At 71.3% G+C, this 113,083-nt stretch carries 112 protein-coding genes and 1 tRNA gene; 60 read left to right on the plus strand and 53 right to left on the minus strand.

Translation table 11 applies throughout. From position 1 onward, the window contains the following. A partial coding sequence (locus AB0K82_RS03285; protein WP_364392151.1) for a Tex family protein occupies nt 1-2,238 on the minus strand: 2,238 nt, incomplete at its 3' end. A 173-nt stretch (nt 2,239-2,411) separates the two neighbouring features. On the opposite strand from AB0K82_RS03285, the gene AB0K82_RS03290 reads away from it, so the two are divergent. Beyond that, entirely contained in the window at nt 2,412-3,044 is a 633-nt protein-coding gene (locus AB0K82_RS03290; protein WP_364392153.1) for a pyridoxamine 5'-phosphate oxidase family protein, read from the plus strand. Between the two features lie 143 nt (nt 3,045-3,187). Here the strand turns inward: AB0K82_RS03290 and AB0K82_RS03295 are convergent, their stop codons facing one another. Then, on the minus strand, nt 3,188-3,409 hold the full coding sequence (locus AB0K82_RS03295; protein WP_364392155.1) for a DUF2277 domain-containing protein: 222 nt from the start codon (nt 3,407-3,409) through the stop codon (nt 3,188-3,190). An 82-nt stretch (nt 3,410-3,491) separates the two neighbouring features. Here AB0K82_RS03295 and AB0K82_RS03300 point away from each other — a divergent pair, with 82 nt between their 5' ends. Beyond that, the gene (locus tag AB0K82_RS03300) at nt 3,492-6,176 is read left to right on the plus strand and encodes an AAA family ATPase (RefSeq protein WP_364392716.1); all 2,685 of its coding nucleotides are present in this window, start codon (nt 3,492-3,494) and stop codon (nt 6,174-6,176) included. A gap of 405 nt (nt 6,177-6,581) precedes the next feature. Here the strand turns inward: AB0K82_RS03300 and AB0K82_RS03305 are convergent, their stop codons facing one another. Continuing rightward, nucleotides 6,582-7,610, minus strand: coding sequence for a DNA topoisomerase IB (locus tag AB0K82_RS03305; RefSeq protein WP_364392718.1), 1,029 nt, complete (start codon nt 7,608-7,610; stop codon nt 6,582-6,584). 119 nt (nt 7,611-7,729) lie between these two features. Here AB0K82_RS03305 and AB0K82_RS03310 point away from each other — a divergent pair, with 119 nt between their 5' ends. Continuing rightward, nucleotides 7,730-8,179, plus strand: coding sequence for a hypothetical protein (locus AB0K82_RS03310; protein WP_364392158.1), 450 nt, complete (start codon nt 7,730-7,732; stop codon nt 8,177-8,179). Nucleotides 8,180-8,196: 17 nt separating this feature from the next. Next, nucleotides 8,197-8,409, plus strand: a complete 213-nt coding sequence (locus tag AB0K82_RS03315) for a hypothetical protein (RefSeq protein ID WP_364392160.1) — start codon at nt 8,197-8,199, stop codon at nt 8,407-8,409. Between the two features lie 28 nt (nt 8,410-8,437). Here the strand turns inward: AB0K82_RS03315 and AB0K82_RS03320 are convergent, their stop codons facing one another. Next, nucleotides 8,438-9,424 (minus strand): helix-turn-helix domain-containing protein, encoded by a 987-nt coding sequence (locus AB0K82_RS03320; RefSeq protein ID WP_364392162.1) that lies wholly within the window; start codon nt 9,422-9,424, stop codon nt 8,438-8,440. A 104-nt stretch (nt 9,425-9,528) separates the two neighbouring features. Between AB0K82_RS03320 and AB0K82_RS03325 the strand changes: the two genes are divergently transcribed. Further along, nucleotides 9,529-10,695 (plus strand): MFS transporter, encoded by a 1,167-nt coding sequence (locus tag AB0K82_RS03325; RefSeq protein WP_364392164.1) that lies wholly within the window; start codon nt 9,529-9,531, stop codon nt 10,693-10,695. After that, nucleotides 10,692-11,453, plus strand: a complete 762-nt coding sequence (locus AB0K82_RS03330; protein WP_364392166.1) for a methyltransferase domain-containing protein — start codon at nt 10,692-10,694, stop codon at nt 11,451-11,453. Before AB0K82_RS03325 ends, AB0K82_RS03330 begins: the two co-directional genes overlap by 4 nt. 237 nt (nt 11,454-11,690) lie before the next feature. Here the strand turns inward: AB0K82_RS03330 and AB0K82_RS03335 are convergent, their stop codons facing one another. Together AB0K82_RS03335 and AB0K82_RS03340 are read right to left on the minus strand one after the other, a co-directional pair. Next, nucleotides 11,691-12,053, minus strand: a complete 363-nt coding sequence (locus tag AB0K82_RS03335) for a hypothetical protein (RefSeq protein ID WP_364392168.1) — start codon at nt 12,051-12,053, stop codon at nt 11,691-11,693. Between the two features lie 2 nt (nt 12,054-12,055). Next, nucleotides 12,056-12,361: a hypothetical protein gene (locus tag AB0K82_RS03340; protein WP_364392171.1), complete on the minus strand. Its 306-nt coding sequence runs from the start codon at nt 12,359-12,361 to the stop codon at nt 12,056-12,058. 118 nt (nt 12,362-12,479) lie between these two features. Between AB0K82_RS03340 and AB0K82_RS03345 the strand changes: the two genes are divergently transcribed. Continuing rightward, nucleotides 12,480-13,298 (plus strand): helix-turn-helix transcriptional regulator, encoded by an 819-nt coding sequence (locus AB0K82_RS03345; RefSeq protein WP_364392174.1) that lies wholly within the window; start codon nt 12,480-12,482, stop codon nt 13,296-13,298. A 213-nt stretch (nt 13,299-13,511) separates the two neighbouring features. Here the strand turns inward: AB0K82_RS03345 and AB0K82_RS03350 are convergent, their stop codons facing one another. The 3 genes from AB0K82_RS03350 to AB0K82_RS03360 form a co-directional block, all read right to left on the minus strand. Beyond that, nucleotides 13,512-14,225, minus strand: a complete 714-nt coding sequence (locus AB0K82_RS03350) for a transposase (RefSeq protein WP_364392176.1) — start codon at nt 14,223-14,225, stop codon at nt 13,512-13,514. Between the two features lie 180 nt (nt 14,226-14,405). After that, a complete protein-coding gene (locus AB0K82_RS03355) occupies nt 14,406-14,594 on the minus strand; it encodes a DUF2795 domain-containing protein (protein WP_364392720.1) in 189 nt (62 codons plus the stop codon). Between the two features lie 55 nt (nt 14,595-14,649). Beyond that, nucleotides 14,650-15,063 (minus strand): DUF6098 family protein, encoded by a 414-nt coding sequence (locus AB0K82_RS03360; RefSeq protein WP_364392179.1) that lies wholly within the window; start codon nt 15,061-15,063, stop codon nt 14,650-14,652. Nucleotides 15,064-15,173: 110 nt separating this feature from the next. Here AB0K82_RS03360 and AB0K82_RS03365 point away from each other — a divergent pair, with 110 nt between their 5' ends. Beyond that, a complete protein-coding gene (locus tag AB0K82_RS03365) occupies nt 15,174-16,046 on the plus strand; it encodes an MBL fold metallo-hydrolase (RefSeq protein ID WP_364392181.1) in 873 nt (290 codons plus the stop codon). A gap of 58 nt (nt 16,047-16,104) precedes the next feature. On the opposite strand, the gene AB0K82_RS03370 is transcribed toward AB0K82_RS03365, so the two are convergent. The 4 genes from AB0K82_RS03370 to AB0K82_RS03385 form a co-directional block, all read right to left on the minus strand. Beyond that, a complete protein-coding gene (locus tag AB0K82_RS03370; RefSeq protein WP_364392183.1) occupies nt 16,105-16,902 on the minus strand; it encodes an SDR family oxidoreductase in 798 nt (265 codons plus the stop codon). A gap of 76 nt (nt 16,903-16,978) precedes the next feature. After that, the gene (locus AB0K82_RS03375; protein ID WP_364392185.1) at nt 16,979-18,571 is read right to left on the minus strand and encodes a RecQ family ATP-dependent DNA helicase; all 1,593 of its coding nucleotides are present in this window, start codon (nt 18,569-18,571) and stop codon (nt 16,979-16,981) included. Nucleotides 18,572-18,624: 53 nt separating this feature from the next. Then, nucleotides 18,625-19,686, minus strand: coding sequence for a hypothetical protein (locus AB0K82_RS03380; RefSeq protein WP_364392188.1), 1,062 nt, complete (start codon nt 19,684-19,686; stop codon nt 18,625-18,627). A 152-nt stretch (nt 19,687-19,838) separates the two neighbouring features. Beyond that, the gene (locus tag AB0K82_RS03385; RefSeq protein ID WP_364392191.1) at nt 19,839-20,966 is read right to left on the minus strand and encodes a hypothetical protein; all 1,128 of its coding nucleotides are present in this window, start codon (nt 20,964-20,966) and stop codon (nt 19,839-19,841) included. Between the two features lie 102 nt (nt 20,967-21,068). On the opposite strand from AB0K82_RS03385, the gene AB0K82_RS03390 reads away from it, so the two are divergent. After that, nucleotides 21,069-21,458, plus strand: a complete 390-nt coding sequence (locus tag AB0K82_RS03390) for a S4 domain-containing protein (RefSeq protein ID WP_364392193.1) — start codon at nt 21,069-21,071, stop codon at nt 21,456-21,458. Nucleotides 21,459-21,578: 120 nt separating this feature from the next. Here the strand turns inward: AB0K82_RS03390 and AB0K82_RS03395 are convergent, their stop codons facing one another. Both AB0K82_RS03395 and AB0K82_RS03400 read right to left on the minus strand, forming a co-directional pair. Beyond that, nucleotides 21,579-22,970, minus strand: coding sequence for a PQQ-binding-like beta-propeller repeat protein (locus AB0K82_RS03395; RefSeq protein ID WP_364392195.1), 1,392 nt, complete (start codon nt 22,968-22,970; stop codon nt 21,579-21,581). 46 nt (nt 22,971-23,016) lie between these two features. Then, nucleotides 23,017-23,547 carry a phosphatase PAP2 family protein gene (locus tag AB0K82_RS03400; protein ID WP_364392197.1) on the minus strand — a complete coding sequence of 177 codons (531 nt, stop codon included), beginning with the start codon at nt 23,545-23,547 and terminating at the stop codon, nt 23,017-23,019. Nucleotides 23,548-23,801: 254 nt separating this feature from the next. On the opposite strand from AB0K82_RS03400, the gene AB0K82_RS03405 reads away from it, so the two are divergent. From AB0K82_RS03405 to AB0K82_RS03425, 5 genes are all read left to right on the plus strand, one after another. Beyond that, entirely contained in the window at nt 23,802-24,233 is a 432-nt protein-coding gene (locus tag AB0K82_RS03405) for a ChaB family protein (RefSeq protein ID WP_364392199.1), read from the plus strand. Between the two features lie 28 nt (nt 24,234-24,261). Further along, nucleotides 24,262-24,471: a hypothetical protein gene (locus AB0K82_RS03410; protein WP_364392202.1), complete on the plus strand. Its 210-nt coding sequence runs from the start codon at nt 24,262-24,264 to the stop codon at nt 24,469-24,471. Nucleotides 24,472-24,603: 132 nt separating this feature from the next. After that, nucleotides 24,604-25,245 carry a CopD family protein gene (locus AB0K82_RS03415; RefSeq protein WP_364392204.1) on the plus strand — a complete coding sequence of 214 codons (642 nt, stop codon included), beginning with the start codon at nt 24,604-24,606 and terminating at the stop codon, nt 25,243-25,245. A 316-nt stretch (nt 25,246-25,561) separates the two neighbouring features. Next, complete coding sequence (locus tag AB0K82_RS03420) at nt 25,562-27,229, plus strand: hypothetical protein (RefSeq protein WP_364392206.1); 1,668 nt, start codon at nt 25,562-25,564, stop codon at nt 27,227-27,229. 1,168 nt (nt 27,230-28,397) lie between these two features. Further along, nucleotides 28,398-28,625: a hypothetical protein gene (locus AB0K82_RS03425; RefSeq protein ID WP_364392208.1), complete on the plus strand. Its 228-nt coding sequence runs from the start codon at nt 28,398-28,400 to the stop codon at nt 28,623-28,625. Between the two features lie 103 nt (nt 28,626-28,728). Here the strand turns inward: AB0K82_RS03425 and AB0K82_RS03430 are convergent, their stop codons facing one another. Next, entirely contained in the window at nt 28,729-30,054 is a 1,326-nt protein-coding gene (locus AB0K82_RS03430; RefSeq protein ID WP_364392211.1) for a hypothetical protein, read from the minus strand. Nucleotides 30,055-30,346: 292 nt separating this feature from the next. Here AB0K82_RS03430 and AB0K82_RS03435 point away from each other — a divergent pair, with 292 nt between their 5' ends. Next, nucleotides 30,347-32,779, plus strand: a complete 2,433-nt coding sequence (locus AB0K82_RS03435; protein WP_364392213.1) for an endonuclease/exonuclease/phosphatase family protein — start codon at nt 30,347-30,349, stop codon at nt 32,777-32,779. Nucleotides 32,780-32,890: 111 nt separating this feature from the next. Here AB0K82_RS03435 and AB0K82_RS03440 read toward each other — a convergent pair whose 3' ends face one another. After that, nucleotides 32,891-33,454: a hemerythrin domain-containing protein gene (locus AB0K82_RS03440; protein ID WP_364392215.1), complete on the minus strand. Its 564-nt coding sequence runs from the start codon at nt 33,452-33,454 to the stop codon at nt 32,891-32,893. A gap of 198 nt (nt 33,455-33,652) precedes the next feature. Between AB0K82_RS03440 and AB0K82_RS03445 the strand changes: the two genes are divergently transcribed. Then, nucleotides 33,653-34,885: a GAF domain-containing SpoIIE family protein phosphatase gene (locus tag AB0K82_RS03445; RefSeq protein ID WP_364392216.1), complete on the plus strand. Its 1,233-nt coding sequence runs from the start codon at nt 33,653-33,655 to the stop codon at nt 34,883-34,885. A 27-nt stretch (nt 34,886-34,912) separates the two neighbouring features. On the opposite strand, the gene AB0K82_RS03450 is transcribed toward AB0K82_RS03445, so the two are convergent. Then, nucleotides 34,913-36,325, minus strand: a complete 1,413-nt coding sequence (locus AB0K82_RS03450) for a cytosine permease (RefSeq protein ID WP_364392218.1) — start codon at nt 36,323-36,325, stop codon at nt 34,913-34,915. A 136-nt stretch (nt 36,326-36,461) separates the two neighbouring features. On the opposite strand from AB0K82_RS03450, the gene AB0K82_RS03455 reads away from it, so the two are divergent. Beyond that, nucleotides 36,462-38,036: a PucR family transcriptional regulator ligand-binding domain-containing protein gene (locus AB0K82_RS03455; protein ID WP_364392220.1), complete on the plus strand. Its 1,575-nt coding sequence runs from the start codon at nt 36,462-36,464 to the stop codon at nt 38,034-38,036. 236 nt (nt 38,037-38,272) lie between these two features. Here the strand turns inward: AB0K82_RS03455 and AB0K82_RS03460 are convergent, their stop codons facing one another. The 5 genes from AB0K82_RS03460 to AB0K82_RS03480 all read right to left on the minus strand — a co-directional run bounded on the left by AB0K82_RS03460 (nt 38,273) and on the right by AB0K82_RS03480 (nt 42,448). Continuing rightward, on the minus strand, nt 38,273-39,145 hold the full coding sequence (locus AB0K82_RS03460) for a polysaccharide deacetylase (protein ID WP_364392222.1): 873 nt from the start codon (nt 39,143-39,145) through the stop codon (nt 38,273-38,275). 35 nt (nt 39,146-39,180) lie between these two features. After that, on the minus strand, nt 39,181-40,323 hold the full coding sequence (locus tag AB0K82_RS03465; RefSeq protein ID WP_364392224.1) for an NADH:flavin oxidoreductase: 1,143 nt from the start codon (nt 40,321-40,323) through the stop codon (nt 39,181-39,183). After that, nucleotides 40,320-40,955 carry an urea carboxylase-associated family protein gene (locus AB0K82_RS03470; RefSeq protein ID WP_364392226.1) on the minus strand — a complete coding sequence of 212 codons (636 nt, stop codon included), beginning with the start codon at nt 40,953-40,955 and terminating at the stop codon, nt 40,320-40,322. The genes AB0K82_RS03465 and AB0K82_RS03470 overlap by 4 nt, the downstream gene beginning before the upstream one ends. A 111-nt stretch (nt 40,956-41,066) precedes the next feature. Continuing rightward, nucleotides 41,067-42,014, minus strand: coding sequence for an RNA polymerase sigma-70 factor (locus AB0K82_RS03475; protein ID WP_364392229.1), 948 nt, complete (start codon nt 42,012-42,014; stop codon nt 41,067-41,069). A 53-nt stretch (nt 42,015-42,067) separates the two neighbouring features. Then, nucleotides 42,068-42,448, minus strand: a complete 381-nt coding sequence (locus AB0K82_RS03480) for a LuxR C-terminal-related transcriptional regulator (RefSeq protein ID WP_364392231.1) — start codon at nt 42,446-42,448, stop codon at nt 42,068-42,070. Between the two features lie 78 nt (nt 42,449-42,526). Between AB0K82_RS03480 and AB0K82_RS03485 the strand changes: the two genes are divergently transcribed. Continuing rightward, nucleotides 42,527-42,880 carry a hypothetical protein gene (locus tag AB0K82_RS03485; RefSeq protein WP_364392234.1) on the plus strand — a complete coding sequence of 118 codons (354 nt, stop codon included), beginning with the start codon at nt 42,527-42,529 and terminating at the stop codon, nt 42,878-42,880. A 70-nt stretch (nt 42,881-42,950) separates the two neighbouring features. Next, entirely contained in the window at nt 42,951-44,015 is a 1,065-nt protein-coding gene (locus AB0K82_RS03490; RefSeq protein ID WP_364392236.1) for a hypothetical protein, read from the plus strand. Between the two features lie 196 nt (nt 44,016-44,211). Here the strand turns inward: AB0K82_RS03490 and rpsD are convergent, their stop codons facing one another. Continuing rightward, complete coding sequence (gene rpsD / locus AB0K82_RS03495; RefSeq protein ID WP_364392239.1) at nt 44,212-44,820, minus strand: 30S ribosomal protein S4; 609 nt, start codon at nt 44,818-44,820, stop codon at nt 44,212-44,214. Nucleotides 44,821-44,871: 51 nt separating this feature from the next. Between rpsD and AB0K82_RS03500 the strand changes: the two genes are divergently transcribed. Beyond that, nucleotides 44,872-45,594 (plus strand): DUF2470 domain-containing protein, encoded by a 723-nt coding sequence (locus AB0K82_RS03500; protein WP_364392242.1) that lies wholly within the window; start codon nt 44,872-44,874, stop codon nt 45,592-45,594. A gap of 88 nt (nt 45,595-45,682) precedes the next feature. Here the strand turns inward: AB0K82_RS03500 and AB0K82_RS03505 are convergent, their stop codons facing one another. Next, a complete protein-coding gene (locus AB0K82_RS03505) occupies nt 45,683-46,177 on the minus strand; it encodes an NUDIX domain-containing protein (RefSeq protein ID WP_364392245.1) in 495 nt (164 codons plus the stop codon). A gap of 39 nt (nt 46,178-46,216) precedes the next feature. Continuing rightward, nucleotides 46,217-47,164 (minus strand): hypothetical protein, encoded by a 948-nt coding sequence (locus AB0K82_RS03510; RefSeq protein ID WP_364392247.1) that lies wholly within the window; start codon nt 47,162-47,164, stop codon nt 46,217-46,219. 435 nt (nt 47,165-47,599) lie between these two features. On the opposite strand from AB0K82_RS03510, the gene AB0K82_RS03515 reads away from it, so the two are divergent. After that, nucleotides 47,600-48,139: a ricin-type beta-trefoil lectin domain protein gene (locus tag AB0K82_RS03515; protein WP_364392249.1), complete on the plus strand. Its 540-nt coding sequence runs from the start codon at nt 47,600-47,602 to the stop codon at nt 48,137-48,139. A 322-nt stretch (nt 48,140-48,461) separates the two neighbouring features. Here the strand turns inward: AB0K82_RS03515 and AB0K82_RS03520 are convergent. After that, nucleotides 48,462-48,533, minus strand: a tRNA-Arg gene (locus tag AB0K82_RS03520). A gap of 212 nt (nt 48,534-48,745) precedes the next feature. Between AB0K82_RS03520 and AB0K82_RS03525 the strand changes: the two genes are divergently transcribed. The 12 genes from AB0K82_RS03525 to AB0K82_RS03580 all read left to right on the plus strand — a co-directional run bounded on the left by AB0K82_RS03525 (nt 48,746) and on the right by AB0K82_RS03580 (nt 63,916). Next, on the plus strand, nt 48,746-49,123 hold the full coding sequence (locus AB0K82_RS03525; protein ID WP_364392722.1) for a response regulator: 378 nt from the start codon (nt 48,746-48,748) through the stop codon (nt 49,121-49,123). A 110-nt stretch (nt 49,124-49,233) separates the two neighbouring features. Beyond that, complete coding sequence (locus tag AB0K82_RS03530) at nt 49,234-49,965, plus strand: DALR anticodon-binding domain-containing protein (protein ID WP_364392251.1); 732 nt, start codon at nt 49,234-49,236, stop codon at nt 49,963-49,965. A gap of 22 nt (nt 49,966-49,987) precedes the next feature. Next, a complete protein-coding gene (gene lysA / locus AB0K82_RS03535; protein ID WP_364392253.1) occupies nt 49,988-51,367 on the plus strand; it encodes a diaminopimelate decarboxylase in 1,380 nt (459 codons plus the stop codon). A gap of 32 nt (nt 51,368-51,399) precedes the next feature. Then, nucleotides 51,400-52,686 (plus strand): homoserine dehydrogenase, encoded by a 1,287-nt coding sequence (locus AB0K82_RS03540; RefSeq protein ID WP_364392725.1) that lies wholly within the window; start codon nt 51,400-51,402, stop codon nt 52,684-52,686. An 83-nt stretch (nt 52,687-52,769) separates the two neighbouring features. Continuing rightward, on the plus strand, nt 52,770-52,991 hold the full coding sequence (locus tag AB0K82_RS03545; RefSeq protein ID WP_364392255.1) for a hypothetical protein: 222 nt from the start codon (nt 52,770-52,772) through the stop codon (nt 52,989-52,991). 59 nt (nt 52,992-53,050) lie between these two features. Then, entirely contained in the window at nt 53,051-54,091 is a 1,041-nt protein-coding gene (gene thrC / locus AB0K82_RS03550) for a threonine synthase (RefSeq protein ID WP_345360067.1), read from the plus strand. Continuing rightward, nucleotides 54,088-55,020, plus strand: a complete 933-nt coding sequence (gene thrB / locus AB0K82_RS03555; protein ID WP_364392257.1) for a homoserine kinase — start codon at nt 54,088-54,090, stop codon at nt 55,018-55,020. Before thrC ends, thrB begins: the two co-directional genes overlap by 4 nt. Before the next feature lie 336 nt (nt 55,021-55,356). Next, nucleotides 55,357-57,312 (plus strand): transcription termination factor Rho, encoded by a 1,956-nt coding sequence (gene rho / locus AB0K82_RS03560; RefSeq protein ID WP_364392259.1) that lies wholly within the window; start codon nt 55,357-55,359, stop codon nt 57,310-57,312. A 166-nt stretch (nt 57,313-57,478) separates the two neighbouring features. Then, a complete protein-coding gene (locus AB0K82_RS03565; protein ID WP_364392262.1) occupies nt 57,479-58,777 on the plus strand; it encodes a sensor domain-containing protein in 1,299 nt (432 codons plus the stop codon). 128 nt (nt 58,778-58,905) lie between these two features. Continuing rightward, nucleotides 58,906-60,342 (plus strand): transposase, encoded by a 1,437-nt coding sequence (locus AB0K82_RS03570; protein ID WP_364392265.1) that lies wholly within the window; start codon nt 58,906-58,908, stop codon nt 60,340-60,342. 9 nt (nt 60,343-60,351) lie between these two features. Further along, the gene (locus AB0K82_RS03575; protein ID WP_364392267.1) at nt 60,352-60,999 is read left to right on the plus strand and encodes a response regulator transcription factor; all 648 of its coding nucleotides are present in this window, start codon (nt 60,352-60,354) and stop codon (nt 60,997-60,999) included. A gap of 67 nt (nt 61,000-61,066) precedes the next feature. Next, nucleotides 61,067-63,916, plus strand: coding sequence for a DUF4429 domain-containing protein (locus AB0K82_RS03580; protein ID WP_364392270.1), 2,850 nt, complete (start codon nt 61,067-61,069; stop codon nt 63,914-63,916). 20 nt (nt 63,917-63,936) lie between these two features. On the opposite strand, the gene AB0K82_RS03585 is transcribed toward AB0K82_RS03580, so the two are convergent. Together AB0K82_RS03585 and AB0K82_RS03590 are read right to left on the minus strand one after the other, a co-directional pair. Then, nucleotides 63,937-64,581 (minus strand): response regulator transcription factor, encoded by a 645-nt coding sequence (locus AB0K82_RS03585; RefSeq protein ID WP_364392273.1) that lies wholly within the window; start codon nt 64,579-64,581, stop codon nt 63,937-63,939. 19 nt (nt 64,582-64,600) lie between these two features. Continuing rightward, nucleotides 64,601-65,860, minus strand: coding sequence for a sensor histidine kinase (locus AB0K82_RS03590; RefSeq protein WP_364392275.1), 1,260 nt, complete (start codon nt 65,858-65,860; stop codon nt 64,601-64,603). 226 nt (nt 65,861-66,086) lie between these two features. Between AB0K82_RS03590 and AB0K82_RS03595 the strand changes: the two genes are divergently transcribed. From AB0K82_RS03595 to AB0K82_RS03625, 7 genes are all read left to right on the plus strand, one after another. Next, complete coding sequence (locus AB0K82_RS03595; RefSeq protein WP_364392277.1) at nt 66,087-67,121, plus strand: acyl-CoA desaturase; 1,035 nt, start codon at nt 66,087-66,089, stop codon at nt 67,119-67,121. A gap of 131 nt (nt 67,122-67,252) precedes the next feature. Next, nucleotides 67,253-67,477, plus strand: a complete 225-nt coding sequence (gene rpmE / locus AB0K82_RS03600; RefSeq protein ID WP_364392279.1) for a 50S ribosomal protein L31 — start codon at nt 67,253-67,255, stop codon at nt 67,475-67,477. Nucleotides 67,478-67,563: 86 nt separating this feature from the next. Continuing rightward, a complete protein-coding gene (gene prfA, locus AB0K82_RS03605) occupies nt 67,564-68,619 on the plus strand; it encodes a peptide chain release factor 1 (protein ID WP_364392281.1) in 1,056 nt (351 codons plus the stop codon). After that, a complete protein-coding gene (gene prmC / locus AB0K82_RS03610; RefSeq protein WP_364392283.1) occupies nt 68,616-69,479 on the plus strand; it encodes a peptide chain release factor N(5)-glutamine methyltransferase in 864 nt (287 codons plus the stop codon). Before prfA ends, prmC begins: the two co-directional genes overlap by 4 nt. Before the next feature lie 122 nt (nt 69,480-69,601). Further along, nucleotides 69,602-69,793 (plus strand): type II toxin-antitoxin system HicA family toxin, encoded by a 192-nt coding sequence (locus AB0K82_RS03615; RefSeq protein ID WP_364392285.1) that lies wholly within the window; start codon nt 69,602-69,604, stop codon nt 69,791-69,793. Continuing rightward, nucleotides 69,793-70,011 (plus strand): type II toxin-antitoxin system HicB family antitoxin, encoded by a 219-nt coding sequence (locus AB0K82_RS03620; RefSeq protein WP_364392287.1) that lies wholly within the window; start codon nt 69,793-69,795, stop codon nt 70,009-70,011. Before AB0K82_RS03615 ends, AB0K82_RS03620 begins: the two co-directional genes overlap by 1 nt. Before the next feature lie 76 nt (nt 70,012-70,087). Beyond that, nucleotides 70,088-70,885 (plus strand): L-threonylcarbamoyladenylate synthase, encoded by a 798-nt coding sequence (locus AB0K82_RS03625; RefSeq protein WP_364392289.1) that lies wholly within the window; start codon nt 70,088-70,090, stop codon nt 70,883-70,885. Between the two features lie 785 nt (nt 70,886-71,670). On the opposite strand, the gene AB0K82_RS03630 is transcribed toward AB0K82_RS03625, so the two are convergent. The 3 genes from AB0K82_RS03630 to AB0K82_RS03640 all read right to left on the minus strand — a co-directional run bounded on the left by AB0K82_RS03630 (nt 71,671) and on the right by AB0K82_RS03640 (nt 73,430). Further along, nucleotides 71,671-72,312 (minus strand): hypothetical protein, encoded by a 642-nt coding sequence (locus AB0K82_RS03630; protein ID WP_364392291.1) that lies wholly within the window; start codon nt 72,310-72,312, stop codon nt 71,671-71,673. Between the two features lie 23 nt (nt 72,313-72,335). Continuing rightward, complete coding sequence (locus AB0K82_RS03635) at nt 72,336-72,746, minus strand: hypothetical protein (RefSeq protein ID WP_364392294.1); 411 nt, start codon at nt 72,744-72,746, stop codon at nt 72,336-72,338. Between the two features lie 240 nt (nt 72,747-72,986). After that, the gene (locus AB0K82_RS03640; RefSeq protein WP_364392296.1) at nt 72,987-73,430 is read right to left on the minus strand and encodes a hypothetical protein; all 444 of its coding nucleotides are present in this window, start codon (nt 73,428-73,430) and stop codon (nt 72,987-72,989) included. 518 nt (nt 73,431-73,948) lie between these two features. On the opposite strand from AB0K82_RS03640, the gene AB0K82_RS03645 reads away from it, so the two are divergent. The 12 genes from AB0K82_RS03645 (at nt 73,949) to AB0K82_RS03700 (ending at nt 83,427) form a co-directional block, all read left to right on the plus strand. Beyond that, entirely contained in the window at nt 73,949-75,097 is a 1,149-nt protein-coding gene (locus AB0K82_RS03645) for an MraY family glycosyltransferase (RefSeq protein WP_345360025.1), read from the plus strand. Between the two features lie 107 nt (nt 75,098-75,204). Next, complete coding sequence (locus AB0K82_RS03650) at nt 75,205-75,633, plus strand: hypothetical protein (protein WP_345360022.1); 429 nt, start codon at nt 75,205-75,207, stop codon at nt 75,631-75,633. Between the two features lie 117 nt (nt 75,634-75,750). After that, nucleotides 75,751-75,912, plus strand: coding sequence for a hypothetical protein (locus tag AB0K82_RS03655; protein ID WP_345360019.1), 162 nt, complete (start codon nt 75,751-75,753; stop codon nt 75,910-75,912). 82 nt (nt 75,913-75,994) lie between these two features. After that, nucleotides 75,995-76,789 carry a F0F1 ATP synthase subunit A gene (gene atpB / locus AB0K82_RS03660; RefSeq protein WP_364392299.1) on the plus strand — a complete coding sequence of 265 codons (795 nt, stop codon included), beginning with the start codon at nt 75,995-75,997 and terminating at the stop codon, nt 76,787-76,789. A 67-nt stretch (nt 76,790-76,856) separates the two neighbouring features. Next, on the plus strand, nt 76,857-77,090 hold the full coding sequence (atpE, locus tag AB0K82_RS03665; protein ID WP_345360013.1) for an ATP synthase F0 subunit C: 234 nt from the start codon (nt 76,857-76,859) through the stop codon (nt 77,088-77,090). 31 nt (nt 77,091-77,121) lie between these two features. After that, nucleotides 77,122-77,679: a F0F1 ATP synthase subunit B gene (locus AB0K82_RS03670; protein WP_364392727.1), complete on the plus strand. Its 558-nt coding sequence runs from the start codon at nt 77,122-77,124 to the stop codon at nt 77,677-77,679. Nucleotides 77,680-77,682: 3 nt separating this feature from the next. After that, a complete protein-coding gene (locus AB0K82_RS03675; protein WP_364392302.1) occupies nt 77,683-78,501 on the plus strand; it encodes a F0F1 ATP synthase subunit delta in 819 nt (272 codons plus the stop codon). A gap of 38 nt (nt 78,502-78,539) precedes the next feature. After that, the gene (atpA, locus tag AB0K82_RS03680) at nt 78,540-80,177 is read left to right on the plus strand and encodes a F0F1 ATP synthase subunit alpha (RefSeq protein ID WP_364392304.1); all 1,638 of its coding nucleotides are present in this window, start codon (nt 78,540-78,542) and stop codon (nt 80,175-80,177) included. 3 nt (nt 80,178-80,180) lie between these two features. After that, nucleotides 80,181-81,101: a F0F1 ATP synthase subunit gamma gene (locus AB0K82_RS03685; protein WP_364392306.1), complete on the plus strand. Its 921-nt coding sequence runs from the start codon at nt 80,181-80,183 to the stop codon at nt 81,099-81,101. An 8-nt stretch (nt 81,102-81,109) separates the two neighbouring features. Next, on the plus strand, nt 81,110-82,540 hold the full coding sequence (gene atpD / locus AB0K82_RS03690; protein ID WP_364392309.1) for a F0F1 ATP synthase subunit beta: 1,431 nt from the start codon (nt 81,110-81,112) through the stop codon (nt 82,538-82,540). A gap of 26 nt (nt 82,541-82,566) precedes the next feature. Then, a complete protein-coding gene (locus AB0K82_RS03695; protein WP_364392311.1) occupies nt 82,567-82,956 on the plus strand; it encodes a F0F1 ATP synthase subunit epsilon in 390 nt (129 codons plus the stop codon). A gap of 33 nt (nt 82,957-82,989) precedes the next feature. Beyond that, nucleotides 82,990-83,427: a DUF2550 domain-containing protein gene (locus AB0K82_RS03700; protein ID WP_364392314.1), complete on the plus strand. Its 438-nt coding sequence runs from the start codon at nt 82,990-82,992 to the stop codon at nt 83,425-83,427. A 91-nt stretch (nt 83,428-83,518) separates the two neighbouring features. On the opposite strand, the gene AB0K82_RS03705 is transcribed toward AB0K82_RS03700, so the two are convergent. Beyond that, entirely contained in the window at nt 83,519-84,112 is a 594-nt protein-coding gene (locus AB0K82_RS03705) for a cob(I)yrinic acid a,c-diamide adenosyltransferase (protein WP_364392317.1), read from the minus strand. Between the two features lie 60 nt (nt 84,113-84,172). Then, nucleotides 84,173-85,672: a M20/M25/M40 family metallo-hydrolase gene (locus AB0K82_RS03710; RefSeq protein WP_364392319.1), complete on the minus strand. Its 1,500-nt coding sequence runs from the start codon at nt 85,670-85,672 to the stop codon at nt 84,173-84,175. Between the two features lie 183 nt (nt 85,673-85,855). On the opposite strand from AB0K82_RS03710, the gene AB0K82_RS03715 reads away from it, so the two are divergent. Continuing rightward, nucleotides 85,856-87,454: a GMC family oxidoreductase N-terminal domain-containing protein gene (locus tag AB0K82_RS03715; RefSeq protein WP_364392322.1), complete on the plus strand. Its 1,599-nt coding sequence runs from the start codon at nt 85,856-85,858 to the stop codon at nt 87,452-87,454. A gap of 748 nt (nt 87,455-88,202) precedes the next feature. Here AB0K82_RS03715 and AB0K82_RS03720 read toward each other — a convergent pair. The 7 genes from AB0K82_RS03720 to AB0K82_RS03750 form a co-directional block, all read right to left on the minus strand. Then, complete coding sequence (locus AB0K82_RS03720; RefSeq protein ID WP_364392324.1) at nt 88,203-89,705, minus strand: aldehyde dehydrogenase family protein; 1,503 nt, start codon at nt 89,703-89,705, stop codon at nt 88,203-88,205. Nucleotides 89,706-89,754: 49 nt separating this feature from the next. After that, the gene (locus tag AB0K82_RS03725; protein WP_364392326.1) at nt 89,755-90,381 is read right to left on the minus strand and encodes a response regulator transcription factor; all 627 of its coding nucleotides are present in this window, start codon (nt 90,379-90,381) and stop codon (nt 89,755-89,757) included. Then, nucleotides 90,378-91,577: a sensor histidine kinase gene (locus tag AB0K82_RS03730; RefSeq protein WP_364392328.1), complete on the minus strand. Its 1,200-nt coding sequence runs from the start codon at nt 91,575-91,577 to the stop codon at nt 90,378-90,380. The genes AB0K82_RS03725 and AB0K82_RS03730 overlap by 4 nt, the downstream gene beginning before the upstream one ends. After that, entirely contained in the window at nt 91,535-92,347 is an 813-nt protein-coding gene (locus AB0K82_RS03735; protein ID WP_364392331.1) for an ABC transporter permease, read from the minus strand. Before AB0K82_RS03735 ends, AB0K82_RS03730 begins: the two co-directional genes overlap by 43 nt. After that, nucleotides 92,344-93,189 carry an ABC transporter ATP-binding protein gene (locus tag AB0K82_RS03740; protein ID WP_364392333.1) on the minus strand — a complete coding sequence of 282 codons (846 nt, stop codon included), beginning with the start codon at nt 93,187-93,189 and terminating at the stop codon, nt 92,344-92,346. The genes AB0K82_RS03735 and AB0K82_RS03740 overlap by 4 nt, the downstream gene beginning before the upstream one ends. A 93-nt stretch (nt 93,190-93,282) precedes the next feature. Next, nucleotides 93,283-94,080 carry a site-2 protease family protein gene (locus AB0K82_RS03745; protein WP_364392335.1) on the minus strand — a complete coding sequence of 266 codons (798 nt, stop codon included), beginning with the start codon at nt 94,078-94,080 and terminating at the stop codon, nt 93,283-93,285. Nucleotides 94,081-94,083: 3 nt separating this feature from the next. Beyond that, complete coding sequence (locus tag AB0K82_RS03750; RefSeq protein WP_364392337.1) at nt 94,084-94,659, minus strand: TetR/AcrR family transcriptional regulator; 576 nt, start codon at nt 94,657-94,659, stop codon at nt 94,084-94,086. A 125-nt stretch (nt 94,660-94,784) separates the two neighbouring features. Between AB0K82_RS03750 and AB0K82_RS03755 the strand changes: the two genes are divergently transcribed. Next, the gene (locus AB0K82_RS03755) at nt 94,785-95,576 is read left to right on the plus strand and encodes an SDR family NAD(P)-dependent oxidoreductase (RefSeq protein WP_364392339.1); all 792 of its coding nucleotides are present in this window, start codon (nt 94,785-94,787) and stop codon (nt 95,574-95,576) included. A 9-nt stretch (nt 95,577-95,585) separates the two neighbouring features. Here AB0K82_RS03755 and AB0K82_RS03760 read toward each other — a convergent pair whose 3' ends face one another. The 3 genes from AB0K82_RS03760 to AB0K82_RS03770 form a co-directional block, all read right to left on the minus strand. Beyond that, nucleotides 95,586-96,053, minus strand: coding sequence for a DUF3224 domain-containing protein (locus AB0K82_RS03760; RefSeq protein ID WP_364392340.1), 468 nt, complete (start codon nt 96,051-96,053; stop codon nt 95,586-95,588). Nucleotides 96,054-96,097: 44 nt separating this feature from the next. Next, nucleotides 96,098-96,757 carry an endonuclease NucS gene (nucS, locus tag AB0K82_RS03765; RefSeq protein WP_364392341.1) on the minus strand — a complete coding sequence of 220 codons (660 nt, stop codon included), beginning with the start codon at nt 96,755-96,757 and terminating at the stop codon, nt 96,098-96,100. A gap of 71 nt (nt 96,758-96,828) precedes the next feature. Next, nucleotides 96,829-98,196, minus strand: coding sequence for an aminotransferase class I/II-fold pyridoxal phosphate-dependent enzyme (locus tag AB0K82_RS03770; protein ID WP_364392343.1), 1,368 nt, complete (start codon nt 98,194-98,196; stop codon nt 96,829-96,831). Nucleotides 98,197-98,396: 200 nt separating this feature from the next. Between AB0K82_RS03770 and AB0K82_RS03775 the strand changes: the two genes are divergently transcribed. From AB0K82_RS03775 to AB0K82_RS03795, 5 genes are read left to right on the plus strand one after another with little or no spacing between them, the layout of a single operon-like run. Then, entirely contained in the window at nt 98,397-99,272 is an 876-nt protein-coding gene (locus AB0K82_RS03775) for a hypothetical protein (protein ID WP_364392344.1), read from the plus strand. Then, a complete protein-coding gene (locus tag AB0K82_RS03780) occupies nt 99,269-100,060 on the plus strand; it encodes a nitrilase-related carbon-nitrogen hydrolase (RefSeq protein WP_364392345.1) in 792 nt (263 codons plus the stop codon). The genes AB0K82_RS03775 and AB0K82_RS03780 overlap by 4 nt, the downstream gene beginning before the upstream one ends. 10 nt (nt 100,061-100,070) lie before the next feature. Beyond that, nucleotides 100,071-101,012 (plus strand): ABC transporter substrate-binding protein, encoded by a 942-nt coding sequence (locus AB0K82_RS03785; RefSeq protein ID WP_364392347.1) that lies wholly within the window; start codon nt 100,071-100,073, stop codon nt 101,010-101,012. Nucleotides 101,013-101,019: 7 nt separating this feature from the next. Beyond that, entirely contained in the window at nt 101,020-101,979 is a 960-nt protein-coding gene (locus AB0K82_RS03790; RefSeq protein WP_364392350.1) for an amino acid ABC transporter permease, read from the plus strand. 29 nt (nt 101,980-102,008) lie between these two features. Continuing rightward, complete coding sequence (locus AB0K82_RS03795) at nt 102,009-102,761, plus strand: amino acid ABC transporter ATP-binding protein (RefSeq protein WP_364392729.1); 753 nt, start codon at nt 102,009-102,011, stop codon at nt 102,759-102,761. Here the strand turns inward: AB0K82_RS03795 and AB0K82_RS03800 are convergent. Both AB0K82_RS03800 and AB0K82_RS03805 read right to left on the minus strand, forming a co-directional pair. Next, a complete protein-coding gene (locus AB0K82_RS03800) occupies nt 102,661-103,995 on the minus strand; it encodes a sigma-70 family RNA polymerase sigma factor (protein ID WP_364392352.1) in 1,335 nt (444 codons plus the stop codon). The genes AB0K82_RS03795 and AB0K82_RS03800 overlap by 101 nt on opposite strands. Nucleotide 103,996: 1 nt before the next feature. Further along, nucleotides 103,997-104,344 (minus strand): YciI family protein, encoded by a 348-nt coding sequence (locus AB0K82_RS03805; RefSeq protein ID WP_364392354.1) that lies wholly within the window; start codon nt 104,342-104,344, stop codon nt 103,997-103,999. Between the two features lie 201 nt (nt 104,345-104,545). On the opposite strand from AB0K82_RS03805, the gene AB0K82_RS03810 reads away from it, so the two are divergent. Continuing rightward, complete coding sequence (locus AB0K82_RS03810; protein WP_364392356.1) at nt 104,546-105,442, plus strand: intradiol ring-cleavage dioxygenase; 897 nt, start codon at nt 104,546-104,548, stop codon at nt 105,440-105,442. Nucleotides 105,443-105,590: 148 nt separating this feature from the next. Here AB0K82_RS03810 and AB0K82_RS03815 read toward each other — a convergent pair whose 3' ends face one another. The 7 genes from AB0K82_RS03815 to AB0K82_RS03845 all read right to left on the minus strand — a co-directional run bounded on the left by AB0K82_RS03815 (nt 105,591) and on the right by AB0K82_RS03845 (nt 112,904). Then, a complete protein-coding gene (locus AB0K82_RS03815) occupies nt 105,591-107,138 on the minus strand; it encodes an amidase family protein (RefSeq protein WP_364392358.1) in 1,548 nt (515 codons plus the stop codon). Between the two features lie 158 nt (nt 107,139-107,296). After that, complete coding sequence (locus AB0K82_RS03820; protein WP_364392361.1) at nt 107,297-108,046, minus strand: class I SAM-dependent methyltransferase; 750 nt, start codon at nt 108,044-108,046, stop codon at nt 107,297-107,299. Between the two features lie 48 nt (nt 108,047-108,094). After that, nucleotides 108,095-108,424, minus strand: coding sequence for a putative quinol monooxygenase (locus AB0K82_RS03825; protein WP_364392363.1), 330 nt, complete (start codon nt 108,422-108,424; stop codon nt 108,095-108,097). A 273-nt stretch (nt 108,425-108,697) separates the two neighbouring features. Next, nucleotides 108,698-109,633: an RNA polymerase sigma factor SigJ gene (gene sigJ / locus AB0K82_RS03830; RefSeq protein WP_364392365.1), complete on the minus strand. Its 936-nt coding sequence runs from the start codon at nt 109,631-109,633 to the stop codon at nt 108,698-108,700. A gap of 432 nt (nt 109,634-110,065) precedes the next feature. Further along, nucleotides 110,066-111,307 (minus strand): MFS transporter, encoded by a 1,242-nt coding sequence (locus tag AB0K82_RS03835; RefSeq protein WP_364392368.1) that lies wholly within the window; start codon nt 111,305-111,307, stop codon nt 110,066-110,068. Nucleotides 111,308-111,855: 548 nt separating this feature from the next. After that, nucleotides 111,856-112,029 carry a DUF397 domain-containing protein gene (locus AB0K82_RS03840; RefSeq protein ID WP_364392370.1) on the minus strand — a complete coding sequence of 58 codons (174 nt, stop codon included), beginning with the start codon at nt 112,027-112,029 and terminating at the stop codon, nt 111,856-111,858. After that, a complete protein-coding gene (locus AB0K82_RS03845; protein ID WP_364392372.1) occupies nt 112,026-112,904 on the minus strand; it encodes a helix-turn-helix transcriptional regulator in 879 nt (292 codons plus the stop codon). The genes AB0K82_RS03840 and AB0K82_RS03845 overlap by 4 nt, the downstream gene beginning before the upstream one ends. Nucleotides 112,905-113,083 lie beyond the last annotated feature (179 nt).

Genomic DNA, 113,083 nt, shown 5'->3' on the forward strand with positions numbered 1-113,083 from the left:
CAGGTAGACCCGTTCGCCGTCGAGCTTCAGCGAGTAGTGGTCGTACGTCACCGTGTGCGTCCGTTGGCCACCCTGCGGGCGGCGCTCGGCGTCGTCCTCGAGGCGGAGGGTGAGCGAGATCCGGTTGCGCGGGATGTCGATGTCGAGGACCTTCACGCGTACGACGTCGCCGGACTTGACCACGTCGCGCGGGTCCTTGACGAACGTCCGGGACATCGCGGACACGTGGACGAGGCCGTCCTGGTGGACGCCGATGTCGACGAACGCCCCGAAGGCCGCGACGTTCGTGACGACGCCCTCGAGGATCATGCCGGGCTGGAGGTCGGCGACCTTGTCGACGCCCTCCTTGAACGTCGCGGTCTTGAACGCCGGGCGCGGGTCGCGGCCCGGTTTGTCCAGCTCCTTGAGGATGTCGGTGACCGTCGGCAGACCGAACGTGTCGTCGACGAAGTCCTGCGGCCGCAGCGCCCGCAGGGCGGCGCTGTTGCCGATCAGCGACTTGAGGTCGCCGCCGCTCCTGCTCAGGATGCGCCGCACGACCGGGTACGCCTCCGGGTGCACGGCGGAGCTGTCCAGCGGGTCGTCGCCGTCCTGGATGCGCAGGAAGCCCGCGCACTGCTCGAACGCCTTCGGGCCGAGCCGGGGGACGCTCTTGAGCGCGTCACGGGTGCGGAACGGGCCGTTGGCGTCGCGGTGGGTCACGATGTTCTCGGCGAGCCCGGAGCCGATGCCCGACACGCGGGTCAGCAGCGGGACCGACGCGGTGTTGACGTCGACGCCGACGGCGTTCACGCAGTCCTCGACGACCGCGTCGAGCGACCGGGACAGCTTCACCTCGGAGACGTCGTGCTGGTACTGGCCCACGCCGATCGACTTGGGATCGATCTTGACGAGCTCGGCGAGCGGGTCCTGGAGCCGGCGGGCGATCGACACCGCGCCGCGCAGCGAGACGTCCAGGTCGGGCAGCTCGCGCGAGGCGTACGGCGAGGCCGAGTAGACCGACGCGCCCGCCTCGGAGACCACGATCTTGGTGACCTTGGGGTGCTGCTTGATCAGGTCGGCCGCGAGCTGGTCGGTCTCCCGGGAGGCGGTGCCGTTGCCGATCGCGACCAGGTCGACGTCGTGCTTGGCGACGAGGCGTCCCAGGCTGTCGAGGGCGTCCTTCCAGCGGCCGTGCGGCTTGTGCGGGTAGATGGTGTCGGTCGCGACCACCTTGCCGGTGTTGTCGACGACCGCGACCTTCACGCCGGTGCGGAACCCCGGGTCCAGGCCCATCGTCGTACGGCTGCCGGCGGGCGCGGCCAGCAGCAGGTCGCGCAGGTTCGTGGCGAACACCCGGACCGCCTCGTCCTCGGCCTCCTGGCGCAGCCGCAGCCGCAGATCCAGGTCGAGGTGGACGAGGATGCGGGTCCGCCAGGCCCAGCGGACGGTGTCCATCAGCCACCGGGCGCTCGTCGGAACCTCGAACCGGTGCGCGATGGCCAGCTCGTACGGGTTCGGCCGCGTCGGGTCGGGCTCCTCGGCGTCGGGCTCCATCGTGAGGTCGAGGACGTCCTCCTTCTCCCCACGGAGCAGCGCCAGGACCCGGTGCGAGGGCAGCTCCGACAGCGGCTCGGCGAAGTCGAAGTAGTCGGAGAACTTCGCGCCGGCCTCCTCCTTGCCCTGGCGCACCTTCGCGACCATGCGGCCGCGCGACCAGACGCGCTCGCGCAGGTCGCCGATGAGGTCGGCGTCCTCGGCGAACCGCTCGACGAGGATCGCGCGGGCGCCGTCCAGCGCCGCGGCGACGTCGAGGTCCGCGTTGGTGTACGACGCCGCCTCCGCCTGCGGGTCGAGGCCCGGATCGGCGAGCAGCGCGTCGGCGAGCGGCTCGAGCCCCGCCTCACGGGCGATCTGCGCCTTCGTCCGCCGCTTCGGCTTGTAGGGGAGGTAGATGTCCTCGAGCCGGGCCTTGGTCTCGGCGGCCATGATCTGCGCGCGGAGGGCGTCGTCGAGCTTGCCCTGCGACTCGATCGACTCCAGGATCGCCGCTCGCCGTTCGTCCAGCTCCCGCAGGTAGCGCAGCCGCTCTTCGAGCGTGCGCAACTGTTCGTCGTCGAGCGTGCCGGTCGCCTCCTTCCGGTACCGGGCGATGAACGGCACGGTGGCACCGCCGTCGAGCAGCTCGACGGCGACCTGGACCTGCCGCTCGCGCACGCCGAGCTCTTCGGCGATCTTCTGGTGAATCGTCGTCGACACGATCTCTGACCCGACCTCTCACTGAGCTTCGGGAAGCATTGTGCAGGCATCCGCCGCCGTTGTCGCGCCGCCGGTCGGACACGGCAGTGGTTCCGACCGGCGGAAAAGCCCATGGATCGCGCGGGAGGCCGGGTCTAGGCTGAGACTTCTTATGATCGTCCAGGGGAGGCGGAATGGCGGATCTGATGGCGTTCACGGAGGTCACCTCCGAGGAGGAGCTGCGGGAGCTGCTCGGCGAGCCGATGCCGCGCGCGGTGTCCAAGGAGCGGGTCCGGCTGCACCAGCGGGACCGGGAGTGGCTGGCGGCCTCGCCCTTCTGTCTCATCGCGACCGCCGACGCGGCCGGAGCCTGCGACGTCTCCCCGAAGGGCGACCCGCCCGGCTTCACCCACGTCATCGACGACGTGACGATCGCCATCCCGGACCGGCCCGGGAACCGGCGCGCGGACGGGTTCCGCAACATCCTGGCCAACCCGCACGCCGGGCTGGTCTACATCATCCCCGGCCGGCGTGAGACGCTGCGCATCAACGGCCGCGCCCGGATCGTGCGCGAGGCCCCCTTCTTCGACGAGATGGTCGTCAAGGACCATCGGCCCCAGCTCGCTCTCGTCGTGGAGATCGAGCAGATCTTCTTCCACTGCGCCAAGGCGCTCCTCCGCTCGGCGCTGTGGAAGCCCGAGACCTGGAACCCGGACGCCCTCCCGTCGCACGCGCGGCTCGTCAAGGACGTCCAGCACACCGAGGAGACGTTGGAGGAGCTCGAACGCTACTACGGCCCGGACTACGCCAAGCGCCTCTACGGCTGAGCCGAGCGGCCGCCCGCCTCGTGGCACCTCCGGCTCCTGCGGCCGCCGCGGGCGATCAGGCAGCGCACGGGCCGGGCTTCAGGATCCCCGTCCGGGAAGGCGGCCGGACCGGCGATGCCGCCGGCGAGCGCCCAGGCCGGCGATCAGGCGCGCGACCGCGTGCCCCGGACCTCGAGGTCGGCCAGCAGGGCGACGGTCGCCCGGGTCACCTCTTCGACCGCCCGGTCGAAGACGGCCTGGTTGTGGGCTGCCGGGCGCCGGAAACCGGACACCTTGCGGACGTACTGCAGCGCCGCCGCCCTGATGTCGTCGTCGGTGACCTCTTCGGTGGCGGGTGGCCGCAGCGTCTTGATGCTTCTGCACATGGGGCCATCCTGCACCCGGGATCCGACATCGACCCCACCGTTGATCCACTCGCCGTAGGCTGATGTCCGATTCGTGCGGGTGATGGGGGGGAACGCGGTGGGGCTGCCGGAGCATCTGGAACTGCTGCTCACGGACGAGCCGGTCCTGGACGTCTACGCCTACGGGCCGTGGCGGGTGCCCGACGGCCTCTTCGCGGAGATCGCGGATCGGATCGACGCGCTGCTGGCCGATCCACGCTGCGCGGACCTGACGACCAACGATCACAAGCTGCTGACACTGCCCGCCTCACTGGTCGCCGCCGACCTGTACCAGATCATCGGCTTCCTGCCCGGCGTGAGCGCGATCCGCGCGGGCTCCCAGTGCCAGTTGACCGACCGCCTGCTCCGCCGGCACCTCAGCGACCCGGCCCGGCTCACCACCTCGAACACCTGGTGGAACACCTCGACCAACCTCTGGCGGCCGCCGATCGACTGGTTGATCGAGGTGCCGGACCGGGACCTCGCGCTCCGGCTCGCCCGTGACTGCCTGGCCGTGCTGGAGGGGATCGAGCCGCTCGAGGGCAGGCGGCGCGCGTTGCTGCGGCTGTACGACGCGCCGCCCGACTGCGACGCGGACCTGACGAAGAGCGAACTCCGCGCGCGGTGGGCCGCGCACGCCGACGACGAGATCCTCGCGGAGGTCCCCGAGCTGGCCGGGCCGGTCGGCTACCTGGAGTGGGTGTGGTCCGGGTTCCGCGCGGCGACCGACCACCTGGCCGGGGTGGTGCCGCGCAGCCGGCTCATCGGTACCCACCTGAGCCGGCTGCTGTTGCAGTGCGGCCTGGACCGGGTGCCCGTCGAGCTGGCCGCCGTACTCGACGACGATCTGTACAAGGAGGTGTCCGCGCGGTTCCGGCGGGAGCGGAGCGGGTTCCGGGCCGCCGCGTGGCAGGAGGAGATCCGGCTGTGGCTGGCCGAGGCGCTGGTCGAGGGCGCCGCCGACGCCTGCCGGGCCTGGCTCGACATGGCGACCCGGATGGTGGCGTGCGCGCAGGGCCTGCCCGGCGAGCCGCAGCGCAGCGGGAGCCGGGACCACACGCCGATCGACGAGTTCCAGCGCGACCTGCGTCGCCTATACGCCCCGCGCCGCCGCGTCGTCAACCCGCTCGCGGCCAAGCTCGCGACCGGCCGGGAGGACCGGCCCGCGGCCCGGGCGGAGAGCGCCGCCGCCTCCTCCTCCGACGTGGCCACCGGGCTCGTGGGCCAGCCCGAGGTCGTCGAACTGCTCCAGGAGGTCACCGCGGACGGTGAGACCGTGCGCGTGCTCCTGGCCGGGCCGGAGGGCACCGGCCGGCGCCTCGCCGTCGGCGAACTGGCCACGGCGCTGCGGCTGCCCCGCGAGCCGGTCTGGCTGACCCACACCGTGTTCGCGGGCCGGCCCCTGTACGAGGCGGCCGCCAGACTGCACGCCGAGGTCCGCGACGCCGCCGGGGAACGGCTGCTGGTGATCGACGGCCTGGACGAGTTCGCCGGCGAGGTCGGCAACGGCCAGGAGATGATCAGCGAGCTGCACCGCCTCCTGACCGTCCACCCGGACCTCCACCTGGTCGCGCTGTGCGGCGAGGCCGGGATCGAGCGGATCCGGGAGGCCGATCCGGCCCTGCTGGACCGGTTCCGGGTCGCCCGCACCCGGCCGTTCACGGTCGAGGAGTACGCTGAGCTGTTCGACCGCGAGGTGCGACGGCGGGGCGTGCGGACGTACAAACGCGCCCGTGACGCCGCCGGTGAGCTGCTCGCGGCGACACCGCCGACGCGGACCCTCCGCAACGCCCGCCTCGTCTCCCAGCTGGCGGACCGCGCGCTGGCCGCCGCGCGGAGCCGTACGGAGCCGGACGCCGAGCTCATCGTCAAACGCGCCGACGTGCCCCGCGCGTTCGGCTCCTCCGGTGTCGAGGACGACCCCCTCGCCGAGCTGGAGGCCCTGACCGGGCTGGAGACGATCAAGCGGGAGACCGGCCTCCTCATCGCGATGACGCGCGCGGAGGGGTTGCGCCGGGAGCAGGGCCTGCCGGGCACCACCCCGGCGCGGCACATGGTGTTCACCGGCAACCCCGGCACCGGCAAGACCATGGTGGCCCGGCTGCTGGCCCGGATCTACAAGCGGCTCGGGACGCTGTCCTCGGGCCACCTGGTCGAGGCGTCCCGGGCGCACCTCGTGGGGGAGTACGTCGGCCAGACCGCCCCGCGGACCCGCCGGCTGGTCGAGCGGGCGATGGGTGGGGTGCTCTTCATCGACGAGGCGTACACGCTCACGCAGCCGTCGTTCAAGAGCGACTTCGGGCTTGAGGCCGTCGCTGAGCTGGTGAAGCTCATGGAGGACCACCGGGACGACCTCGTCGTCATCGTCGCCGGCTACGAGCAGGAGATGGCGGACTTCCTGCTCGCGAATCCGGGCCTCGACTCGCGGTTCGCCAAGCAGTTGCACTTCGACGACTACACCGACGACGAGCTGTGCGCGGTGTTCGAGCGGCTGGCCGCGGACGACGGTTTCGTCCTCGCGCCCGAGGTCGGCGACGCGCTGCGGGCGACGCTCCGTCGTACGGCGCGCGGCCCGTCGTTCGGCAACGGACGGTTCATGCGCAACCTGCTCGACAGCGTCATCGCGCGCCAGGCGCAGCGCGTCACCGGCCTCGACCGGCCCGCGCGAACGGACCTGGTCACCCTGCGCGCCGAGGACCTGCCGTCCCGCCCCGCGGCCGAGCCCGAGGAGTTCGGCCTCTACCTGTGACGGGGCCGTACCTCCGCGCGGGGCCGCTCAGGAGAGGCACTCGGCGAGAAAGCCCTCCAGCGCCGACCAGGCGCAGACCGCGGTGTCGCGCGGCTACCTGAGCCGCCTCCGCGACGAGCTGGGCGTTCCGGTGCGGTTCACCGAGCCCGCGATCGGCGTCCGCGACTACGGGAGGCAGATGCGGCGCGAGCTGCGCGCCGTGATGCTCAGCGAGGCCGGTACGGACCTGGCGGACCCGCGGATGCGGCGGATCCCGATCATCGAGCCGGTGGTGATGCACGTGTGGTCCGTCACCTGGCGCCGCGAGAACCGGGATCCCCGCCTGCGCGGGCTGCTCGCCGCGCTGCCCGTCCCGTCCGTCCCCGACCCGCGCCGCCCTCAGGTGACGAGCTCGTCGCCGACCGGTCAGCCGTGCTCGGTCAGCAGCTTCAGGACGGCGCGTTCGGCGGGGCCGCGCGTGGCGAGGTCGCCGAAGTCGCCGTTCTCGCCGAGCCGGCCGAGGATGGGGGCGATCGTGACGCCGCGCTCGTACAGCTCGATCACCCGGGGGTCGATGTACGACGCGCGGGCGACGGCGGGGGTGTTGCCGAGGTAGTCCGCGACCTCCCGGACGACACGGGCGACGGCCCGCTTACGGGTGCCGTTCGCCGCGGCGGCCCGCTCGGAAACCGCGAGGCCCACGGCGGCCAGGACGGTGGCGTGCCACGTGCGGAAGTCCTTGGCGGAGAACTCCCCGCCGGACAGCTCCCGCAGATGGTCGTTGATGTCGGTCGACGTGACGTCGTGCCAGCGGGGTCCGCTCCGGTAGGCGAGGAGTTCCTCCCCACCGCTCCGGCGCCGTTTGAGGCTGCGGACGACCGCGCAGACGTCGTCGTCGGCGACGGCCTGTTCGCGCTGTTTCGACCCCTTGGCGACGTAGTCGAAGATGATCTGGTCGCCGCTCAGGCTGACGTGCTCCTTGCGGATCGTCGCGAGACCGTAGGTGCCGTTCTCCGCCGCGTACTCCTCACCGCCGGGGCGAAAGAACCCCAGGTCGATGAGGCGGACGGCGGCGGCGAGCACCCGCTGCCGGGTCAGTCCCCTCTCCCTGAGGTCGCGCTCGACCCGTTCGCGGAGGCGGGGCAGCACCCGGCCGAACTCCAGCACCCGGTCGTGCTTCTCCCGGTCCCGCTGCTCGCGCCACAGGTCGTGGTAGCGGTACTGGCGGCGGCCCGCCGTGTCCGTACCGACCGCCTGGATGTGCCCGTCGGAGTAGGGACAGATCCAGACGTTCTCCCAGGCCGGGGGGATCACCAGGGCCTTGACCCGGGCGAGCGTCTCCGGGTCGCGCACCGGCTCGCCGTCCGGGTCGACGTAACGGAAGCCCCGGCCGCAGCGGATGCGCCGGATGCCCGCGCACCCGAGATCGCTGCGCGAGAGTTCCACGTCGGTCATCGTCACGACCCCCGTCTACCCTCCCGGCGGGCAGGCATTCGAGCAGACCGGCATATCTCTCCCGTCCCGGGAAAGGGCCTCTTCACGACGGCGACGGAAGAGAGACGAGGGGGCTCATCGTGAACGGTCCGCTCTGCGGAGCGTTGGCGGGCGCCGCGGGTACGGCCGCGCTGAACGCGGTCACGTACGCCGACATGGCCCTGCGAGGACGGCCGGGCAGCCAGGTCCCGGAACAGATGGTCGAGAAGACGATCGAGCGCGCCGGCGTGTCGCTCGGCGAGGACGAGACCGCCGACAACCGCCGCCAGGCCATCGGCGCCCTGCTGGGATTCGGCGTGGGCATCGGGGTCGGCGTCGCGTACGGCCTGATCCGCTCGCGCGGGAGGACCCTGCCCGACGCGCTGGCCCTCGGGGCGGCGGCGTCCGTGGCGGGCGAGGGGCCGGCCGTCGCGCTGGGCCTCACCGACCCGCGTACGTGGGGGGCCGCCGGGTGGATCTCGGACGTCGTGCCGCACCTGGCGTACGGGGTCGTCACGGCCGCCACCTACCGAGGACTCCGTAACGGCTGACCGAAGGGAGGAGGGGAATGGGCGCCAAGAAGCCGGAGCGGGACGTGCCGCTCGACGAGGGCGTGGCGAACAGCCGCGACGTCGGCGGCGTGCCCGACCCGGAAGAACCGGACCAGGGCACCACGACCGGGACGACGCCGAACGAGACGTTCGTCGGCCGGGTACAGGGCCAGGACGTCGGCTACGCCGAGGAGACCGGCGCCGAACGCCGCGCCGAACAGGAGGACTGACCGTACCCGGCGGGTGGCCGCGTGTCGTTCAGACTTGCGGGCCGGAGTCGCCGGCGTGATCAGTAGTGGTGCCGAAGGCCCGGCGGTAGTCGCGGGGTGGCAGGCCGACGTGGCGGGTGAAGTGGTGGCGCATGGTGAGGGGGGTGCCGAAACCGCAGCGGCCGGCTATGGCGGTGATGGGCAGGTCGCTGACCTCGAGGAGGTGCTGGGCGGCCAGGACGCGCTGGGTCAGGAGCCATTGCAGAGGGGTGTCGCCGGTCGTCTGGACGAAGCGGCGGGCGAAGCTGCGCTCGGACATGCGGGCCAGGCTCGCCATTTCCGTGACGGTCCATGGGTGGGCCAGGTCGTTCAGGATTCGTTCGCGTAGCTCCGACAGGCCGTCGGCCTGGCCGGCGCCGGCGGGGACGGGACGGGTGATGAACTGTGCCTGCCCGCCGGGCCGGAACGGTGCGGTGACCATGGTGCGGGCGATCTCGGCCGCGACGGCGGCGCCGTGGTCGCGGCGGACCAGGTGCAGGCACAGATCGATGCCCGCGGCCACGCCCGCGGAGGTCCACACGGCGCCGTCCCCGACGAACAGGACATCGGGGTCCACGGTCACCTCGGGGTGGCGGCGCGCGAGTTCCTCGGCATCGAGCCAGTGCGCGGTTGCCCGGCGGCCTTTCAGCAGACCGGCCGCGGCCAGCAGGAACGCGCCCGAGCACAGGGACGCGACGGTGGCGCCGCGTGCGTGGGCGGCGCGGAGCGCGGCGAGCACGTGCGGGTGGACGGGCTCTGTGGGGTGCTGAACGCCGGGTACGACGACCAGGTCGCACGCTTCCAAGCCGTCCAGGCCGAGATCGGGAACGCAGGTCACGCCCGGCTGCATGGGCACCGTGGCGCCGCGCGGGCCGCAGGTGCGCAGTTCGAACGGGGGGACGCCGCGGGCGGTCCGGTCGAGTCCCCAGACCTCGGTGGCCACGGCGTAGTCGAATACGCGGGTGTGCTCGGTGACCAGTACTCCCACACGCAGCATGGCGGAAATCTATCGCACGTTGCCGTTTCTGCCGCTCACGGTTCGGGCGGGCCGCCCACCAGGCTGGAGAGCGATCTTTTCCGCGACGTGAGGAGTGCGGCGTCATGCCGTTGGCTTTGTTCGCTTTGGCCGTCACGGCGTTCGGCGTGGGAACTTCGGAGTTCGCCGTCATGGGATTGTTGCCGCAGGTCGCCCGAGGGGTCGGGGTGTCGATTCCGGCCGCGGGTGGCCTGATCACCGGATACGCCGCCGGGGTGATCGTCGGTGCGCCGCTCCTTACCGCGGCCTCGGCCCGCCTGACTCGCCGCGCGACCCTGCTGGTCGTCGCGGCGCTGCTGGTGGCGGGCAGCGTCCTGTCGGCGATCGCCTCCGGCTATGGTCTGCTGCTGGTGGCCAGGGTGGTGGCAGGCGTGCCGCAGGGGGCGCTGTTCGGGGTCGGGTCAGTGGTCGCGGCGCAGATCGTGCCGCCGGAACGACGTGGAAGCGCCATGTCGATCATGTTCGGCGGGTTCACCATGGCGAACGTGGCCGGGGTGCCGCTGGTGACATGGCTGGGGCAGGCCGCGGGCTGGCGGGCCACGTTCTGGGCGATCGCGGCGTTGGGCGCGCTGTCGGGAGTCGGGATCGCCGCGCTGGTCCCACGCCGCGTGCGCCCCGAGGGCGAGGCCGGGCTGCGTTCGGAACTGGCGACGCTACGGCGGCCGCAGGTCTGGCTCGCGATGGCGGTGACGACGGCGGGCTTCGGTGGTGTCTTCGCCTCTTTCACCTACGTGGCGCCGATGATGACCAACGTCGCGGGATTCAGCGCTTCCAGCATGACGGTGCTGCTCGTCATCTTCGGTCTGGGCATGGCCACCGGCAACCTGCTGGCGGGCCGCTACGCCGGACGACGGCTCATGCCCAGCCTGTACGTGTTCCTGGCCGGGCTGACCGTCGTGCTGAGCGTGTTCGTGGTGACGGCGCACAGCAAGGCCCTCGCGGCCTGCACCCTGTTCATGCTCGGGCTGTTCGGCTTCGCGACCGTCCCGGCGCTGCAGATGCGCATCCTGGACACGGCCGCAGGCGCCCCCACCCTCGCCTCCGCGCTGAACCTGTCGGCATTCAACATCGCCAACGCGCTCGGCGCATTCCTCGGCGGGACGGTGATCAGCGCGGGGTTCGGCTACACCAGCCCCAACGCCATCGGCGCGGTACTGGCCGCCGCCGGGCTCGCACTGGCCATCTGCTCAGGGAAGTTCGACACGCGCGCCAAGGCGGCGATCGCACGATGACCGGCACGCCCGAAATCGAACGCTACACACCCGGCCATGACGCCTCCGCCGTCGACTTCATGGCCGCCAGAACAGCCGCGACGCACGCGGGTTTCTTCCTGCCGCACCTGGCCTCCGGAATGACGCTCCTGGACCTGGGGTGCGGGCCCGGCACCATCACCACCGACCTCGCCGCCGCCGTCGCACCGGGACACGTGCTCGGCCTCGACCGCCAAGCGGCCCAACTCCTCAGCGCACGCGCCCTCGCCCGGCGAAAAGGCCTCACCAACATCGAGTTCCAGGAAGGCTCCTGTTACGACATCCCCCTGGACCATCGATCCGTCGACCGCGTCTTCTCCCACGCCCTGATGGAACACCTGGCCCACCCGGCCCGCGCACTGGCCGAAATCCGAAGAGTGCTGCGCCCCGGCGGGAGAGTCGGCCTCTGCAGTCCTGACTGGGGCGGATTCCTGTTGAGCCCGCCGGCAGACGACGCCATCAGCGCCTACACGCGCCTGCAGCAGGCCAACGGCGGAGACCCCTTCTGCGGCCGCAAACTCGGCCAGTACCTGCTCGACGCGGGATTCGAGCAATGCCACCTGAACGCGCACTACGAGCGCTACGCCGACCCCTCCCGCATCGCCGACTACCTCGCGGTCCAACTCGACGCGGCGGGACAGACCGCCCAGGCCCGCCGACTCCGCGATTGGGCCACCAGGCCGAGCGCGATGTTCGCCCAGGCATGGGTCACCGCCACCGCCACCCGACCCCGTCACTGAGCAGGTCACTGGAGGCGACGACGTACAAGCGGTTCAGGGCGGGCGGACATCGGCGGCCGGCGACGGCGGGCCCGCGCGGCCGAGTTGAGAGCGGCCCGCGACTGACCACAGCGGTTGTGGAGGCGTACCGAACGCTCGGTGAAGGCGCTCCTTGCGGTGCTGATATGTGGGCTCCGGTCCCTTTGCTGACGAGCCGTTGCAGAGCATTCCGTACGGTCGCCGCCGCGCCTGATCCGGTCAGCCGCGCAGGTAGGCGTGGAGTTCTTCGGCGGTCATCTCGTCGAAGCGTCGCAGGGCCACGGCGAGGTAGCGGAGTTGGTCGGTGTCGGTGGTGGCCACGCAGACCTGGCCGCCGGCCCAGCGCCACAGTGGCAGCCCGCCGGTGTCCAGCACCGGCGACCAGCCCTGTGGCGGTGTCGGCAGGTCGGCGTCTGCTCGCTGCCGCCGCTGCAGGCTCATGCGGGCGGCGGCCGGGTACTTGCGGATGAGGAAGTCCAGATGCAGTAACGCCCTGGCCTCGGACGGCGGTTGTGCCGCGAGCGAGTCGACCAGGGCGCGCAGCCCCGGTAGTGAGCGCAGGAGCCGTTCTTCGGGCGTCATCGTCACCGTCCCCGCCGCAGTGGGACGCAGACGACCTTGCTGATCACCCGGATGAGCTCGGCGATGTCGTCGACGGCCAGGAGCCGGGCCGAGTCGGTCAGGTGGCCGATGGGGACGCCCCAGGACCAGTGCCAGCGGATGTGGTTCTGGTCATCGGGTCTACAGATGATCCTCTCGCTGAGGTGATTGTTCGCCCCGTGGATGAGGATTTCCGCCCCGTACTGCTCGGCGTTCAGCCCCGCCGCCTGGCATTCCTGGGTCAGCCACTTCGCGTACGCGTAAATGTCTTCCGCTGTGTACGGTTTCACGACTTTTTCCCTTTTAATCGCCTGCCGGTTTCCAGTGACCAGGTTCACACGCTGAGTTACTTTGAGCTACAGACCGGCATCACCCCACGTCACACGTGGCCCCCCGAGAGGACTCACCATGACCAACGGCGCGCTGACCCGAGACCCCCTCGTCCGAGCCTTCGGCGCGGTGCTGCGCGGCCACCGCGAAGCGGCGAAACTCTCCCGTGCGGCGCTGGCCCAGGCGCTGGGCTGCACACCCCAGTGGATCGAAAAGCTCGAGACCGCCCTACGCGCACCGTCAGAGGCGACGTCGGAAGACCTCGACACCTACTTCAAGACCCCGGGGACCTTCCACCGCATGTGGCTGGAGATCCGCCGCGCCGGCAAACACGCCGCGCTCCCTCCCGGCTTCTCCGGCTTCGTCGAGCTGGAGACCAAGGCCACCATGATGTACATCTTCGAGAACATGGTCGTCACCGGCCTGTTCCAGACGCCGGAGTATGCCCACGAGGTGCTCAGGGCGGGCCGAAAGCCCGAGGTGATTGAGGGACTCATAGCCACACGTATGGAACGCCAGAAGATCCTCAGTCGCGAGAACCCTCCTGAGATCGTCCTCGTTCTCGACGAGTGGGCCCTCCGTCGCCCGATCGGCGACGCCGAGACTCGCAAAGAGCAGATACGGCGTCTGATTGAGCTCGCCGAGCAGCCCAACATCAGCATCCAGCTTGTCCCGAGTCAAACCGGCACGTATGCGGGCCTCCCAGGCGCTTTCATCCTCCTGCGGTCCGATAACGGAACTGACTACGTGTATCTCGAGGGCCATGTGGAAGATCAGGTGATCGACAGGCCCGACAAAGTGCAAGCCTTTGAAGTACGCTTCAGCTTGATCAGGAGTGCGGCTATGTCCGCAGATGACTCCCTGGCGCTGCTTCGCAAAGTTTGGGAGAACTTATGAGAGCTTCGGATACGGCGTCCCTACTTTGGCGTAAGAGTGGCCGTAGCACGGACACGGGAGGTGCCTGTGTCGAAATCGCTGCGATGTGGCGCAGCCGCAGCACCGACCTCGGTGGCCGGCGCGTTGAGGTCGCTGCCGTACCTCAGATGGCCGCCGGTCGCGAGGACTAGGATCTGCCCGGTGGATCTTGTGGCAGTACGAAGACCAGGCTGATCACTGCCCGATAGCGGCGGGTTCGTCACCCCCCCGGTCGGCCGAGCCGGTGCCCGGGGACGGCTCCGGCTCGTCGCCCACGGCGTACCGAATGCTCGGTGACCGCAGCCCAGGACGACGGCAAAAGCCTGCATTTCGGCACCATGGGCGAGGGCTTTGCCGAGCATCCGGTACGGCCCCGCGCGACCGTCCTGAGGAGAAGAGCGGGCGATCTCCACGGATCGCACGCCCGGGTCGCCCGTCCTCTTCCACCGGTGTCCACTCAGCGGAGAATGGTCTCCGCTGAGTAGACACCCACCAGAACCGACGCCCCACCCGGCGGGCGGACCGGCCGGCGCCGCACGGATCCCTCGCCGTCACAGATCGACCAGCACGTGATGTGGAGTCCACGCTGACATCCCAAGTGATCAACCTGGCCGCATCGGCTCGCGCTTGGAGCCCGGTGAGGATCTCCTGCCAGACTCCGGCCCGCTGCCAGCGGCGGAACAATCCATAGACCGCTTGCCAGGAGCCGTAGCATTCGGGCACGTCCCGCCACGGGGCACCCACCCGCACCCGCCATCTGATCCCATCGATGAGCTGTCGTTTCGTCCACTTCGACGGTCGGCCTGGCCGGGTGGGCACGGGCAGCAGAGGTTCCAGCCGCGCCCATTGCGCATCGGTCAGGTCGAACCGCCTCGTCACCGCTAGGGTGGCCACGAGGCCTCCGGTCACAGGTTCTGCTTGGTCGCTGAACCACCTACCGGAGGCCTCACTACTTAACGATCACGACACGCCGCCATCCCGGACACAAGCCGCACTTCGAGACACGGCCTAGGGGCGCCGCCTGGTCGCCGTGGTGTTCGCGGCCGCCGTACGTGAGCGTGCGGCGGCCGGAACCGGGTGGTCGGCCGGTCAGGTCCCGGCGACCGCCTTGCTGACGCGGTTGGGTCCGTCGTACTCCTCCTCCGGGATCTCCTTCAGGTCGTCCATGACCTCCTTCGGCGCGCCCTTCTTCTTGGCGTGCTCGAGGAGTTGCTCCTTGGACGCCGGGTAGTCCACGCCGGACAGATACTTCTGCACTTCGATGAAGTCCTGAGCCATCGTCAAGGCCCCCTTCCTCGATGGGTACGCTCTACCCGGCCCGGGGCCGGGGAACTCACTGGAGCGAGTCGCGGCCCACCTCGAAGCGGTCGTGGTAGCGCTCCTCCGCCTCCCTCAACAGGTCATCGCTCAGGGCGGCGACGGGCCGGAAGTCGGCGACCAGGGGCTCGTGGTCCGGGCCGAAGTCGCAGACCTCACCGGCCAGGATCCAGGCGTGCCGGTCATCCCCCTTCTCCGCCAAGTGGGCATATTTCCGGATCTGGCGGGCGATCCAGTCCTCCAACGGGCGGCTCCACCACTGCGGCGACCTCAGCGGGACGACCGAGAGGCCGGGCAGTTCCAGTCCGCTCTCGTAGTCACGGCTCGCCCCGTCGGCGTCCGACTCGGGCCCGCCCGAGTGCCGCAGGTACAGCTCCTCCCGCCCGCTCACCAGCTCCGTCAGCTCGCTCAGCTTCTCGATGCTTCTCATGGCGCCTCCCCTCAGTGCGGGAGAGCACTACCCGGCGGAAATGCGTCCTCACGGCTCGCGAGCACGTTTTACCCGCGTGCCGCGGTCGGCGGGCGGCTTCCGGAGCGTCGATGACCTCAGCGCCGCTCGATCATGGGCCCGAGGGGTACGACATCGACTGGGGGATCGTGATGACCGAAGAGGACCTGATTCCGAAGTCCGATGGGCTGTTCTTCATCGGGAACGCCACCACCGTGATCCGGTACGGCGGGTTCACGCTGCTGACCGATCCGAACTTCATCCGCCGGGGCCAGAAGGTCCACCTGGGTTGGGGCGTCATGACCACCCGGCTCCTGGATCCGGCGGTTCCCGTGGACCGGCTGCCGCCGCTGGACGGCATCGTCCTGTCTCACCTGCACGGTGATCACTGGGACCGGGTGGCGCGGCGGAACCTCGACAAGGACCTGCCGATCGTCACCACGACCCATGCGGCACGGCGGCTCAAGCCGCAGGGCTTCGGCAACTCCCATGGCCTGCGCACCTGGGAGGACCACGAGTTCGTCAGCGGCGACCGGGTCCTGCGGGTCATCTCGGCCCCCGGGCGGCACGCGCCGGGGGCGTTCCAGATGATGCTGCCGCCGGTGATGGGCAGCATCCTGGAGTTCGGCTCCCGGGGCGGGCGGGTCGACCTTCGGATGTACATCAGCGGCGACACCCTGATGTACGACGACCTGGCCGAGATCCCGCGCCGTTACCCGGACATCGACGTCGGCGTCGTCCACCTCGGCGGCACGAAGATCCTCAATGCCCTGCTCGTCACCATGGACGGCAGGCAGGGCGCGGACTGGGTGGAGCTGGTGAACGCCTCCCGCGTCCTCCCGATCCACCACAACGACTACACGGTGATGAAGTCCCCGCTGTCGGACTTCGACGCCGAGGTGCGCCGGCGCGGCCTCCAGGACAAGGTGCAGGTCGTGCAGCGCGGAACGCTCATCGAGCTCTGACGTCCCCGGTCCGGCCGGTGAGCGGCGCGACCACCGCGCACCGGCCGCTCCCGTACGCTCAGCCCTCGCGCCAGTCCGCGGACGGCAGGGCACCCGCGGCCTGCGGGCCCATCAGGCCCAGGGCGCCGTCGACGAACAGCGACGCCCCGGTGACGTACGAGGCCGACGGGTCGGCGAGGAAGGCGATCGCGGCGGCGACCTCCCGCGCGTGACCCGGCCGGCCGAGCGGGTAACCGGGCCGGCTGCCGGGCTCGGGCGGCTGGTCCGCCTGGCCGGTCATCGGCGTGGCGATCTCGCCCGGCGCGATCGTGTTGGCGGTGATCCCGTACGCCGACAGCTCCAGCGCCAGGACGCGGGTCAGCATCTTCAGCCCGCCCTTGGCGGCGCAGTACGGCCCGGATCCCACGCGCGGGTACTCCTCGTGGACGCTCGTGACGTTGACGATCCGGCCGCCGCCGCCCTGGTCGATCATCCGGCGGGCGGCGCGCTGTGAGCACAGGAACGCCCCGTCGAGGTCCACCGAGACGACGGAGCGCCACTCGTCGTAGTCCATCTCCAGGACGGGGCGGCTGCTGCCGGTCCCGGCGTTGTTCACCAGAACGCCGACGCCGCCGAGCTCGTCGGCCAGCTCGTCCACCACCCGGGCCGCGGTGACCGGATCGGTGAGGTCGTGGCGGCGTACGGCGCAGTTCCGGCCGAGCCCCCGGACCTCCTCGGCGGTTCCCTTCGCGCCGTCCTCGTCGCGGTGGAAGGTGATGCCGACGTCGTAACCGCGCTCGGCCAGGGTGACCGCGGTCGCCTTGCCGATCCCGGAGTCGGCACCGGTGATCACGGCGATGCGCGGGTATCCGGTCATTGAGACGGGTGCTTCCGGTCGGTCCATGCGCCGCCCCTACCCGGCGGCCCGGCCGTCATTCCGATCACCGGCGTGCTCACCGGTCGCTCGGGGCGAGCAGGCCCTCCTCCAGCACCGTCTCGGCGAGTAGCTCCTTGTAGCCGACCTCGTCGAAGACCACCGTGAGACGGCCCTCCTTGGCGCCGAGGACGGTGCCGCCGCCCCAGTCCTGGTGCTCGACCCGGGCGCCGGACGCGAACGCCGGACGCTCGGAGTCGGCGGGGGTGGCGGTGCCCGCCCGGCAGTTGTCGCAGTTCCCGCAGGGGTCCTCGATCACCTCGCCGAAGTAGCGCAGCAGGAAGCGGCGGCGGCAGTCGGTCAGCTCGGCGTACCGGCGCATCATCTCGACGCGGGAGCGCTCCACCGAGCGGTGCTTCTCGGCGATCTCCCGGGCGATCGCGGCGGCCTCCTGAGGGGACGGCGCGTCGGGGAGCGGCTCGACGCGGCGGCGCAGGCGCAGCGCGCCGGCGGTCTCGAGCAGGTTGAGCAGCGCGGTGACGCGCCGGTCCGACACGTCCACGCGGCGGGCCAGGTCGCGGCGGGAGATCGGCCCGTCGACCGCCGCGGCGACGCGGGCGAGGAGTTCCTCGTCGGGCAGGCCCCCGGCGAAGAAGCGGCGCAGCCCCACGTCCTCCGGGCGATAGTGGCAGATCGCCTCCGCCGGTTCGCCGTCCCGCCCGGCCCGGCCGATCTCCTGGTAGTACTCGTCGAGGGACCCCGGGACGGAGGCGTGGACGACGAAGCGCACGTCGGGCCGGTCGATGCCCATCCCGAAGGCGCTCGTCGCGACGATGGTCTCCCCGTCCATGAACGCCGCCTGGGTCGCGGTCCGCTCGGTCTTGCGCAGCCCGGCGTGGTAGGCCCGGACCCCGAGCCGTTCGGCGTACTCCTCGGTCTCCCGGCGGGTCGCGGCGTACACGATGCCGGAGCCGGGCAGCCGCCGCGCCGCGTCCACGACGGCGGCCTCCTTCTCGTCCGCGTCGTGGAACATCGCGACCGACAGGCGGATCTCGGGCCGGTCGAAGCCGCGGATGACCCGCGCCGGGTCGCGGAGGCGCAGCCGTTCGACGATCTCCTCCCGCACGGGGGGAGCCGCCGTCGCGGTGAGCGCGGCGACCACGGGCCGGCGCGGCAGGCCCTCGACGACGCCGCCGAGGCGGAGATAGTCCGGGCGGAAGTCATGGCCCCAGGCGGACACGCAGTGCGCCTCGTCGATCGCGATCAGCGCGGGCGGCGCCTCGGCCAGCACCGCCCGCACGTCGGGCCGCGCGAGCTGCTCCGGCGCCAGGAAGACGAAGCCCGTCGCCCCCGCGCGGAGCAGGGCGTACGCCTGGTCCCGGCGTTTCTCGCCGACGGCCGCGTTGACGCTGAAGGCGGCCAGGCCCCGTTCCCGCAGCCCCTGGGTCTGGTCCCGCTGCAGGGACAGCAGAGGCGACACGACGACCGCCGGTCCGCCGAGGGCGACGGCCGCGAGCTGGTAGATCGCCGACTTCCCCGCCCCGCTGGGCATGACCACGAGGCAGTCGCGGCCCTTGACCAGCTCGGCCGCGGCCTCCTCCTGCGCGGGTCTCAGTTCGGCCAGGCCGAGCCGCGCGTCGGCGATCTCCCGCAGAGTCCGGTTCTCCATCATGCGGCCAGGGCTACCCCCGAACGACCTGGTGGAACGCGCCCGGGCCGACGGGTTCAGCCGCCGACGGCGATCAGGCCGGCGATCCCGAGGGCGTACAGCACGAGCACCGTACGGCTGTCCACGCCCATGCGGAGCCGTCGGAGCCGGGGCCGGAAGATCAGCCCCGCCATGTAGACCAGCGTGAGGAGGGAGCCGAGCGCGGTGAGGTAGATGTCCGACCGGTGCGCGTCGGGCAGCACCGGCCGGCCCGAGATCAGCGACGCGGCGAGGAACAGCACCGGCAGGAAGGCGTTCCCGCCGAAGATGTCGCTGATCGCGAGCTGGTGATCGCCCATCCGGACGGAGGTCAGCCCGGTGCTGATCTCCGGGAGCGAGGTGGCCGCGGCGAGCACGGTGGCGCCGAAGGCGACGCCGCTCATGCCCAGCCGCCCGAAGAGCTCCTCGCCGCTGCGCTCGATGACGACGCCGGCGACGAGTGTGGCGACCGCCGCGACGCCGAACACCAACGCCGCACGGCGGGTGCCGATCCCCGACGAGCTCGCCCGCGCCTCCTTCTTCGTCCTGGAATGCCCCTTCGGCTCGGGCTGGGTGCCGGGGGCGTCCCCGCCCTCGTGCCAGGGCAGTCCCCGGCCCGCCCGCCTGAGCAGCAGCAGGCCGGCCACCCAGACGACCGCGATCAGAAGGGCCGCGGGGTCGAGCCGGGCGAACTCCAGGTCGCCGGGCAGCTGCGTGCCCATGACGACCACCGCCAGCACCGCGACCACCAGCGCGCCCTCCAGGACCAGGCTGAGGCTCGCCGCGACGTACGTCAACGGCGCGCCGCCGGTCCCGGCGACGTCCAGGATGACCAGGACGACCGTCTGCGCGGCGATGCCGCCGAGGATGTTGCCGACCGCGACGTCGAGGTGGTGGGACATCGCGGCGCTCACGGTGATCGCCGCCTCCGGGAGGTTGGTCGCGACCGCGAGCAGGATCAGACCGCCGAGCGCGCTGCCCAGGTGCAGGCGTTCGGAGAGGACGTCGGTCGTGTCGGACAGCCGTATCCCGGCGTACCAGATCACCCCGGCACTCAGCAGGAACAACCCGAGCAACACCAGCGATGGCAGATCACCCATGGCGAGCGCTTTGCCCGGACATTGCCGGTTTCATGCCGCCCCTTCGGCGGCGCGCGCCGATCCGCCGCGAAAAAAGGGCGCGGGCGTGGGAACAACGGCTCCCCGGGTCCTGTTACATCTCTCGTGGCCGGTGTGCCTGGTGTCCCCGGGCCTCACCTATCGCCTTCGCGGAATACCGTTCGGCTGGAGCCGCGTTGTGCCTTTCGCCGAGAGGCGACCCGCACACCGGTGCACACATCGAGGGCCCCACCGGGCGACGTTCCGGCGGGGCCCTCGTCCTTGTCCGGTCCGGCGTCCGCGTTCAGCGGGTCCGCGGGGAGTGGTCGCACGAGGTGATCGATCTCATTCGCCGCCTCGGTCTCGGCCTCGAGCCGGCGCAGCCTGCGCAGCGCGATGCCCTCCCGCAGCGCCCAGGGGCAGATCTCCAGACGGCGCACCCCCAGGGCCGCCATGATCTCGTCGGCGACGACCGCGCCGGCCAGAATGTGGCGGGCACGGGCGCGCGAGACGCCTTTGAGCCGGGCGCGCTCCTCGACCGTCAGCGCCGCCAGACCCGCGATCCGCCGCCGCAGCGCCGTACGCTCCAGCATCCGGCGGCCGTCCGTGCTCCGTCCCCCGGAGAGCTTGGCGAGCTGCGTGAAGATCTTCGAGGTGGCGACCGCGTGGTGCCCGGCGGATCCGTCGGTCAGCCGGTCGACGCCGTACGCGGCCAGCCGGTCCGCGACGTGCGCGCGCAGCCGTTCGAGCTGCCGCCGGTCCGGCGGGTCGCCGGACAGATGCTCACGGGTCAGCCGGCCGGCGCCGAGCGGCATCGACAGCGCGGCGTCGGCCTCGGCCCCGTCGCCCGTGGCGATCTCCATGGAGCCGCCGCCGATGTCGGCCAGCACGACCGGCCCGACGGACCAGCCGTACCAGGCGCGCACGGCCAGGAAGGTCAGCCGGGCCTCGTCGGGGCCGGTCAGGAAGCCCAGTTCCACACCCGCCTCCGCGGCGACCCGGTCGAGGACCTCCTCCCGGTTGGGCGCGTCGCGGATCGCGGACGTCACGAAGGGGATCAGCTCGACGGCCCCCATCCGCGCGGCCTCGTCGGCGGTCGCGGCCACCGACGCCACCACCCGGTCGGCCGCCGCCCGGCCGATCCGGCCGTCAGCCGGCAGCGCCCCGGCCAACCGCGTCGGCTCCTTGACGGAGACGACCGTACGTACGGGCCCGCCGGGGACGAGGTCGACGACCTTGAGATGGGCGGCATTGGACCCGACGTCCAAGATGGCGGTGCGCATGATCGCTTGATTACCCGGCTTGTCGCCGAGTGAAGCGCTTTGTCCGATTGGTGCGGTGCCGAAACGACGGTTACGGCACCGGCCTGGACTAAGGTCTGATCCATGGCGGCGGATCAGGAAACCGTACGAGTCGATGTGTGGATCTGGTCGGTGCGGCTCGTGAAGACCCGCTCCCTGGCCACGGCCGCCTGCCGGGCGGGCCACGTCCGGGTCAACGACGAGCGCGTGAAGCCCGCCGCCGCCGTGAAGCCCGGCGACCAGGTACGGGTGCGCCTGGGCGGGCGGGAGCGCGTCGTCGAGGTGCGCCGCGTCGTCCGCAAACGGGTCGGCGCGCCCGTCGCCGTCGAGTGCTACACCGACCACAGCCCGCCGCCGCCCCCACGCGCGGCGCTGCTCCCGATCGCGCGCCGCGAACGCGGCGCCGGGCGCCCCACCAAGCGGGACCGCCGGGAGATCGAGCGCCTGCTCGGCCGCCGGTCCGGACGCGGCTGAGCACGCCGCCCGTACGGGCCCGCGACGCGCCCGCGCGCACGGATTCACGAGGCGCCCGCGTGTACGGATCAGCCGCGCGCTCGCGCGTACGGGATCGCGGCGCGCACCGGGCAGGCGCCGTCAGCGGACGCTGACGGCGGTGACGCCGCGCATCGTGGGGACGAGGACCAGCGACCCCGCGAGGGTCGGCGAGGCGAACCGGCTGACCTCCCCGATCCGCCGCGCCGCGAGCGAACGCCCATCGGACTCCGACAGGGCGTGCAGCACGCCGGCGTCGGTGTCGAGGGTCCACACCGCGCCGCCGCCGACCACCGGTGAGCCCTTGACGTCGCCCGGCGCGCGCCAGACGCGGCGCAGCCCGCCGCCCCCGGTGACGTCCACGCGCTGCAGGCCCTCCTCGCAGGGCAGGTAGACCGAGGATCCGTTCCGGGCCATGCCGCCGAAGGAGACGCACCCGTGCAGGGAGGCGCGCTGGCCGCCGACGCCGCCGAGGTCTCGGCCGTCGAGCAAGTAGATGTCGCCGGTCTTCCCCGCGATCAGCACCCGGTCGCCGGGCAGCGGCAGCGGGCCGGTCGAGCCGAGGTCCTGGTCCTCGCTGTTCTCCGAGCCCCAGTTCTTCGGCGCGAAGTACGACAGGCGGCGGGAAAGGTCGGGGGAGAGCCGCAGCACCGAGTCGCTGCCGTCGTAGGCCCCGCTCAGGCTCGCGCCGTTCCCGACGGCGACGTAGACGTCGCCGGACGGGACGACGGCCGGGCCGGACGGCGCCCACATGCCCCCCATCCGGCGGGTCGGAACCGCGTAGGACGCGACGCCCTTTCCGCCGTCGGTGCGCGCGGCGGCGACGTAGCCGACGTAGTTCCCGCAGTCGCCGTTGAGCCCGCCGAACGGGACGTACACCCGGCCGCCCGCGACCGCGAGCGCGCCGCGCTGCTGCTCCGCCGTGGGGTCCCGGCCGGCCACGACGTCGAGGCCCCGCGTGAACCGCACACGTCCGTCCGCGGCGTTCAGCGCGACGAGGGTGTGCCGCCCACCGGTCGTCTCGGTGGCGACGAACACCGTGCGGGTGCCCGGGTCGTACGCCGGGGTCCCCGTGATGCCGAGCGGGTCGATGTTGCCGCACGGGAGCGCCGACCGGGGCATGGGCGTGCCGAGGCGCCGCTGCCAGACCTGCCGCCCCGTCGCGAGGTCCAGCGCGTAGACGGTGTCGTTCTCCGTGCCGACGTACGCCGTGCCGTCCACGACGATCGGCTGTCCGTACACCGCCCCGTCGAGCCTCGCCGTCCACGCGTCGCCGAGCGCGCGCGGCGCGGGGAGGCCGGCGGCGAACCCCGCCCGGTCGTTCGCGCCGTGGTACGTCGGCCACGACCCGGCCGCGCGTACGGGGGCGGAAGAGGCCCCGGCGGGTCCGCCGGGAGCCGGTGATGCGCTGTCCGCGCGGGACCCGCCGCCGGAACCGCACGCCGTCGCGGCGGTGAGGACGACCAGTGCGGCGCCGTACGCGACCCTGCCCATGCGCTCATTCTCACCCCATCGGCGGCCGTCACACGGAGATCGGCCATCACGGGTCTCCGCCGATGGGGACGCCCCGCAGGGCCAGGGCGACCGCGACGCCCGTGGCGGCCCCGGCCGCCACGTCCCCGGGATAGTGCGCGCCGATGTAGACGCGCGAGTAGGCGACCAGGGAGGCCAGCGCCGCGACCGGAACGCTCACCCGCCACGGCGCCTCGCACACGAGCGCCGTGGCGAAGGCCGCCGCGCCCGCGCTGTGCCCCGACGGGAACCCCGGCGAGTCGGGGACCCGCCACGGCCGTTCGCCTCTCAGTGCCGCCGGAGGACGCTCTCGGTCGAAGACGAAGACGCGCACCCCGTTGGCGAGCGTTCCCGCCACGGACATCGCCAGCGCCGCGCGTACGGCGGCACGCCGTGACCGCCGGTCGCCGCCGACCCGCAGCGCGGCGGCGATCAGCCACCACACGAGCAGTTGGTCGGCGGCGCGCGAGGCGCGCGGCATGACCTCGTCCAGCGCCCCGCAATCCAGGGACGTCATCGCCCGCATCACGCGCTCGTCGACCCGGCGCAGCCTCCGCACCCGTCATTCCTCCGTCCGATGATCCATCGATGTCCAGGTGAGGGGCCTACCCCGAGCGGCCGTCGCCTACCGGGTTCCGTTTCATCGGCCTTTGAGGGGAAAGCAGGCTGATGCGGCCCGGCGGGGCCGGTCGTACGCGGCTGGGCGGAGGATGCGCATGGCGACGGTCGAGGACCGGACCCGTCGGCAGGTGTGACGGCGTACCTCGGGGTATGGCCGAAGGCGTCCGACCTTCGTACCGGGAGGAGCGAGAGATGCCGAAGACGACCAAGAAGGGAACCGCCAAGAAGAGCGAGCTGCCCGACACCATCAAGCGTTCGGACGCCAAGGCGCAGCGCACCTTCGCCAAGGCCCACGACTCGGCCGTCGAGGAGTACGGCGAAGGAGAGCGCGCGCACCGGGTCGCGTACGGCGCGCTGAAGCACACCCACGAGAAGGTGGGCGACCACTGGGAGCCGAAGAACAAGGGCGCCAAGGGGCCGTCCGATCCGCAGTCCGAGGGCGGCCGCGACACGTCGCGCAAGAGTGCCGGCGGCGTCGACATGAACGCGTCCAAGGAGCACCTGTACGACCTCGCCAAGAGGATGGACATCTCCGGCCGCTCGAACATGAGCAAGAAGGAGCTCGTCGAGGCGCTGGAGAAGGCCAACGACCGCAAGACGGCGAAGGCCCGCTCGAAGAGCTGACACGGGAGACGGCTGAGAGGAGACGACGATGTCCGAGCGCACCGAGGGGGCCGAACCGCGCGGCGAGGGGGCCGAACCGCGCCGTCCCAACCTGCGGACGGGCTCCGAGACGCCGGTGGACCCCGAGGACCTGGCGATGGCCGAGGGCCGGGACCCCACGCCGGAGAACATCGAGCGCGCGCGGCGGCGCATCGAGCGGCTGGGCGCACGCGAGGCGGTGGACCGGGTCACCCCCTGACTACCGCGTCGAACCACCGGCCCACGGCGCTCCGCGCCCTCGGCCGGTGACGTGTCCGGGCCACGCCGCCGTGGGAGCCCATAACGCGATCGCGATGACGGCCGACATCCCGCAGCTCTTGGCGGCGGCGCTGTGGGTGGGCGGGCTGGTCGCGCTGCCGGTCCTGCTCCGGCATCCGAGCCCGGGCGGGCGACGGTCGGCCGGTTCTCCCGCGTCGCGGCCGACTGTGTCCTGGTCCTGGTGGGAAACGGCCTGGTCCAGGCGTGGCTGCGGGTGGAGACTCCGGCGGCCGTGTCAACGACGACGTGCGGGCGGCTCCTGGCCGCGAAGGTCGCGGTGCTCGGCCTCGTGCACCTGGCCGCCCGGCGGGTACGGGCCCGGTTGCGCGGCGCGGACGGGCGCAGGCCGGGGCGGATGCTCGCCGTCGAGACCGCGGGCGCGGCGTCCGTGCTGGCGCTCACCGCGGTCCTGGTGCAGTCCCCGCCCGCCGCGTACGCGGCCCGCCCGGTGACCCGATCGGTGGGCTTCCAGTCCGGCGGCGACTCCGGCCGGCTGACGGTCCGTCTCCCGCACGCCGCGCGAGGACTGGACCGCGGCGACATCACGGTCCGCCGGACGGGCGCGCCCGCGACGTCCCGCAGATCACGGCCTCCTGGACGCAGCCGCGCCCGGCCATCGGCCCGCTCCCGGTACGGCTCACCCGCACCGGAGCCGGCCAGTTCGCGGCGAGCCGGCCGCCGCTGCCCGCGGCCGGTCCCTGGCGGCTGTCCGTGACCATCCGCACCAGCGAGATCGACGAGACGACCGTACGGGCGGAGTTGCGGATTCGCTGAGGGCACGGGGCCGTGTCCATTGGCGGTGGCCCAAGCGGAGACTTCTTTGCTTCGTGCGTGCACGCGTTTTCCTCGTCGCGTCGGTGAGGATGCGACGCGGCCCGGTTAACGTTTGTCGTTGATCTATTGCCGCAGGGTCGTCGGCCGGGTCGGAATATGCGACAGGTCGGTTTTTCGGGGGAGACGACATGGGCTTGCTCGGAAGGACCAAACCGCAAGAATCAGTGCACGCGCCGACGATCCGGGCCAGAAGTCGGATGCGCTGGTGGCCGATCGCGGTGTGCGGCGGCTGGCTCGCGCAGGTGGCGGTCCGGATCATATTGGCCGCTTTCCATGACTCTCCAATTCTGATTCCGGATGAGTGGGGGTATCTACTGGCGGCGCGGCTGCTGGCCGGTGGTGCGTCGAGCGACCTGTCCGGGCGGACGTTCTATCAAGCCGGCTATCCGCTGCTGATCAGCCCGGCGTACTGGTTCAGCGCCGACCCGGTGACGCTCTACCGGATCGTCCTGGTGATCAATGCGCTGATCGGCGCGACTCTGCTGGCGCCCGCCCATGTGGCGCTGCGCCGGCTCGGGCTTCCACGAGGGCGGGCCTACCTGCTGGCGATGGTGACAGCGTCCCTGCCGTCGGTGGTCTATTACGGGCAGTACGCGATGAGTGATGCGGTGCTCCCGCTGGCGATGCTCACCTGGCTGCTGTGCGTCCACTCGTGGATCGCCCGGAGAGGGCCGGGATGGGGGATGGCCGCGAGCGCGCTCGCCGCCTACTGCTACAGCGCGCACACCCGCGGCCTCATCGTGGTCATCGCGCACGCGGGCCTGCTGGCCGTCATGTTCGCGCGCCGCCGGCTCCCCGGGCGCGATGTGGGGGTGGCCGCGGCGACGCTGGTCGCCGGAGCGGCGGTCGGCTGGGCGTTGAACTCCTGGGTGCGTGCGGAGATCTATCCCGGTGGCGCCATGCCCCTGGGCTCGTTGCTGGTCGAGCGGCTGACCACCTCGAGTGGACTGGGCTGGACGTTCGCGCTGGCGGCGGGGAAGATCTGGTATCTCGTCGCGTCGACCTGGGGCCTGGCCGGTATCGGCTTGGTGGCCGCGGCACTGGCCGCACTCCGCCAGAGCACACCGCTCCCGACGCGGGCGACGGCGGCGCTGACCCTGGTGACGGCGGCCGGGATCGCGCTGGCGACCTCGGCCGCGACACCGGACGAGGGAACCGTCGCGAACCTGGCCTACGGTCGGTATCTCGGCTGCCTGGCTCCCGCGTTGTTCCTGGCCGGGGCCGCGTTCGTCGTACGCGCCACCCGGATCGGCGTCGCGAAGGCGGCGCTGGCCACGGCTGGTCTGACGCTGGCCAGTGCCCTGATGGTGTTGCTGCACGCGGGTGGCCGCCTCACGCACGCCTTCTACCTGTCCCTGGACTTCCCGGAGATGAGCGCATTGACGTGGAGCTGGGACCGACTGAGGTTCTGGTGGGTCACGGTGGTCGTTCTGCTGTCGCTGCTGAGTCTCATCCTCGTCAAGGGGCGCAAAGTCGGGCGCGCCCTGGTCGCCCTCGTCGTCGCCGCGGACCTGGCCGTGGTGGCCGTGGTCGTCGGCCGGGACACCCGCTATTGGGCGAACACCCTTCACCACGCGACCAACCTGGCCGGTGCCGCCCTCCGCCCCGATGACCGCGTCGGAATCGACTACCGGGATATGAGCTGGCGCGTCTGGATCTCTCAGGCGTTCCAGGTTCAAAGCCACCTGCGGTCCATCGATCGCTTCAATCCTCGAACCCTGCCGCAGGGCCTGACGCTGGTCATCGTGCCCTGGGACCCTCACCAGCCGCCGCGGTCCAGTTGGCCCGCTGCTCCACCAGATTTCGCTCCCATTTTGGATCAAGAGGCAGATTCCGGAAATTGGGTCGCCTGGCGCCGCCTGTGACGATGGATGCTTCGTGCGGGTGCTGACGGCGAACATTTCTGATTTGTCGTTGACGTGTGCGGCGCACAGAAGGCGAAGTGTGCGGATGCAGCCTGGCGAAGGCCGATGTCGTCCGTTTCGTACCGCCTAAGCCTTGATTCGTACGAGCCTAAGGCAAAGGCGACGATCGCCTTTTCGTGAGGAATGAGCCTTGCTCGATCATTAACCATTATGTGCGTTGCGGTGCGAGCTGCAGGGTATTCACATCGCGCAATCTTCGGTCAATCCGAAATCCAGCCTTCTCGACTCGTTATAGGTGTCCAAATTGACTCGTTACGGGAAACAAGGGACGGCTCGCGGCAGGACGCGGTCGCGTGTCGTACCTCTCGCAGCCGCCGCAGTGGTCAGCGGCTTGGGCGTCGTGGTGGCGATGCCGGTGCCGGCCGACGCTGAGCGCATCATGCCGGGACCCTCCGCTCTGCGTCCGGCGAACCTTTCGGCCTTCGACTTCTGCGAAGACCAAGACATCAGCTGCTGGGAAAGCCTCGGGGACAGCCTCGGCGGAGCTTCGGGGAAGGGAGGGGCGAAGGCCGTAGTCAAGGGCGGCGAGAACCAGCCCGGCGCACGAGGCGAGCAAGGACCTGAAGGTCCGCGAGGAGTCCGGGGAAGGAAAGGACACAAGGGCAGGCGCGGCGCCACGGGGCCCACCGGTCCCACTGGCCCGACGGGTCCGACCGGACCCACCGGCGCGACCGGCGCGATGGGTCGGACCGGTGCGACGGGTCCCACGGGTCCCACGGGTCCGATGGGTCGGACCGGTGCGACGGGTCTCACGGGTCCCACGGGTCCGATGGGTCGGACCGGTGCGACGGGTCCCACGGGCCCGACGGGTGCGACCGGTCCGACGGGTCCGACTGGCCCGACGGGTCCGACGGGTGCGACCGGTCCGACGGGTCCGACGGGTGCGACCGGTCCGACGGGTCCGACGGGTGCGACCGGTCCGACGGGTCCGACGGGTGCGACCGGTCCGACGGGTGCGACCGGACCGACGGGCGCCACCGCCTGCATCGACTCGACGGTCCAGGGCAACACGAAGTTCGTCGCTCTGACACAGAACGGGCAGGTCTTCATCCAGGCGGTCACGCTGACGCCGACGCCCACGCCCGGTACCTTCCAGAACTTCACCTCTGTGTTCACCGGCCCGTTCCCGGCAGTCGTCCCGAACTGCGTCACGGTGACGACGCAGGGCAATAACGTGCACGTGACCGTCCGCGGCACCAACAACCAGGTCATCGAGTCCGCCTGCACGGTCAACCCGACGTTCAGTTGCGGAACGCCGATCAACCTCGGCACGGCCGCCTTCCGGATGGCCTACCTGCCGTCGCGGCATCACAAGATCGCGATCTTCGACCGATAGGTCGGCGAGTCGCCGGTCATGGTCCACCGGGCCCTGACCACCGAGTCCCGGGCATCATCAGGCTCCCGATGCCCGGGACTCTTCGCGTCCGTGGGACGGCCGGTCAGAGGCGGTTCCACGCGTAGGCGGGCAGGCCGTGGGCGGAGGCGATGGGCTTCCACAGCGCGACCACCCTGCGCTTGGCGGGGCCGGCCTTGTCGTTGGCGGTCAGAGCGTCATGGTACGGCGCCACCAGGGGGGCGATCCTGCCGCCGCAGTTCCGTGCCCGGACGTTCCGCGCCCACCCGAGGTACGCCTGATCGGCCTCGAGCGAGTTCTGGTAGGCCATGAGCATCGATTGGCGGAGACGGGAGCCGTTCGGCAGCCGGTCGACCTTGAGCGCCTTCGTCCGGGCGACCTCCTGCTGCCGGTCCCGTACGACCTGCTGGAATCCGGCGACGCCCGCCGAGACGTCGTCGCACGTCCGCAGGCGGGACGGCAGGTGCCCGCGGGCCGCCTGACCGGATCCCAGGATCTTGTCGACGGCGGCGGCCTGCTGCGCGGCCGTGTCGGTGTTCGCCGTCGACTGGTGGGAGGTCGGCGTCCCGCCTCCCGAGGATCCCTGGGTCAGGGCGTAGACGAGACCGCCGACGACCACGACCGCCGCGGCGATCCCACCGGCCAGCAGTATCGTCCGCTTCTTCTTCCTGTCGGCGTCGCTCGGTGCCCCCGTGGTCTCCCCGGCGGCCGGTGGAATGCCCTGGTCCCAGCCGTTCGGCTGGTATCCGGGCGAGGCGAGGCCCGGTGCCGGACCGCCGAAGGGCTGTCCGGCGGCCTGTCCGACGGGCGACTTGTGCGGCGTCGGACCGGCCCCCGTAGGACCGGCCCCCGTAGGACCGGGGCTCCAGGGGGCCGGGGGAGACTCGAACGGCGCCGGGCCCGCCCCCGGCGGACCGGGGTTCCAGCCGGTCGCGGGCGGCTCGGGCGGCATCGGGTCCGCCGCCGGAGCGCCGAGGTTCCAGGGGGTGGCGGGCGGCATGGGGTCCGCCGGAGCGCCGGGGCCCCAGCCGGTGGAGGGCGGCATCGGATCCGCCGCCGGGGTGCCGAGGTTCCAGGGGGCGGGGGGCGGCTCGGGCGGCATCGGGTCCGCGCCCGGCGGGCCCAGGATCTGCGTGGCGTTGCCGGAGTCGGGCGGCATCCCATCCGCGCCGGCGGGCGGCGGGAGGTCCGGCGGCGCGTTCCAGGGCCGCTCCTCGTCCGCGTCCCACGCCGGAATGGGGAGCGGCTCGGTCCCCGGGTTGGACGACCCGGCCTGGGGACCCTGCGGCGCTCCATCGGTGGAGTACGGGGCCGGGCCGAAGCGTTCTCCCGCCGACGGGAGAGGCGTTCCGCACCGCGGGCAGGCGGACCGGCCTGAGGGCACACCGGTCCCGCACGCCGGGCATTCCATGCGCGATCCCTTCTTGTCGACCGTTCCTCGAAGAGAACATTGTGCCGTCCTGCGGAGAGCGGCCCGCCCCGGGTCCGGCGGGGCGCGGCCCGCCGCGGAGACGCGGCGGTCGTGGAGCGCGGCGATGGCCGTCGGCGGCACCTCAAGAGGGGCTCCGCGGAGCCCCTGCGTTCCTCGAGGAGGGCAAAGCGCACATCATTACGCAATCCAGACGTGACCAAGTCGCCTGCCTCTCTTAATTGACCACCGCGAGGATGCCTGCGTCCGACCTTTCTTCTCCGAGAGGACCGAGGTGTCTTCTGTCCCTCTTCGCCACGTGGGCGTGCTCGGCGCAGTGGCCGCCACGCTGGCGTTCGGCGCCCTGGTCATCCCACGGGTCGCCGGTGCCGCCCCCTCGTCCGACGCGCTGATCGCCGAGGTGTACGGGGGCGGCGGTAACTCCGGCGCGACCCTCACCCAGGACTTCGTCGAGTTGGCCAACCGCGGTTCCCAGCCGGTGTCCGTGGACGGCTGGAGCGTGCAGTACCTGTCCGCCTCGCCCGGGCCGACCTCCAAGTGGCAGGTGACGAAGCTGACCGGCGGCATCGCCGCCGGTTCGCGTTACCTGGTCGCCGAGGCGAAGGGCAGCGGCGGCACGGTCGCCCTGCCCACGCCGGACGCCACCGGCACGATCAGCATGTCCGCGACGGCGGGCACCGTCGCCCTGGTCACCGGCTCCGACCCTCTCACCTGCCTGACCGCCGCCGACTGCGCGGCCGACTCGCGGGTCCGCGACCTGGTCGGCTTCGGCGGTGCCCTGGTGCGCGAGGGAACCTCCGCCCCGGCCGCGACCAACACGACCTCCGTGAACCGCGGGGCCGGTCTCGCGGACACCGACGACAACGGGGCCGACTTCACCGCGGCCGCGCCGACGCCCACCGGCAGTGGCGGAGGGTCCGGCGATCCGACGCCGACCCCGACGCCCACCCCCACCGAGACGCCGACGCCGGGCAGCGTACGGATCCACGACATCCAGGGCACGACGCGGATCTCCCCGGACAGCGCGAAGTCCGTCACGAACGTCCCGGGGATCGTCACCGGAGTCCGGGCGACCGGCTCGTCGCGCGGGTTCTGGTTCCAGGACCCGCAGCCGGACGACGACCCCCGTACGAGCGAGGGCCTCTTCGTCTTCACCGGATCCAGCACGCCGGCCGCGCGGCCGGGTGACTCGGTGCTGGTCTCCGGCACGGTCAGCGAGTACTACCCGGGCGGTGCCGTGAGCGGCAACCAGTCCGTCACCGAGCTGACCAAGCCGAAGTGGACCGTCCTCTCTTCGGGGAACGCGCTGCCGGCCGCGTTCGCGCTCGGCCCGGACACCGTTCCCTCCGCGTACGCGCCGGACGCCGCCGGCGGCAGCATCGAGGCGTCGGCGCTGCAGCCGTCCACGTACGCGCTGGACCTGTTCGAGTCGCTGGAGGGCATGCGCGTACGGGTCGAGGACGCGCCGGTGATCGCACCGGCCAACGAGTACGACGAGCTGTGGGTCACGACCCGGCCGGCGGACCACCGCAGCGCGCACGGCGGGGTGATCTACTCCTCCTACGCCGACCCGAACAGCGGCCGGCTCGAGGTCACCACGCTGATCCCCGGCTCGGAGCACCCTTTCCCGCAGGCGAACGTCGGTGACGTGCTGACCGGTACGACCGAGGGCCCGCTGGACTACGTCAGCTACGGCGGGTACGAGCTGCAGGCCACGAGCCTGGGCACGCTGCACGACGGCGGCCTGACGCCCGAGGTGACGCGCAAGCAGAAGAACAAGGAACTCGCGGTCGCCACGTACAACGTGGAGAACCTCGCGCCGAGCGACGCCCAGTCCAAGTTCGACCGGCTGGCCAACGGAGTGGTGCACAACCTGGCGACGCCCGACATCGTCGCGCTGGAGGAGATCCAGGACAACAGCGGCGCGGTCGACGACGGCACGGTCGCGGCGGACGTCACGCTGCGCAAGTTCGTCGACGCGGTCGTCGCCGCGGGCGGTCCCCGTTACCAGTGGCGGGAGATCGACCCGGTCAACGACGCCGACGGCGGCCAGCCGGGCGGCAACATCCGGGTGGCGTTCCTGTTCAATCCGGACCGGGTGTCCTTCATCGACCGCCCCGGCGGGAACTCGACCACCGCGGTCCAGGTCGTCAAGGACCACGGCAAGGCCGGGCTGTCGGTGTCGCCCGGGCGCGTCGACCCGGGGAACGCGGCCTGGACCAGCAGCCGCAAGCCCCTGGCCGGCATGTTCGAGTTCCACGGGCACCGGGTGATCGTGGTCGCCGACCACTTCAACTCCAAGGGCGGGGACCAGAGCCTGCACAGCCGGTTCCAGCCGCCCGCCCGGTCGTCCGAGGTCCAGCGGAAGCAGCAGGCCACGGTGGTGCACGGGTTCCTCGAGGACCTGCTGAAGGCCGACCGCAAGGCGAACGTGGTGGTCGTGGGCGATTTCAACGACTACCAGTTCTCCCCGGCGCTGCAGACGCTGACCGCCGGCGGCGTGCTGCACGACCTGATCGCCGACCTGCCGCTCGCGGAGCGGTACAGCTACGTCTACGACGGCAACTCACAGGTGCTGGACCACATCCTGACCAGCCCGCGCGTGAGCGGCGGCGCCGACTACGACGTGGTGCACATCAACGCGGAGTTCGCCGGCCAGACCAGCGACCACGATCCGCAGGTCGTCCGGCTCCGGCCGAAGGGCTGACCCCGACCCGAGCCGTACCGCGATCCACGGCCGTGACCGACGCCTCCGCGCGTGGGTCACGGCCGTGCGCCGTCGGCGGCCCGGGGCGGCGGCCACCGCGCGGCGAACCGGTCAGCGCGGACACGCCCGGCCGCGCAGATGGCCACGGACCCGTTCGACCAGCCCCGCACCGGTGGCGATGATCACGTTCAGCACGGGACGGTCCGGCAGGCGTTGCCGGATCGACGCCTCCGCCTCCGCCTTCGCCGCCGCGGCCTTCCGCCCGAGGGCGGCGAGCTCCTCCGCGCCGAAGTGCTCGATCAGCATCGGGAACAGCTCTTCCTCCTCCGCCCGAATGTGAGCGCGTATCTCGATGTCCAACCGTGCCAGGAGCTGGGAGAGCTCCGCGCCGGGGAGATCGTGCCTTTCCAGGATCTTCCCCATCCGCTCGAGCTTCTCGTGCTCGGCGAGGTACTCATCGACGAGCCGACGCCCCCCGGGCACGCGCTCGCGGACCGCTGGATACAGGTAGGACTCCTTGGCGACCGAGTGCCGGGTCATCTCGGCGATCAGCAGGTCGGCCAACGATCGCCACAAAGGTTCGGACGCGCTCAGATGGTTCAGCTCGATGAGGAGCTGCCGCAGCTCGTGATGGTCCTCTGTCAGGACGTGGCACAGATCGTCGGATCGGTTCATCCCGGTACCTCGGAAGTCGCTCGCGCGACGGCGTACCTAGCCCACTGCCCCGGCTACGGACGGTGAAACGCACGGCACGGCGAATCCGTCGTCGCAGGTCGGGCCGCACGGCGAGTACGGAACCGGAGACCGGTCCCGGCAGCCGGACCCCGTCCAGGCCGGTCCGTTCCGGGCGGTGGCCGCGACTACCCTGACGGCATGGCCCCCCGCCCTGAAGCCCCGCCGGCCGCCGCCGAGGTCGAGCTCGCCCATCTCCGGGCGATCACCGACGCGGCGCTCGCGCATATGAGCGTCGACGACGTTCTGGACGAGTTGCTGGCTCGGGTGCGGGAGATCCTCAAGGTCGACACCGCGGTCGTCCTGCTGCTCGACCATTCCGGCCGGCACCTCGTCGCGACCGCCGCCCAGGGCATCGAGGAGGAGGTCTACCAGGCCGTCAGGGTGCCGGTGGGGAAGGGCTTCGCCGGACGCGTCGCCGCGAGCCTGGAGCCGTCGATCATCGAGGACGTCCGTACGGCGGACATCGTCAACCCGCTTCTCGCGGACAGGGGACTGCAGTCGCTGCTCGGCGTTCCGCTGGTGAGCGACGGCGCGCCGCTGGGCGTCCTGCACGTGGGGACCATGCGTCCCCACCGGTTCACCGACGAGGAGGTCACGTTCCTGCGGATGGCGGCCGACCGCATCGCGCTGGCGGCACGGTCACTGCTGTCCGAGACCGAGCGGACGGCGGCCCGCGAGCTGCAGCGCAGCCTGGTCCCGACCGCGCTGCCGGACCTCGAAGGGGTCGAGATGGCCGCGCGGTACAGTCCGGGCCGGGCGAGCGTGGGCGGTGACTGGTATGACGTCTTCGAGCTGCCGTCCGGCGAACTGGGCGTGGTGATGGGAGACGTCGCCGGCCATGGGCTGAAGGCGGCGGTCATCATGGGCCGGATGCGCAGCGCCCTCCGCTCCTACGCCCTCGAGACGGACGACCCGGCCGAAGTGCTGCGCAAGCTGGACTACAAGATGCAGCACTTCGAGCCGGGCGCCATGGCGACCGTCCTGTACGCGGTCTGCGACCCGGATCTGGCGCGGGTGCGGGTGTCCTCGGCCGGTCACCTGCCCCCGGTGCTCGCCCGCCCGGGGGAGCCGACCATCTCCCTGGAACCGCGGCTCAGCCACGACCTGGTGATCGGCGCCGATGCCGCGACCAAGCGTCACACCTCCACGGTGGAGATCCCTCCCGGCGGCCTGTTCTGCGCTTACACCGACGGGCTCGTCGAGCGCCGGCGCGCCTCCCTCGACACCGGCATCGGCAGACTGTGCGACGCCGTGCGCCCCGACGCTCCCGAGAAGGTCTGCGCGGCGGTGATGGCCGCGCTCATCGGCCGCGAACCGATGCAGGACGACGTCGCCCTCCTCGTCCTGCGGCGTACCCCCTCCGACCGATAGGGAAGACACGCCGCGGCGGCGGCCGCGTCATCGTGCGGGCCGGGGAGCGGGATCGCGGCGGCCGAGCGCGTAGTACAGACCGCCCGCCACCACGATCCCGGCCAGCCACGAGAAGTCCGTGTGCGCCAGCAGGCGGGCGAGCGGCCCGCGCATCACCGGGACCAGGCCGTACTGCCAGCTCCACGCCGCCACGATGCCCAGCGCGAGGCTCACCAGCGCCGGCCGGTTGAACGCCCGCTCGCCGGGGTCGTCGCGGTAGAGCGCGGCGACGTCCGGCCGGCCCCGGTGCCGGACGAAGAAGTCGACGACGACCACCGCCGCCCAGGGGCTGATCCACACCAGGATCGAGCTCATCCAGTTGTCGAAGGCGCCGGCGAAGCTGTCGGAGCGGATGAACACGACGAGCACCGCCGAAGCGATCACGCCGGCGAACAGCGTGACCTTCCAGCGGGCGGCGCGGACGCCGACGGTCAGCGCCGCGAGGGAACAGGAGTACAGGTTGAGGATGTTCGTCGCGATCGGGCCGTGCATGATCAGCAGCAGCACCGGGACGGCCATCACGCCGAACGTCCGGGCGACCAGGTCGGCCGGGTCGCTGCCGCCGCCGGACCCGGCGAGCACCGCGCCCAGCGCCGCGAGCCACACACTGGGCAGGTACACCCCGGCGGCGGTGGCCAGGACGGTCGTGCGCTCGCCGGCGTCCCGGCGGACGAATCGGCTGTAGTCGCCGGAGTAGGGCAGCCAGGAGATCCCCCAGCCGACGCCGATCGCGGTCAGCAACTGGGTGACGGCCGTCGCCTTCCCTCCGTCGCCGAGGGGATGCGTCGGGGTGGACCAGTGCGGGTGCGCGCGGGCGACGGCCAGCACGGTCATCACCGCCATCACCACCACGGTCAGCGGGACGGTGTACTTCTCGAACGTGCGGATCGCGTAGAAGCCCAGCAGCGCCAGGCCCAGCTGCGCCGCCATGATCAGGCCGCCGATCAGGTACTTCGTGCCGGAGCCGCCGTGCACACCGAGGCGCGCGAGGATGCCCAGCACCAGGTCGAGGACCACCCAGGTGTTCACCCCGACCCAGCCCATCGCGAGCAGTCCCTGGATCAGGCCGGGAACGGCGGCGCCGTGGCGGCCGAACGTCGCGCGGCCGAGCAGCATCTGGTTGACGCCAGTGCGCTGCCCCATCAGGTTGAACAACCCGAACGCCGCGCAGCCGACGAGGTTGCCGACCGCGACGACGACCAGGGTCTCCACCACGGTCAGCCCCAGCGTGACGCCGAGCGCGCCGAGCACCCAGTTGATCGGCGCGATGTTCGCGCCCGCCCAGATCCAGAACTGTTCCAGCGGTGTCGAGTCCCGGCCGTGCTCGGGGATCGGCTCGATGCCGTGCGCGTCGAAGCGCCCCGGCTCCGCGTGCCCGGAGGCGATGGTTTCGGCGGACATGGGAACCTCCTCGGGCCGCGCCTCGATGATGCCGCGCGGCGTGCTCTCGTGGGGTTACGAAAGCACGCAGGTCAGCCCGCTGAAGAGTGGATGAACATCCACTCTCGTCCGCTGGACACTGTGTTAACTTCCAGGGATGGTCACGATCCGGCGGCTGGTCGCCGACCCCACCCTGAAACTGCGGGTGCTGGAGCCCGGTGCCGCCGGTGCGCTGGACGCCGAGATGCGCTGGGTGCACACCACCGAGCTGCCCGATCCGTCGCCCTACCTGCGGGAACGGGAGCTGGTCCTGACGAACGGCCTGTGGTGCGCCGGCCCCGAGGACGCCGAGGCGTTCGTGGCGCGCGTCGCGGACGCGGGTGCGGGCGGGGTCGTGTTCGGCCTGCGGGAGAGCGTCCGCCGGGTCCCGGCGGAGCTGGTCGCCGCCTGCCGCCGGGCGGGCCTCCCGCTCGTCGAGTTGTCGAAGGACGTTCCGTTCACCGCCCTCTCCCACGCCATGGCCACCGCGTACGCCGAGGAGCGCCAGCGGGAGCTGCTGGGGCGCGTCCGGCGGAGCGACGCGCTCACCGACGTGATGGCGCGGGGAGCCGGCGCGTCCGGCATCCTGCGGGTGCTGCGCCGCGACCACGACCTGCCGCTGGTCGTGATCGACCGTACGGCGAGGGTCGTCGCGGCGGCCGGCGCCGACCTGGACTCCGGGCAGGCGCGTCTCGTCGCCGAGGCCCTGGCCCGGCGCCCGCCGCCGCTGGAACTCGACCTCGGCTCGGACGGGTGCGCGTCGATCTTCCTGATCGCGGCGCTCGGCGAGGTGGACGCGGGCCTGGTGTGCCTGCGCCCGATGGCCGAGCTGAGCCCGGCCGAGCAGGACGCCATGGGGCAGGCGGCGTCGTTCCTCAGCCTCGAGGTCGCCAAACGGCAGGCCGTGCACGCGATCGAAATGCGGTTCGCGGGCGAGCTGCTCGACATGGTGCTGTCCGGGCCGGGACGGCAGGCGGAGCTGCCAGGTCGCCTGCGGGCGTTCGGGATCGACGCGAGCCACCCGCTCGCGGTGTGCGCGCTGGCGTTCGCCGACGACGACGGCCCCGGCGCGACCGGCCTGGGCGACGCGGTGACCGGGTTCTTCCTGACCCAGGGCGTCCCCGTCGTGACCGCGGCCGCCAGCCAGGACGTCGTCGTCATCGTGTCCTGGCGCGGGGCGGAGGCGGAGTTCGCCGCTCTCGCCCGGCGGCTGGTGACCGACCTGGCGCCGCGGTTCGGCGACCGCCGCCTGGTCGCCGGGCTCGGTGGGACCGTCCCGGACGCGGCCGGACTGCGCCGTCCGGTGCTGGAGGCGCGGGAGGCATGCCGCGTACTCCGCCGCCGCAGCGGCGGCGGCCCGCCGGTGATGGCGTACGCCGACCTCAACACCCACCTGCTGCTGCTCGGCCGGCACGACCCTGAGACGCTGCGGCGTTTCTCCTCGGCCGTGTTGGGCCCGCTGCGGGCCCACGACGGCGCGCGCGGCGGGGGGCTGGAGACCAGTCTGCGAGCGTTCCTGGACAACGACTGCCACTGGGCGGCCACCGCCGCGGCGCTGCACGTGCACGTCAACACGCTGCGGAACCGCATGGCGCGGATCGCCGAGCTGACCGGCCGGGACGTCAACCGGACCGAGGACCTGGTCGACCTGTTCCTCGCCCTACGGGCCGACACGCTCCGGCAGCTCCCCTGACCGGGGCGAACGGCCGCGACGAAGGCCCCGGGCGCGGACGGCCGCGACGAGGGCCCCGTGTGAAGGGTCACGGCGAGGGCCCCGGGTGAAGGGTCACGGCGAGGGCCCCGGGTGAAGGGTCACGGCGAGGGCCCCGGGTGAAGGGCCATGGCGAGGGCCCCGGGTGAAGGGGCCATGGCGAGGGCGCCGGGTGAAGGGCCACGGTGACGGCCCCGCCGCCCGGCCTGGATCCGGAGTCAGTCGACCGGGTAGACCGCCGGGTCGACGACAGGCGGCTCCGGGCCGCGGCGGGGCAGCGTCCGGTCCGCGCGAACGCGCTCGGCGACGTCCCGGCACCGGTCGAACCGGACGTCGCCGCACTCCAGCGCGTACTCCACCAGCGTGCGCAGCGCGACGGCCCGGCCGGGCCGGCCGGTCAGGAACGGGTGGTTGGTGAGGTTGAACAGGCAACCGTAGTGCCGCATGGCGTCCAACTCCGCCCGCCACATCTCCAGCGCCTTCGCCGGGGACTCGATGACCGAGCCGACGTGCGGGTCGGGCAGGAAGGCGTACTGCTCCCAGTCATCCAGCGACCAGTGCACGGGCAGCTCCACGACGTCGGCGCCGGACGTCGTCAGCAGGTACGGACGGTCATCGCCCATCAGCGAGGAGTCGTACCGCAGCCCGTGCTCGGCGACCAGTTCCGGGGTGCGCCACGTCGCCTCCCACCCTGCGGCGCGGTGCCCGGCGATCTCGATGCCCTGGTCGGCGAAGACCTCCAGCGCCCGCTCGAAGTCGGCCCGTTCCTCGGCCGCGCTCATCCCGGTGGGCGGACGGTGACTGTAGGAGTGATGGGCGACCTCGTGCCCGGCCGCCGCGATGGCGGCCGCCAGGCCGGGCCGCCGCTCGGCGACCCAGCCCGGCACGAAGAACGTCGCCGGCACGCCGAGGTCGGCCAGCAGTTCCAGCAGCCGTGGCACGCCGACCTCCGGGCCGTACGCCTGGTGCGACATCGTCATCGCGTGGCCGGCGAACCGCCGTCCGTGCGCGAGGACGGCCGCCTCGGCGTCCACGTCGAACGTCAGCGTGAACACGCACCGGGCCCCGGCCCGCCAGCCCGCCTCGTCCATCACGTCATCCCCGTCCACTCCGGCCGGAGCCGGACTCACGACGCCGCGCCGGTCCGCTCGCGGCGGCGGTGCTCGGCGTTGTCCAGCGTCGCCATCGGCTCCAGCAGCCGGCGGTCGAATTCTGCCAGCGCGGCTCCGCTCTCCAGCCGCCGGGGCAGGTCGGGATTGGCCAGGGCGCCGTGCCCGATGGACAGCAGGTCGGCGTGCCCGTCCTCGAGCACCTCCGCGGCCTGGGCGGGGTCGTGCATGCCGCCGTTGGCGATGACGGGGAGGCCGGTCACCTCGCGCGCGAGCGCGGTGATGGTGGCCCCGCCGTCGAGCGTGGCGCTCTCGACCCAGGCGCGCCCCTCGCTCGCGACGTGCAGGTACGACGCCCCGGCCTCGGCGAGCGCACCGAAGATCAGCTCGGCGTCGCGCGCGCCGCCGGGCCAGCGGTAGGTGAAGTCGTTCACCTTGCCCTGGGACAGGCGCACGCCGATGACCGCGTCCGGGCCGAGGACGGTGCGGATCGCCGCGACGACCTCGGCGGTGAGCCGCAGTCGATCGGCCGGCGCGCCACCGTAGCCGTCGGTCCGGCGGTTGGTGTAGTCGGTGATGAACTGGTCGAGCAGGTAGCCGTTGGCGGCGTGGACCTCCACCCCGTCGAACCCGGCGCGCAGGGAGTTCCCGGCGGCGGCGGCGAACCCGGCCACGACCTCGTCGATGTCGTCGGCGGTCATCTCGCGGGGGACGGGCCACGGCCCGCTCCCGCCGTACTCCGGCATCATCTCGCGCAGTGGCGCGACCGCCGACGGGCCGATGGTCTCCGGCCGGTGCGGGTTGCCCTGAGACAGCGCTCCGGCGTGCATCAACTGCTGCACGGTGACCGCCCCGGCCGCGTGCACCCGCTCGGTGACCTCCCGCCACGCCGCGACGTGCCCGTCGGTCACGATGCCCGGCTGGTTGAAGTACCCCTGGCTGTACCGGTCGTCGGTGTAGGTGCCCTCCGTGATCACGAGGCCGAAGCCGCCGCGGGCGAACGCGGCGTAGTACTCGGCCATCTGCCGGGTCGGCGTGCCGTCGGGCGCGGCCGACACGCGGGTCATCGGCGCGACCGCGAGCCGGTTCCGCAGGTCCAGCCCGGCGGCGTGCAGGGGTTTCAGAGCCGGGTGGGCGGCTCCGGAGTCGATGATGGTCACTGCTTGTCTCCTGTGTCATGAAGAGCGGGGACCCGCTCGGCGAACTCATGGGCGGGCAACAGGTCGAGGGCCAGCGCCGTCGGCTCGTTCCCCCCGTTGATGCCGACGACGTCCTGCGGGCAGGCGGAGACCACCAGCACGCAGTCCATCGCCGCCTCGAAGGTCACGCCGTCTCCTGGCCGGCTCAGCGCGGGCAGCCAGGTCAGACCGCCGTCCTCCTCGATCGAGATCCGCATGAAGACGTTGACCGGCTGGGGAACGACGGAGGTCCGCAGGCCCACCTCCCCGAGGGCACGGTGCAGGTTCTCCGCGCATGAGGCGTGCCGGCCCTCGACGCCGAGGGCCCGGTAGCGCGCCGGATCGCAGGCGGCGATGAGCATGTCGTGCACACCGGGGGAGGTGTCGTCCACCAGCGTCAGGATCGGCCGCCGCCGGTCGGTGACGAACGACTCCCGCAGCGCCGGGAACAGCCGGCCGAGCTGGGTCCGGGTGTGCGCGGCACTGAGGTGCTCGGACGGGTCCTCGGCGGCGAAGCAGAACACGTCGCCCACCTGCCGGCCCTCGAGGTCGACCACACGGACCCGGTCACCGGCCGCGAGCCGGACCGCGCGTGCGTCTCGGGCGGGCACCACGGTACGACGCCTCGTCGAATTCATGGGCGTCAGTCAACCCCGGTGCCGGCTCACCCTGCCATGGACCTTCGCACAGTGCTTCGGCGTCGGCACTGGATGATGCGCCATGCTTCAGGGTCGGGGAGGATCCTCCGGCACGATGTCGCGGGTGCTCACGCGGCCTCGCGAGCGTGCGAACGCCTCGAGCTTCGCCGGGTTCATCACCCACAGCAGCGTGGTGATGCCCTGGGGCAGGGCCTCGATGCTCAGCAGTGCGACGGCGGTGCCGTCCCGGGAGATCAGAACGCCCGGGCGCCCGTTCGTCCGCACCCATTCCAGGTTCGCGCCCGGCCAGAAACGCGGACCGAAGGCGACGATGAACTTGGCCACGCGGGTGCGGCCGGCCACGGGGAATCTCGACGCGCCCCGGATGCCGTTACCGTCGGTGTAGCTGACGACGTCCGTGGCGAAGAGGTCCTCGAGGGCGGCGACGTCGCCCGCCCGGGCGGCGGCGAGGAACGCGTCGAGGAGCCGCCGGTGCTGGGCGCTGTCGACGGGGCCGCGTCGCTCGGCGGACAGGCGCTTGCGGGCGCGGCTGACGATCTGGCGGGTGTTGACCGCGCTGATCTGGAGGATCCGGGCGATCTCGCCGTAGGGGTAGTCGAAGGCCTCGCGCAGGATGTACGCCGCGCGTTCGGTCGGGCCGAGCTTCTCCAGGAGGAATAGGAGGGCCAGCTCCAGTGCCTCTCCGCGTTCCGCGCCCACGGCGGGGTCGACGCTGGTGTCGACGGGTTCGGGCAGCCAGGGCCCGATGTACGTCTCGCGCCGCGCTCTGGCGGACTGGGCGACGTTGATGGCCAGGCGGGTGGTGATCTGGGCGAGGAAGGCGGGCGGGTCGACGACGACGGTGCGGTCGGTCCGCTGCCAGCGCAGCCAGACCTCCTGGAGGATGTCCTCGGCCTCGGCCACGCTCCCGAGCATGCGGTACGCGATGCCGAACAGACGTGGCCGCAGCTCCAGGAAGGCGGACATGGCCTGCTCGAGCCCGTCGTCCGTTCCCGACTTTCCCTCCGCGTGCATGTACCGCCCGCCGACACCGTCCGTTGCTCTGTGCCAGCCTACCGAGGGCGGGTTCAACGGTCCGAGGCGCGGCCTGCCCCGCCGCGGTGAGAACCACGTGCGAGGCAGGCCGGGCGTCTCTCGTGGTGGTCGCGCCACACGCCGCGACGACCGACGAGGCGGTCGGCGTCGAACTGGCGTCTGAGCGCGGCCTGGGTGAGTTCCGCCTTGTTGCCGACCTGGAGCTTGCGCCGGATGCGTTCGACGTAGGTGCCGACGGTCGTCTTGGTGATCCCCCTCCGGCGGGCCACCTGCGCGTGCGTGAACCCGGCGGCTATCAGCTCCAGCGTCTGCTCCTCCCGGGGAGACGGTTCCGGTTCCCGGACGCTGGCGGCCAGCGCCGTCGCGACCGCGGCGTCGTCGACGCCACCGGTTATCGCGACGGTGTCCTGCACGGCGAGTGGATCCTGGGGGACACGGGGCCCGTTCTGATCGAATGCGCCGCGCGGATCCCGGGGGATGAGATCACCACGTTGCTGACCTTCGCGTACTGCGTGCCCTTCATCGGGCGGTACGCCGAGGTGCTCGCGGCCGGACCACGACCGCCCGCCGCGGGAATGCCCGAGTCGGCGGTCCTCGCGGCCGCGATCACGTTCCTCCACCCGCCGCCGGGAGAGGTCCAGGCGATCACCGGGGTCCGCGAGGCCGCCGAAGCGCCCGGCGTCCAGGACGTCGCGGTGCACGTCGCTCCCGGAGCCACGGTCGGCCCGGTGCGGACCTCGGGCGACCTGGTCGGCCACGTCATCGCCGTCGGCCGCGACGCCGAGGAGGCGAGACGCCGCGCCGACCGCGCCGCCGGCCTGATCCGGATGCGACCCGGTGAGTAGAGCCGTGTGATCACTGCTGGTTCCCGGGCCGTTAACCGGCCGGCCGGGCCGGACTCCTACGGTGCCACGCATGAGCAACGAAAAACGATCACACGCCGCCGCGATGTCGCGCCGGGCCGTGCTCGGAGGCATCGCCGGTGTCGGTGCCGCGGGGATGGTCGGCCTGGGCGGCCCGGCGTGGGCCGCGCCGCGGCCACGCCCGCTCCGCGTGCTGATCGCGACGAACGAACCGTGGGGGACCTATCACGTCAAACCGCTGCTGGCCGAGGCCGCGCGGCGCGGCTGCCGGCTGACCCAACTGGTGCCGGACCTGTCGCAGATCGCGGCGGGCGACCCTGTGCCGGTCGCGACACCGGCCGACGCGCCGCCCGCCGACCTGCTGGTGGTGACCGGCGCGGGCGACTGGCCGCTGGAGTGCGCGGCGCGTTTCCCACGGCTGCCGGCGGTCGCGAGTTCGCTGGCCTACCTCGGGCCCGCCGAGGCCCCCGGAGCCCGGCGGCTGCGAGGGCGGCTGCGCGCCATCACCTCGTCGTCTCCGGCGGAGGGCCGCGCGTTCGCCGGTTATCTCGGAACCCGGCGTCCCGTACGCGTCGTCGGCTCGCCGCAGACCGACGCGCTGCCGACGCGCAGGCCGGAGCCGGGACTGGTGCTGGTCGTCACCAGCGTGACCCACCCCGACGGGACCGGCGGCGCGGCGCCCGGCACCGAGTTGCTGCTGGCGGCCGCGGAGCGGCTGCGGGCGTCGGGGAGGTCGATCCTGGTCGGCCTCCACCCCCGGGAGGACCGCGGCCTCTGGGAGCAGTACGAGATCAGCGCGGCGCCGACGCTGGAGGCCTCGGCGCGCGCCGAGGCGGCCGTCGGGATCCCCGGCACGGTGTTCCCGCTGATCACCGCCGTCGGCACCCCGGTCGTCGGGTGCGTCGATCCCAAGCTGACCGTGCCCGACTACCTGCTCTCGGTGTGCTCGTCCACGATCGAGGACGCCGCGGACGCGGTACCGGCGATCGAGGCGGCGCGTCTTCCGGACGCGACAACCCTGGCCGACGCCGTCGGTCCCATCGGCGGTTCCACGGGCCGGCTGCTGGACGTCTGGGCGCACGCGGCCCACGAACACGCCGGCCGGCGTCGCGGGTGAGGGCGGTGCCGGGCGTCTGGGCGTACGCGGCCCACGAACACGCCGGCCGGCGTCGCGGGTGAGGGCGGTGCCGGACGGCTTCGTCGCGCGGCTTGGGGGGCGGGCGAAAGGCTCGGCGAACGGCGCCGTGGGCGCGGCGAACCGGGACGAGATCTCGCCCCTGAAGGTGCTTCGCCGAGCATTCGGCGCGGGTCCGTCAGCGTGAGTAGTACTCGACCACGAGTTGGACGTCGCACCGGATCGGGATCTCGTGCCGCTGCGGCAGTCGTACGAGGTGCGCCACCAGGTCGGTGTGGTCGGCCCGCAGGTACTCCGGGACGCGCTCCGGCGCGTGCCCGCCGGCCGCGGCCTCGAGGAAGGGCGGCATCGTCCGGCTGCGGTCGGCCACGCTGATCACCGACCCCGGCCGTACGCGGTAGGAGGGGACATTGACCCGCGCGCCGTCCACCAGGATGTGCCGGTGGGAGACGAACTGCCGGGCCTGGTAGATCGTGCGGGCGAACCCGGCCCGCAGCACCAGGGCGTCCAGTCGCGTCTCCAGGTCGGCCAGCAGCGTGTCGCCGGTCCGGCCCTCGCCGCGCGCGGACCGTTCGAAGGCGCGGCGCAGCTGCTTCTCGCTCACGTTGTACTGGGCGCGCAGCCGCTGCTTCTCCAGCAGGCGCGTCTTGTAGTCCGACGTCTGCTTGCGTGCCCGCCCGTGCGGACCGGGCGGGTACGGGCGGCGTTCGAAGTAGCGGACGCACTTGGGCGTGAGCGGGATCCCCAGGGCGCGTGAGCGTTTGGCTTTCGGGCGCGAGCTGTTCACGAACTTCCTCTCCATGACTAAGGTTAGGCTTACCTTACTTAAGGAGGTTGGATGTCCGCCACCGATCACCCCACGGCGTCGATCGCAGAACCGACCCCCGCCGAGCTCGTCCGCTCCGCACTCGTGGCGGCCCGGTCCCTGACCCTGAACACCGAGGTGCACCGGGTCGACCTCGTCGGCCTGCACTCACTGGAGGGGACCGGCCGTCTGCTGCTGACGGTCCCGGCCGGCAGCCACGTGGGCGCGGAGGTGGCCCGGGCGCCGGGCGGCGACCTCGCGGCCTCGCTGGAGTTCACGGACATCGCCCCGGTGCCGGTGCCCGACCGTGTCCGCGCCCGCGTCCGGCTGGGCGGCTGGCTGAGCTTCGACCGCCAGGGCGCGAGCGCGGAGGGCCTGTGCTTCGAAACGGTGACCGCCGAACTCGAGCACGAGGGGCGGTGGTTCGAGCTGGAAGTGGACGAACTGGCCGCCGTCGAGCCCGATCCGCTCGCGGCGACCGAGGCGGAGCTGCTCACCCACCTCGCCGGCGCCCACGGGGACGCCGTCGAGCTGCTGGCCCAGCTGGTCGACCGCCGGCTCCTGCTCGGCGTGACCCGCGTCGACCCGCTGCGGCTGGACCGCTACGGCGTCGTCCTGCGCCTTCGCCGGCAGGGCGGTTACCGCGACGTACGCCTGCCCTTCTCGACCCCGCCGCAGAACCCGGCCCATGCCGTGCTGCAGCTGCGCACCCTGCTGGCCCGGGCGAAGGCCTGCCCCCGCCGCTCCCGGCGCTGACGTCCCGATGGGGTCCGGCCGAACCGTGGCCGGCGGACCAGGTTCCCTTCCTGCCGCGAAGGGATGACTCCGGCGCCTGGTGAACGCGCTACCGCGGTTCGGCGGCGGCTCCGAACATCTCTCCGTTCAGCAGGTTCGTCATCACGATGCCGACACGGCGCATCCGGCGATCGATCAACTCCCGGGGATAGGCCGCGGCCCCCGCGTCGTTGAGGATCGGCATGTCGGTCGGGTGCGGTTCGACGGCGTTCCACGTCACCTGCTGGACGCCGGTGACGTGATGCCCCTGAAAGTCCTTCGGCACCTGGAGGACGTGCTTGCTGCGATAGGCCCAGATCACGAAGTGATGGTCCGGCCCGAGGATCTCGTACGCTCCGGTCAGCGACAGATCCGTGACGCGGCAACCGGACTCCTCGAGGGCCTCGCGCCGAGCCGCCTCGGGGATGGGCTCGCCGAACTCCGCTTTGCCGCCCGGCAGCAGCCAGAAGCCCGCGTACGGGCCGCGTTCCTGCCGAACGAAGGTCACCGTCTCGCCCGGCCCCGGAATCACCGCGAGTGCCGAGGTCACCACCTGTTCCGGCATCCCGACCCGTCCCGTCTCGGCTCCGCCCCTGATCGCGCTTCAGCCTACGAGTACGGCGCACACTCTTGCCGTGCAGAAGACTCGGTGAACGCCACGGCCCTCGCCCGCGAGAAGGGACGAAGCGGGACAGGCCGGGCCTCGCTCGGGTCGTTTCCCGAGACTTTCGCGCTCGCACCGCCGCCTTCGACAAGGCGCAACCCCAGCCACTCGTGACCTTGATCCGTTGCGGTCGCGGACTCGACCGATCATTCGCCGGTGCGGGACCTGCCAGGGGTGATCAGCGCGGCGATGAGACTGCCGACCGCAGCCGCGACCGCCGCCACGGTGAACCCCCTTGGTGAAGCCGCTCGGCGTGGTGCCGACCAGGCTCGCGGCGGCGACGTTCGACACGACCGCAGCGCCGAAGGAGGCGCCGAACTCGTGGAGCGTGCTCACGATGCCGGATGCGATTCCCGCCTCATGGGGCTCCACCTGGCCGGGCGCCGTCGCCGAGGCGATGACGTACATCGCGCCGGTGCCCGCTGCCGCGTTGGCCACCCAGACCACGACGCTGACCGGATGCGTCGACGCCGCCGGGACGGCCATACCGATCGCCGCCACGGCCAGACCCGCGATGGCCGGCCCACGTGCACCCGAGCGGCCGACCGCGCGACCGGTCAGGTCGGCCCCGAGCATCGTCGCCGGCGCCACGGGCAGGAACAGCGGTCCGGTCCGCATCGCGCCGGTGGCCACGGGTCGCCGGGCCAGCAGCCGGACGTCCATCAGTGGTGACCGGACCCGCCGCTGCCGCAGCACGAACAGCGCATAGCCGACGGCGGCCGTCAGGACGAGCGGGGCCGTCAGCGCGGTGAGCCGCCATCGCTCACCGGAGGCGATGAGGGCGTAGATCAATGACGCGGTCGAGGACGTCACCAGGATCGCCCCGAGGACGTCGAGCCGGGGCCGGCCGCCCGACGCGGGCCGCGTCGGCAGCCTGGCGGCTAGCACCCGACCAGGTGCGCGCCGGACACCTGGCGCCGCACGACGCCGCCGACGTGGCGACGAAATCCGTCCAATCGGTGCTGACCGGTTAGGACCGGGCGAATCACCCTCGCATACGCCGCGCAAAAGACTCGGTGAACGCCGGGCGCCCCACCTAAGGGACAGGGTGAAGCGGGGCGAATCGGGCCACGCCAAAATCGTTTCCCGAGACTTGTGCGCTCGCGCCGCCGCCTTGACGACAAGGCCCAACCGCACCTGCGGCCGGTAAAACCGAGTCCGATCACGTCAAGCCCGCTGCCCGGGTCGGACTTGATCAAGGCGAGGGCGGCGTGGCGGACGGGGAAGACCGCGCTGCCCGACCGAACATCACTTTCCGTCATGGGCTTGCCGCGGAAAGGAAGACTTATGTTGCGCAAGGACCGAATCACGACATTCCGCACGGTGGCGAAAGGGGCCGGCGTGGCGCTCGGCACCGTGCTCGCCTCAGCGGCCGCGCCACTGACCCTGTCGCCGGGTACCGCCTACGCCACCGGGCCGACCATGTGCCTGGATGCCGGCAACACCCGCAACAACGGCGACCCCGTCCAAATCTGGCAGTGCGCGGTCCCCGGGGATTCCTTCACGCCCAACCAGCAGTTCGTCATCGACGGGGGCCAGATCAAGGTCGCCGACACCGTCGGCACCAACAAGCCGATGTGCCTGGACACCGGCAATACGCGCAACAACGGCGACGCCGCCCGTCTCTGGCAGTGCCTGAACCCCGTACATCCCAACCAGAAGTTCGTCATCGAACACGGCCAGATCATGGTCGCCGACACCCTGGGCACCACCAGGCCGATGTGCCTGGACATCACTCCGACCCGCAACAACGGCGCCCGCGCCCTCATCTACCAGTGCGCGGGCTCCTGGGAGTCCTACCTGTACAACCAGAGATTCGTCATCGAACACAGCATGATCAAGGTCGCCGACACCCTGCATTGACCCCGATGACGCTGGGAGTGATCTGCGGTCGGGTCTTCGCCGCCCCGAACGGGTCTGTGCCCACGGTCTCGACGGCCACGACGAACGACGGTTCGACAAGGTCGACGCCGCGCCGGCCGGCCGGCCTGGAGCCCCGGTGAATTCGCCGGGGCTCCTCCGTTCGCGGCCTTACCCTCGGGCGGACGGCGCGGAAGCCGTTCCGTGAACATTCCGCGATCAAGGACATGAGGCGGCGTCCGGTGGGCGCGCGGCCGCACATACGCGAAACCCCGGCTGCCAGCGTTCAAACTGGTCAACCGGGGTTTTCCTTGATCAGGATGCGCGCCCCCTGCTGGATTCGAACCAGCGCACCCGGCTCCGGAGGCCGGTGCTCTATCCCCTGAGCTAAGGGGGCTCGGGACGGATAGAGACTACCAGCTCACCGACCACACTCGAACACGTTTTGCCGCCGCGCCGGTCGATCGGGCCCGGATGAGCTGGGCGAACGTCGCTCTCCCGGGCCCGGGAAAAGATCGTCGAGCCGGCGGATCGGCGGGTGTGTGGCATGAGTGTGGCCGTTATCCGCGTGTCCGGGCCGGGGAAGGCGTTAGCTTGGCGGTCGTGACCCTGGGACGTGTACTGGTCGTCGACGACGATGAGGTGATCAGGCAGCTGATCGCCGTGAACCTCCAGCTGGAGGGTTTCGAGGTGCTGACCGCCGTGGACGGGCAGGACTGCCTCGACCGGGTGCGGGACATCGCGCCGGACGTGATCACCCTTGACGTCATGATGCCCCGGCTGGACGGCTGGGTGACGGCCGTCAAGCTGCGCGACGACCCCCTGACGCGGGACATCAAGGTCGTCATGATCACCGCACGGGCCCAGGAGCACGACATCCGCCGCGGGCACGAGATCGGCGTGGACGCCTACGTGACCAAGCCGTTCGACCCCGCGGAGCTGATCCGTACGGTCCGCGAGCTGGCCGGTGCGGGTCCGATGGTCTGACCCGGGGGAACGGCGAGATCACTGTTGCCGGCGGCGTCGGCCGGAGGATTTCGCGCGCCGACGGCCCGTGACGGCCGAATGTCCACATGCTGGTCGGTTAGTCTCATCCGGTGACCCTGGCCGAGTTGAACGCCGCCGTCGTGGCCGCCGTCCGTGGGGCGGTCGACGAGGGCGAGTTCGCCGTGCCCGTGCCCGACCGGGTTCCCGTCACGGTCACCGCGAGCGGTGAGTACGCGACGCCGCTTCCGCTGCGGCTCGCGCGCGCCGCCGGGCGGCCCGCCACGGAGATCGCGGGGCTGCTCGCCGCGCGGCTCGGCCGGATGCCCGGGGTGGGCGACGTACGGGTGACGGGGCCGGGCTTCCTGTCGATCGGCGTCAGTGCCTCGCTGATCGCGCGCATCGACGAGACGTACGGCGTCGTGGCGGTGCCGCGGGCGACCTGGCCGGAGCGCCCGCTGACCTTCGAGAATCCGGGTTTCGTGGTGCGCTTCGCGTACGCGCGGGCGGCCGCCGCGCGCCGGCAGGCCGCCGAGCTGGGCGTCCGCGCCGCCGAGGGCCCGCTGACCGATCCGCGGGAGGCGCGGCTGCTCGCGCTGCTCGCGGAGTTCCCGAGCCGGGCCGAGCAGGCGGCGCGGACGGACGACCCGCGGCCGTTCACCCGGCAGTTGGAGCTCATCGCCGACGCGTACCACGACGTTCATGAATGGTGTTCGCCGCTGCCCAAGGGCGACCAGCCCATCACCGGTCACCATCGCGCACGCCTTAGCCTGGCTGAAGCGGCGTACGTCGTTCTGGGCAACGGCCTCCGCATGCTCGGCGAGACCCCGAACGATCGTCTTTGAGCCCCTACAGAAAGAGCAGTCGATGAGTCGAGTTCACCCGGCCGGCCCTCGGCACGCGGACGTGCTACCCGAGGACCACCCCCTGCCTCCGCCGAGCGACCTGAACGCGCTCGTCCCCAGCGTGTGGCCGCGCGGCGCGCGCCGGGAGGACGGGGTGCTGACGGTGGGCGGCGTGGACGTCCGTGATCTCGCCACGGAGTTCGGCACGCCGCTGTACGTCTACGACGAGGAGGACTTCCGGTCCCGTTGCCGGGAGTTCGCGGCGGCCTTCAGCGACGGCGACGTCTACTACGCAGGCAAGGCCTTCCTGTGCGTCGAGGTCGCCCGGTGGGTGCGGGACGAGGGGCTGGGGCTGGACGTCTGCAGCGGCGGAGAGCTCGCGGTCGCGCTCCGGGCGGAGTTCCCGCCGGAGCGGATCACGTTCCACGGCAACAACAAGTCGACGGCCGAGCTGACGCGGGCGCTGGAGGTCGGCGTCGGCCACGTCGTCGTCGACTCCTACGAGGAGATCGCCCGCCTGGGTCACCTCGCCCGTGAGCTGGGCGTCCGGCCCAAGGTCCTGGTCCGGGTGACGACGGGCGTCGAGGCGCACACGCACGAGTTCATCGCCACCGCGCACGACGACCAGAAGTTCGGCTTCGCCCGCGAGACGGCGCGGGAGGCCGCCCGCCGGGTCATCGCCATCAAGGAGCTCGAGCTCGTCGGCCTGCACTCCCACATCGGCTCGCAGATCTTCGACACCGACGGCTTCGAGCTGGCCGCCCGGCGCGTCGTGGAGCTGCTGGTCGCCATCCGCGACGAGCACGGCGTCGAACTGCCCGTGCTCGACCTCGGCGGCGGGTACGGCATCGCCTACCTGGAGGGCGACGACCCGCTCGATCCGAAGCACATCGCCGACAACCTGCGGGCCATCGTCACCCGCGCCTGCGAGGAGAAGGGCCTGCCGGTCCCGCGGCTGACCGTCGAACCCGGTCGTACGATCTCCGGGCCCGGCGGCGTCACGCTGTACGAGGTCGGCACGGTCAAGCCCCTGGAAGGGCTGCGCACCTATGTCTCCGTCGACGGCGGCATGAGCGACAACATCCGCACCGCGCTGTACGGCGCCGAGTACACCGCCGCGCTGGCCTCGCGGCGCTCGGACGCCGACCCGATGCTGAGCCGCATGGTCGGCAAGCACTGCGAGAGCGGCGACATGGTGGTCCGCGACCTGTGGCTGCCGTCCGACCTCGCCCCCGGCGACCTGGTCGCGGTCGCGGCGACGGGGGCGTACTGCCGTTCGCTGGCCAACAACTACAACCACGTGCCCAAGCCGGCGGTCGTCGCCGTACGCGACGGCCGGGCGCGGCTGATCCTGCGCCGCGAGACCGAGGACGATCTGCTGCGCCTGGAGGTGTCGCCGTGAGCTCCGTCCAGCTCCTGAGACCACCGCTGAAGATCGCGCTGCTCGGCTGCGGCGTCGTCGGCACCGAGGTCGTGCGCCTCCTGCACGAGCAGGCCGACGACCTCGCCGCGCGGGTCGGCGCGCCGCTGGAGCTGGTCGGCATCGCGGTGCGCCGCAAGGACAAGCGGCGCGAGGGCGTGCCGCCGGAGCTGCTGACCACGGACGCGACCGGGCTGGTGACCCGCCCGGACGTCGACATCGTGATCGAGGTGATCGGCGGCATCGAGCCCGCGCGCGGCCTCCTGCTGGACGCGATGAAGTCCGGCAAGTCGGTCGTCACGGCCAACAAGGCGCTGCTCGCCGAGGACGGCGCGACGCTCTTCGGCGCGGCCCGGGAGCACGGCGTCGACCTCTACTACGAGGCGTCCGTGGCGGGCGCGATCCCGCTGCTGCGCCCGCTGCGCGAGTCGCTGGTCGGTGACCACGTGCACCGGGTGATGGGGATCGTCAACGGCACGACCAACTACATCCTCGACAAGATGGACACCTCGGGGGCCGGTTTCTCCGAGGCGCTGGAGCAGGCGCAGGCCCTCGGGTACGCCGAGGCCGACCCGACCGCCGACGTCGAGGGGTTCGACGCGGCGGCCAAGGCCGCGATCCTCGCCCAGCTCGCGTTCCACACCCGGGTCACCGCCGCGGACGTGCACCGGGAGGGCATCGCGGACGTCACCTCCGCCGACATGGCGAGCGCCCGGGCGATGGGCTGCGTCGTGAAGCTCCTGGCGATCTGCCAGCGGGTGCCCTCGGAGGACGGCCGGAACGGCCGCGGCGTGTCCGTCCGCGTGCACCCGGTGATGATCCCGCGCACGCACCCGCTGGCGAACGTCCGCGAGGCGTACAACGCGGTGTTCGTCGAGGCGCAGTCCGCCGGTTCGCTGATGTTCTACGGCGCGGGCGCCGGCGGTGCGCCGACCGCCAGCGCGGTGCTCGGCGACCTCGTCGCGGTGGCCCGCAACCGGGTGCACGGCACCCGCGGGCCCGCCGAGTCCACGTACGCCGACCTGCCCGTGCTGCCGATGGCGGACACGGTCACGCGCTACCACGTCTCCCTGGACGTGGCGGATCGGTCCGGCGTGCTGGCCCGCGTGGCGGACGTCTTCGCGGACCACGGCGTGTCGATCCAGGCCGTACGCCAGGAGGGCCACGGCGAGGAGGCGCAGCTCGTCATCGTCACCCACCGGGCCCCCGACGGCGCGCTCTCGGCCACCGTCGAGCACCTCCGAGACCAGGAGATCGTCCGCGAGGTCGCCAGCGTCATGCGCGTCGAAGGCGACGAGTAGGGACGACCGGAAGGGCGAGCGAGCGGCTGGCGCGCGTGCGAACGGCACGCTGAGGCGAGGCCGGGCCATTGGCATTCGGGGCGATGGCCGCCTCTGCCGCACCAGCCGCCGAATCCGCCGAGCCGAGCCACTCCGCCGCACGGCGTGACGGAGCGCTCGGCACGGCGCTGCTGCCGGTGTCGGCGCTCCGGCTCGCGGTGCGGTACTCCGTGCCGCTGGCGATGTGGTTCAGCGCCGGCACGATCATCCGCTACGCGGCGATGATCCTGTCCGCGGGGGAACGTCCAGGATGTGAAACGACGTGAGACGCGCGGCCGGCTGGCCGTAGACTCGCTGGACGACAGCGCAGGTCAGGAGGAACATCGTGAGCAGGGCATGGCGTGGCGTCATTGAGGAGTACCGCGATCGGCTCCCCGTGACGGCCGGGACGCCGGTCGTCACCCTTCTGGAGGGTGGCACGCCCCTGCTGCCGGCGACCCGGGTCTCTCAGCTCACGGGCTGCGAGGTGTACCTCAAGGTCGAGGGGGCCAACCCGACCGGCTCGTTCAAGGACCGCGGCATGACGCTCGCGATCAGCAAGGCCGCCGAGGACGGCGCCAAGGCGGTGATCTGCGCCTCGACCGGTAACACCTCCGCGTCGGCGGCCGCGTACGCCGTGCGCGCCGGGATGGTCTGCGCGGTGCTCGTGCCGCGCGGGAAGATCGCGATGGGCAAGCTGGCGCAGGCGCTGGTGCACGGCGCCAAGCTGCTGCAGATCGACGGCAACTTCGACGACTGCCTCGAACTCGCCCGCAAGCTCGCCGTCGACTATCCGGTGGCGCTCGTCAACTCGGTGAACAAGTTCCGGCTGCACGGCCAGAAGACCGCCGCCTTCGAGATCATCGACGCGCTCGGCGCGGCCCCGGACGTGCACTGCCTGCCCGTCGGCAACGCCGGGAACATCAGCGCCTACTGGATGGGCTACAAGGAGTCCGACGCGCGCCCGCGCATGCTGGGCTTCCAGGCGGCCGGGGCCGCGCCGATCGTCCGCGGGGAGCCGGTCACGGCGCCGCAGACCATCGCGACGGCGATCCGCATCGGCAACCCCGCCTCCTGGGACCTCGCGCTCAAGGCGCGGGACGAGTCCGGGGGAGCGATCGAGGCCGTCACCGACCGGCAGATCCTGGCCGCCTACCGGCTCCTCGCCCGCGAGGAGGGCGTCTTCGTCGAGCCGGCGTCGGCGGCGAGCGTCGCGGGGCTGCTGCAGGCCGCCGACGAGGGCCTCCTGCGCCGCGGCGAGCGCGTCGTGTGCACGGTGACCGGCAACGGCCTGAAGGACCCCGACTGGGCCATCTCGGGTGCCCCGGCGCCGATCACGGTGCCGGTCGACGCGCACGCCGCCGCGTCCGCCCTGGAACTCGCTTGAGCCCGGCGCCGCACGCGGGCGTCCACGTACGGGTCCCCGCGACCTGCGCGAACCTCGGTCCCGGGTTCGACGCGCTGGGGCTGGCGGTCACCCTGTACGACGACGTGGAGGTCGAGCTCGCCGACTCCGGCGTGTGGATCGACGTCACGGGCGAGGGCGAGGAGACCGCCAAGCGCGGGGAGCAGCACCTGATCGTGCGGACGTTCCGGGAGACGTACGCGCTCATCGGTCCGGCGCCCGCTCCCGGGCTGCGGCTCCGCTGCGTCAACCGGATCCCGCACGCGCGCGGGCTCGGCTCGTCCTCGGCCGCGACGGTCGCCGGGATCCTCGCCGCCCGGGCCCTGCATCCGGAGGGCGCGGGCCTCACCGACGCGGACGTCCTCGCGCTGGCCACGAGGATCGAGGGACACCCGGACAACGTCGCGCCCTGCCTGACGGGCGGCGTGACCATCGCCTGGGAGAGCACCGCCGGACCGCGCATGACCAGGCTCGACGTCGCCCCGGACGTACGCCCCGTGGCGTTCGTGCCCGAGCACCGGCTCGCCACCGAGCGCGCCCGCGGTCTCCTGCCGGACGTCGTGCCCCACGCCGACGCCGCGGCGAACTCCGGCCGCGCCGCGCTCCTGGTCGCCGCGCTCACCGCCCGGCCGGAGCTGCTCCTGGACGCCACCGAGGACCGGCTGCACCAGGCGTACCGCGCCCCGGTCATGCCGGAGTCGGTCGCGCTGGTGGACCGGTTGCGCGCGCGGGGCGTGCCCGCCGTCATCTCCGGGGCCGGGCCGACGGTCCTTGCGCTGGTCTCCGCCGCCGAGGTTGATTCGATCGGCTCGGAAGTGGGTACTTCGTGGCACATACACCCGCTGAACGTTGACCCCCACGGCGCATGCGTTCAGCCGATCAGTCAGGAAACGCGAGTCTCCGGGGAATAGCAGTGTGCCCAGGTGATGTTAGGCTAAGTGCCGCACCAGATGCCCCGTACGGGGGCGTGGGCTCGTCAGCCACTCCGACTTATGTCGGCCGTGTGACACGGATGTGGTTCCCCGGCAACGAAATCGCTCGTTGTTCAGCGTTCAGCCAAAACTACGGACGTATCGGAATCGGGGATCTCTCGCGAGAACCTGCCTCCACCATCTGGATGTGGCCAGAACTCTTCGCCGATCACCTGAAGATCAGCAGAGCTCGAATGATCCGGCGCCCCCGCCGGTTCGCACGACCGGGTTGCCTGGCCGACGGCGGCCACACCCGCTCCCTGGGAAGGACCCTTAGTGAGCGAATCCACCGAACTCCTCTCGGACGCAGCAGTCACGACGGCTCCTGAAGCCGCGTCCGCCGAGAAGGCGACGACGGCTGCGCCGCGGCGCCGCCGCTCGGGCACCGGCCTGTCGGCGATGGTGCTGCCCGAGCTCAAGGCCCTGGCCTCGAGCCTCGGGATCAGCGGTACGGGCGGAATGCGGAAGAGCCAGCTCATCGCCGCCATCCAAGAGCGGCAGGCGCAGAACACCGGAGGCGGTGACCAGGCCCCGGCCGCGAAGAGCGACGCCGAGGCCCCCGCCGCGCAGGAGACCGCCGCGGCGCCCGCCGCCGCGCCGAAGCGGGAGCGTGCCGCCAAGCGCGAAGAGGCGCCGGCGCAGGAGCAGCAGGAGATTAAGGTCGAGGCCGAGAAGGCCGAGTCCGCCAGCGACGGCGGAGCGCGCGACCACGCGGGCCGGGAGGGCGGTCAGCGGCAGCGTCAGCGCGGCAACCGTAACCGGGACGGCCAGGGGCAGCGCGAGGACAATCGCGGCCAGCGTGAGGACACCCGCGGCCAGCGCGGCGAGGACAATCGCGGCCAGCGCGAGGACCGCGGCCAGCGCGGCGAGGACAACCGCGGCCAGCGGGAGGACCGCGGCCAGCGGGAGGACCGCGGGCAGCGCGAGGACAACCGCGGGCAGCGTGGCGACGACCGCGGCCAGCGCGGTTCGAACCAGCGTCAGCAGTCCGACTCCGACGACGAGGACGGCGGCGGCCGGCGTCGGCGCGGCCGGTTCCGCGAGCGCAACCGGGGCCGTGGCGGCCGCGAGCGTTTCGACTCCGAGCCCACGATCAGCGAGGACGACGTCCTCATCCCGGTCTCCGGCATCCTCGACATCCGTGACAACTACGCGTTCGTGCGCACGACCGGCTACCTGCCGGGCCCGCAGGACGTCTACGTGTCCCTCGCCCAGGTCCGCAAGAACGGCCTGCGCAAGGGCGATGTGATCACCGGTGCCGTGCGCCAGCCCCGCGAGGGCGAGCGCCGGGAGAAGTTCAACGCGCTGGTCCGCCTCGACACCGTCAACGGGATGGAGCCGGAGCAGGCCAAGGGCCGCGTCGACTTCTCCAAGCTGACCCCGCTGTACCCGCAGGAGCGGCTGCGCCTGGAGAGCGAGCCGGGCCAGCTCACCACGCGGATCATCGACCTGGTCAGCCCGATCGGCAAGGGCCAGCGTGGTCTGATCGTCTCGCCGCCCAAGGCCGGTAAGACGATGGTGCTGCAGGCGATCGCCAACGCGATCACCAAGAACAACCCCGAGTGCCACCTCATGGTCGTCCTCGTCGACGAGCGGCCGGAAGAGGTCACCGACATGCAGCGGTCGGTGAAGGGCGAGGTCATCCACTCGACCTTCGACCGGCCCGCCGACGACCACACGATGGTCGCCGAGCTGGCGATCGAGCGCGCCAAGCGGCTGGTCGAGCTGGGCCACGACGTCGTCGTGCTGCTCGACTCGATCACCCGCCTCGGCCGCGCGTACAACCTCGCCGCGCCCGCCAGCGGCCGGATCCTGTCCGGTGGTGTGGACTCCACGGCGCTGTACCCGCCGAAGCGGTTCTTCGGCGCCGCCCGCAACATCGAGAACGGCGGCTCGCTGACGATCCTGGCCACCGCGCTGATCGAGACCGGCTCGCGGATGGACGAGGTCATCTTCGAGGAGTTCAAGGGCACCGGCAACATGGAGGTCCGCCTCCGCCGCGAGCTCGCCGACAAGCGGGTGTTTCCGGCGATCGACGTCGACGCCTCCAGCACCCGTAAGGAAGAGATCCTGCTGGCTCCGGAGGAGCTGCGGATCGTCTGGCAGCTGCGCCGCGTGCTGCACGCGCTCGACACCCAGCAGGCGCTGGAGCTCCTCATCGAGAAGATGAAGGAGACCAAGTCGAACGCCGAGTTCCTTCTGCAGGTGCAGAAGACCACGCTCAACGACTGACCCGCGTGACACGACGCCCCGGAGCACGCCTCCGGGGCGTCGTCGTTTCCAGGGCCGGACGAGGTGGGGGTAGCCCTACCTGCCGAAGGCCGGGATGCTCCATGGTGGGACGTCCCGCCGTTCAGCAGGCTGGACCCGTAGGCTCATACGGCAGGAAGGGACCCCGGTGAACGGCACCGTCGACACAACGGCCTCCTCCGGGCGCGGCCCGCTGCGCCTGCTGAAGGATCCGCTCACCTGGCGGTCGGCCGCCTTCCTGCTGCTGCACTTCCCCCTCGGCCTGGCCTACTTCGTCGCGCTGACCGTGCTGGTCTCGGTCTCGGTCGGGACGCTCGTGATCTGGGTGGGCGTTCTCGGCCTGGCGCTGACCATGGTGCTCTGGCGGGGCGCCGCCATGCTGGAACGGCGGCTCGCGCGCCTGGCCCTCGGCGTGGACGTCCCCAGCCCGTACCGCGCGCTGCCGGCCGGCAACAACCTGCTGCGCAAGTGGAAGGCGATGGCCGCCGACCCGGCGACCTGGAAGGACCTCGTCTACCTGCTCCTCGCGTTCCCCATCGGCATCGCGGAGTTCGTCATCTCGATCGTGCTGTGGACGACGACGATCTCGCTGGTCACGATGCCGATCTGGATCACGCAGAGTCGGGGCGGCTACCTCGTCGTGACGATGGCCGGGCACGACTTCTGGCTGGACGACCCGGTGAGCACGCTGCCCGCGGTGCCACTGGGGATCGGCGTCTTCGTCCTCGCGATGTACGCCGTGCGGATCGTCGGGATGGCGCACGGGGCGATCGCGGGCTACCTCCTGGGGCCGAGCGAGACCCAGGCGCTCCGGGCCCGTACGGCGCAGCTGCGGGCCAGCCGGGCGCGGGGGGTGGACGCCGCGGAGGCCGAGCGGCGGCGGATCGAGCGTGACCTGCACGACGGAGCCCAGCAGCAGCTGCTGGCCGTCGCGATGGACCTCGGTCGCGCCCGGGCGAAGCTCGAGACCGATCCGGTCGCCGCCCAGGAACTGCTCCAGCAGGCCCACGCGGGCGCCAAGGAGGCCATCGCCGAGCTGCGCAACCTCGCGCGCGGGATCTACCCGGCGATCCTCACCGACCGCGGGCTGGACGCGGCGATCTCCGCGGTCGCGGCCCGGGCCCCGATGCCCGTCGAGGTGGAGATCGACCTGCCGACCAGGCCGCCGGCCGCCGTGGAGAGCATCGCGTACTTCATCGTCTCCGAGGCGCTCACCAACGTGGCGAAGTACGCCCGGGCGACGCAGGCGGCCGTGCGCATCGTCCGGGACCAGACCTGGGTGGTCGTCGAGGTCTCCGACAACGGCGTCGGCGGGGCCGAGGCCAGGCCGGACGGCGGACTGGCGGGTCTGGCGGACCGCGCGGCCGGGATCGACGGCATCCTGACGGTGAACAGCCCGCGCGGCGGACCGACCGTGATCCGCGCGGACCTGCCCTGCGTGTGGTGACCTTTCCCTGGTGCCGCGTCAAGAAGCTTGTTCGTGTAATCAGCCATTGTGCGGAATTGTCCGGCGGTCCGGTTGCCGGGCGATCCTTAGGGCCGGGTTTTGTCGTAGGCACCTGTTGTAATCGCCTCGTGCCTCGACGTGTCGATCCTGACGCTCCCCGGGCGGTGCTGCGCACCGCCCGGGTCGGTCTGCGCCTGACGCCCGGGCAGCGGCGGCGGTGTTTCGGGTTGTTGGTGGCGGCGGGGGACGTGTGGGCGTGTGCGCTGGATATGAACCGGTGGCTACGTCAGCGCGGCCTGCCGGCGATCACGAACTTCCAGCAGTTGTGCCGGGAGCTGCACAGGGCCGGGCCCGGCGCGTTCGGTGAGCTGAACTCAACCTGTGCTGAAGGGGTGTTGCGGCGTTACAGCGACGCCTGGTTCGCCGCCGCCAAGCGTCGCGCCGACGGGGACACCTCGGCGCGGTTCCCGCGCCGTAAACGCTGCCTGCTCCCGGTGCGGTTCCGCCACGGTTGTTTCGCCGTTGATGGGCAGCGGCTGCGGCTGGCGGTCGCTCGTGGCCACCCTCCCCTGTGGGTGCGCCTGGACCGGAAACTGCCCTATCCGGTGGAGCAGGTCTGGTCGGTCACCCTGATCAACGAGGGCTCGCGGTTGTTCGTGGAGGTGGCCGCCGAGGTCCCCGTCGCCACCTACGCGCCCGGAACCAAGCCCGACCCCGACCGGGTCGCCGGAGTCGACCCTGGGGTGATTCACCCGTACGCGGTGGCCGGACCGGATGGAGAGGCTTTGTTGGTGTCAGGGCGGGCGATGCGCGCCGAGGCCCACCTGCACCTCAAAGACACCAAACACCGCCGCCGGGCCGTCGCTCAACGGGCACCGAAGCCAGGGCAGGCCGGGTCGCGGCGGTGGCGCAAGTACCGGGCCCGCCAGCGCAAACTCGAGGCCCGGCACAAGCGCCGGATCAAACAGGCCCAGCACGAGGCCGCCAAACAGGTCATCCAATGGGCCGTGCAACGACGGGTCGGGACGCTGCGGATCGGCGACCCGCGCGGTGTGCTGGAGTTGAAGGCCGGGCGGCGGCACAACCAGCGGCTGCGTGACTGGCGGCCCGGCTATTTGATCCGCTGTCTCAAGGACAAGGCCGAACAGGCCGGGATCCGCGTCGAGCTGGTCGACGAACGCGGTACCTCCTCCACCTGCCCGGCATGCGGCCGGCGGGTGCCCAAACCCGTCGGCCGCCGTTTCACCTGCATGCAGTGTGGTTTCAACGGGCACCGCGACCTGGTCGGCGGCGCCAACATCGCCCGGCGTGACCCGGGCGGACCCATCACCACCAGTCCCAAGGATCCGTTTCCGGTGGTGATCACGCACCGTCGAGCCGGACGGCATCTCCCCGGTGCCGGATGGTCCCGGCGTGACCCCCGACGACGCCCCCATCACGGCACCGCACAAGGGTCCCCTGGCCGGCCGAGGCCCGCCCCACCCCCCAGTGGGGAGTCGCTCGCCACCAAGGCGAGGATCAACCAACGCGGTCATCAGGACCAACGTTGCTTGACACGGCACTAATCTGGTGACGTGCGGGTGGTGATCGCGGAAGACGCCGTAATGCTGCGCGAGGGGCTGATCCGCCTGCTCGCGGACGAGGACATCGAGACGGTCGCCACGGCCGGTGACGGCCCGGGGCTGGTCGACATCGTGGCGGAGCACCGCCCCGACCTCGCCATCGTGGACGTCCGGATGCCGCCGTCGTTCACCGACGAGGGCCTGCGGGCCGCCCTGGAGGCGCGCCGGCGGGTTCCGGGCACCCCGATCCTCGTCTTCTCCCAGTACGTCGAGGAGCGCTACGCCACCGACCTGATCGGGGACGGCGCGGAGGGCGTCGGTTACCTCCTGAAAGAGCGGGTCGCCGACCTCGCGGAGTTCACCGCCGCGGTGCGCCGGGTCGCCGCCGGCGGCACGGTCATCGATCCCGAGGTGATCGCCCAGTTGCTCGGGCGGCGGCGCCGGGGGGACCGGCTGGAAGCGCTGACCCCGCGCGAGCGGGAGGTCCTCGGCCTGATGGCCGAGGGCCTGTCGAACGCCGCCGTCGCCCGCCGCCTCTTCGTCACCGACGGCGCGGTGGAGAAGCACATCTCGAACATCTTCCTCAAGCTCGACCTGCAGCACACCGACAGCACCCACCGCCGGGTCAAGGCCGTGCTCGCCTATCTCGGCCAGAGCTGATCCGGACGGTCGGTACGGGCGCGGGCCGAGCGCCGTAAATGTCGCGAATGTTGCTAATGTCCCGAATGTGACCACGGGGTTGACGGGGACGGACGCCCGGCTGGCGTTCGACGGGCGGCAGTGCCGCATGGACTACTCACCTTCTTCGGGCGGCTGGCTGCGCCGTCGGCTGGGCCGGATCGAATTCCCGGTGACCGCGCTGACGGGCGTCCAGCTCCTGCCGCCGGGCCGGCGGCGGGTCGGACGGCTGACCCTCTTCCCGCGCCAGGGCGCGGACCCGTTCTACGCGGTGGCCGGCGCGATGATCTCGGCCGACGACCACCCCTTCTTCGTGGAGTTCCCGGCGGAGCACGAGGCGGACGCGCGACGGCTGGCCGAGACCCTGCACGCGGCCGTCGTCGCGGCGGACATGGCGCAGTCCACCGCCGCCGAGTTCATGATCGAGGCGCCATGGCCGTCGGCGGTCGAGACCTACGACGGGACCTGTCGCTTCGACGGCCGGAACGTCCGCCTGGCCTGGCGGGCCGGCGGCGAGGGACGGACCTTCCCGCTGGCCGCCCTGGACGCGGTCACCTGCGTGGCCGGCCAGGGCAGGAGGGGCGACTTCCTCTGGTTCCGCGCCGTCGGCGAGCGGGCCGACCAGGTGCCCGACCCGCGGGACCGGGAGCGCTGCCTGCCGTTCGCGGCCGAGCGGGCCGAGGCGCTCCTGTTCGCCGCGGGCGTCGCGACCGCGCTGCGCGGCCGGCAACTGGACCTGACCGCCCCGCCGGCCGAGGGCGGCCTGCCGCACGGACTGTCCGGGCCGGGCCGGCCCGGTGGCGTCGGCGGCGTCCTGCACGGGCTGCACGGACGAGCCGCGTTCGACGGCTCGGCCGTGCTCGTGACCAGCCAGGGCATGAGCCGCAGGATCCCGCTGGCCGCCATCGACCAGGTCGAGCTCGTCGAGGCGCAGGGCGGCGTCGGTCACGTCCGAGTCCGGCTCGCCGGCGCGCCCGACGGTCGGTCCGCGCCCGACCCTTCCCTGGACGTGGACGCGGTGCTGCACGACAACGACCCGGCGGCGCTGGAGTTCACGCTGCAGGTGACCCGCGCGCTGCAGGGCGTGATCCGCGTCCCCGACCCGGAACTCCTGCACACCGCCGGCCTGCGCCCGGACATCGGTGAGGCGCTCGCCCGGGCCAGCGGGCGAGTCCGCGCCATGGTGCGCGAGCTGGCCGCGCTGACGGCCGCGCTGGAACCCGGCGAGACGGTACGGGAGATCGAGCTGGCCGTGGGCCGGCGCGTCCTGGTGTTCTTCCTCACCGACCGGCACCTGCTCAGCATCGGCCCCGACGACGCCCTCGGCGGCCACACGGCCGTGCCGCTGGACATGTTCACCGACGTCCACGCGACCTGGGACGAGACACACGAGGGGAACCTGGTGTGGATCGACGTGGAGGGCGACGAGATCCCCTTCCACGGCATCTACCACCCGGTCCGTTTCCAGCAGACCTTCCGCGCCCTCCGCTTCGGCGCGTACGGCGGTCAGGAGCCCGGTACGCCGTCGTCTGCGTACGCCGGACAGGCGCCCGGCGGCTTGTCGCCCGCGTACGGCGGTCAGGCCCCCGGCGTGCCGTCGGCAGGACAGGCCCCCGGCGCGCCGTCGCCCGCGTACGCCGGCGCACCGGCGGCGGGGCCTCGGCAGGCGCCGGGAGCGCCGGCCCACCCCCGGCCCGACGTCGCGGACGCCCTGAGCCGGACGAGGAGCGACGTGAGCCCGTTCCAGCGCGAGCTGGCCGCGCTGCTCGGCGTCCTCGACGCGGGGGAGCCCGTCAAGGAGGTGGAGCCCGGACGGTGGAACGGCAAGGCGGGTCTGCTGGCGCTCACCGACCGGCGCGTCGTCTTCGCGGATCAGGAGGGCGGCCTGAACGGGCTCGCTTTCGCCGACATGGACTACGTCTCCTGCGACACCGACTATGACGACAGTCCGGGCAAGCTGAGCATCACGGACAACGACTACGACGACATCGAGTTCGCCTGGCTGCGCGATCCCGAGCGCTTCAGGCACGCCATCGACGCCATGCGGCAGTGCCCGCCGGAGCGCGTCCCGGCGCCCGCCGGCGTGTCGCCCGACGACCTCCTGCGGCGACCCGACGTCGCGGCGGCGCTCTCCCGGTCCCGGGCCGGCGGCCGGCCCGACGCGCACCGGCTCCTCCTGCTCGCCGCCGGGTTCGGGCCCGGTGACCAGGTGCACGAGCTGGAGCCGGCGCTGTTCGCCGGGGAGAGCGGTCTGCTCGCGCTGACCAGGCGCGCGATGCTGTTCGCCGGCCCCGGCGGCCTGCGGCGCGTTCCCCTCACCGCGGTCGCCGGCGTGGACCACTACGAGTGGGATCGCCGGGCCGGTGGCGAGGACCTGCACCTGGAACTCGGGTCCGACTGGGAGGACCTGGTCTTCCGGCTGCGCGGCGGTGAGCGGTTCGCGACGGCGATCGGCGCCATCCTCGCGGGTTCCCCCGTACGGCCGGCGCCGGCCGGTCCGGGGCGCCGGTACGCGGCGGAGCCGGAGATCGAGCTGTCCGACGTCTCCGACTGGCTCGGCGGGATCTCCGAGGCCGCCTCCCGGCTCACCCAGCTCGTCAACGCCCAGAAGAACGGGCTGCTGACCGATGCGGAGCTGAGCGTCAAGTGCGCGGGGCCCCTCGCCGACGGCGAGCGGTTCGAGGCGGCGATCGACGCGTACCTCGCCGGAACGCCGGTGCGGCCCGACGCGGTACGCCATCCCGGACGCACGGCCGCGGGCAAGGACGAGGTACGCGCCTGGGTGGGCCGCATCGGCGACCTGGCCGTCAAGCTGGGCGACCTGGTCCGGCTCCGCCAGCAGGGGCTGCTCAGCGTCGAGGAGTTCGCCGCCAAGTGCGCGGAGCTGCGGCGCCGCTGAACCGGGCCGCTCGGCCCGGCTCAGCCGTCGAGGAACGCCAGGACGGCCAGGACGCGGCGGTTGTCGTCGTCGGAGGGCGGCAGGTTCAGCTTCGCGAAGATGTTGGACGTGTGCTTGGCGACGGCGCGTTCGGTGACGACCAGGCGCTGGGCGATCGCGGTGTTCGACCGGCCCTCGGCCATCAGCTCCAGCACCTCGCGCTCTCGGGGCGTCAGCGCGCCGAGCGGTTCGTTCCTGACGTTCCGGGCCAGCAGCTGGGAGATCACCTGCGGGTCCATCGCGGTCCCGCCCGCCGCGACCCGGCGCACCGCGTCGATGAACTGGTCGGCGTCGAACACCCGGTCCTTCAGCAGGTAACCGACGCCGCCGCTGCCGTCGGCGAGCAGCTCCCGGGCGTACAACTGCTCGACGTGCTGGGACAGCACGAGCACGGGCAGGCCGGGGACCTCCCGCCGGGCGTGCAGCGCCGCCTGCAGACCCTCGTCGGTGAAGGACGGCGGCAGGCGTACGTCGACGACGGCCACGTCGGGCTTCAGCGTCAGCAGCGCCCGGGTCAGCTCCGGACCGTTGTCGACGGCCGCGGCGATCTCGAAGCCGTACGCCTCGAGTAGCCGGATCAGACCGTCGCGCAGGAGGAACAGGTCCTCCGCGAGGACGACGCGCATCACTCTCCCTCTCGGGGGGTCAGCGCCGGGGGGACGTCAGGACGCACGGCAGCTCCATCGTGACCATGGTCGGACCGCCCACCGGACTGCTGAGGGCCAGGACACCGTCGAATGTACCGAGCCGCCGCTCGATCCCGCGCAGCCCCGTGCCATGGGACGCGTCGGCGCCGCCCCGGCCGTCATCGGTGATCACGATCCGCAGCCGGTCGTCCTCGTGCCGGATGTCGATCCAGACCCGCTGTGCGCCGGAGTGCTTGGCGGCGTTGGTCAGCACCTCCGAGACCGCGAAGTAGGCCGCGGACTCGACCGGGGCCTCCAGCCGGCCGGGCAGCTCGACCGTGACCTCGGTCCGCAGCGGACTGGCCATGGCCAGCGCCCGTACGGCGTCGCCCAGGCCGCGCTCGGCCAGCACCGGGGGATGAATGCCGCGGACCAGGTCCCGCAGCTCGGTCAGCGCCTTGGACGACGACTCACGCGCCTCCGCGAGGAGCCGCCGGGCCTTCTCCGGGTCGCGGTCCATCAGCGCCTCGATCGTGCCCAGGCTCATGCCCATGGCGACCAGCCGCGCCTGCGCGCCGTCGTGCAGGTCGCGCTCGATGCGCCGCAGCTCGGCCGCCTGCGTGTCCAGCGCGTCGGAGCGGGACTCCGTCAGGTGCGCGACCCGCAGCTCCAGCTCCCGCTCCCGCGTCGGGGCGAGCAGGCCCTTCGTGACCACGGAGCTCGCCCGCATGAGCCGGGGCGCGAGCCAGATGCCGATCGCCGCGTACACGAAGCCGAGCAGTGCCGCGTTGTCGGCCGAGTTCTGGCTGACGACGTGGACGAAGGTGTACCAGTCGCCGCCGCCCGACTCGTAGATCGGCTTCCAGACCCCCGCCGCCAGCACCCAGCCGTACGGGCCGTACATCGGGAGGGCGAAGGCGATGATCCCCAGTACGAAGCCCACCGTCGCGTCCACGAACAGCCACAGCACGTCCCGCCAGGTCGCCGGGTCGGCCACGGCCCACCGGTAGCGCTGCAGGATGCCGCGGAACCCGCCGCGGAACTTCGGCCTCGGCTTGTACGGCTCCTTGATCTCCACGCCGAACCACTCGTGCGCCAGCCGGCGGCGCGCGTTGGCATAGCCGCGGACCAGGTAGGTCACCAGGGGGAACAGCACGATCCCGACGGGGAACGTCACCGCGAAGAACACGATGGACAAGACGAACAACACCAGCGACACCGGCAACGCCAGCAACGCCATCGCGAGACCTCGTACGGCCGCGAGCGCACCGTTCTTCACTGTTCCCTCCGATTCCGGACTCCATCATTCACCGTCGAGCGTGTCGGTTGTCGGCATAACGGTCACTGGGCCTGAGAACCGGGCTATGGTGGTGCCAGCACCACTTTTAACCGGGGGTAAACCTACCGATCCCTAGGGTGCTCACCGGCTGGGCGCGTCACCGGCGCGTCCCTAGCGTCTCGTGACAGTCACATACCTGATCCACGAAACGCGAGGGGACTTCCGCATGTCCGAGACAGCCACCCTGCCCAGGAGCGACTTCGCCCCGCTGATCCGGGAGGTGCGCGCCGCCGGTCTGCTGGAGCGGCGTACCCGGCGCTACGCCGGCACGGTGGGCCTCGACCTGCTGCTGTACGGCGCCGTGTTCGCCCTGATCGCGTTCGTCGGCGACTCCTGGTGGCAGCTCGCCCTGGCCGTGCCCGCGGCGGTCCTCACGACCCGCCTCTACTTCGTCGGGCACGACGCCGGCCACGGGCAGATCGCCGGGACCCGCCGCGTGAACCGCCTCATGGGAATGCTGGTCGGGAACCTTGCGGTCGGCCTGAGCTACGGCTGGTGGACCGACAAGCACAACCGGCACCACGCGAACCCCAACCACGTGGATAAGGACCCCGACGTCGGCGTCGGCGTCCTCGTCTGGACGGCCGAACAGGCGGCGGACCGGCGCGGCGCCGTCACCCGGTGGCTCACCCGCAACCAGGGCCGGCTGTTCTTCCCGCTGCTCCTCCTGGAGGGGTTCAACCTCAAGGTCTCCAGCGTCCGGTCGGTGATCGCGGCGGCGCGCGGCGAGACCGGCGCCCGGCAGCGGCGTACGGCGCTCGTCGAGGCGGCCTTCCTGGCCCTGCACTTCGCCGGCTACCTCGGCCTGGTGTTCAGCGTCATGTCGCCGGGCAAGGCGGTCCTCTTCGTCCTGGTGCACCAGGCGGTGCTCGGCGTCCACCTGGGCTGCTCCTTCGCCCCGAACCACAAGGGCATGCCGATGCCGGGCCCGGACGAGCGCTGGGACCACCTCCGCAAGCAGGTCCTCACCTCCCGGAACGTCCGCGGCGGCCTCGTCACCGACTGGTTCCTGGGCGGGCTGAACTACCAGATCGAGCACCACCTGTTCCCCGGCATGCCGCGCCCGAACCTGCGCCGCGCCCAGCCCCTCGTACGGGCGCACTGCGCGCGGCTCGGCCTCCCGTACACCGAGGAGGGCCTGATCGAGTCGTACGCCCACGCGCTCGGCCACCTGCACGCCGCGGGCGCGCCGTTGCGCTGAGCCCCCGCGGGAATGCCCGGTGGCCTCGGCATGTTGTCGTGTCTGGCACACTGGAACACGCTGTGGTACCGGTTCACATCCCCGAACTCCCTCTGGGATGACCCGGCGACCACCCGGAGCGAGGAGAGATAGTGAAGCCTGAGATCCACCCCGACTACGTCGTCACCACGGTGACGTGCACGTGCGGGAGCACCTTCCAGACCCGCAGCACCGCGCAGAACGGCGTCATTCACGCCGACGTGTGCTCGAGCTGCCACCCGTTCTACACGGGCAAGCAGAAGATCCTCGACACCGGTGGTCGTGTGGCGCGCTTCGAGAAGCGCTTCGGCAAGAAGGCCGCGGGCAACAAGAAGTAGGTCGGACCGCCGCGCCGGCCGGAGGCACGCGCCCCGGCCGGCGTTACGCCTGTCCGCCCACCTACCCGGCTGACCGAGGACCTGACGTGAATCTCGACGATCTCGTCGGCGAGTACGCCGACATCGAAAAGCGGCTCGCCGACCCGGCCGTGCACGCCGACCAGGCGACGGCACGCAAGCTGGGCAAGCGCTACGCCGAGCTGCGGCCGATCGTCGAGACCGCCCGTGACCTGCGGGCCGCCCAGGACGACGCGGCCGCCGCGCGCGAACTGGCCGCCGAGGACCCCGTCTTCGCCCAGGAGGCGGCCGACCTCGACAAGCGCATCGACGAGCTCGAGGAGACGCTGCGGCGCCTGCTCGTGCCGCGCGACCCCAACGACGACAAGGACATCATCCTCGAGATCAAGGCGGGGGAGGGCGGCGAGGAGTCCGCGCTCTTCGCCGGCGACCTGCTGCGGATGTACCTCCGCTACGCCGAGCGCGCCGGCTGGAAGACCGAGATCATCGACGCCCAGCACTCCGACCTCGGCGGGTACAAGGACGTCACGGTCGCCGTGAAGTCCCGGGGCACCGAGGACGGCGTCTGGGCCCGCCTGAAGTACGAGGGCGGTGTCCACCGCGTCCAGCGCGTCCCCGCCACCGAGTCGCAGGGCCGCATCCACACCAGCGCCGCCGGCGTGTTCGTCATGCCCGAGGCCGAGGACATCGACGTCCAGATCGACCCGAACGACCTGCGCATCGACGTCTTCCGCTCCAGCGGTCCCGGCGGCCAGAGCGTCAACACGACCGACTCGGCCGTCCGGATCACCCACCTGCCCACCGGCATCGTCGTGTCCTGCCAGAACGAGAAGAGCCAGCTCCAGAACAAGGAGCAGGCCCTGCGCATCCTGCGCGCCCGGATGCTGGCGGTCGCCCAGGAGGAGGCCGAGGCCGCCGCGTCGGCCGAACGCAAGAGCCAGGTGCGCACCGTCGACCGTTCCGAGCGGGTTCGCACCTACAACTTTCCGGAGAATCGCATCTCCGACCACCGCGTGGGCTACAAGGCATATAACCTCGACCAGGTACTCGACGGAGACCTGCACAACGTCACGCAGGCCCTCGTCGACGCCGACATGGAGCAAAGACTCGCCGAAGCCACATGACCCACCTGCTCTCCGACGAGATCGCCCGCGCGACGGCACGCCTGGCCGCCGCGGGGGTTCCGTCGCCGCGCGCCGACGCCGAGGAGCTCGCGGCATTCGTGCACGGCGTCAAGCGCGCCGAGCTGCACACCGTGCCCGACGCCGCCTTCGACGCGCGGTTCTGGGAGGGCATCGCGCGGCGTGAGGCGGGCGAGCCGCTGCAGCACATCACCGGCCGGGCGTTCTTCCGCTACCTCGAGCTGAAGGTCGGGCCGGGCGTGTTCGTGCCCCGCCCGGAGACCGAGGTCCTCGCCGGCTGGGCCATCGACACCCTCCACAAGATGGACGTCGGCGACCCTCTCGTGGTCGACCTCGGCACCGGCTCGGCCGCGATCGCGCTGTCCATCGCCCAGGAGGTCCCGCGCGCCCGGGTGCACGGCGTGGAGAAGGACCCGAGGGCGTACGTCCATGCCACCCGCAACGTCGAGGACCTCGACGAGCGCGGCCGCGTCCGGCTGCACCTCGGCGACTTCGCCGACGCGCTGCACGAGTTCGACCACGGCGTCGACCTCGTCGTGAGCAACCCGCCGTACATCCCGATGTCGGAGTGGGAGTACGTCCCGGAGGACGTCCGCGACTTCGACCCCGCGGCGGCGCTGTGGGGCGGGGGAGACGACGGCCTCGACGCCGTCCGCGTCGTCGAGCGCACGGCCCGGCGCCTGCTGCGCCCGGGCGGCTGGGTCGCCGTCGAGCACAGTGACCTCCAGGGCCACCCGGTCTACTGGATCTTCTCCGAGGAACTCGGCTGGCGCGACGTCCGCAACCACAAGGACCTCACCGGCCGCGACCGCTTCGTCACCGCCCGCCTCGGCACCGACTGACCTCCTCGATATCCACAGTTCTCGCGAACTTCCCACGTGCGGTGGCGCACCGTGTGACGATGGTTGCGCTATGTAGATCTTTCGATGCTAAGTGTGGTCATCGAGGTGATTGACGCGTGCCTATGAAAGTGAATGAGATTATCAAGCTCATAGAGGCGGACGGCGGGGTAATGGTGCGGATGTCAGGCAGCCATCGGCAGTTCAAGCATCCTGCGAAGCCGGGATTGGTGACCGTCGCCGGCAAGCTGAGCGGGACCTTGCCACCGGGGACCGAGCAGAGCATCCTGAAGCAGGCTGGAGTGAGGAGGCCATGATGAGCAGGTATGCAGTGGTCGTCGAACGAGCCGAGGATGGCGGCTACGGTGCATACGCTCCGGACCTGCCGGGATGCGTCGCCGTCGGAGAGACCGAAGAGGAGACCCTTTCCCTGATGCGGGAGGCCATCGAGTTCCATCTCGCAGGGCTTCGCGAAGCGGGGGAGCTGGTTCCGGACCCGTCAACGGTCAGGGTGGCGTTGATCGAGGCCGCCTGATCGGGATCGAGCGACCCGGTGCCTGAATGGGTGATCCCTGTCCGGGCGGGTGTGCGGCGGTGGAAGAATGGCGGGCGTGAGCCGACGATACGACTGCTCGGAGCCGCTGGAGCGGACGAAGGGGATCGCGGACGCCGTCTCGGCCGTCCGCCGTGGTGAGCTGGTGGTCCTGCCCACCGACACGGTGTACGGGATTGGCGCCGACGCGTTCACACCGAGCGCGGTGACCGCGCTGCTCGACGCGAAGGGCCGCGGCCGCGACATGCCGTCCCCCGTGCTCGTCGGCTCGGTGCGGGCCGCGCAGGCGCTGGTCGACGACCTCGGCACGTACGGCCAGGACCTGATCGACGAGTTCTGGCCCGGCGCGCTGACGATCGTGTGCCGCGCCAACACCACCCTCGCCTGGGACCTCGGTGACACCAAGGGCACCGTCGCGATCCGGATGCCGCTGCACCAGCTCACGCTGGAGCTGCTGAAGGAGACCGGCCCGATGGCGGTCAGCAGCGCCAACCGCTCCGGCGCCGCCCCGTCACGCACGGCGGAGGAGGCGGAGACCCAGCTCGGCGACTCCGTCTCGGTCTACCTGGACGACGGCCCGAGCGGCGACGAGATGCCCTCATCGATCGTCGACCTGACGGGCGCGGTCCCGCGCCTGCTGCGCGCGGGCGCCATCTCCGAGGAGCGCCTCCGCGAGGTCTGCGGCGTCCTCCTCAGCGACGAGGACGACCCGGCCCCCGAGCCGCCGGCCGACGACGCCGCGAAGGCCGCTGAGGACCCGCAGAACGCCCGTTCGCCGCTGCCGGAGGCGGATGCGAAGACCCGTGCCCCCGCAGACCGCACGAACGCCGACAAGGACGCGCCCACCGACCGCTGAGCCCCATCTCGTCGAGGTCTCCGCGCCGAGGATTTCTGTCGTGGTAGCGACAACGATCCTCGGCACTGACCGGCTCAGCCGGTCTTCGAGCATCTGGTGATGAGAACCGGTCTTGCCCCACCATGCTCGGGGGGCAAGACCGGCCATGTCTCATCCGCGCCGGAAGCGCGGACTCGTCATCTGGTCGGCGTCGCGTTCACGGAGCGCTCCGTCGATGCAGTCGTGTTCGTCGGCGATCAGTCGCCCCGGCTCCAGGCGTCCTGGACGGAGTCGAACTCGCGCTTGGCCGCGGCCACCCGCGGGGCGGTGTCGGCGTTGGGGGCGCGGTCCCGCTCGTTCGACAGCGCCCTGAGCTTCGTGGTCAGCTTGACCTGCGGCGTCGACGTCGGCCTCGGTGGTCGTCATCTTTCCACTCCCTACTGTTCTGCTCTGTGGGTATCCACGGCTTCTGCCGCGATCCCCAGGCCCCGCCTTCTCCCGGGACCCGAACAGAACAGTCACGGCCGCACAGCAAGCATCAATCTGGGCGCCTAAGCCGCTTATCGGCCCGCAGCGAATGTCGTCGTCGACGGTCATCAGGTACGAACTGCACGAATCGTAACGGTGGACCCAGCATGGCGAACCCGTGGCGGCCTCGGTTGGTCAGTTAACGCGCGGTACGGCGGCCGCCCCGTATCTGATCCCTGGCGTTCACTGCGCTCTAAGAGCAGCGAACGCCAGGGATCTTGGTAACTCGCCGGCTGCCCATCGCGCGTCGAACGTGAAGCACTCGGTCGGGGTCGCGCCTAGTCGAATAGGCCCTGGGGGAGACGGGTCAGGGCTTTCGGGTCGTTGGCGGACACCATGATCCAGTAGCGTTCGGGTCCGCCTCCGGTCGGAGGGCGGTTTCCTCCCTGCGCGAGCAGGTTGTCGGCGGCCATGTAGTGCCAGCCAGGATGCGGATGGCTCCATATGGGATGGCGCAGCATGAGGAAGCGCGACACCACGGACTCGTACTGCGTCTCGTCCATGTCGAAGTTGACGACGAGATTCGGGTCGCCGTAGACCGCCTCCGAGGCGGCGACGTAGACCAGGAACTCACTCAGCGTGAAGCCGGTGCACTCCCAGCCGTCGTCCTCCTCATCCACCTCGTTCTCGTAGACGAGCGGATCGCTCCCGGTGATCTTCGTGGCCCAAGACGCCGCTCCCTGGTTCTCGTCCCAGAAGACCAGCAAGTCACCTCTGCGGCGAAGGTCCTCCGGCGCGGAGAAATGGTTGTGCCTGCTCAGGGGAACGGACCATTGACTCGTCAGCCGGTACCAATCTCTCAGTAGGTCCGGCATGACGATCGCCGGATCGACATCGGCGGCGCCACGGTCCGGAGGGCCGTACCAGCGCCGAAGGAAGGTCGGCAGACTGCCCGGAGTGATCCTGTCCAGCTCGAACACGGGAGATCGGGTGCGGGGAAGGATCAGTAGTGCTGGCGCCAGGGGGCGCAGTTCTTGGTCGTGAACTTGCCCTTGCTCCAGGTGCCGCGGCACTCCTGGACGTACATGTGCTTGATCCGGGTCGACGTGACGGTCTGCCACTTGTCCTGGACCTGGTCGCCGGTGAGCGCGACGACCCGTACGTCGTCCTTCTGCTTCTTCGTGCCGGTGAAGGTGAAGCGGAGCGCGGCGCTGTAGCCGTCCTTCTTCGTGTCCTTGAGGTCGAAGGTCAGCGTCACCTTCGACGCCTCGGTGTTGTAGAAGCCGAAGGCGTCGACCCCGGACAGGCCGACGGTGCGCCAGAAGCCGACCGCCGCGTCCGCGGGCGTCGTGGTCAGCGCGAAGGTCGTGATGATGACGCCGGCTGCGAGGGTGGCCGTCGCGATTCGCCGCATTGATCTCTCCAAGATCGATTGGGCGGTACGAGCGATGATCTTAGCAGTTTGGCCGCTTTGCTCCAGATAAAGAGAAGGGCCCTGCCGCGCCGCAGGGCCCTTCCCGTGGTGCAGAGCTCAGATGAGCGTAAGAGGGGGATGCGCCCGTCGCCCGGGCTCCTCTGTCAGTCGTCAGGCAGACCTTCTACGGGTCAGGACACACGCCCGTTTCGGGACGGGATACTCCTCGATGACAGAACGTCAGAGGAGGGTCTTCCACGCCTTGGCTTGCCGCGTGTAGTAGAACTGGTTGCCCTTGACGTGGCCCAGTACCTCGCGGACCTTGATGTGGCTACCCGCCACGTCGAAGTGACCTGAAGGCATGACGAAGGCATCCTGGCCGGAGATCTTCACTTCGAGCCCGGCCCGGAGTCCGTCCTTCATGGTGTCCTTGACCGTCGCCGAGAAGCGGATGACCTTGCCCTTCTTGACCCAGCCGACCCTGCCGGAAGCCGTGACGCCGGCCAGGCCGGAAGACCCGCTGGTCTTCCAAGGCTTGGTGGAGACCGCGCTCGCGGTGATCGAGGAAGTGCTCGGGGAGCCGAAGCGGACTCCGGTGTCCGCATTGGCGGGGGCAGCGGCCAGGCTGATGGCGGCAGCGGCTGCGACGGCCCCCGTGGCGACAAGAGTCGCGATGCGACGCATTGATCCTCCGTGTTCGGAGATTGGATGAACGGGAAGGACCGTAGCACTTCCGAAGAATGCGATGTGCGGCTTTTTCGGGTGATTTTGGTGGCTGGGAAACGACTGGAACCGATGGGGGACTGCCGACATCTAACGGGCATGCGTGACGCATGGCCTGGCACCGGGAGAGAGGAATGTCGGGGGCGGGGTCTAGGGTCCTTCTTTCGTGCATTCCGGCCGTCGGTGAATCGCCGGGAGCCGAACCTTCGCGGGGTCTCGGGCGTCTGACCTCAGCAGGAGACGTCGCCGCGGTGGGGCGATGATCTTAGCGGAGCGGAGACGAACCTATCCGGGTGGCTCGGGCGCGTGTGTGATCATCGGCACACTCGGGGGCAGATCACGCGTCCTGCCATGGAACCTTCCCGTGCCGAGCCGACGTGCCTCGCCGGGACGGTGCGAGTGACCATCGCCGCTTGGTCATCGGGAATAGAGTTGGGTCCCGCACGGCGGGCTCGGTGGTCGGTGGAGGGAGGCGGGCGGTGCGGGAGTACATCCTCACCTTCTTGACGGCGGCGATCGTCACCTACCTTCTCGTCCCCCTGGTGCGGAAGTTCGCGATCGCCTTCAAGGCGATGACGCCGGTGCGCGACCGGGACGTGCACGCCATCCCCACGCCGCGGATCGGCGGCCTGGCGATGTTCTTCGGGATGTGCGCCGCGCTCCTGATGGCCTCACGGCTGCCGCACATGCGTGACGTCTTCACCGAGAGCCCCACGTGGGTTGGCCTGTTGTCGGCCGGTGGGCTGCTGGTCGTGGTCGGCATCGCCGACGACCGCTGGGAGATCGACGCGCTGACCAAGATGGCGGGCCAGGTCGCGGCGGCCGGGCTGCTCATCATGAACGGCGTCCAGCTGCTGTGGATCCCGCTGCCCGGCGCGACCCTCGCGCTGCCGCCGTCGTACGGCGTGCCGGTCACGATCCTCGTCGTGGTCGCGACGATCAACGCGGTGAACTTCATCGACGGGCTCGACGGGCTGGCCGCCGGCATCGTGGGCGTCTCGGCGCTCGCCTTCTTCGTGTACGCCTATCTGGTCACCGTCGTCGCGCACCTCGACCACCAGAGCGCCCCGGCGCTGATCGCGGCGGTGCTGGCCGGGATGTGCGTCGGATTCCTTCCGCACAACTTCAGCCCGGCACGGATCTTCATGGGCGACACCGGGTCCATGTTGATCGGGCTGATGCTGGCCACGTCGATGATCACTGTGTCGGGGTTCGACCCGGTGGCCCTGAAGGGGTCGATCAACCGGTTCCCGACGCTGCTGCCGCTGCTGCCGGTGGCGATCCTCGTCGTCCCCTACGCCGACATGCTGATGGCGGTGGTCCGCCGGACGTACGGCGGGCGGTCGCCGTTCGCGCCGGACAAGAAGCACATGCACCACCGGCTGCTGAACCTCGGTCACTCGCACCGGGGGGCGGCGCTGGTGATGTACCTCTGGACGGCGCTCTTCTCCTTTGGGGTGGTCGCGCTGTCGGCCGCCAAGTCGCCGCTGCTCGTGCTGGCCGCCGCGACCGTCGTCGCGATCGCGGCACTCGTGGTGATGGCGTTCCCGCAGCTACGCCCGCACGGACGGCGACACCGGACGGGGGAGGAGACCCCGTCGGACAAGCGTCCTCGGCAGGCCGCGTGAGCTGCGGACTTTACCATTACTTGGTAGGTCATTCCGACCAGTGAGAAGCTTGTGATACCTTTCACGAGCGGGCAACCGAACACCCACCGTGAACACTCGGAGCACTCATGCACTCCAACGACGCCCGGATCCTCCGTGGCGCCGCGATCCCGACCGGCCTCGTCGGCCTGGTGGCGATCATCGCCGGCCTGCTCTTGGCCGGCGGTAAGGGAGCCCTCGGCTCCGCGCTCGGGACCGTCGTGGTGCTTGCATTCTTCACCCTCGGCGTGGTCGTCGTCAGCTATGTCACGAAAATTTCCGAACAGATGGTCCTGATGGCCGGCCTGTTCAGCTTCCTCGTGAAATTCATCGTGGTGCTGGGCCTGGTCATCGCGTTGAAAGACGTGACCCTGTGGAACGCTCGTGCCTTCGGCTGGACGGTGATCGCCCTCACGGTCGTCTGGCTCGCGGCCGAGACGAACGCGACCCTCAAGGTGAAGGCCCCGTATGTCGAACCCGCCCCCCGGTCGCAGAGCCAGGGCAAGTCGGGCGCATGATGACAATGGACTACTCCAATATGACTACGCGGGAGGTGGCCTGCTATCGTCCGAGACGCGATGACCGGGGATGGGCGTCAGCCCAGCGATGCAGACAACCGCAAGTTCGCCAACGACATGTCAGCGGCGCCCGCAACCCTGCTGGGCGGCATGCTGGTGTACGGCGGAGCGGGGTGGCTGCTCGCACGCTGGCTCCACGTCCCGGCCCTGCTTCCCATCGGGCTGGTATTCGGCCTCGTCTTCGCGAGCTACCTGGTCTACGCCCGCTACGGCCGCTGAGTAGGGCCTGCGGAGCCGTAGCCCACCGAGACGACAGCAAGGTTGCCGCCTTGATGAGCTACGACTGCGAAAGGATCGCCGGGTGAGTGCGCCGCACCTCCTCGCCAAGGACTTCCAAGACGAGGCCCCGGGCCTCGGCCTCTTCCAGTGGAAGCCGCTCTTCCACATCGGCCCGTTCGCCGTGGCGAAGCCGATCGTCCTGTGCCTGATCGTGGCGATCGTCATCGTCGCGTTCTTCTGGGCCGCGTTCGCCAAGCCCAAGCTGGTGCCCCGCGGCGCGCAGAACGTCGGCGAGGTCCTCTACATGTTCGTCCGGGACGAGATCGCCCGGCCGTTCCTGGGCAAGGACGCCGAGAAGTGGATGCGGCTGCTGGTGCCGCTGTTCTTCTTCGTCTGGCTCGGCAACCTCATGTCGGTGATCCCGATCGCGCAGTTCCCGGTGAACTCGCGAATCGCGTTCCCCATGGTGCTCGCCCTGCTGGTCTACGGGACCTTCTGGGTCGTCGGCGTCAAGCACCAGGGCTTCTTCGGCCTGCTCAAGAACGCGACGATGCCGCCGGACCTGCCGTGGCCGCTCTACATCCTGGTCATCCCGATCGAGTTCGCCTCGACGTTCCTGCTGCGGCCGTTCACCCACGCGGTCCGGCTCTTCGCGAACATGTTCGCCGGCCATCTCCTGGTCGCGCTGTTCGCGACGGTAGGCTTCCACTTCCTCTTCGAGAAGCTGACCCCGCTGGGCGCCCCGGTCGGCATTCTCGGCGTCATCCTGACGATCTTCATGACGGCCTTCGAGCTGTTCGTGCAGGCGGTGCAAGCGTACGTCTTCGCACTGCTCGCGGCGTTCTACATCAGCGCCGGTCTGTACGCCGACCACTGATAGCAACCCGAAAACCCCAAGACCTGACCGGTGGGGAGCCCCACCGGCCGAGTGAAAAGGAAAAGGAATGACGAACCTCCTCGCCGCCGCCGTCGACATCAACCACGGTCTCAAGTCGATCGGGTACGGCCTCGCGGCCATCGGCCCGGGCATCGGCGTCGGCATCGTCTTCGGCCAGGGCGTACAGGCCATGGCCCGTCAGCCCGAGATGACCAACGTCATTCGCCAGAACATGATCCTGGGCTTCGCCTTCTCCGAGGCGCTCGCCCTGATCGGTCTGGTCATGCCGTTCGTCTACTGACCAAGACTTTTTACGGAAGGCTGTGCACGCCATGTACCTGGCGCAACACGCGGGGCTGCTAGCGGCGGAGAGCAAGAACCCCAACCCGCTGTTCCCCGACGCGGCCGAGATGATCGTCGGCATCTTCGCGTTCCTCGTCGTGCTGTTCTTCCTCGGCAAGGTTCTCATCCCCCGCATCCAGAAGGCGCTCGAGGAGCGTACTGACGCGATCGAGGGTGGGATCAAGCGGGCCGAGGAGGCGCAGGCCGAGGCTCAGCGGACGCTCGAGCAGTACCAGACGCAGCTGGCCGAGGCCCGACAGGAGGCCGCACGGATCCGCGAGGAGGCGCGCGAGCAGGGGGCGCAGATCATCGCGGAGCTGCGCGACCAGGCGCAGGCCGAGGCACAGCGGCTCGTCGACCAGGCGCACACCCAGATCGACGCCGACCGGCAGCAGGCGTTCACCCAGCTCCGTACGGAGATCGGGGAGCTCGCGATCGAGCTGGCCGGCCGCATCGTCGGCGAGTCCCTCGAGGACGAGGCCCGGCGTCGCGGCACCGTCGACCGGTTCCTCGACGAGCTCGAGGACCGTGCGCGGGCGGGGGCGTAAGAAATGATCGGCGCGAGCAGGGCCTCGTTCGTCGAGGCCAGGGAGCGGCTCGAGGCCGTCCTGTCCACCGCTGGTGACCCGGCGGCGTTCGGCGACGAGCTGTTCGCCGTGGTGCACCTGCTCGACCGGGAGCACGTGCTGCGCCGGGCCCTGTCGGACCCGGCCCAGCCGGCCGACCGGCGGGCCGGGCTGGCCACGGCCGTGCTCGACGGCAACGTCGCCCCGGCGGTCCGTGACTTCATCGGCGACGTCGTGCGGCAGCGGTGGGCGCGGTCCACCGAGCTCGCCGACGCGGTCGAGGAGCTCGCGGTGACCGCCATCGCGGCCGCCGCCGAGGCGCGGTCGCGGATCGACGACGTGGAAGACGAGCTCTTCCGGTTCGGGCGGATCGTCGAGGGGCAGCCGGAGCTGCGGGGCGCGCTGGTGGACCGGCGGGTGCCGGGCGAGCGCAAGGTCGAGCTGGTGACCACGCTGCTGGAGGGCAAGACCACGGCGGCGACGTTGCGCCTGGTCAGCGAGGCTGTGGCACATCCGCGAGGACGTAGTCTGGAGCGAGCGCTCGAAGGCTACGGGCGGATCGTCGCCGAGCGCCGCAACCGGCTGGTCGCGGTGGTCCGCACGGCGGTCGAGCTCGACGAGGCGCAGAAGACGCGGCTGACGGCCGCGCTGTCGGCGCAGTACGGCCGCGACGTTCACTTGAACATTGAGGTCGATCCCTCCGTTTTGGGTGGTATTTCCGTCCAAATCGGGGACGAGGAAATCGACGGCACCATCGCTCGCCGGCTGGAAGACGTCCGCCGGCGAATCGAACGGGCGAGCTGAATCCAAGCATCGGACTCACGGAGAGAGACGAAGAAGACATGGCGGAGCTGACGATCCGGCCGGAGGAGATCCGGGGCGCGCTCGAGCGCTTCGTCCAGGCCTACGAGCCGGAGACCGCCGCGCGCGAGGAGGTCGGGACCGTCGTCGAGTGCTTCGACGGCATCGCCTTCGTCGAGGGCCTGCCCTCGGCCATGGCGAACGAGCTCCTTGAGTTCGAGGACGGCACGCGCGGCATCGCGCTGAACCTGGACGTTCGCCAGATCGGTGTCGTCATCCTGGGCGACTTCTCCAACATCGAGGAGGGCCAGCAGGTCAAGCGGACCGGCGAGGTCCTGTCGGTCCCCATCGGCGACGGCTACCTCGGCCGCGTCGTGGACTCGCTGGGGAACCCGATCGACGGCAAGGGCGCGATCGAGACGTCCGGTCGCCGCGAGCTGGAGCTGCAGGCGCCGGGCGTCATGCAGCGCCAGCCGGTGGGCGAGCCGCTGCAGACCGGCATCAAGGCGATCGACGCGCTGACGCCGATCGGCCGCGGCCAGCGGCAGCTGATCATCGGTGACCGGCAGACCGGCAAGACCACCGTCGCGATCGACACGATCCTGAACCAGAAGCAGGCGTGGGAGAGCGGCGACCCGAGCAAGCAGGTCCGCTGCATCTACGTCGCGGTCGGCCAGAAGGGCTCGACGATCGCGCAGGTGCGGGCCACGCTCGAGGCGGCCGGCGCCCTGGAGTACACCACGATCGTGGCCGCTCCGGCGTCCGACCCCGCGGGCTACAAGTACATCGCCCCCTACACCGGCTCGGCCATCGGCCAGCACTGGATGTACGAGGGCAAGCACGTCCTGATCGTGTTCGACGACCTGTCCAAGCAGGCCGAGTCGTACCGCGCGATCTCGCTGCTGCTGCGCCGTCCGCCGGGCCGCGAGGCCTACCCCGGTGACGTGTTCTACCTGCACTCGCGGCTGCTGGAGCGGTGCGCGAAGCTGTCGGATGACATGGGCGCCGGCTCGATGACGGGTCTGCCGATCATCGAGACCAAGGGCAACGACGTCTCGGCGTACATCCCGACGAACGTCATCTCGATCACCGACGGCCAGGTCTTCCTGGAGACCGACCTGTTCAACCAGGGTGTCCGGCCGGCCATCAACGTCGGTATCTCGGTGTCCCGCGTCGGCGGCGCCGCGATGACCAAGGCGATGCGCAAGGCGACCAGCAACCTGAAGCTGTTCCTGTCGCAGTTCCGCGACCTGGAGGCGTTCGCCGCGTTCGCGTCCGACCTGGACGCCGCGTCGCGCGCCCAGCTGGACCGCGGCGCCCGCCTGGTCGAGCTGCTCAAGCAGCCGCAGAACAACCCGTTCCCGATGGAGCAGCAGGTCGTCTCCATCTGGTCGGGCACGAACGGCGAGCTCGACGACGTGCCGATCGAGGACATCCGCCGGTTCGAGGCCGAGCTGCTCGACTACGTCAAGCGCAACCAGTCGGGTCTGCTGGACGGCATCCGGGAGACCGGCCAGTTCGGCGACGACGCCCAGTCGACCCTGAAGGACGCCATCACGGAGTTCAAGAAGGGCTTCGAGACCACGAACCACGGCCTGCTCGTCCAGGAGCAGCCGGTCGAGGCCATCGATGAGGGTGACGTCGAGCAGGAGAAGATCACCCGCGTGAGGAAGAAGTAAGGCATGGGTGCCCAGCTTCGGACGATCCGGCGCCGCATCGCCACGACGAGGTCGATGGCGAAGATCACGCGCGCGCAGGAGCTCATCGCCTCGTCGCGGATCGTCAAGGCACAGCAGCGGGTGCGGGAGTCGGGGCCGTACGCCCGGCAGATCACGCGCGCCATCTCCGCGCTGGTCAGCCACAACGTCGGTGTCGGCCACCCGCTGCTGACCGAGCGGACCGACAGCAAGCGCGCCGCGGTGCTGATCATCACGAGTGACCGCGGGTTCGCCGGCGGTTACAACGCCAACGTCATCCGCGAGGCGGAAGGCCTGATGACGATGCTGCGGGAGCAGGGCAAGGAGCCCATTCCGTACATCGTCGGGCGCAAGGGCGTCGGCTGGTACCGCTTCCGTGAGCGCGAGTTCGCCGGGGAGTGGACCGGCTTCAGCGACAACCCGCGCTTCGAGAACGCCGAGACCATCGGCCGTGCTCTCGTCCGGGAGTTCGAGAAGCCGGCCGACGAGGGCGGCGTCGCCGAGATCCATGTCGTCTACACCGAGTTCGTGTCGATGCTGACGCAGACGGCGCAGGTCCGCCGGCTGCTGCCGCTGGAGATCGAGGAGTCCGAGCAGGCCCCGGAGGAGCAGACTCAGGGCGTGCTGCCGGCGTACGAGTTCGAGCCCTCCGCGGACGCCGTGCTCGACGCCCTCCTGCCGAACTACATCGAGAGCCGGATCTGGCACATGCTGCTCCAGGCGGCCGCCTCCGAGCACGCGCAGCGGCGGCGGGCGATGAAGTCGGCGACCGACAACGCCAACGATGTGATCGAGAACCTGACGCGGGTCGCGAACCAGGCCCGTCAGGCCGAGATCACGCAGGAAATCAGCGAGATCGTCGGTGGCGCGAACGCGCTCGCCGAGAGCTCCGCGGGGAGTGAGTGAGAGTCACCATGACTGCTTCGGTAGAAACAGCCACGGCGACGGGCCGCGTCGCCCGCGTCACCGGCGCCGTCATCGACGTGGAGTTCTCCGTCGATACGATGCCGGAAATCTACAACGCGCTGCAGATCGAGGTAACGATCGGCGGCGCGACCCGGACGCTGACCCTCGAGGTCGCCCAGCACATCGGCGACAACATGGTCCGCGCCATCTCGCTGCAGCCCACCGACGGCGTCGTCCGCGGCGCGCCGGTGGTCGACACGGGCTCCGCGATCTCGGTGCCGGTCGGCGACGGCGTCAAGGGCCACGTCTTCAACACCATCGGCGAGTCCCTCGACGTCCCGTCCTCCACGCTGGAGGTCACCGAGCGCTGGCCGATCCACCGGCACGCGCCGGCGTTCGACCAGCTCGAGAGCAAGACCGAGATCCTCGAGACGGGCATCAAGGTCATCGACCTGCTCACCCCGTACGTCAAGGGCGGCAAGATCGGCCTGTTCGGCGGCGCCGGTGTGGGCAAGACGGTGCTCATCCAGGAGATGATCACCCGTGTCGCCCGTAACCACCGTGGTACCTCGGTGTTCGCGGGCGTCGGTGAGCGTACCCGTGAGGGCACCGACCTGCTGCTGGAGATGAAGGAGGCCGACGTCCTCAAGGACACGGCGCTCGTCTTCGGCCAGATGGACGAGCCGCCGGGCACCCGTCTGCGGGTGGCCCTGTCCGCGCTGACCATGGCGGAGTACTTCCGCGATGTGCAGAACCAGGACGTGCTGCTGTTCATCGACAACATCTTCCGGTTCACCCAGGCGGGTTCGGAGGTCTCCACGCTGCTCGGCCGTATGCCGTCCGCCGTGGGTTACCAGCCGACCCTCGCCGACGAGATGGGCGAGCTGCAGGAGCGGATCACCTCGACCCGTGGTCACTCGATCACCTCGATGCAGGCGATCTACGTGCCCGCGGACGACATCACCGACCCCGCGCCGCACACCACGTTCGCCCACCTCGACGCCACGACGGTGCTCTCCCGTGCGATCACGGAGAAGGGCATCTACCCGGCGGTGGACCCGCTGGACTCGACGTCGCGGATCATGGACCCGGTCATCCTCGGCCGGGAGCACTACGACACCGCCCAGCACGTGAAGCAGATTCTGCAGCGCTACAAGGAGCTGCAGGACATCATCTCGCTCCTGGGCATCGACGAGCTCTCCGAAGAGGACAAGGTCACGGTCGAGCGCGCGCGCCGCATCGAGCGGTTCCTGTCGCACCCGATGTACATGGCCGAGGCCTTCACCGGCCAGGTGGGCGAGAACGTCCCGCTGAGCGAGACGATCGCGTCCTTCAAGGCCATCGCCGAGGGCAAGTACGACCACCTCCCGGAGCAGGCGTTCTTCATGGTCGGTGGCATCGAGCAGGCCGAGAAGAAGGCCCAGGAGCTGCAGAAGTAACGCTTCGCGCGTTCGGAGGAGAGCAAGTGGCAAAGCTGCACGTCGAGCTCGTCTCACCGGAGCGTGAGATCTGGGCCGGCGAAGCCGATATGGTCGTTGCCAAGACCATCGAGGGTGAGATGGGCATCATGCCCGGTCACGCGCCGGTCCTGGGCCTGCTGGTGGACGGCAGTGTCGTGCGGATCAAGCCCGCCGACGAGTCGGAGACCATCTCCGCGATGGTCTCCGGCGGTTTCTTCTCGGTCGCCTCCGACGAGGTGTCGGTGCTCGCCGAGTACGCCGAGCTGGGCGGTGAGATCGACCTCGACGCCGCCCGCGCGGAGTACGAGCGGGTATCCGGCCAGGAGGGCGAGGAGGCCGCGGTCGCGCAGCGGCGGGCCCGCGCGCGCCTGCGGGCCGCCGGCCAAGAGGTCTGACCGGCACCGGACTCGTGGGGGAAGCAGGGGGGAGTGGGCGAGTACCTGGCGTGGGACATCGGCGGGCTGCTCGCTGTCGTCCTGGTGGCGGTGCTCGCCGCGTTCGCCCTGCTGTCGCTGCGGCGTTGGCTGCTCGAACGCCGCGGCGGCACGGTCGAGTGCAGCCTCCGCGATCCCCACGGCCGTGGCGTATGGCGGCTCGGCATCGGCCGGTACAACGGTGACGAGCTGCTCTGGTTCGCGATTTTCGGCATTCGGCTGAGGCCCCGGCGGGTCGTACACCGCCGGGGTCTCGTCGTTTCCGGGCGCCGCAAGCCGGAGGCCGAGGAGGAGGCCGCCCTTCAGCCGGACGCCGGCATCCTCGAGATCCAGGACGGCAGCGGGACCGTCGAGCTGGCGATGAGCGGAGCGGCGCTGACCGGCTTCCTCGCCTGGCTCGAGGCCGCCCCGCCGGGCACCCCGCTCGCCTGACGCGCCGCCCCGGCAGGCTTCCCGATCGCCTGACGCGCCGCTCTGCCGGGCTCGCCGATCACCTGGCGCCCGGCGCCCGGCGCCGACCGGCTCAACGCTCGCCGCCGGGCTTCCACAGCACGTCGCCGCGGTCGCCGTTGGCCTTGCGGCCGAGGATGAACAGCAGGTCGGACAGCCGGTTGAGGTACTTCGCGGTCAGCGGGTTCATGTCCTCGTGGACCGTCAGCGCCGCCCACGTGGTCCGCTCGGCGCGGCGCGCGACCGTGCGCGCGACGTGCAGCAGCGCCGCTCCCGGGGTGCCCCCGGGCAGGATGAAGCTCCGCAGCGTGGCCAGGTCGGCGTTGTGCTCGTCGCACGCGGCCTCCAACCGGGTGATGTAGTCCTCGGTGACCCGCAGCGGCGGGAACTGCGGGTCGGGAACGATCGGGGTGCTCAGGTCCGCGCCGACGTCGAAGAGGTCGTTCTGGACTCGGGTGAGCAGCGTGGCGATGTCCTCCGGCAGGTCGCCCATAGCGAGCGCGACGCCGATCGCGCTGTTGGCCTCGTCGACATCGGCGTACGCCGCGAGCCGAGGGTCCGTCTTGGCCGTACGGCTCATGTCGCCGAGGTTGGTCGTGCCGTCGTCGCCGGTCCGCGTGTAGATCTTCGACAGGACGACGGGCTGGTCGTCGCGCTCTTTCGCCATGCCCGTCACCCTAGTAGTCATGGTGTGGGGCCGGGCGGGCCGCCCGACCCCACACGATGCCTAGCTGAGCGCGCGGCCGGCGGGCGCGTGCTGGACGTGCGCGCGGGCCGTCTTGGGGGCGGCGACGCGGTTGCCGTTGACCGGCAGCGTGCTGCCCGCGAAGACCTGGGCGGCGTGGGCGGCGCCGTCCGCGAGCTGGTCGAGGATGGTGCTGTTGTTGTTGGTGTAGGTGTCGCATGCCTGGTGGTAGCACGGGTCGTACGCGACGCCCGCCTGACCGCCGTAGGTCTTGGCCTCGGCCTCCGTCTTGATGCCCTCCGCGCCGGAGTCGAGGCCGCCCGCGGGGATGCCGTTCTCGATGAACGGCCCGTAGTCGGAGCGCCCGTTGAACTCGCTCGGCGAGGTCGCCAGCTTCCGCCCGCCGTAGTAGTCGAGGAAGACCTTCTCGATCGCGCCGGAGCCGGCGGGCGGGTTGGTGCCCGCGCCCTGCGAGTCGTCCCCGTCGTACACGCCGCGGACGCCGTTGGGCGAGCCGAGCATGTCGAAGTTGAGGTTGAGGGCGATCCTGGCCTTCTCCGCGGCGGTCAGGTGGGCGACGTAGTACTCCGAGCCGAGCAGGCCCTCCTCCTCGGCGCCCCAGAACGCGAACCGCACCTTGTTCTTGATGCCCTTGCCCAGCTTGTTGATCTGCTCGGCGATGGTGAGGATCGTGGCGGTGCCGCTGCCGTTGTCGTTGATGCCGGGGCCGGTGGTGACGCTGTCGAGGTGGGCGCCGAGGACGACGACGTTATCGGCGCGACCGCGCTTGGTCTCGGCGATGACATTGTGCGCCGTCCGCTGCTCGCTGAAGGTGTCCGTCTTGATGTGCAGCGTCAGCGTCCCGGACGAGGCGGCCTGCACCAGGTCGGTGCCGAGCTGGTAGGTCGGGCCGATCACGGGGATCTGCCAGGGGGTGCTGGCGGTGCCCTCCACGGGGCCCATCCGGTCGGGCGAGGCGCCGTCGTTGTAGATGGCGATGGCGGCTGCGCCGGCGTTCTGGGCGTTGCCGGCCTTCACCGAGAAGTTGCAGCCGCCGCGCTTGACCAGGGCGATGTTCCCCTTGGGGAAGCCGGCGAAGTCGGCGGCCTCGCAGCCGCTGCCGACGCCGGCGCCCGCCGGGTCGACCGCCGTCGCGGTGGCGGTGACGTCACCGGAGCCGGAGAAGTCCAGGGTCGCGTAGTCGGTGCCGTAGACGTACTTGGTGCCGCCGGGCCGGTCGAAGACCGCGGGTGACTTCTGCTTGTAGTAGTCGAAGGGGAAGTCCTGCACCGTCGGGCGGTAGCCGGCCTTCTCGAGCTGCTTGACGACGTACTTCGTGGAGACCTCGAAGCCGGGTTCGCCCGCCGCGCGGGTGCCGCCGTTGTAGGTGGCGATCGTCTGGAGGTCCTTCTGGTGCCGGCGGATGTCCTTCAGTTTCACCAGCCGGTCGAGGCGCGGCTGTGCGGCCGCGTCCGCGGGGGTCGCGGCCCCGATGGAGGCCGCGGCCAGGCCGATGAGGGTACCGATGGCGAGTTTTCGCAACGTCGTGCCCTTCCGATGGTAAAGCCGGGGTAATGCCGCGAATCCTGACATTTCGCGGTGCTCGACGGCCAGCCTTGAAACCGACTCGTTGCGTGAAGATCGGAAATCGCGCACTAGAACGTGATTCGGGCCACTGTTCCGGCTCGCCACTGATCGATAGTGTTTCGCGCAGGCTCTCGAGGCGTGGAGGCGGCCGTGTACGACTACGTCATCGTCGGCGCCGGCAGTGCGGGTTGCGTGCTCGCCGACCGGCTGACCGCGGACCCCGGCACGAAGGTCCTGCTCCTGGAGGCCGGCCCGCCCGATGACGCCCCCGAGATCCACATTCCGGCCGGGGTCGCGGCGCTGTTCAAGAGCCAGTACGACTGGGACTACACGACGACCCCGCAGCCGAACGCGGCCGACCGTGCCATCTACTGGCCGCGCGGCCGCACTCTCGGCGGCAGCTCGTCGACCAACGCGATGATCTACATTCGGGGTCATCGGCACGACTTCGACACCTGGCGGGACGAGTACGGCTGCAAGGGCTGGGGGTACGCCGACCTGCTGCCGTACTTCATGCGCGCCGAGGACCAGCAGCGCGGCTCGTCCGACTACCACGGCACCGGCGGGCCGCTCCGCGTCGAGGATCTGCGCTTCAAGCATCCGCTGGTCCGCGCCTGGATCGACTCGGCGACGGATTTCGGCCTGGCCGTCAACGACGACTTCAACGGCGCCGAGCAGGACGGGGTCGGGTTCTACCAGGTGACGCAGCGGCGGGGCCGCCGCTGGTCGACCGCGGACGGCTACCTGTCCCGCGCCGCGGAGCGGCCGAACCTCACCGTGGCGACCGACGCGCTCGTCACCCGCGTGGTCATCGAGGACGGGCGGGCCACCGGGGTCGCGTACGTGCGCGGCGGGACGGAGCAAGGGGCCGTCGCCCGGCGGGAGGTGATCCTGTCCGGGGGCGCGGTCAACTCGCCACAGCTCCTCATGCTGTCCGGCGTGGGGCCAGCCGACCACCTGCGCTCGCTCGGCATCGACGTCGTCGTGGACCTGCCCGCCGTGGGCACCGGTCTGCAGGACCATCCGATGGTGCCCGTCATGTGGCACACCCCGGACAAGAAGGCGTTGTGGGAGAGCGTCAACCTGCGCAGCCTCATGCTGTACCAGACGCTGGGGCGCGGCCCGTACGCCTCGAACGTCGCCGAGGGCGGCGGCTTCGTACGGACCCGGTCCGACCTGCCCGCCCCGGACCTGCAGTACCACGTGCTCCCCACGCCGTACCTGGATCAAGGACTCACCGACGCGAACAAGCGCGCCACGTCGGTGTTCGCCACGACCGTCGCCGTGGCCGCCCGGGGGAGCGTGCGGCTGCGGTCCGCCGACCCGCGGTGGAAGCCGCTGATCGACCCGAACTACCTGGGCGACGACGCGGATCTCGAGGTGCTCCTGGCGGGCGTCCGGCAGGCCCGGGAGATCGCGGCGACCGGCCCGCTGGCCCGGATCCTCGGCGGGGAGTACGCCCCCGGAGAGGGCGGCGCGGACCTCGTCGAGTGGGTCCGCCGGCAGGTCGTCACGCTCTACCACCCCACGAGCACGTGCGCGATGGGCGGTGCCGACGACTCGGTCTGCGACCCCGAGCTCCGGGTGCGCGGCGTCGAGGCCCTGCGCGTCGTCGACGCGTCGGTCATGCCGGCGGTGCCCCGGGGCAACACCAACGCCCCGACGATCGCGGTGGCGGAACGGGCCGCCGACCTGATCGCCGGCGGCCCGCTGCTGCCCCCCATCGAATTCACCTAGGGCGTGTCGGGGCGAAGATCCACCGGACACGCCCCAGGGCGTGCCGGACAGCGGAGCCGTCCGGCACGCCCTGACCGCGGTCGCGCTCACCGCCGGACCGGTGACGCGCCCTCGCGGCGGCGGCCTGTGCGCCCGCGTCGAGCCCCGCCCGGATGGAGGGCGCCTGTTCAGGCGGGGCTCAGCGTGGGCGCACAGACATCGGGAGGGTCACCGGGCGCGGCGGCGCAGGAGGCGGCGGGGCTGCTCAACCTCGCGCGCCTCGCGGTCCCGCTCGTCCATGAGGGCCTTGAGGATGTCCGGATGCATCGTTGGTGCTCCTTGCGGCGCGAGCCGGACGGTCCGGCCTCGCACTCATAAGGTTCGTCCTAAGGCGGGGGGCGGGGCATCGGAACAATGCCTCATCCCGGCCGCCGCCCGGGACTAAGTCCGCCCGCCCGCCGTCCGGAGCCGCCTAAGCCAGCGCGGCGCGCCTAAGAACCTCACCGATCCGCTCCCGGAGGACGCATGAAGATCAGGGACGCGCGGCGGCATCCGTACGACCCGAAGTACCTGCCGGTCGCGCGGCTGGCCGACGGCGGCATGCACGACTGGTGAGCCGACCGTACGCAGACGGCCGTACGCAGACGGCCGTACGCAGGCGGTCGTACGCAGGCGGTCGTACGCAGGGCGGTCGTACGCAGGGTGGCCGTACGCAGGACGGCCGGGCGGCGGCGGGCCCGATCGGTGAGCCGCCGCCGGCCAGCCGGCGTCAGCGGTAGTGCTTGCCGTGCAGCAGGCTGACGAGCTGCAGCAGCCTGGCCATGTCCTTGTCGGTGCGCTTGAACGACGTGAGGTTCATCGGCGCGGCGAACCGCTGGCGGGTGATGGCCTTGGCACGGGCGAACTCCCGCAGCCCGTCGGCCCCGTGGATGCGGCCGAAGCCGGAGTCGCCCACGCCGCCGAACGGCAGCGCCGGGACGGCCGCGAAGGCGATCACCGCGTTGATCGAGGTCATGCCGCTGCGCAGCCTCCGGGCCGCCTCCATGGCCGTCGAGCGGCTGCGGGAGAAGATCGCGCCGGCCAGGCCGTACGACGTGGCGTTGGCGCGCTGGACGGCCTCGTCCACGCTCTTGACCCGGTGCACGGTGATGGTCGGGCCGAACGTCTCCTCCTGGACCGCGGCGGAGTCGTCCGGCACGTCGACCAGCACGACCGGCTCGACGTACGGCTCCTTCACCGCGTCCGCGCCGCCGACGAGCGCCCGGCCGCCCCGGGCGAGGGCGTCGTCGACGTGCCGCTTGATGACGTCGAGCTGGCTCGGCATCGTGATCGGGCCGTACGCGGCGGTGCGGTCCTCGCCGGGCCGCAGCGCCCGCGCCTGCTCGGTCAGCTTGGCGACGAAGTCGTCGTAGACGCCGTCGACGACGTACACCCGCTCGACGCCGACGCAGGTCTGGCCCGCGTTCGACATCGCGCCCCACAGGGCGGCCTCGGCGGCCTGGTCGAGGTCGGCGTCGGCGGCCACGATGAACGCGTCCTTGCCGCCGCACTCGGCGACGATGGGGGTGAGGCGCTCGGCGCACGCCGCCATCACCTTGCGGGCGGTCGGCGCCGACCCGGTGAAGGCGATCTTGTCGACCGCGCCGCGGGCGAGCGCCGCGCCGGTGTCGCCGAGGCCGGTCACGACCTGGAACACCGGCTCCTCCGGGATGACCTCGGAGACGATCTCGGCGAGCAGCAGGCCGACGCCCGGCGTGTACTCCGAGGGCTTGAACACGACCGCGTTGCCGGCCGCCAGGGCGTACGCGAGCGAGCCGACGGGCGTGAACAGCGGGTAGTTCCACGGGCCGATCACGCCGACGACGCCGAGCGGCTGGTACTCCAGGACGCACTTCTGGTTGATGGAGACGAGGCCGGGGAACACGCTGCGCGGGCCCAGGACCTTCTGGGCGTTGCGCGCGGCCCAGTCCAGGTGCGTGATCGCCAGGACCGTCTCGAGCTGGGCGTCGGCCACCGGCTTGCCGGTCTCCTGGTGGATCAGGGCCGCCATGCGGTGCAGCGACCGTGCCAGGGCGCCCTTGATGTTGAGCAGCCGGACCCGGCGCTCCTTCCAGCCGAGGCCGGCCCACCACACCGACGCGACGCGGGCGCGCTCGATCGCGGCGTTCACCGCGGCCTCGTCGTGGATCGGGTGCTCACCGACGACCTCGCCGGTCGCCGGGTTCAGGGAGCGGAACGTCTCGGCGGTCTTCTCGCTCGCGGTCGCGGTCATGGCGTCACCTTGGTCCCAACGAGGTAGCTGTAGTCCAGTAAGTTACCCGTTACCGACCGGGGGCGGGGAGTATGCCGCGTTCGATCGCCGCGGTGACGGCGGCGGTCCGGTCGGACACCCCCAGCTTGCCGAACGCCCGCAACAGGTGCGTCTTGACCGTCGCCTCGCTGATCAGCAGTTCCCGGCCGATCTCCGCGTTCGTACGGCCCCGGGCGACCAGCCGCAGCACGTCGATCTCCCGGCGCGACAGCTCGACCGGCGAGCGCATCCGGGACACCAGCTTGGCCGCCACCGAGGGGGCCAGGACCGTCTCGCCGCGCGCCGCCGCGCGTACCGCCTGCGCGAGGTCGTGCCGGGAGGCGTCCTTGAGCAGATAGCCGGCGGCGCCCGCCTCGACCGCGCGGAGGATGTCGGCGTCGGTGTCGTACGTCGTCAGCACCACGACCCGGGCCTGGGGGCGCTGCGCGAGCACGCGCGAGGTCGCCTCGACGCCGTCGCCGCCCGGCATGCGCAGGTCCATCAGCACGACGTCCGGCTCGTGCGCGCGGACGGCCGCGACCGCCTCGGCGGCTCCGCCGGCCTCGGCGACGACCGTCAGGTCGTCCTCAGCCGACAGCATGCCGCGCAGCCCCTCGCGGACGACCGGGTGGTCGTCGACGAGCAACACCTTGATCACGCGGGTACCTCCACCGTGACGGTCGTTCCGGCTCCCGGCTCGCTGCGCACGCCGAACGCGCCGCCGACCTGGCCGACCCGCTCGCGCATGCCGTGCAGACCGAAGCCGCGCGCCGCGTCCGGACCGAACCCTACGCCGTCGTCGCGGATCTCCAGGCGCACCGACTCCGGGGCGTACGTCAGGCGCACCTCGACCAGCTCGGCCTTCGCGTGCCTGCGGACGTTGGCCAGGCCCTCCTGGGCGACCCGCAGCAGCACCACCTCCGCCCCGGCGGTCAGCCGTCGCGGCGCGCCGGTGAGCGTGTAGTCCGCCGTGACGCCCAGCTCCTCGCGCATCCGCCCGGTCAGGCGCGCGACGGCCTCGTCCAGGGAGGAGCCGCCGAGCGGCGCGGGCGGCAGGGCGGCGACCAGGGCGCGGGCCTCGGCGAGGTTCTCGCGCGCGGTGCGCGCCGCGAGGCCGACCTGCCGCCGCGCCTCCTCCGGGTCGCGCCCGACGTACGCGTCGGCGGCCTGCAGCAGCATCAGGATGCTCGTGAAGCCCTGGGCGAGCGTGTCGTGGATCTCCCCGGCCATCCGCTCCCGCTCGGCCATGACGCCGGCCTCCCGGCTCACCTCGGCCAGCTCCGCCCGTGTCGTCTCCAACTGGGCGATCAGCTCGCGGCGCTCCGTGCTCTGCGCGATGATCCGCTCGATCCAGAGGCCGAAGAAGGCGGAGAACCCGACCACCACGACGGTCCAGACCAGGAACGACACGATCGTCCCCGCGGAGGCGCCGCCGGCGAGCAGCCGGACGGCCGGGACCGCGTTGAGGAGCACGAGCGCGGCCACGCTCTCCCGCCAGCGCACCAGCATGAAGCACTGCGGGCAGGCCGCGAACAGCACGAGCGAGCTCTCCGGGGCCGTCAGCGCCGCCGCGCCGCACAGCACGATGAGCCCGCCGACGTACGCGTACGCCCCCCGGGCGGACGTGTCACGTCCGAGGAAACGACGGCCGAACAGGACGTACCACGGCACCGTGACGAGCAGGATCCCCGTCGCGACCAGGCCGGTCCACGTCAGGTGGTCGTTCAGGACGTAGAGGATGGTCGAGACGAGGACCAGGCCGAAGTACGCCTCCCAGCGGCCCAGTCCCCAGTCCCACGCGTCGTCGGCCCTCATCCGTCGCGGCGCCGCTTCCAGCGGAATGTCGTCAGGCACAGGACCAAGCCTGCGACACCCCAGGCCGCCAGCACCAGTGCGGTGCGCCCGTGCTCCCAGGTGTGCGCCGGCTCGGCCGCCAGCAGCGTGTCCGGCAGCAGCGCGGACCGCAGCCCCTGGCTGATCCACTTCAGCGGGAACAGCGCGCCGGCCTGCTGGACGCCGGAGGGCAGGTCGCCGAAGGTGAAGTACACGCCGGAGATGAACTGCAGGACCAGGTACGGCACGTTCAGCACGGCCGCCGCGCTGCGGCCCGAGCGCGGCACGCTGCTGATCGCGATGCCGAGCAGCGTGCAGACGGTCACCCCGCCGACGAACACCCAGGCGAAGGTCAGCCAGCGCTCGGGCGTGCTCGGCGGCTTCAGCCCGAACAGCAGGTGCCCCAGCGCGAACAGGAGGACGGTCTCCAGCGTCGACAGGACCAGCGCCGCGATCGTCTTGCCGATGAAGTAGGCCGCCTTCGGCATCGGCGTGCCGTACAGCCGCTTGAGGGTGCCGTCGTCGCGCTCCTGCGCGATCGCCACGCCCAGGCTGACGAACGTCGTCGACATGATGCCGCTGGCGATGATCCCGGCCGCGAAGTACTGCCGGAAGTCGACGCCCGTGTGGCCGACCTGGCCCTTGAAGATCGTGCCGAAGATCAGGAGCAGGATGACCGGCATGCCCAGGGAGAAGACGACGGCCTCCCGTTCGCGGAAGAACGCCTTCAGTTCCAGCGCCCCACGGGACAGCCCGATCCGTACGGGCGAGGGCATCGCGACGGCGGTCATCGGCCTTCTCCGATCATGGTGAGGTAGACGTCCTCGAGCGTGGGGCGGGTGACGGTCAGCTCCGGCACCTCGCCGTCGAACTTCTGGCTCAGCTCGGCCACCACCTGCGTGGGGCAGTCGGTCTCGATCGCCTGCCGGCCCTCCGGCCCGAGCCAGCCCACCCGCGCCCTGGCGGTCGCCCGGCCGCCGAGCTCCCTCGGCGAGCCGACCTCGACGATCCGGCCGCCGGCGATGACGCCGACCCGGTCGGCGAGCGCCTCGGCCTCGTCCAGGTAGTGGGTGGTGAGCAGGATCGTCGTGCCGCCGTGCGCCAGCCCCTCGATCAGCCGCCAGAACCGCCGCCGCGCGTCCGGGTCGAACCCGGTCGTCGGCTCGTCGAGGAAGAGGAGTTCGGGGTCGCCGATGATGCCGAGCGCCACGTCGACCCGCCGCCGCTGGCCGCCGGACAGGTGCGCGAGGCGGGCCCCCGCCTTGTCGGTCAACCCGACCGCCTCGATCACCTCGTCGACGTCCCGGGGACGCGGGTAGTAGCCCGCGAAGTGCCGGACGATCTCGCGAACGCTCAGCTCCGGCTGCTCGTTCGAGGTCTGGAGCACGATCCCCACGCGGGAGCGCCACTGCCGGGTCGGCTTGCCGGGATCGGCCCCCAGCACCGACACCTCACCGCCGGTCCGCCGCCGGTGCCCTTCGAGGATCTCCACCGTCGTGCTCTTGCCGGCGCCGTTCGGGCCGAGGAGGGCGAAGACCTCGCCCCGGAAGATGTCGAGGTCGACGCCGTTCACCGCGTCGACGTCGCCGTATCGCTTGCGCAGGTCGCGCACCCGCACCGCCGTGTCGTTCATGCCTCCAGCGTCGCGGCGATCCGGCCGGTCCGGGATCGGCGGTCCGGTGATTCCCGTGTCCACCGAACGGTGGACACGGGAGGCCGGCGGGGCTCAGCCGCCGAAGTCGACGCTCTGCCAGAAGCGGAAGAGTCCGTGGCCGACGGCGACGAGGTCCTGGTCGATCCCGAACAGGTCGGTGAGGTGGTAGACGAGGGAGAAGAACCGCTCGTTGACGGCCGGGATCCACAGCAGGGCGAGCAGCGCCATGAAGGCGTATCCGCCGATCTTGTTCGCCTGCGCGACCCAGGTGCGCGGCAGGTACGGCTCGACGATGCCGAAGCCGTCCAGGCCGGGCACTGGCAGCAGGTTGAGCACGGCCGCGGTGACCTGCAGGAACGCCAGGAACGCCATGCCCGTCCAGAACAGCAGGTGCGCCGGGTCCTTCGCCAGGTTGGTGATGACGACGCCGAGGACGATCGCGAAGACGAGGTTGGCGAGCGGGCCGGCCGCCGAGATCAGGCTGTGCCGGATCCTCCCGCGGATCGCCCCCCGGTCGATGTAGACGGCGCCGCCCGGCAGGCCGATCCCGCCGAGCAGCACGAACAGCACCGGCAGCAGGAAGCTCAGCGTGATGTCGCCGTACTTGAGGGGGTTCAGCGTCAGGTAGCCCTTGGTCGCGACGCTCCGGTCGCCGGACCGCCAGGCGAAGAAGGCGTGCCCGAACTCGTGCAGGCACAGCGACACGATCCAGCCGCTGACCACGAACAGGAACAGGAACAGCCGGGCGGTCCGCTCCGGGCTCATGCCGTACCGCCAGACCGCCAGGCCGGACAGGGCGAACAGGCCGAGGACGAACAGGAACGCGGGACTGGGCCGCACGGCGGTCCGCACCGCGCTTACGTTGGACATCGATCAATCGCTCTCTGTGAGGGCGGGGACGACATAGGTGCGCAGGAAGTCGCGAGGATCGCCGTCGCCGGGGAGGACGATCATCGAGGAGATGATCCGGAAGAGGAACTCCACCGCGCCCTCCACCGTGATGTCCGCGCGCAGCAGACCCTCCCGCTGGGCGGCCGCGAAGTACGGCCGGACGCGGTCGGCGCACAGGCGCAGCACGCTCTGGGCGGCCCCGGCCACGGCCGTCTGGGTGTGGCCGGCGGCCTCGGGGGTGAGGAGGGCCGCCACCCTCGGCTCGCCGCGCACGAACGCGACGGCGTCGATCACGCCCTCGACGATGCCGTCGGGCACCGAACTCTGCGCGCCGAGCCGCGCGGCCAGCCGGTCGAGGAAGCGACGCAGGTCACGGAGGAGGACCTCGAGGATCACCTCGTCCCGCCCGCCGGCGAAGCTGCGGTAGACGGTCGCCCGGGACAGGCCCGCGGCCGCCGCGATGTCCTCGACGGTCGTCTTGGCGACGCCGTACCGCGCGAAACAGCGCTCGGCGGCGTTGACGACCCGCTCCCGGACGTCGGTGGTGGCCTGCGGCATGCCTCGCAGGGTACCGGTCTCCCCAGACCCGAAACGTGAGACAGATATTGCATCCTGTCGCAGACCGCGGAGACACGCTGCGCGACGGGCCTTGCCGATACGGCTTGGCATGTGAGGATGCCGGTATGGAGATCGCTGACGCGACCGCCCTCGTCACCGGGGCGACCGGGGGCATCGGCCAGGCCGTCGCGCGGGAGCTGGCGGCGCGCGGCGCGTCGCTGGTGCTCACCGGCCGCCGCGCCGACGTGCTCGAATCCCTCGCCGCCGAGCTCGGCGCCCGGCCGCTCGTCGCCGACCTGTCCGACCGCGACGGCGCCGTACGCGTCCTGGAGCGGGCCGGCCCGATCGACATCCTCGTCGCCAACGCCGGGCTGCCCGCGAGCGGGCCGCTCACCGACTTCACGCTCGAGGAGATCGACCGCGCGGTGAACGTCAACCTGCGCGCGCCGATCGTCATGGCCCGCCTGGCCGCCGAGCAGATGAGCGCACGCGGACGCGGCCACCTGGTCTTCGTCTCGTCGATCGCGGGCAGGGTCGCGGCGGGCGGCACCGCGCTGTACAACGCCACCAAGTTCGGGCTGCGCGGGCTCGCCCTCGGCCTCCGCGAGGACCTGCGGCCGGCCGGCGTCGGCGTCTCCGCGATCTATCCGGGGTTCATCCGGGACGCCGGGATGTTCGCCGACTCCGGGGTGAGCCTGCCGCCGGGCCTGGGCACCAACACGCCCGGCGACGTCGCCCGCGCGGTCACCCGCGCCATCGAGCGGGACCGTGCGGAGGTCGACGTCGCCCCGCTGGCCGTTCGCGCCGGGGTGGTGCTGGGCGGCCTGGCCCCCGGCCTGTTCGCCCGGATCCAGCGGCGGGGCGGCGCGGACCGGCTCACCCGCGCGCTCACCGAGGGCCAGCGCGACAAGCGCTGACGCGGCGGATCAGCCGAGCTCGTAGTCGAGCGAGTAGGAGTGCCCGCCGTCCTCGGTGATGATGATCTGGCCCTCGCCCCTGATGCCCTTGAGGTCGCCGGTGCCGCTCGTCTCGACGATCTTCCAGGTCAGCCACGGCTTGCCGCGCTCGCCGCCCGCGTTGTGCTGGAGGAGGAACGCGCCCGTGCGGCCGTCGAGCGTGCCCTCGAACCGCTCGATCCCCACGTACGCGGCCGGCCCGGCCTCGGTGCCGACGGTGGTCAGCTCGGCGGTGCTGGTGCCGGTGAGGCCCCCGCTGAACGTCTTCTCGACGTGCACCCGCGTGCACGTGACCCCGTCCCGCTCGTCGTACGGCTTCTCGGCGTCCCATACGTCGAGGACGAACGTGCCTTCTGTTCGCTTGGCCAGGCGCCCTCCTTCGTCGGGGGAGAGACCAGAGGCACTGTGCTCATCGATTCGCTCGCTGCGCTCGCTCATGAGAAAGAGCATGGCGGTGAAGGCTGCCATCTTCTGTCAGGTATCTAGAAGAGCGTGCCGTCCCGCTCGATGCCGCGCAGGGCGTCGTAGTCGAGGGTGACGCAGTCGATGCCACGGTCGGCGGCGAGCACCCGCGCCTGCGGCTTGATCTCCTGTGCGGCGAAGATCCCGCGGACCGGCGCGAGCAGCGGGTCGCGGTTCAGCAGCTCCAGGTAGCGGGTGAGCTGCTCGACGCCGTCGATCTCGCCGCGCCGCTTGATCTCGACCGCCACCGTCGCGCTCGTGTCGTCCCGGCACAGGATGTCGACCGGCCCGATCGCCGTGGGGTACTCCCGGCGGATCAGCTTCCAGCCCTCGCCCAGCGTCGTGATGTGCTCGGCCAGCAGCTCCTGCAGGTGGGCCTCCACGCCGTCCTTCCGCAGGCCCGGATCGATGCCCAGCTCGTGGCTGGAGTCGTGCAGGATCTCCTCGATCGTCAGGATCAGCTGCTCACCGGACTTGCCGTGCGTGACCGTCCAGCGGCCCTCTTCCTCCTTGACGGTGCACGGCGGGTTCATCCAGTTCAGCGGCTTGAACGCGCGGTCGTCCGCGTGGATGGAGACGCTGCCGTCGGCTTTCATCAGGATGAGCCGCGGGGCCATGGGCAGGTGGGCGGTGAGCTTGCCGGCGTAGTCGACACTGCACCGGGCGATGACGAGGCGCACGGTCGCCCACCTTAGCCGCAGCGCCACGCGGCCGTGTGCGACTTCGGCCGCGATCCGCGGCGACGGGGCCGTCAGGCATGGCCGCCGAACCCGCCGGGGGACGCCGCGGCGCGGGCGATGAGGCCGGCGATCTCGGTCTGCCGGACCGGATCGTCGGTGAGCTGGCCGGTGGCGACGCGAAGGTGCGGCGCGGACGGGCGTACCTGGTAGCGGCTTCCCGGCACGGCCGCGGCGCCGTGCGCGGCGAGCGTGACGAGGGCGGCGGACTCGTCGGCGACCGGCACCCACAGCATCAGCCCGTCCTCGTTCGCGGTGGGGATCCCCCGAGCGGCGAGCGCGGCGGCGAGGCCCTCGCGTCGCCGCGCGTACACCGTACGGGCGTGGTCGACGGCGGCGCGGGAACCGGGGTCCTCGAGCAGATGGGCCAGGGCGTCCTGGAGGATGCGGCTGGTCCATCCGGTGCCGAAGCTGCGCAGGACGCGGACGCGTTCGATCGTGTCGCCGGCTCCGCCGAGCACGGCGATGCGCAGGTCGGGGCCGTGGGACTTGGAAAAGGACCGGATGAGGACCGTCTGCGCGGGCAGGTGCTCGCCGACGCTCACCGGCGGCGTGGCCGCGGCCTCGCCGAGACCGTCGTCCTCGACGGCCAGGGTGCTGGTGGGGGCGAGGAGGGCCGCGAGCGCGGCCGCGCGTTCCCGGCTGAGGGAGTGGCCGCAGGGGGTGTGGGCGCGCGGCTGGTAGACGAACGCCGCGGGGTTGGTGGCCAGGGCGTCGGCGAGGGAGTCGGGGATCGGGCCCTCGCGGTCGCAGGCGACGGGGATCACGTCGGCTCCGAGGGCTTCGAGGATGTCGAGGAGCCGCGCGCCCGTGGGGTCCTCGACGGCGATGCGGTCGCCGGGCAGGGCGGCGGTCTGGCAGACCAGCTGTACCCCTTCGTAGCCGCCACCGGCCACGAGCCACCCTTCGGCGGGGAACGGCCAGGTCGGCTCGACCGCGCGGCGCAGGCGCGGGGTGATGGTCTCACGGGCGTAGTCGTTGAGGCGTTCGGCGTGGGCGGCGGCGGCGAGCGCCTGCTCCAGCGGGGGGAGCAGCGCGGGATCGGGCGCGGCGATCGCGAGGTCGATCGCCGGACGGCCGCCGAAGTCACCGATGCGTTCGTAGCGGACCGGGTGCGGCACGCTGGGCGGCCCGACGACGACGGTGCCGCGGCGGCGCTGCGCGCTGACCACGCGGTGCCGCCGGAGGGTCGACCAGGCGTCGGCGACCGTCGCGGGGCTCACCCCGAGGACGGCGGCGAGAGCGCGGACGGTCGGCAGGCGGATTCCGGCGGGGAGGTCGCCGCGCCGGATGAGATCGGTCATGGCCGAGGCGATGCCCCGGGCGCTGCGGTCACCGATGTGCTCGGCGAGCCAGGCGGCGTCGATCGAGGGCTCGGGCATGGGCTCCCACCTGCCGTTCTATCGATTTCATTGCGGTAAATCTTTGTACGATAACAAAACGAGTATTGTACTCGCTCTTCGCTGAACATATTGTCGGTCGCCATCGAGGGATGTCGAGCGAATGGAGCGTTGTGTCGGTTCCACGGATTCGCCTGGCCCTGCGCGACTGGGATCACCTGGTTCCACTCGTGACCGGCCGAGTGCGATCCCGAGACTTCGAGCTGGAGATCGAGTCACGGGCGGTGACGCCGGACGTGCTCGCCGAGCCCGAACTGGACGGGGGCGAGACGTCGTTCAGCCGGTACGCGCTGGGGCGCGGCGGCGGTGACGACCGGCTGGTGGGCCTGCCGGTGTTCGTCATGCGCGGTTTCCGGCAGCGGTGCGTGCTGGTGCGGCGCGACAGCGAGCTGACGTCGCCCAAGGACCTGGCCGAGGCCCGGATCGGGCTGACCGGCTGGCCGGACTCGGGGAACACCTGGACGCGGGCGCTGCTGCGCTCGGCGGGAGTCGACCTGGGCGGCATCGCGTGGACGGTCGGGCCGCTGGTGGCGGGGGAGACCGGCAAGGACCGGGTCGGCCCGCGTCCGCTGCCGCCCAACGTGGAGGTGGCCGGTGACGGCGAGTCCCTGGTGGAGGGCCTGGCCGACGGGCGGTTCGACGCGATCTTCACGCCGTTCATGCCGGATGAGCTGTTCGGCCCCGGCAGCCGGTTCCGTCATCTGTACGACGACCACCGGGGCGTTGAGCTGGACTACTTCCGCCAGACCGGGTTCGTGCCCGGCATCCACCTCCTCGCGGTCAAGCGGGCGGTCGTGGACCGGCATCCGTGGCTGCCTTCGGCCCTGGAGGAGCTGTTCACCGAGTCGAAGCGGCTGTGGACGGAGCGGCGCCGCATGCTCACCGACACCACGCCGTGGCTGCTGGCGGAGCTGGAGGCGAGCGCGGAGATCTTCGGCCCGGACTGGATGCCGTACGGCAGGGCCGCCAACGCCGCGATGACCGCGGCGTTCTGCGAGGAGCTGCACGCGCAGGGCATCGCCCCGCACCCGATCGACGCCGAGGAGTTGTTCGCATGAGGATCGCTGTCGGGCAGTACGCCGTCGCCGAGGACTGGACGAGCAATCTCAAGTCCTGCCGGGCGCTGATCGACGAGGCCGTCGCCGGGGGAGCGGACCTGCTGGTGCTGCCCGAGGACGCCATGGCGCTGTTCATCGACGAGCCGCTGCGGATCGTCGACGCGGCGCAGCCGCTGACCGGTCCGTTCCTGACCGGCCTGCGGGAGCACACCGCGGGCACGGCCACGACGGTCGTGGTGGGCATGCACGAACCGGCCGGCGGCGGGAAGGTGCACAACACCCTCGTGGCGGTCCGGGACGGCGAGGTCGTGGCGACCTACCGCAAGGTCCACCTGTACGACGCGTTCGGGGCCCGGGAGTCGGACCGGGTGCGCCCGGGCGACGGCGAGCCGGTGGTGTTCGACTGCGCCGGATGGCAGGTCGGCCTGATGACCTGCTACGACGTAAGATTTCCGGAGATGGCGCGGCTTCTGGTCGACCGGGGCGCGGAGCTGCTGGTGCTGCCGGCGGCCTGGGTGCGCGGGCCGGCCAAGGAGTGGCACTGGGAGGTCATGGTGACCGCCCGGGCCCTGGAGAACACCTGTTACGTCGCGGCGTCCGGTGAGTGCGGCCGCCGCAACATCGGCGCGAGCATGGTCGTGGACCCGCTCGGGATCGTCCGCGGCCGCCTGGGCGATGGGCCGGGGCTGCTGTGGGCCGAGGCCGACCGCGAGGAGCTGGAGGCCGCCCGCCGCAAGCTGCCGGTGCTCGCCAATCGGCGTTTCTTCGTCGACCCGTCAATTCGTTAGGAGCATTACCGTGTCGAAACGGATCGTCGCCGCGCTCGCCGTCGCGGGTGCCCTCGTGGTGAGCGGCTGCGGCAAGAACCCGTCGGAGGTCGACGGTGGCGGCAGCGGGTCCAAGGCGTCGGGCGTCGGCGCCGCCGATCTGAAGCAGACCCTGGACCAGAAGCTGAACGACCGGCTGCCGGCGAAGGTGAAGTCCGCGGGCAAGCTGATCTCGGTGAACAACGGCTCGTTCCCGCCGTACGAGATCGCCGGTTCGGACGGCAGGTCGCTGACCGGGGCCGCCGCCGACATGGCGACGGCGCTGTCGCAGCTCATCGGCGTGAAGATCGAGCATGTGACGGTCGACGGGCTGCCGAGTGAGCTCAGCGGAATCAAGGCGGGCCGGTACGACTTCGCGATCGGCCCGATCGGTGACTTCCCCGAGCGGGAGACCGCGAACGACTTCGTCGACTGGGTCCGGGAGTTCGTGGTGTTCGCGGTGCCGAAGGGCAACCCGAACCACATCTCCTCCATCGCCGACACGTGCGGGCTGAAGATCTCGGTGATGGCCGGTGGCTCGGCCGAAGACGTGATCAAGAAGCAGGCGCAGACCTGCGTGCAGCAGAAGAAGCCGGCCGTGCAGGTCCAGTCGTACAAGGACCAGCCGACGTCGATCCTGGCGGTGCGGTCGGGCCGGGCGGACGCGTTCTTCTCCTCTCAGGCGCCGTTGACTTACTTCGTAAAGGAGGCGGGCAACGCGCTCGAGCTGGCCGGAACGGGTAAGGCCAACGGATTCGACGACCTGTACCAGGGGGCCGTGGTCGCCAAGGGGTCGCCGCTGCGGGACGTGCTGGTGGACGCCTTCAAGGAACTGATCGCCAACGGCACCTACGGCAAGGTCATGGCGAAGTGGGGCCTGTCGGCGAACTCCCTGGACAAGCCCGGCGTGAACCTCGCGCCGAGGAAGGGGTGACCCTCTCGTGGCAGTGACGGAGAAGACCTCCCGCGACACCGATCCGCAGGTCGATGTCGCCGGCGCGGCGCGCACCCGGCATCCGTTGCGGTGGGTCGCCTCGCTGGTCCTGCTGGTGCTGGCGGCGCAGCTCGTCCACCTGCTGGTGACCAACGACAACTTCGAGTGGGACGTCGTCGGGCGCTATTTCAACGCCCAGATCATCGGCCAGGGGATCGTGACGACCCTGGAGCTCACGGTGATCGCGATGGCGGTCGGCATCGTGGGCGGGGTGCTGCTGGCGGTGGGGCGGCTGTCGGAGAACCCCCTGCTGCGGGCGTCGTGCGGGGCGTACGTCTGGTTCTTCCGCGGCATCCCGGTGCTCGTGCAACTGGTGTTCTGGTACAACCTGTCGGCGCTGCTGCCGCGGGTGTCGGTCGGGGTGCCGTTCGGGCCGGAGTTCGCGAGTGGGTCGACGAATCACCTGATCACGCCGTTGCTGGCGGCGATCCTCGGTCTGGGGCTGAACGAGGCGGCGTACATGGCGGAGATCATCCGTGGTGGGCTGCTGGCGGTGGACCCGGGGCAGATGGAGGCGGCGCACGCGCTGGGCATGAGCGACGCGCGGACGCTGCGGCGGATCGTCCTGCCGCAGGCGATGCGGTTCATCGTGCCGCCGACGGGCAGCCAGGTGATCAACATGCTGAAGGCGACGTCGCTGGTCAGCGTGATCGCGCTGGCCGACCTGCTCTACACCGTTCAGTCAATCTACAACCGGACGTTCCAGACGATCCCGCTGCTGATCGTCGCCTGCCTCTGGTACCTGGTGATCACCTCGGTGCTGTACGTGGGGCAGTCGTTCATCGAACGGCACTACGCCCGTGGCGCGACCCGTAACGCGCCGCAGGGTTTCTGGAGCTTCGTCCTCATGCGCCGCCGCGCCCAGGCCCAGGCCCAGGCCCCGACGACCCCGGAGGTTCCCTCGTGACCGCTGAACCGCTGGTCGAGACGCCGCCGATGGTGCGGGCCTGGCAGGTCCGCAAGCGGTTCGGGCACCTGGAGGTGCTCAAGGGCATCGACCTGGACGTGCACGCCGGAGAGGTCGTCGTGGTGCTGGGCCCGTCCGGGTCGGGCAAGTCGACGTTCCTGCGGTGCATCAACCACCTGGAGACGATCGACGGTGGGTCCATCCACGTCGACGGTGAGCTGATCGGGTTCCGCGCGGACGGCGGCCGGGTGCGGCATCTGGGCAAGCGTGAGGTCACCCGGCAGCGCCGTGAGATCGGCATGGTGTTCCAGCAGTTCAACCTGTTCCCGCACCTGACGGTCCTGCAGAACGTGATCGAGGCGCCGACGGGCGTACGCCGGGAGCCGCGGGCGCAGGCCCGGGAGCGTGCGCTGGAACTGCTGCGGAAGGTCGGCCTGGAGGACAAGGCCGGGGCGTATCCGCGGCAGTTGTCGGGCGGGCAGCAGCAGCGGGTCGCGATCGCCCGTGCGCTGGCGATGCGGCCGAAGCTGATGCTGTTCGACGAGCCGACCAGCGCGCTGGACCCCGAGCTGGTCGGCGAGGTCCTGGCCACCATGAAGGCGCTGGCCGAGGAGGGCCTGACGATGGTGGTGGTGACGCACGAGATCGGGTTCGCGCGGGAGGTCGCCGACCGGGTCGTGTTCATGGACGGCGGTGTGATCGTCGAGTCGGGTCCGCCCGCGCAGGTGCTGGACGCGCCGGCCAACCCGCGGACGCGGGCGTTCCTGAGCCGGGTGCTGTGACGTCCGGCCCCTCGCAGTCGAGCGACTGAAGGCGAAGGCGCAGGAAGTCGCGTTCGATGGTGTTCTCGGTGCGGGCGATCGCCGCCTCGTACGCCATCTCGGCCTCAATGGTGCGGCCGAGGCGGCGCAGCAGGTCGGCCCGTACGGCGTGGAACACGTGGTGGCGGTCGAGGTCCAGGTCGTCGACGAGCGCGAGGGCCGCCTCAGGGCCCGCCACCTCGGCCACCGCGACGGCGCGGTTCAGCGCCACGATCGGGCTCGGGGCGAGGGCGAGGTGCAGGTCGTACAGCCGCAGGATCTGCCCCCAGTCCGTCGCGGCGGCGTCCGGCGCGTCGCCGTGCACCGCGTTGATCGCCGCCTGGACCTGGTACGGCCCCGGCCGGTCGCGCCGCAGACATCGGCGGACGAGGTCCTGCCCTTCGGCGATCAGGGCCCGATCCCACCGGCTCCGGTCCTGCTCGGGCAGCGGGACCAGGGACCCGTCGGGCCCGGTACGGGCCGCCCGGCGCGACTCCAGCAGCAGCATCAGCGCGAGCAGGCCCGCGACCTCCGGCTCGTCGGGCATCAGCTCGGCCAGGAGCCGCCCGAGGCGGATCGCCTCCGCGCACAGCTCCTCCCGGACCAGCCGATCCCCCGAGCCGGCCACGTAGCCCTCGTTGAAGATCAGGTAGACGACGGCCAGCACGGCTCGCAGCCGGTCCGGCAGGTCCGCCTCGTCCGGGATCCGGTACGGGATCCGGGCGTCGCGGATCTTCCCCTTCGCCCGGACGAGCCGCTGGGCCATCGTCGGCTCGGGCACCAGGAACGCGCGGGCGATCTCCGCGGTGGTCAGGCCGCCCAGGAGCCGGAGCGTCAGCGCCACCCGCGCGGCCGGCGCCAGCGCCGGATGGCAGCAGGTGAAGATCAAGCGGAGCCGGTCGTCGCGCACCGGACCCTCCTCGAGCGGTTCGTCGGCGGCGTACAGCAGGGCGGCCTGGGCGTGCCGGTCCGCGCGCGAGGCCTCCCGCCGCAGCCGGTCGATCGCCCGGTTGCGGGCGGTGGTGATGATCCATCCCGCCGGGCTCGGCGGCGGCCCGGCGGACGGCCAGCGCCGCAGCGCCTCGGCGAAGGCGTCCTGGACCGCCTCCTCGGCGATCCCGATGTCGCCGAAGACGCGGACCAGGACGGCCACCGCCCGGCCGTACTCCGCACGGAAGACCCGCTCGACCCGCGCGGTGGCGGAAGACGCGGACACGTCAGGCGTCGGCCGGCATCGGACGCACCTCGACGGGCAGCGTCGTGATGCGAGTGAACTCCTCCGCCCACTTCAGCGCGGCGTCCAGATCGGCCACCCGGATGATCGTGAAGCCGCCGATGTGCTCCTTGCCCTCGGTGTACGGCCCGTCGGTGATCAGCGTCTCGCCGGCCCGGAGCCGTACGACCGTGGCCGTGTCGGCGGGGTAGAGCCCTCCCGTGAAGACCCAGGCGCCGGCGGCCTTGAGCTCCTCGCTCCAGGCATCGACTCTCTGCATGATCTTCGCGAGTTCGTCGGCGGGCGGCGTGTCTCCGTCGGGCTGGTAGACGGTGAGGATGTACTGCTTCATCGGAGGTCCTCTGCTCGGTACCGGCGCTCTGCCGTGTCTCACTCCCTACACGAACCGCGCTCCGCCGGATCGACGGACGGCTGCGGAAATCTCATGGTTCTCAGTTCGCTCTCATCTGGATCTCACGGGATACGCCTAGCGTCCTCCACGCGGGGGCCGACTGATCGTCATAGCCGATGTCAACCAAGGGTGGGCGAGCGCATGACCGACCACGAACAGCAGGAGCAGTCCCCGAAAGCCGGCGGCGTGAACCGCCGTGCGGCACTCACCGCCCTCGGCGGGGCGGGCCTCGGCGCCGCCGGGGTCGTCGCGCTGGGCCGCGCGGCGGCCGGCGCGTCCACCACCCGCACGCCGGGCGGCCCGAGCCCGGCGTGCGTGCTGGCACCGGAGCTGGTCGAGGGCCCCTACTACCTCGACTACGAACTCTTCCGCCGCGACATCACCGAGCGCAAGGAGGGCGTGCCCGTCATCCTGCGCGCCACCGTCGTCGACGCGGCCACCTGCGCGCCCATCCCGAAGGCCGCGCTGGACGTCTGGCACTGCGACGCGCTCGGCGAGTACTCCGGTTACACGGCCATGGGCGTCGGCGGCGCGAACGGCGGCGGCCCCGGCGGTCCGGGCGGCGGGACGCCGCCCACCGGCACGCCGACTCCGCCGCCCGGCTCGCCGCCTCCGGGCGGTGGTGGAGGGCACGCGGAGCCGACCGACAAGCTCACCTTCCTGCGGGGCGTCCAGCTCACCGACCGGCACGGCGTCGTGGAGTTCCGCACGCTGTACCCCGGCTGGTACATCGGCCGGGCGATCCACATCCACGCCAAGGTCCACCTCGGCGGCAGGGTCGTCGGCCGGAAGTACACCGGCGGCCACGTGGCCCACACCGGCCAGTTCTTCTTCGACGAGAACGTCACCGAGCGGATCGCCGGGCTCCAGCCGTACGCCATCAACACCACCCGGCGCACGAAGCTGGGGGAGGACGGCATCTACCAGAGCGGCGGATCGGCCGGCCTCCTGACCCTGCGCCCGCTCCGCAAGGGCCCGGTCACCCACGGCCTGCTCGCCACGATCGTCGTCGGCGTGAACCCCGACGCCACCCCGTGAACCCCCGGGCGACCCGCCTGAAGTTGCGCAGGGCGGGTCGCCCGGTCCCCGCCCGGCATGCTCGCCGCGGCCTCAGAGGCGCGTGGTGGCGAACCTCCCGGCGTACGAAGGGGCCCGCGCGGAGAACCGCGCCGGCCCCTTCAGGGGGTCACTCCGGCAGCGTGGTCAGGTACCGGGGCGATGTGCGGGCCTGCGTGGCCTGCTCGAAGACGTTCGCGAGGCCCAGCAGCCTCTCGTCGTCGCCGCCGCGCCCGATGAGGGAGACGCCCAGCGGCAGTGCCCCGTAGGCGTGCCCGGCGGGCACGGTGATGACCGGATATCCGGCGACCGCCGCGGGCCCGAACGAGTACACCCACGGGTAGTCGTACGGACCGAGGATCTTCCAGGCCGGTCCGTTGCTCGGTGCGATGACCGCGTCCAGGCGATGTTCCGCGAAGACGCCGTCGATGCTCCGCCGGGTCTCCTCGACGATCCGGTGGCGCTCCTCGCGGTACCACCGGGGAGTGTGGGCCGACTCCGCGGCCTGGGCCGCTTCGAACCTGGTCAGCCCGAGCTCCCGGACGCGCTCGCGTTCGGCCGGTTCGCCCCGGTGAAGGGCGATGAGTTCGGCCAGATCACGGGGTTCCCCGCCGCGGAGAGCCAGGTAGGCGTTGACGGCCTCCTTGAACTCGTACGGCAGTAGCGCCGATGTGTCAGGGTCGGGCAGTTCCACCTCGACGGTGGTCACGCCCAGGTCGCGGAGTTTCGCGATGGCCGCGCCGAAGACGCGGTCCACGTCCGGGAGGCTTCCCCCGAACCTGATTCCGCGCCACACGCCGATCCTGGTTCCGAGCCGCGGCTCGGCGTCCAGGCGAATCGGCGCGCACGTCTCCGCGATCACCTCGAACACCGCGGCCGCGTCGGCCACGTGCCGGGCGATCGGTCCGGCGGTGTCCTGATCCGGCGAGATCGGGAAGAGGCCGATCCCGCTGACCCGCCCCAGGGACGGCCTGAAGCCCACGACCCCGTTCGCCGCCGCGGGGGCGATGATGGAGCCGGAGGTGTCGGTGCCGATGGCGAGCGGGACCATGCCCGCCGCCGGCGCCACCGCGGAACCGCTGGAGGACCCGTTCGGCGTCCGGTCCAGGACGTAGGGGTTCCTGGTCTGACCACCGACGGCGCTCCAACCGGCGATCCCGCTCGATGTGCGGTAGTTGCACCATTCCGACAGGTTCGCCTTGCCGATGATCACCGCGCCGCCCCGGCGCAACCGGGTGACCAGGCGGGCGTCGGAGGTCGGCAGGGCGTGACGGAGTACTTCGGAGCCCACCGTCGTCGCCAGGCCCGCCACGTCGATGCTGTCCTTGGGCAGGACGGGCACGCCGTCGAGTGGGCCGAGCGTCTCGCCCGAGGCTCGACGTCGGTCGGACGCGCGGGCCTCATCGAGTGCGCGCGGGTTCACCGAGATGACCGCGCGCAGCACCGGGTTCAGCCGATCGATGCGCTCCAGGCATCGCCGCGTCAGTTCTACGGAGGTCAGCCGCCCGGCGGTCATCTCCTCCTGCAGGTCGTGGACGGTCATCGTCTCCGGGAACGCTTCCGGAACCGACGCGAGGGCCCGGTCCACGGTCGAAGTGCGGTGCCCGGCGTGGTGGGTGGTCCGTGGCTGCTTGGGGTCGCCGCTGCCAGCCGCACCGGCAGACTGTTTCGTCGTCATTGAATCTCCCTGTTTGTCGCGATCCGCTGGTGAAGCGGAAACCGCCCGTGGCGGTTGGTGATGACAGTCCACGACGAGCCGACGAGGGCAAGGACCACGCCGAAGATCGCGTACAGCTCTTCGACGGCCTCGCTACGCGTGTCTCCCCGGGAAACGGCTCAGCGGTCACGTGTGCGGCGCAGGTGGACGGTGAGAAATCCGAGAGTGCCGCGGTAGCCGTGCAGCCAGTCGGTACGGTGCTCGGCCGCGACTCTGAGGGCCTCGTCGCCGTCCGGATGCTCCGGGTGTTCCAGCGCCCAGCGTGACAGGGTGCCGGTCCAGGACCATTCGTAGTCGTCCCACTCCTGCCGCGTGCTGACGTGCCCGTAGATCGGCGCCCACCCACGGTCCGTGATCCGGTCGACGGTCGTGGCGAGGTCGTCGTACTCCCCGGCGTCGAACCCGGCGTCGAGAGTCGCCTGGCCCGGTGGATGCTCCCAGAAGCCGTCACCGACGAGGACCCCGCCCTCGGGAGCGAGATGCCCGTCGGCCGCTTCGAGGGTGGGCAGGAGCCCGCCGAAGGCATGCGCGGCGCCCACGCTGAGCACAAGGTCGAAACGGTGCGGTGCGGTGAAGTCCGTGGCGTCCATAGCGTGGAAGACGACCCGATCGGCCACTCCCGCGGCGGTCGCGGCCTTCTCGGCGCGCGCGATCGCCGAGGCGTCGATGTCGACGCCCACCGCGCGTAGCCCGGGACGGTCGACCAGCGCGCGTATCAACCAGGTCCCCGCTCCACAGCCGAGATCGAGGATCTGCTCGTCCCCGCGCCGGAGAGCCCGATCGAGCAGGATCCGCACCGATTCGTCCGAGAGCGGAGCCGCGATGGGACGGTCGCCATGGGCGATGGCACTGATTTCCTGACGGTTCATGGGCTGCATCCTGTCGCCGGCTCCGCCGGAAGTCCTCCGAATATTCGCTCAGGCCCTGACGGCCGGATAAGGACTTCTCAGCACGCCGAAGTACGCCTCGGGGATCCCTTCCAGGTGCGCCGGCAGTTCGTCCATGAAGGCGCGCAGCAGCGGGGTCGCGTTGTGCCGGTCGAGGTCCTCCCGCGAACGCCAGATCTCGTACAGGAAGAACCGGCCGTCCTCCTGCTCGTGGAGGTGGCACTGAAGGCTGCCCTCGTGTCCTCGGGACGGTTCGACGAGGTCCATCAGCAACCGCCGGAGCTCGTCGGCGTGTCCGGGTTTGGGGGTCAGGAATCCATAGAGGGAAACGGGGACTTGCGCCGTCGATGTCGTCGTCATGCGCCCAACGCTAAGATCTCCGTCTTCCGCCGCTGCCCGGCCTGCGAGGAGCGGAACGTCGTCCGAGACGACGACTACCACTGCGCCTTCTGTGACACGGAGCTTCCCGCCACCTGGAATGTCGACCCACGAGCCTGACCGGGCCAGGCCGCACTCGACCGCTCGTGCCTACGGCTGAGCGGAAGTCTCGGCGAAGCGACACAGGAGCGCGGCGAACCGCCAGAAAGCGCGGCCGGAGAGCCGCTTCGACCGAGCATTCGGTACGGGCTCCCGTCAGCCCGTCGTCCAGGGCCCGAGCTTGTCGGGGTTGCGTACCGCCCAGATGTGCTTGATCCGGTCGTCGGCGATCTCGAACGCGAACACCGTCACGGTGACGCCGTCCTGCTGGACGACCAGACCGGGCTGACCGTTGACCGTGCGCTCCAGGAACGTCACGTTGTCGGGTGTCCTGACCGCGAGGTCGATGACGTAGCGCGCGATCCGCTCACTGCCTTCGACCGGGTGGAGCACGGCGGCGGCGAGGCCGCCGCCGTCGGCGATCACCGTGGCGTCGGGGTCGAGAAGGCCGATGAGGCCCTCCAGGTCCTTGGCCTCCCACGCCTGTTTGAAATCCCTGACGATCCCGGCCTGCCGGCTCGCGGGGGTCGCGGGAGTCTGCGCCGTGCGAATGCGACGACGGGCCGAGGAGGCCAGCTGGCGGCATGCCGCCGGCGTACGGCCGACGACGTCGGCCACTTCGGCAAAGGAGTAGCGGAAGACGTCGTGCAGGACGAACGCGACACGCTCGGCCGGCGTCATCGACTCGAGCACGACGAGAAAGGCCATGCTGACCGACTCGTCGAGGGTGACCCGGTCCGCCGGATCTCCCGTGGCGTCCGACCGTCCATTGATCCACTCGGTGGGTTCGGGCAGCGGCTCGGGAACCCATTCGCCCACGTAGCGCTCCCGCCTGGCGCGTGCCGAGCCGAGCAGGTCCAGGCAGATGCGACCGGCGACCTTCGTCAACCAGGCACCGGGGGACTCGATGGCCTGCTGTTGCTGCGGCGACATGGCGTACCAGCGGGTGTACGTCTCTTGTACGACGTCCTCGGCGTCGGCCAGGGAGCCGAGCAGGCGGTACGCGAGATTGATCAGCTGACGCCGCTCGCTCATGATCGCGTTCAGGCCCGGATCGAGCCGACCGTGTCCCGGCTCGGACTGGGTGCTCATGGTGTCGTCGACTCCCTTGGTCGCTTCGTCTTCACCGGTTCGACGAGACAACGCACCGAAGTGTGAGGTCGGCGTGGCCATCCGCCCCGGCCGTTCGCCGGGGGCGGGCCGGCCTGCCGATCCGCCGGACCAGGGACGCGCGAGCGCGTCTTGCAGGCTCGGCGATCCGACCACCGATGCCAGGGCATCGCGCAGATCGTGCGCCGCCGCCCGCGATGGGTGTCAGCGGTTCACCACCGGCCGCCTGCCGGATCGGCTGCGGCCAAGGGCTCGGCAAACCCTGGCGCAGTCTGTGACGAACCAGGGCAAAGCGCGGCTGGCCGGAGCGCTTCACCGAGCATTCGGTACGCCCACCGAAGCCCGGCAGCCCCGCCCTGGCTGCGGCTTCGCGCGATCCGTTCGGAAGGCCCGCTATCGCCTGATCGGACCGGGCTAAGAGTTCCGGACAAGATGGTCTTGAGCGCGGCCTGTGGAAGTGGACCGAACGGAGCGATCGTTCGCGCACAGCGTGATCACCGCGGCAATGGCGATGGCCGCTGAGATGATCGCCGTTGTCACAGGCCAGCCGAACCGTTCGACGGCCGTGGCGCCGAATGCCGTCCCGAGGCTTCCGCCGACGAAGTAGACGAACATGTAGGCGCTGTTGAACCGCGCGGGTGCCGCCGGGTCGATCGCGAGGATGGTGCTTTGATTCGCGACTTGCGCGGCGAACAGTCCCGCGTCGAATAGCGCCAGACAGGCCAAGGCCGCGGCAGCACTCGGAAGGACGAACCCGACGATCGCCGCCGCGGCTCCGGCGATCACCAGACCTACGAGGATCACGCGGCGCGCGCCCACACGATCGGTGCACATGCCCGAAACCCGGGTGGCGAGAATGCCGAGGAGGCCGGCAAGCGCGTACATGCCGATACGCTCTGCCGAGTACGAGTAGGGGGGCTTCGAGAGCGCCACCGCCAGCCCGGCCCACAGCGCACAGAACGCGAAGAACCACAGGGCACCGCGGGCAGCGGCCAACCGCAACGCGGCGTACCGGACGAACAGGCCCGGAATCGACCTCAGCGTGGCGAGATAACCACGCTCGGCTCCTCCCCGGGTGCCCGGGACCACCAGCAGCAAGCCCACCGCGACGGCCGCACAGGCCGCGGCGAACACCATGAGCATGCCACGCCAGCCGATCACCTCGGCGAGCCAGCCGCCGACGATCCGGCCGAGGAGGATCCCCGCCGATATCCCGGCCGTCACGATCCCCAGCGTCGCCGCTCGCCGATGCGGGGACGCGAGCCGGCCGACCACCGAACTGAGGCCCGCGCCAACTGCCGAGCAGGCCCCGGTCACGCCGATCGCCGCGCCCAACGCCCATACGTCGCCGACGACAGCACTCGAGAACAGGGCGGCCGCCAGGACGCCGACCTGCGCCGACAGCACCCGCCCCGGAGGAAATCGGTCGACCAGCGGGACGAGCAGACCGAGTCCGACCATGTATCCCAGCGGCCCGCACGCAAGCGCTACCCCGACCGCAGCGAGCGAGGCGTTCAACGAGTTCGCCACATCGGAGATCGCCGGCTGCAACGGGTAGATCGTCGCTGTCCCGAGCGCAGCCGCAAGCGCCATGAACCAGACGACAGGACCAGGCAATCGGCGGTGCTGATCGACATCGGCAACATCAGTTTTCACGCGCCAACCGTACGAAGCGTCGGTGCCACGATGCTGGCAGGAAACAGACATTGACGTCACCACGGATGAGGCGGTGCCGAGCCTGCACCACGCGCTCGCGCGTCCCCCTGGGTGATGACCGCCGGCGCCGTCGCCCGCGATGGGCGTCAGCGGTTCACCGCCGGCCAGGTGCACCTGCTCCACCGGATCGTCGCGCGTCAGGCCGAAATCCCCCGAACGGGAGGGACCGGACCCGCCTGCGAGGGGTGCATTTCCTGGAGTGTCTACTGGGAGAAGATGTTTCTACTCCCAGTAGACGGCGCAGAAAGACCAGAGGCGCCCCGGCGGACGACGATCCTGCATCGAGCGGCCGCCGGTGGTCCGGCCGCATCCGGTGATTCGACTGCCGGATCAGCCGCAGGCCAAAGGCTCGGCGAAGCTCTGGCGCAGATGTGGCGAACCAGGGCAGAGCGCGGCCGGTCGGAGCGCTTCGCCGAGGATTCGGTACGCCCACCGAAGGCCAACAGCGCTCGACCCGGCTACAACTTGGCGCGATCCGTCCGAAACCCCTATCGCCCGCTGAGGCCAGGACGCACGACGGCGACCTGGACGCACTCGCCGCCCTGCTCGCCGCTGTGGCTGCTCGTCCGCCACACGGCGGCTACCTGCACGCACGTGCCGCCTTGATCCGCGCTGTAGCTGCTCGTCCGCCACGATGGCTTAGGTGAATAGGAGGTTGTCATAGCTCTGACAATAGCCCGGCGATCAGCTTTTGAGACTCCCGCTCAGAGAGCGCGGCGGCTCTGAGTTGATCGAAGGCCGCACCGTAGGCTTGGATATCTGATTCATCTTCGCGATAGGACATCACGGTCAAGGAGTCGACCGTGACGATCCGCAGGTCGCCGCGATCTCCGATGTCCAAGATCTCGGACGCCCCGGACACTCCTCGGTGTGTACCTGTGGTGAAGGGTATGACCTGAATTCTTACTTCCGGCAGATCCGAAGCATCGATTAGATGCTTCAGTTGGGTGCGCATGATCTTTGGCCCGCCGATCTGCCGCCGCAGCGCCGCTTCGTCAATGATCGTCCACAGCTCAGGGGTGTCTGGTCTGTGTAGCAGTTCCTGGCGGAGCATGCGCACGGCGACGAGTCGGTGGATGCGCTCGGGGTCGTCGGCGAACTGTCCTTTCTCCATGAGCGCGCGGGCGTACGCCTCGGTTTGAAGCAGCCCGGGGACCAGGATCAGTTCGAACAGTCCGATGAAGGTGGCGTCGGCTTCTAGCCCGATGAAGTCCATCATCTCGGGGGAGAGGTCGGTGGCGTAGCGCTGCCACCAGCCCTTCTTGCGGCCGTTGCGGCACCAGCCGAAGAGGCGGTCCCGTACGGCGGGGTCGGTGACGGCGTACTTGCCGAGGATGTACTCCAGGTCCCGTACCGGAACGTGGTGCAGGCCCTTCTCGATGCGGCTCAGCGAGGAGGGCGAGCGCATCAGGACGCGGGCCGCCTCATCTAAGGTGAGGCAGAGAACGGCCGGGGCATCGTCATCGTGACCGCGCTCGCCGCCGAATGGGGCGTCGAGGCCGAACGCGACGGCACCACGACCTGGTTCCGCCTGCACGGCTGAGCTCGACCGGCACGCCAGGGTTCCCCGCGCCTGATCGCTACCCTGGAAGCAGCCCGCGCCCCTCGCGCGCCATCTTCCGCGCGCCACTTCTCCTACGGCCGCGCGCCTCTCCCCATCTCGCCGCAGTGCACCACCGGCGAACTCCCGCTCATCCCGAGCGTGTTCCGCATTCC

It is taken from the genome of Actinoallomurus sp. NPDC052274, assembly GCF_040679475.1.
In the GTDB taxonomy this organism is placed as follows: Bacteria; Actinomycetota; Actinomycetes; order Streptosporangiales; family Streptosporangiaceae; genus Actinoallomurus; species Actinoallomurus liliacearum.

Coding starts and splice junctions, on each gene's coding strand:
- AB0K82_RS03335 (WP_364392168.1), bottom strand. CDS start 12,053: ATGACGCCCGAAGAACGGCTCCTGCGCTCACTACCGGGGCTGCGCGCC.
- AB0K82_RS03750 (WP_364392337.1), bottom strand. CDS start 94,659: ATGCCGCAGGCCACCACCGACGTCCGGGAGCGGGTCGTCAACGCCGCC.
- AB0K82_RS03720 (WP_364392324.1), bottom strand. CDS start 89,705: ATGACCGCGACCGCGAGCGAGAAGACCGCCGAGACGTTCCGCTCCCTG.
- AB0K82_RS03365 (WP_364392181.1), top strand. CDS start 15,174: ATGACCTCAGCGCCGCTCGATCATGGGCCCGAGGGGTACGACATCGAC.
- AB0K82_RS03380 (WP_364392188.1), bottom strand. CDS start 19,686: ATGGGTGATCTGCCATCGCTGGTGTTGCTCGGGTTGTTCCTGCTGAGT.
- AB0K82_RS03455 (WP_364392220.1), top strand. CDS start 36,462: ATGGTCACGATCCGGCGGCTGGTCGCCGACCCCACCCTGAAACTGCGG.
- AB0K82_RS03440 (WP_364392215.1), bottom strand. CDS start 33,454: ATGAACCGATCCGACGATCTGTGCCACGTCCTGACAGAGGACCATCAC.
- AB0K82_RS03370 (WP_364392183.1), bottom strand. CDS start 16,902: ATGACCGGATACCCGCGCATCGCCGTGATCACCGGTGCCGACTCCGGG.
- AB0K82_RS03760 (WP_364392340.1), bottom strand. CDS start 96,053: ATGAGCGAGCGCAGCGAGCGAATCGATGAGCACAGTGCCTCTGGTCTC.
- AB0K82_RS03810 (WP_364392356.1), top strand. CDS start 104,546: ATGACCGACCACGAACAGCAGGAGCAGTCCCCGAAAGCCGGCGGCGTG.
- AB0K82_RS03360 (WP_364392179.1), bottom strand. CDS start 15,063: ATGAGAAGCATCGAGAAGCTGAGCGAGCTGACGGAGCTGGTGAGCGGG.
- AB0K82_RS03650 (WP_345360022.1), top strand. CDS start 75,205: ATGCACTCCAACGACGCCCGGATCCTCCGTGGCGCCGCGATCCCGACC.
- AB0K82_RS03655 (WP_345360019.1), top strand. CDS start 75,751: ATGTCAGCGGCGCCCGCAACCCTGCTGGGCGGCATGCTGGTGTACGGC.
- sigJ (WP_364392365.1), bottom strand. CDS start 109,633: ATGAGCACCCAGTCCGAGCCGGGACACGGTCGGCTCGATCCGGGCCTG.
- AB0K82_RS03755 (WP_364392339.1), top strand. CDS start 94,785: ATGGAGATCGCTGACGCGACCGCCCTCGTCACCGGGGCGACCGGGGGC.
- AB0K82_RS03545 (WP_364392255.1), top strand. CDS start 52,770: ATGGCCGCCTCTGCCGCACCAGCCGCCGAATCCGCCGAGCCGAGCCAC.
- atpD (WP_364392309.1), top strand. CDS start 81,110: ATGACTGCTTCGGTAGAAACAGCCACGGCGACGGGCCGCGTCGCCCGC.
- prmC (WP_364392283.1), top strand. CDS start 68,616: ATGACCCACCTGCTCTCCGACGAGATCGCCCGCGCGACGGCACGCCTG.
- AB0K82_RS03445 (WP_364392216.1), top strand. CDS start 33,653: ATGGCCCCCCGCCCTGAAGCCCCGCCGGCCGCCGCCGAGGTCGAGCTC.
- AB0K82_RS03840 (WP_364392370.1), bottom strand. CDS start 112,029: ATGACAACCTCCTATTCACCTAAGCCATCGTGGCGGACGAGCAGCTAC.
- AB0K82_RS03385 (WP_364392191.1), bottom strand. CDS start 20,966: ATGCGCACCGCCATCTTGGACGTCGGGTCCAATGCCGCCCATCTCAAG.
- AB0K82_RS03475 (WP_364392229.1), bottom strand. CDS start 42,014: ATGCACGCGGAGGGAAAGTCGGGAACGGACGACGGGCTCGAGCAGGCC.
- AB0K82_RS03325 (WP_364392164.1), top strand. CDS start 9,529: ATGCCGTTGGCTTTGTTCGCTTTGGCCGTCACGGCGTTCGGCGTGGGA.
- atpA (WP_364392304.1), top strand. CDS start 78,540: ATGGCGGAGCTGACGATCCGGCCGGAGGAGATCCGGGGCGCGCTCGAG.
- AB0K82_RS03375 (WP_364392185.1), bottom strand. CDS start 18,571: ATGATGGAGAACCGGACTCTGCGGGAGATCGCCGACGCGCGGCTCGGC.
- AB0K82_RS03390 (WP_364392193.1), top strand. CDS start 21,069: ATGGCGGCGGATCAGGAAACCGTACGAGTCGATGTGTGGATCTGGTCG.
- AB0K82_RS03295 (WP_364392155.1), bottom strand. CDS start 3,409: ATGTGCAGAAGCATCAAGACGCTGCGGCCACCCGCCACCGAAGAGGTC.
- AB0K82_RS03820 (WP_364392361.1), bottom strand. CDS start 108,046: ATGAACCGTCAGGAAATCAGTGCCATCGCCCATGGCGACCGTCCCATC.
- AB0K82_RS03355 (WP_364392720.1), bottom strand. CDS start 14,594: ATGGCTCAGGACTTCATCGAAGTGCAGAAGTATCTGTCCGGCGTGGAC.
- AB0K82_RS03740 (WP_364392333.1), bottom strand. CDS start 93,189: ATGAACGACACGGCGGTGCGGGTGCGCGACCTGCGCAAGCGATACGGC.
- AB0K82_RS03735 (WP_364392331.1), bottom strand. CDS start 92,347: ATGACCGCCGTCGCGATGCCCTCGCCCGTACGGATCGGGCTGTCCCGT.
- AB0K82_RS03780 (WP_364392345.1), top strand. CDS start 99,269: ATGAGGATCGCTGTCGGGCAGTACGCCGTCGCCGAGGACTGGACGAGC.
- AB0K82_RS03825 (WP_364392363.1), bottom strand. CDS start 108,424: ATGACGACGACATCGACGGCGCAAGTCCCCGTTTCCCTCTATGGATTC.
- AB0K82_RS03745 (WP_364392335.1), bottom strand. CDS start 94,080: ATGTCCAACGTAAGCGCGGTGCGGACCGCCGTGCGGCCCAGTCCCGCG.
- AB0K82_RS03300 (WP_364392716.1), top strand. CDS start 3,492: ATGGGGGGGAACGCGGTGGGGCTGCCGGAGCATCTGGAACTGCTGCTC.
- AB0K82_RS03330 (WP_364392166.1), top strand. CDS start 10,692: ATGACCGGCACGCCCGAAATCGAACGCTACACACCCGGCCATGACGCC.
- AB0K82_RS03305 (WP_364392718.1), bottom strand. CDS start 7,610: ATGACCGACGTGGAACTCTCGCGCAGCGATCTCGGGTGCGCGGGCATC.
- AB0K82_RS03320 (WP_364392162.1), bottom strand. CDS start 9,424: ATGCTGCGTGTGGGAGTACTGGTCACCGAGCACACCCGCGTATTCGAC.
- AB0K82_RS03585 (WP_364392273.1), bottom strand. CDS start 64,581: ATGCGCGTCGTCCTCGCGGAGGACCTGTTCCTCCTGCGCGACGGTCTG.
- AB0K82_RS03685 (WP_364392306.1), top strand. CDS start 80,181: ATGGGTGCCCAGCTTCGGACGATCCGGCGCCGCATCGCCACGACGAGG.
- AB0K82_RS03410 (WP_364392202.1), top strand. CDS start 24,262: ATGTCCGAGCGCACCGAGGGGGCCGAACCGCGCGGCGAGGGGGCCGAA.
- AB0K82_RS03595 (WP_364392277.1), top strand. CDS start 66,087: ATGTCCGAGACAGCCACCCTGCCCAGGAGCGACTTCGCCCCGCTGATC.
- AB0K82_RS03635 (WP_364392294.1), bottom strand. CDS start 72,746: ATGCGGCGAATCGCGACGGCCACCCTCGCAGCCGGCGTCATCATCACG.
- AB0K82_RS03290 (WP_364392153.1), top strand. CDS start 2,412: ATGGCGGATCTGATGGCGTTCACGGAGGTCACCTCCGAGGAGGAGCTG.
- AB0K82_RS03675 (WP_364392302.1), top strand. CDS start 77,683: ATGATCGGCGCGAGCAGGGCCTCGTTCGTCGAGGCCAGGGAGCGGCTC.
- AB0K82_RS03620 (WP_364392287.1), top strand. CDS start 69,793: ATGAGCAGGTATGCAGTGGTCGTCGAACGAGCCGAGGATGGCGGCTAC.
- AB0K82_RS03615 (WP_364392285.1), top strand. CDS start 69,602: ATGAAAGTGAATGAGATTATCAAGCTCATAGAGGCGGACGGCGGGGTA.
- AB0K82_RS03345 (WP_364392174.1), top strand. CDS start 12,480: ATGACCAACGGCGCGCTGACCCGAGACCCCCTCGTCCGAGCCTTCGGC.
- AB0K82_RS03815 (WP_364392358.1), bottom strand. CDS start 107,138: ATGACGACGAAACAGTCTGCCGGTGCGGCTGGCAGCGGCGACCCCAAG.
- AB0K82_RS03805 (WP_364392354.1), bottom strand. CDS start 104,344: ATGAAGCAGTACATCCTCACCGTCTACCAGCCCGACGGAGACACGCCG.
- AB0K82_RS03500 (WP_364392242.1), top strand. CDS start 44,872: ATGTCCGCCACCGATCACCCCACGGCGTCGATCGCAGAACCGACCCCC.
- AB0K82_RS03640 (WP_364392296.1), bottom strand. CDS start 73,430: ATGCGTCGCATCGCGACTCTTGTCGCCACGGGGGCCGTCGCAGCCGCT.
- AB0K82_RS03450 (WP_364392218.1), bottom strand. CDS start 36,325: ATGTCCGCCGAAACCATCGCCTCCGGGCACGCGGAGCCGGGGCGCTTC.
- AB0K82_RS03430 (WP_364392211.1), bottom strand. CDS start 30,054: ATGGAATGCCCGGCGTGCGGGACCGGTGTGCCCTCAGGCCGGTCCGCC.
- AB0K82_RS03405 (WP_364392199.1), top strand. CDS start 23,802: ATGCCGAAGACGACCAAGAAGGGAACCGCCAAGAAGAGCGAGCTGCCC.
- AB0K82_RS03705 (WP_364392317.1), bottom strand. CDS start 84,112: ATGGCGAAAGAGCGCGACGACCAGCCCGTCGTCCTGTCGAAGATCTAC.
- AB0K82_RS03670 (WP_364392727.1), top strand. CDS start 77,122: ATGTACCTGGCGCAACACGCGGGGCTGCTAGCGGCGGAGAGCAAGAAC.
- AB0K82_RS03460 (WP_364392222.1), bottom strand. CDS start 39,145: ATGGACGAGGCGGGCTGGCGGGCCGGGGCCCGGTGCGTGTTCACGCTG.
- AB0K82_RS03420 (WP_364392206.1), top strand. CDS start 25,562: ATGCGCTGGTGGCCGATCGCGGTGTGCGGCGGCTGGCTCGCGCAGGTG.
- AB0K82_RS03315 (WP_364392160.1), top strand. CDS start 8,197: ATGGGCGCCAAGAAGCCGGAGCGGGACGTGCCGCTCGACGAGGGCGTG.
- AB0K82_RS03490 (WP_364392236.1), top strand. CDS start 42,951: ATGAGCAACGAAAAACGATCACACGCCGCCGCGATGTCGCGCCGGGCC.
- lysA (WP_364392253.1), top strand. CDS start 49,988: ATGAGTCGAGTTCACCCGGCCGGCCCTCGGCACGCGGACGTGCTACCC.
- atpE (WP_345360013.1), top strand. CDS start 76,857: ATGACGAACCTCCTCGCCGCCGCCGTCGACATCAACCACGGTCTCAAG.
- AB0K82_RS03770 (WP_364392343.1), bottom strand. CDS start 98,196: ATGCCCGAGCCCTCGATCGACGCCGCCTGGCTCGCCGAGCACATCGGT.
- AB0K82_RS03505 (WP_364392245.1), bottom strand. CDS start 46,177: ATGCCGGAACAGGTGGTGACCTCGGCACTCGCGGTGATTCCGGGGCCG.
- AB0K82_RS03795 (WP_364392729.1), top strand. CDS start 102,009: ATGGTGCGGGCCTGGCAGGTCCGCAAGCGGTTCGGGCACCTGGAGGTG.
- AB0K82_RS03395 (WP_364392195.1), bottom strand. CDS start 22,970: ATGGGCAGGGTCGCGTACGGCGCCGCACTGGTCGTCCTCACCGCCGCG.